Annotated in this window: 85 protein-coding genes and 2 tRNA genes (1 of these 87 running past the window's edge); 7 read left to right on the top strand and 80 right to left on the bottom strand. The window is 46.7% G+C overall.

The genetic code is table 11. The features are described from left to right. The 3 genes from B5G11_RS02405 to mgtE form a co-directional block, all read right to left on the bottom strand. Positions 1 to 808, bottom strand: the 5' portion of a protein-coding gene (locus B5G11_RS02405) for an acetate kinase (protein WP_087168035.1). 380 nt of this gene lie to the left of the window's left edge; 808 of the gene's 1,188 nt are visible here — the first part of the coding sequence; its start codon is at positions 806 to 808; the stop codon falls past the left edge of the window. A 17-nt stretch (positions 809 to 825) separates the two neighbouring features. Then, positions 826 to 1,821 (bottom strand): phosphate acetyltransferase, encoded by a 996-nt coding sequence (gene pta / locus B5G11_RS02410; RefSeq protein WP_087168036.1) that lies wholly within the window; start codon positions 1,819 to 1,821, stop codon positions 826 to 828. A 113-nt stretch (positions 1,822 to 1,934) separates the two neighbouring features. Further along, positions 1,935 to 3,266, bottom strand: coding sequence for a magnesium transporter (gene mgtE / locus B5G11_RS02415; RefSeq protein ID WP_087252047.1), 1,332 nt, complete (start codon positions 3,264 to 3,266; stop codon positions 1,935 to 1,937). Positions 3,267 to 3,355: 89 nt separating this feature from the next. Here mgtE and B5G11_RS02420 point away from each other — a divergent pair, with 89 nt between their 5' ends. Further along, positions 3,356 to 4,645 (top strand): nucleotidyltransferase, encoded by a 1,290-nt coding sequence (locus B5G11_RS02420; RefSeq protein WP_087252048.1) that lies wholly within the window; start codon positions 3,356 to 3,358, stop codon positions 4,643 to 4,645. A gap of 80 nt (positions 4,646 to 4,725) precedes the next feature. On the opposite strand, the gene B5G11_RS02425 is transcribed toward B5G11_RS02420, so the two are convergent. From B5G11_RS02425 to B5G11_RS02495, 15 genes are all read right to left on the bottom strand, one after another. Continuing rightward, on the bottom strand, positions 4,726 to 5,583 hold the full coding sequence (locus B5G11_RS02425) for a DegV family protein (protein WP_087168039.1): 858 nt from the start codon (positions 5,581 to 5,583) through the stop codon (positions 4,726 to 4,728). 29 nt (positions 5,584 to 5,612) lie between these two features. Continuing rightward, entirely contained in the window at positions 5,613 to 6,410 is a 798-nt protein-coding gene (locus tag B5G11_RS02430) for an MBL fold metallo-hydrolase (protein ID WP_087252049.1), read from the bottom strand. Positions 6,411 to 6,434: 24 nt separating this feature from the next. Further along, positions 6,435 to 7,025: a dephospho-CoA kinase gene (gene coaE, locus B5G11_RS02435; RefSeq protein ID WP_087252050.1), complete on the bottom strand. Its 591-nt coding sequence runs from the start codon at positions 7,023 to 7,025 to the stop codon at positions 6,435 to 6,437. Between the two features lie 19 nt (positions 7,026 to 7,044). Then, positions 7,045 to 9,705 carry a DNA polymerase I gene (gene polA, locus B5G11_RS02440; RefSeq protein ID WP_242958877.1) on the bottom strand — a complete coding sequence of 887 codons (2,661 nt, stop codon included), beginning with the start codon at positions 9,703 to 9,705 and terminating at the stop codon, positions 7,045 to 7,047. Positions 9,706 to 9,753: 48 nt separating this feature from the next. Next, a complete protein-coding gene (locus B5G11_RS02445) occupies positions 9,754 to 10,311 on the bottom strand; it encodes a manganese efflux pump MntP family protein (protein ID WP_087168042.1) in 558 nt (185 codons plus the stop codon). A gap of 468 nt (positions 10,312 to 10,779) precedes the next feature. Then, a complete protein-coding gene (locus tag B5G11_RS02450; protein WP_087252051.1) occupies positions 10,780 to 11,418 on the bottom strand; it encodes an orotate phosphoribosyltransferase in 639 nt (212 codons plus the stop codon). Between the two features lie 87 nt (positions 11,419 to 11,505). Beyond that, positions 11,506 to 12,672: an amidohydrolase family protein gene (locus tag B5G11_RS02455; protein WP_087252052.1), complete on the bottom strand. Its 1,167-nt coding sequence runs from the start codon at positions 12,670 to 12,672 to the stop codon at positions 11,506 to 11,508. Further along, entirely contained in the window at positions 12,672 to 13,778 is a 1,107-nt protein-coding gene (locus B5G11_RS02460) for an amidohydrolase family protein (RefSeq protein WP_087168045.1), read from the bottom strand. Before B5G11_RS02460 ends, B5G11_RS02455 begins: the two co-directional genes overlap by 1 nt. Positions 13,779 to 13,850: 72 nt before the next feature. Next, positions 13,851 to 14,978: an ABC transporter substrate-binding protein gene (locus B5G11_RS02465; protein ID WP_158099189.1), complete on the bottom strand. Its 1,128-nt coding sequence runs from the start codon at positions 14,976 to 14,978 to the stop codon at positions 13,851 to 13,853. Positions 14,979 to 14,982: 4 nt separating this feature from the next. Next, entirely contained in the window at positions 14,983 to 15,285 is a 303-nt protein-coding gene (locus B5G11_RS02470; RefSeq protein WP_144289662.1) for a hypothetical protein, read from the bottom strand. Positions 15,286 to 15,353: 68 nt separating this feature from the next. Continuing rightward, positions 15,354 to 15,436 (bottom strand) — tRNA-Leu (locus B5G11_RS02475). A 60-nt stretch (positions 15,437 to 15,496) separates the two neighbouring features. Beyond that, a complete protein-coding gene (locus tag B5G11_RS02480) occupies positions 15,497 to 16,789 on the bottom strand; it encodes a diaminopimelate decarboxylase (protein WP_087252054.1) in 1,293 nt (430 codons plus the stop codon). Beyond that, complete coding sequence (locus tag B5G11_RS02485) at positions 16,789 to 17,502, bottom strand: TrmB family transcriptional regulator (RefSeq protein WP_087252055.1); 714 nt, start codon at positions 17,500 to 17,502, stop codon at positions 16,789 to 16,791. Before B5G11_RS02485 ends, B5G11_RS02480 begins: the two co-directional genes overlap by 1 nt. 101 nt (positions 17,503 to 17,603) lie before the next feature. Continuing rightward, positions 17,604 to 19,046, bottom strand: a complete 1,443-nt coding sequence (pyk, locus tag B5G11_RS02490; RefSeq protein ID WP_087168055.1) for a pyruvate kinase — start codon at positions 19,044 to 19,046, stop codon at positions 17,604 to 17,606. A gap of 43 nt (positions 19,047 to 19,089) precedes the next feature. Next, complete coding sequence (locus B5G11_RS02495) at positions 19,090 to 19,962, bottom strand: rhomboid family intramembrane serine protease (RefSeq protein ID WP_087252099.1); 873 nt, start codon at positions 19,960 to 19,962, stop codon at positions 19,090 to 19,092. 235 nt (positions 19,963 to 20,197) lie between these two features. Here B5G11_RS02495 and B5G11_RS02500 point away from each other — a divergent pair, with 235 nt between their 5' ends. Continuing rightward, positions 20,198 to 24,463, top strand: coding sequence for a 2-hydroxyacyl-CoA dehydratase (locus tag B5G11_RS02500; protein ID WP_087252056.1), 4,266 nt, complete (start codon positions 20,198 to 20,200; stop codon positions 24,461 to 24,463). Between the two features lie 117 nt (positions 24,464 to 24,580). Here the strand turns inward: B5G11_RS02500 and B5G11_RS16265 are convergent, their stop codons facing one another. The 12 genes from B5G11_RS16265 to B5G11_RS02555 form a co-directional block, all read right to left on the bottom strand. Then, positions 24,581 to 24,769, bottom strand: a complete 189-nt coding sequence (locus tag B5G11_RS16265; RefSeq protein ID WP_158099190.1) for a hypothetical protein — start codon at positions 24,767 to 24,769, stop codon at positions 24,581 to 24,583. Between the two features lie 180 nt (positions 24,770 to 24,949). After that, complete coding sequence (locus B5G11_RS02505; protein WP_087169194.1) at positions 24,950 to 26,239, bottom strand: aminotransferase; 1,290 nt, start codon at positions 26,237 to 26,239, stop codon at positions 24,950 to 24,952. A gap of 240 nt (positions 26,240 to 26,479) precedes the next feature. Further along, positions 26,480 to 28,021: a 2,3-bisphosphoglycerate-independent phosphoglycerate mutase gene (gene gpmI, locus B5G11_RS02510; protein WP_087169195.1), complete on the bottom strand. Its 1,542-nt coding sequence runs from the start codon at positions 28,019 to 28,021 to the stop codon at positions 26,480 to 26,482. 99 nt (positions 28,022 to 28,120) lie between these two features. Continuing rightward, positions 28,121 to 29,158 carry a LacI family DNA-binding transcriptional regulator gene (locus tag B5G11_RS02515; RefSeq protein WP_087169196.1) on the bottom strand — a complete coding sequence of 346 codons (1,038 nt, stop codon included), beginning with the start codon at positions 29,156 to 29,158 and terminating at the stop codon, positions 28,121 to 28,123. Positions 29,159 to 29,315: 157 nt separating this feature from the next. After that, the gene (gene tpiA / locus B5G11_RS16620) at positions 29,316 to 30,065 is read right to left on the bottom strand and encodes a triose-phosphate isomerase (RefSeq protein ID WP_087169197.1); all 750 of its coding nucleotides are present in this window, start codon (positions 30,063 to 30,065) and stop codon (positions 29,316 to 29,318) included. Between the two features lie 24 nt (positions 30,066 to 30,089). Next, a complete protein-coding gene (locus B5G11_RS16625) occupies positions 30,090 to 31,283 on the bottom strand; it encodes a phosphoglycerate kinase (RefSeq protein ID WP_087252057.1) in 1,194 nt (397 codons plus the stop codon). Between the two features lie 120 nt (positions 31,284 to 31,403). Further along, a complete protein-coding gene (gene gap, locus B5G11_RS02530) occupies positions 31,404 to 32,417 on the bottom strand; it encodes a type I glyceraldehyde-3-phosphate dehydrogenase (protein WP_087169199.1) in 1,014 nt (337 codons plus the stop codon). Positions 32,418 to 32,625: 208 nt separating this feature from the next. Then, positions 32,626 to 33,432 (bottom strand): histidinol-phosphatase HisJ family protein, encoded by an 807-nt coding sequence (locus tag B5G11_RS02535; RefSeq protein ID WP_087169200.1) that lies wholly within the window; start codon positions 33,430 to 33,432, stop codon positions 32,626 to 32,628. A 17-nt stretch (positions 33,433 to 33,449) separates the two neighbouring features. Next, the gene (mnmA, locus tag B5G11_RS02540; RefSeq protein ID WP_087252058.1) at positions 33,450 to 34,502 is read right to left on the bottom strand and encodes a tRNA 2-thiouridine(34) synthase MnmA; all 1,053 of its coding nucleotides are present in this window, start codon (positions 34,500 to 34,502) and stop codon (positions 33,450 to 33,452) included. Positions 34,503 to 34,523: 21 nt separating this feature from the next. Next, the gene (gene nifU / locus B5G11_RS02545) at positions 34,524 to 34,967 is read right to left on the bottom strand and encodes a Fe-S cluster assembly scaffold protein NifU (protein ID WP_087169202.1); all 444 of its coding nucleotides are present in this window, start codon (positions 34,965 to 34,967) and stop codon (positions 34,524 to 34,526) included. Positions 34,968 to 34,998: 31 nt separating this feature from the next. After that, complete coding sequence (gene nifS, locus B5G11_RS02550; protein ID WP_087252059.1) at positions 34,999 to 36,183, bottom strand: cysteine desulfurase NifS; 1,185 nt, start codon at positions 36,181 to 36,183, stop codon at positions 34,999 to 35,001. Beyond that, the gene (locus tag B5G11_RS02555) at positions 36,176 to 36,679 is read right to left on the bottom strand and encodes an Rrf2 family transcriptional regulator (protein WP_087252060.1); all 504 of its coding nucleotides are present in this window, start codon (positions 36,677 to 36,679) and stop codon (positions 36,176 to 36,178) included. Before B5G11_RS02555 ends, nifS begins: the two co-directional genes overlap by 8 nt. A 123-nt stretch (positions 36,680 to 36,802) precedes the next feature. Between B5G11_RS02555 and B5G11_RS02560 the strand changes: the two genes are divergently transcribed. Then, positions 36,803 to 38,137, top strand: coding sequence for a polysaccharide biosynthesis protein (locus B5G11_RS02560; RefSeq protein ID WP_087252061.1), 1,335 nt, complete (start codon positions 36,803 to 36,805; stop codon positions 38,135 to 38,137). Between the two features lie 94 nt (positions 38,138 to 38,231). Here the strand turns inward: B5G11_RS02560 and B5G11_RS02565 are convergent, their stop codons facing one another. The 12 genes from B5G11_RS02565 to B5G11_RS02620 form a co-directional block, all read right to left on the bottom strand. Beyond that, positions 38,232 to 38,771 (bottom strand): hypothetical protein, encoded by a 540-nt coding sequence (locus B5G11_RS02565; RefSeq protein ID WP_087252062.1) that lies wholly within the window; start codon positions 38,769 to 38,771, stop codon positions 38,232 to 38,234. A gap of 114 nt (positions 38,772 to 38,885) precedes the next feature. Beyond that, complete coding sequence (locus tag B5G11_RS02570) at positions 38,886 to 39,425, bottom strand: NUDIX hydrolase (RefSeq protein WP_087169207.1); 540 nt, start codon at positions 39,423 to 39,425, stop codon at positions 38,886 to 38,888. A gap of 87 nt (positions 39,426 to 39,512) precedes the next feature. Continuing rightward, positions 39,513 to 41,066 (bottom strand): ribonuclease Y, encoded by a 1,554-nt coding sequence (gene rny, locus B5G11_RS02575; protein ID WP_087169208.1) that lies wholly within the window; start codon positions 41,064 to 41,066, stop codon positions 39,513 to 39,515. 151 nt (positions 41,067 to 41,217) lie between these two features. Then, positions 41,218 to 41,832 carry a regulatory protein RecX gene (locus B5G11_RS02580; RefSeq protein ID WP_087252063.1) on the bottom strand — a complete coding sequence of 205 codons (615 nt, stop codon included), beginning with the start codon at positions 41,830 to 41,832 and terminating at the stop codon, positions 41,218 to 41,220. Positions 41,833 to 41,835: 3 nt separating this feature from the next. Further along, positions 41,836 to 42,897: a recombinase RecA gene (gene recA / locus B5G11_RS02585; protein ID WP_087169210.1), complete on the bottom strand. Its 1,062-nt coding sequence runs from the start codon at positions 42,895 to 42,897 to the stop codon at positions 41,836 to 41,838. A 180-nt stretch (positions 42,898 to 43,077) separates the two neighbouring features. Next, positions 43,078 to 43,551 (bottom strand): methylglyoxal synthase, encoded by a 474-nt coding sequence (locus tag B5G11_RS02590; RefSeq protein ID WP_087169211.1) that lies wholly within the window; start codon positions 43,549 to 43,551, stop codon positions 43,078 to 43,080. Positions 43,552 to 43,661: 110 nt separating this feature from the next. Further along, a complete protein-coding gene (locus B5G11_RS02595) occupies positions 43,662 to 44,327 on the bottom strand; it encodes a UDP-N-acetylglucosamine pyrophosphorylase (protein ID WP_087169212.1) in 666 nt (221 codons plus the stop codon). Positions 44,328 to 44,340: 13 nt separating this feature from the next. Beyond that, on the bottom strand, positions 44,341 to 46,341 hold the full coding sequence (locus B5G11_RS02600; protein WP_087252064.1) for a DNA topoisomerase: 2,001 nt from the start codon (positions 46,339 to 46,341) through the stop codon (positions 44,341 to 44,343). Positions 46,342 to 46,359: 18 nt separating this feature from the next. Next, positions 46,360 to 48,468, bottom strand: a complete 2,109-nt coding sequence (gene ppk1, locus B5G11_RS02605) for a polyphosphate kinase 1 (protein ID WP_087252065.1) — start codon at positions 48,466 to 48,468, stop codon at positions 46,360 to 46,362. Between the two features lie 142 nt (positions 48,469 to 48,610). Beyond that, positions 48,611 to 49,696: an aspartate-semialdehyde dehydrogenase gene (gene asd, locus B5G11_RS02610; protein ID WP_087169215.1), complete on the bottom strand. Its 1,086-nt coding sequence runs from the start codon at positions 49,694 to 49,696 to the stop codon at positions 48,611 to 48,613. Between the two features lie 12 nt (positions 49,697 to 49,708). After that, the gene (gene argH / locus B5G11_RS02615) at positions 49,709 to 51,088 is read right to left on the bottom strand and encodes an argininosuccinate lyase (protein WP_087169216.1); all 1,380 of its coding nucleotides are present in this window, start codon (positions 51,086 to 51,088) and stop codon (positions 49,709 to 49,711) included. Between the two features lie 63 nt (positions 51,089 to 51,151). After that, a complete protein-coding gene (locus B5G11_RS02620) occupies positions 51,152 to 51,799 on the bottom strand; it encodes an epoxyqueuosine reductase QueH (protein ID WP_087252066.1) in 648 nt (215 codons plus the stop codon). A gap of 98 nt (positions 51,800 to 51,897) precedes the next feature. On the opposite strand from B5G11_RS02620, the gene B5G11_RS02625 reads away from it, so the two are divergent. Next, entirely contained in the window at positions 51,898 to 52,686 is a 789-nt protein-coding gene (locus B5G11_RS02625) for an ABC transporter ATP-binding protein (RefSeq protein ID WP_087169218.1), read from the top strand. After that, positions 52,667 to 53,476 (top strand): ABC transporter permease, encoded by an 810-nt coding sequence (locus tag B5G11_RS02630; RefSeq protein WP_087169219.1) that lies wholly within the window; start codon positions 52,667 to 52,669, stop codon positions 53,474 to 53,476. Before B5G11_RS02625 ends, B5G11_RS02630 begins: the two co-directional genes overlap by 20 nt. 65 nt (positions 53,477 to 53,541) lie before the next feature. Here the strand turns inward: B5G11_RS02630 and B5G11_RS02635 are convergent, their stop codons facing one another. The 4 genes from B5G11_RS02635 to B5G11_RS02650 all read right to left on the bottom strand — a co-directional run bounded on the left by B5G11_RS02635 (position 53,542) and on the right by B5G11_RS02650 (position 57,041). Continuing rightward, positions 53,542 to 56,028 (bottom strand): GH25 family lysozyme, encoded by a 2,487-nt coding sequence (locus tag B5G11_RS02635; protein ID WP_158099191.1) that lies wholly within the window; start codon positions 56,026 to 56,028, stop codon positions 53,542 to 53,544. 181 nt (positions 56,029 to 56,209) lie between these two features. Beyond that, entirely contained in the window at positions 56,210 to 56,431 is a 222-nt protein-coding gene (locus B5G11_RS02640) for a hypothetical protein (RefSeq protein ID WP_343215460.1), read from the bottom strand. A 114-nt stretch (positions 56,432 to 56,545) separates the two neighbouring features. Then, positions 56,546 to 56,618, bottom strand: a tRNA-Thr gene (locus tag B5G11_RS02645). Positions 56,619 to 56,834: 216 nt separating this feature from the next. After that, positions 56,835 to 57,041 carry an alpha/beta-type small acid-soluble spore protein gene (locus tag B5G11_RS02650; RefSeq protein ID WP_087169222.1) on the bottom strand — a complete coding sequence of 69 codons (207 nt, stop codon included), beginning with the start codon at positions 57,039 to 57,041 and terminating at the stop codon, positions 56,835 to 56,837. Positions 57,042 to 57,222: 181 nt separating this feature from the next. Between B5G11_RS02650 and B5G11_RS02655 the strand changes: the two genes are divergently transcribed. Next, positions 57,223 to 57,501 (top strand): type II toxin-antitoxin system HicB family antitoxin, encoded by a 279-nt coding sequence (locus tag B5G11_RS02655; protein WP_087252068.1) that lies wholly within the window; start codon positions 57,223 to 57,225, stop codon positions 57,499 to 57,501. Between the two features lie 39 nt (positions 57,502 to 57,540). On the opposite strand, the gene recG is transcribed toward B5G11_RS02655, so the two are convergent. From recG to B5G11_RS02670, 3 genes are all read right to left on the bottom strand, one after another. Beyond that, positions 57,541 to 59,562 carry an ATP-dependent DNA helicase RecG gene (recG, locus tag B5G11_RS02660; RefSeq protein WP_087252069.1) on the bottom strand — a complete coding sequence of 674 codons (2,022 nt, stop codon included), beginning with the start codon at positions 59,560 to 59,562 and terminating at the stop codon, positions 57,541 to 57,543. 75 nt (positions 59,563 to 59,637) lie between these two features. After that, complete coding sequence (locus tag B5G11_RS02665; RefSeq protein WP_087169225.1) at positions 59,638 to 61,308, bottom strand: DAK2 domain-containing protein; 1,671 nt, start codon at positions 61,306 to 61,308, stop codon at positions 59,638 to 59,640. Positions 61,309 to 61,326: 18 nt separating this feature from the next. After that, complete coding sequence (locus tag B5G11_RS02670; RefSeq protein ID WP_087169226.1) at positions 61,327 to 61,686, bottom strand: Asp23/Gls24 family envelope stress response protein; 360 nt, start codon at positions 61,684 to 61,686, stop codon at positions 61,327 to 61,329. A gap of 240 nt (positions 61,687 to 61,926) precedes the next feature. Between B5G11_RS02670 and rpmB the strand changes: the two genes are divergently transcribed. Then, positions 61,927 to 62,112, top strand: a complete 186-nt coding sequence (gene rpmB / locus B5G11_RS02675; protein WP_024732358.1) for a 50S ribosomal protein L28 — start codon at positions 61,927 to 61,929, stop codon at positions 62,110 to 62,112. Positions 62,113 to 62,173: 61 nt separating this feature from the next. Here rpmB and B5G11_RS16270 read toward each other — a convergent pair whose 3' ends face one another. The 31 genes from B5G11_RS16270 to B5G11_RS02815 all read right to left on the bottom strand — a co-directional run. After that, a complete protein-coding gene (locus tag B5G11_RS16270) occupies positions 62,174 to 62,311 on the bottom strand; it encodes a hypothetical protein (RefSeq protein WP_158099192.1) in 138 nt (45 codons plus the stop codon). A gap of 54 nt (positions 62,312 to 62,365) precedes the next feature. Continuing rightward, the gene (locus tag B5G11_RS02680) at positions 62,366 to 62,764 is read right to left on the bottom strand and encodes a GerW family sporulation protein (RefSeq protein WP_087169227.1); all 399 of its coding nucleotides are present in this window, start codon (positions 62,762 to 62,764) and stop codon (positions 62,366 to 62,368) included. Further along, positions 62,765 to 63,745 carry a DUF2953 domain-containing protein gene (locus B5G11_RS02685; protein WP_087252070.1) on the bottom strand — a complete coding sequence of 327 codons (981 nt, stop codon included), beginning with the start codon at positions 63,743 to 63,745 and terminating at the stop codon, positions 62,765 to 62,767. A 1-nt stretch (position 63,746) separates the two neighbouring features. Beyond that, entirely contained in the window at positions 63,747 to 64,067 is a 321-nt protein-coding gene (locus B5G11_RS02690; protein WP_087169229.1) for a hypothetical protein, read from the bottom strand. A gap of 12 nt (positions 64,068 to 64,079) precedes the next feature. Beyond that, a complete protein-coding gene (locus B5G11_RS02695) occupies positions 64,080 to 65,645 on the bottom strand; it encodes a penicillin-binding transpeptidase domain-containing protein (protein ID WP_343215461.1) in 1,566 nt (521 codons plus the stop codon). Further along, positions 65,557 to 67,014 (bottom strand): FtsW/RodA/SpoVE family cell cycle protein, encoded by a 1,458-nt coding sequence (locus tag B5G11_RS02700; RefSeq protein ID WP_343215462.1) that lies wholly within the window; start codon positions 67,012 to 67,014, stop codon positions 65,557 to 65,559. The genes B5G11_RS02695 and B5G11_RS02700 overlap by 89 nt, the downstream gene beginning before the upstream one ends. A 23-nt stretch (positions 67,015 to 67,037) precedes the next feature. Then, positions 67,038 to 69,437: a U32 family peptidase gene (locus tag B5G11_RS02705; RefSeq protein WP_087252072.1), complete on the bottom strand. Its 2,400-nt coding sequence runs from the start codon at positions 69,435 to 69,437 to the stop codon at positions 67,038 to 67,040. Between the two features lie 49 nt (positions 69,438 to 69,486). Continuing rightward, complete coding sequence (locus tag B5G11_RS02710; protein ID WP_087169232.1) at positions 69,487 to 69,900, bottom strand: cell division protein ZapA; 414 nt, start codon at positions 69,898 to 69,900, stop codon at positions 69,487 to 69,489. 103 nt (positions 69,901 to 70,003) lie between these two features. Further along, positions 70,004 to 71,008, bottom strand: a complete 1,005-nt coding sequence (gene ruvB, locus B5G11_RS02715; protein WP_087252073.1) for a Holliday junction branch migration DNA helicase RuvB — start codon at positions 71,006 to 71,008, stop codon at positions 70,004 to 70,006. A 62-nt stretch (positions 71,009 to 71,070) separates the two neighbouring features. Next, a complete protein-coding gene (ruvA, locus tag B5G11_RS02720; RefSeq protein ID WP_087252074.1) occupies positions 71,071 to 71,685 on the bottom strand; it encodes a Holliday junction branch migration protein RuvA in 615 nt (204 codons plus the stop codon). 17 nt (positions 71,686 to 71,702) lie between these two features. Further along, a complete protein-coding gene (locus B5G11_RS02725; RefSeq protein ID WP_242958881.1) occupies positions 71,703 to 72,203 on the bottom strand; it encodes a Gx transporter family protein in 501 nt (166 codons plus the stop codon). Positions 72,204 to 72,215: 12 nt separating this feature from the next. Then, positions 72,216 to 72,575: a NusG domain II-containing protein gene (locus B5G11_RS02730; protein ID WP_087169235.1), complete on the bottom strand. Its 360-nt coding sequence runs from the start codon at positions 72,573 to 72,575 to the stop codon at positions 72,216 to 72,218. A gap of 120 nt (positions 72,576 to 72,695) precedes the next feature. After that, positions 72,696 to 73,259, bottom strand: a complete 564-nt coding sequence (locus B5G11_RS02735; protein ID WP_158099193.1) for a hypothetical protein — start codon at positions 73,257 to 73,259, stop codon at positions 72,696 to 72,698. Positions 73,260 to 73,421: 162 nt separating this feature from the next. After that, positions 73,422 to 73,880, bottom strand: a complete 459-nt coding sequence (locus tag B5G11_RS02740; protein ID WP_087252076.1) for a DUF2752 domain-containing protein — start codon at positions 73,878 to 73,880, stop codon at positions 73,422 to 73,424. A gap of 73 nt (positions 73,881 to 73,953) precedes the next feature. Then, entirely contained in the window at positions 73,954 to 74,742 is a 789-nt protein-coding gene (locus tag B5G11_RS02745; RefSeq protein WP_343215463.1) for an RnfABCDGE type electron transport complex subunit B, read from the bottom strand. A 13-nt stretch (positions 74,743 to 74,755) separates the two neighbouring features. Beyond that, positions 74,756 to 75,331: an electron transport complex subunit RsxA gene (rsxA, locus tag B5G11_RS02750; RefSeq protein ID WP_087169239.1), complete on the bottom strand. Its 576-nt coding sequence runs from the start codon at positions 75,329 to 75,331 to the stop codon at positions 74,756 to 74,758. 12 nt (positions 75,332 to 75,343) lie between these two features. Next, on the bottom strand, positions 75,344 to 76,045 hold the full coding sequence (locus tag B5G11_RS02755; RefSeq protein WP_087252077.1) for an electron transport complex subunit E: 702 nt from the start codon (positions 76,043 to 76,045) through the stop codon (positions 75,344 to 75,346). Further along, positions 76,038 to 76,646 (bottom strand): RnfABCDGE type electron transport complex subunit G, encoded by a 609-nt coding sequence (locus B5G11_RS02760; protein WP_087252078.1) that lies wholly within the window; start codon positions 76,644 to 76,646, stop codon positions 76,038 to 76,040. The genes B5G11_RS02755 and B5G11_RS02760 overlap by 8 nt, the downstream gene beginning before the upstream one ends. Next, entirely contained in the window at positions 76,646 to 77,587 is a 942-nt protein-coding gene (locus B5G11_RS02765; RefSeq protein WP_087252102.1) for an RnfABCDGE type electron transport complex subunit D, read from the bottom strand. Before B5G11_RS02765 ends, B5G11_RS02760 begins: the two co-directional genes overlap by 1 nt. A 19-nt stretch (positions 77,588 to 77,606) precedes the next feature. Continuing rightward, a complete protein-coding gene (rsxC, locus tag B5G11_RS02770; protein WP_087252079.1) occupies positions 77,607 to 78,926 on the bottom strand; it encodes an electron transport complex subunit RsxC in 1,320 nt (439 codons plus the stop codon). A gap of 118 nt (positions 78,927 to 79,044) precedes the next feature. Beyond that, complete coding sequence (rpsA, locus tag B5G11_RS02775; protein WP_087169244.1) at positions 79,045 to 80,136, bottom strand: 30S ribosomal protein S1; 1,092 nt, start codon at positions 80,134 to 80,136, stop codon at positions 79,045 to 79,047. Beyond that, positions 80,117 to 81,025, bottom strand: a complete 909-nt coding sequence (gene ispH / locus B5G11_RS02780) for a 4-hydroxy-3-methylbut-2-enyl diphosphate reductase (RefSeq protein WP_087169245.1) — start codon at positions 81,023 to 81,025, stop codon at positions 80,117 to 80,119. The genes rpsA and ispH overlap by 20 nt, the downstream gene beginning before the upstream one ends. Then, positions 81,015 to 81,506 (bottom strand): VanZ family protein, encoded by a 492-nt coding sequence (locus B5G11_RS02785; protein WP_242958882.1) that lies wholly within the window; start codon positions 81,504 to 81,506, stop codon positions 81,015 to 81,017. Before B5G11_RS02785 ends, ispH begins: the two co-directional genes overlap by 11 nt. A 123-nt stretch (positions 81,507 to 81,629) precedes the next feature. Continuing rightward, positions 81,630 to 82,466 carry an Rpn family recombination-promoting nuclease/putative transposase gene (locus tag B5G11_RS02790; RefSeq protein ID WP_087252080.1) on the bottom strand — a complete coding sequence of 279 codons (837 nt, stop codon included), beginning with the start codon at positions 82,464 to 82,466 and terminating at the stop codon, positions 81,630 to 81,632. A gap of 183 nt (positions 82,467 to 82,649) precedes the next feature. Beyond that, positions 82,650 to 83,048 carry a hypothetical protein gene (locus B5G11_RS02795; RefSeq protein WP_087252081.1) on the bottom strand — a complete coding sequence of 133 codons (399 nt, stop codon included), beginning with the start codon at positions 83,046 to 83,048 and terminating at the stop codon, positions 82,650 to 82,652. Positions 83,049 to 83,310: 262 nt separating this feature from the next. After that, the gene (locus tag B5G11_RS16630) at positions 83,311 to 83,601 is read right to left on the bottom strand and encodes a hypothetical protein (RefSeq protein WP_242958884.1); all 291 of its coding nucleotides are present in this window, start codon (positions 83,599 to 83,601) and stop codon (positions 83,311 to 83,313) included. Positions 83,602 to 83,614: 13 nt separating this feature from the next. After that, entirely contained in the window at positions 83,615 to 83,854 is a 240-nt protein-coding gene (locus B5G11_RS16635; RefSeq protein ID WP_242958885.1) for a hypothetical protein, read from the bottom strand. After that, positions 83,803 to 84,135, bottom strand: coding sequence for a hypothetical protein (locus tag B5G11_RS16640; protein WP_242958887.1), 333 nt, complete (start codon positions 84,133 to 84,135; stop codon positions 83,803 to 83,805). Before B5G11_RS16640 ends, B5G11_RS16635 begins: the two co-directional genes overlap by 52 nt. Positions 84,136 to 84,651: 516 nt before the next feature. Continuing rightward, on the bottom strand, positions 84,652 to 85,770 hold the full coding sequence (locus tag B5G11_RS02805; protein ID WP_087252082.1) for a hypothetical protein: 1,119 nt from the start codon (positions 85,768 to 85,770) through the stop codon (positions 84,652 to 84,654). Positions 85,771 to 85,870: 100 nt separating this feature from the next. Further along, positions 85,871 to 86,071 (bottom strand): hypothetical protein, encoded by a 201-nt coding sequence (locus B5G11_RS02810; RefSeq protein ID WP_087252083.1) that lies wholly within the window; start codon positions 86,069 to 86,071, stop codon positions 85,871 to 85,873. 22 nt (positions 86,072 to 86,093) lie between these two features. After that, positions 86,094 to 89,871, bottom strand: a 3,778-nt coding sequence (locus B5G11_RS02815) for an MBG domain-containing protein (RefSeq protein WP_144289663.1), incomplete at its 5' end; no start/stop codon positions are given.

Here is an 89,871-nt window from a genome sequence, read left to right on the forward strand (position 1 = left end):
ATTTCTTGTTCAGGATGTTGAGCATTTCGTTGATATCGATATTCTCATGGTTGCAGATAAACTGCAGGACAGCCGGATCAAGGTCACCGCTTCTTGTTCCCATGATCAGTCCTTCAAGGGGTGTCAGACCCATACTTGTATCAACGCATTTTCCGCCGATGGAAGCTGAGATGCTGGCTCCGTTTCCAAGGTGGCATACGATTACTTTTGCATCGTCTTTTCCGAGGCATTTCAGTGTCTCGCCGGATACGAACATATGGCTTGTACCATGGAAACCGTATCTTCTGATGCTGTATTTCTCATAATATTCATATGGAATTGCGTACATTGCCGCTTTTTCCGGGATCTTCATACCGAAAGCGGTATCGAATACTGCAACGTTCGGTTTGCCCGGCATTGCTGCTTCACATGCTTCGATTCCGATCAGGTTTGCCGGATTGTGGAGCGGTCCAAGGTCGAAGCAGTCACGGATAACTTTCTTAACATCATCGTTGATCAAAGTTGCGTCGCTGTAGATCGTTCCGGCATGCAGTACGCGGTGTCCGATTGCTGTGATATCATCTGTGCTTTCGATAACACCGTGTTCTTTATCCATCAGAGCGTCCAGCACAAGCTGTACAGCCACTTTGTGGTCTTCCATCGGAGTCTCTACACTGTAGTTTTCTTTTCCTGTCGGTTTGTGTGTCAGTTTGGATCCGTCGATCCCGATTCTCTCGCAAAGTCCTTTTGCAAGAACACTCTCATTTTCCATATCGATGAGCTGGTATTTTAATGAAGAGCTTCCGCAGTTAATAACTAAAATTTTCATTTTTCTTTTCTTCCTTTCTATTTTGACTGGCACTGCACTGCTGTAATTGCAACAACACCTTCGATATCTTTGGCGCTGCATCCTCTGGAAAGGTCATTTACAGGAGCCGCGATTCCCTGAGTCATTGGTCCGTATGCTTCTGCCTTTGCCAGTCTCTGCACTAACTTATAACCGATATTTCCTGCATCCAGGTCAGGGAAGATCAGGACATTTGCCTTTCCTGCAACCGGGCTGTCCGGAGCTTTTGAAGCTCCTACGGAAGGAACGATCGCCGCGTCTAACTGAAGTTCTCCATCCAGCATCAGATCCGGAGCCTGTTCTTTCGCGATCTTAACCGCCTCTACTACTTTTGTGACATCATCATGCTTTGCACTTCCCTTTGAGGAATGAGAAAGCATTGCCACTCTCGGCTCTGCTCCTACAAGCTGTTTGAAGCTCTCTGCGGAGGAAATTGCGATTGCTGCAAGCTCTTCCGGTGTCGGATTCTGATTCAGACCGCAGTCACCGAATACAAATGTTCCGTTTTCTCCCATATCACAGTCCGGTACTACCATGATAAAGAATGCGGATACAAGCTTTGTTCCAGGTTTCGTCTTGAGAATCTGCAGACACGGACGAAGTGTGTCAGCTGTAGAATGGCATGCTCCGGAAACCATTCCGTCTGCGTCGCCCATCTTTACCATCATTACTCCGTAATATGGATAGTTGGTCAGAAGAAGCTCTCTTGCCTGTTCCTCAGTCATACCTTTTTTCTGTCTTAATTCCACCAGCTTTGCAATATAGCTCTCTGTCTTTTCACTCTTTGCCGGATCTACAATCTGTGCACCGCTGATATCGAAGCTTCCCTTATTCTTCGCGATTTCTTCTTCACTTCCGATCAGAACCAGTCTGGCTGTCCCCTCTTTTAAAATTGCCTCGGCAGCCTCATAGGTCCGGGCATCTTCTGTCTCCGGAAGTACAATTGTCTTGAGATCTGCTTTGGCCTTTGCCTTGATTTCATCAATAAATCCCATGATTTAATGACTCCTTTCCATATATTCTCAGATATCACTATTATAACGTAAAGGGAAATTGTATACAAGAGATAATCTGTCTCTTTTTTAGTACAATTTCCCTTTTTAAGCGTTTATAATTTAAACATCATTGTGACAATCGCAAAATAAACAAGGATTGTCCCTGTGTCAAGAAGCGTGGAGATCAAAGGTGTCGCCATGAGAGCCGGATCCAGTCCGATTCTCTTTGCGATCAGCGGCAGGGTACATCCCACCACTTTTGCCATACAGACAATGGCTATGATCGTCACACCGATCACGATACCAAGCTTGATATCATTATACATAATATAAATCCTGATTCCATTCGCGACAGAAAGGACCGCGCCGACAATCAATGCAATCCGGAGTTCTTTGAAAATCACCCGGAAAATATCTTTAAAACGGATTTCCCCGACCGCAAGTCCGCGGATCATCAATGTGGAGCTCTGAGAGCCGCAGTTTCCGCCCGTTCCCATCAGCATCGGAATCAGCGTAATCAGAATCGGCATGGCTGACATGGCATTTTCATAGTAGGCAAGCAAAAGTCCGCTTGCCGTCGCAGAAAGCATTAAAAACAGCAGCCACGGGATACGGGAAAGGGCGTGGCGCCAGACGCTCGTTCCGAAGTACGAGTCATCGTTCGGACTGACACCGGCCATCATACTGATATCTTCCGTTGCTTCTTCCTGCAGGACAATCATCGCGTCGTCAACGGTAACGATACCGACCATGCACATCTCGTTATCCACAATCGGGATTGCCACAAGACCGTACTTCCGGATCATACTGGCTACGTCTTCCTGATCATCATGGGTATGCGCGTAAAGGACGTTCGTATCCATAATCTCTTCAATCGTCTTACTTTCACTGGATGTCAGAAGATCTTTGATATCCACCCATCCGATCAGCTTCTTCTTTTCTGTCACGTAACAGGTATAAATCGTCTCCCGGTTAATACCGACCTGGCGGATCTTCAAAATCGCCTCTTCTACCGTCATTTCTTTCCGGAAACTGACGTAGTCGATATTCATGACACTTCCGGCACTGTCCTCCGGATACTGCAAAAGCGCGTTGATCTGCTTTCTCGTCTCTTCATCAGTCGCCATCAGAAGCCTGTCTACCACATTGGCAGGCATTTCTTCCAGGACGTCGACTGTATCATCAAGGTACATCTCATCCATGACTTCTTCCAGCTCGGAATCCGTCAGCGCATTTATCAGGAATTCTCTTGTCTCGCTGCTCATATAGGTAAAGGTCTCTGCCGCTTCTTCCTTGCCGAGGAGACGGAAAATCAGAACAATCTGCCTTTCATCTACCTCCTCCAGCAGTGCGGCAATATCGACAGGATACATATTTCCAAGTTCTTCTTTCAGTTCTTTAAATTTTCGTTCATCCAAAAGCTCCAGCAGATTTGTTTCGTTCATGTGTATCCTCCTTTCCTGCCGCCATATTATTTTGCAAGCGGATTCCTTTTATAGTATAATCACAACAAGGAGGATATTACAAGAAAATTATGAAAATAGTTGGTTTAATTACAGAATACAATCCATTTCACAATGGGCACGAATATCATATACAGAAGTCAAAAGAAGTGACCGGAGCAGACGCTGTGATCGTCGTCATGAGCGGAAATTTTGTACAAAGAGGCGCTCCTGCCATCATGCCCAAACATCTCAGGGCTAAAGTGGCTCTGAAATCCGGGGCATCCCTTGTTCTGGAGCTTCCGGTCTGCTTTTCCACCGGGAGCGCCGAGTATTTTGCACAGGGTGCCGTTGCGCTTCTGGACAGTCTGGGCTGTGTTGATTCCCTTTGTTTTGGAAGCGAATGCGGAGAGATTGATTCTTTAACCCGGATTGCGCAAGTGCTTGCGGATGAACCCGAAGATTACCGTATGATTCTGCGTTCCTACTTAAAAGAAGGGATTGCCTTTCCCAGGGCCAGAGAAAGGGCTCTGTCGGATTATCTGAAGGACAGATCCCTTTCCCGGATTCTTTCCAGTCCGAATAATACGCTTGGGGTGGAGTACATCAAGGCTTTGATCCGTCTAAAAAGTTCCATACGGCCCTATACGATTCTTCGGAAAGATTCCCGGTATCATGCGGACACACTGGAGACAGACGGCGGTTTCAGCTCCGCTACCGCTATTCGGAAACTTCTTTTGTTCTCCGGCAGTTCCCTTCGGACAGACATGGATACTCCTTACGATGAGCCAAAGCTTTCCTCTGTTCTGACAAGACTGGAAGACCATGTGCCGCCGGAATGTGTCTCCCTGCTTGAGCGGACCCACCTGATCCGCTATCCGGTATACAGCAATGATTTTTCATTGCTCGTCAAATACCAGCTGATGCAGGAAAGCCGCGGAACCCTGACCCGCTATGCCGATATTTCCGAAGAGCTTGCCAACCGGATCATGAAACATCTGAATGACTTTCAGAATTTTGACCAGTTCTGCGACCTGTTAAAGACAAAAGAAGTGACGTATTCCAGGATCAGCCGGGCGCTTCTGCACGTCATCCTCGGAATCCGTTCCTCCCTCTTTGAACAGTTAAGAGAAGACCGGATGGTTCATTATGCCAGAATGCTTGGATTCGTACGGAAAGACAGGGAAGTCCTTTCCCTGATCAAAAATCGTTCGTCAGTTCCGCTGATTCCCAAACTCAGCGATATGGACGCACTGTCTGAACGCGGCGAACAGATGCTTCATCTGGATATTTTTGCATCCAACCTGTATGAATCTGTCATCAGCAACAAATTTAAAACTCCGTTCTGCAATGAATACAGTCATCCGCTTGTGATTGTATAGTCGTATAAAAAGAGACTCTCTTTGGGAGCGTAGATGATTTCTTTTCATCTTCCGTCTCAAAAGAGAGTCTTTTTCTGATTTTAAAGTGTAATCACTTTGGAACATGCAATGGCCATCGCCCCCGGTCCAATGTGGCAGGCAACACTTAAGGAAAGGCGGTCCATCTCCACTTTATACTGAGGGAATCTGTCCTCAATCTCTTCTTTCCACTTCTGCGCTTCCTCATCAGAGCAGGTGTATGCCGCTTCGAGGTGTACCGGCTGATTTCCAAAACGGTGAAGCAGGTCTTTTTCCATGGCGTCGAGCATTGTCTTCTTCGCCTGTTTCCATCCTCTGACCTTGGCATAGGCATCCAGCTTTTCTCCCTGGATCTGCAGAACCGGTTTCAGATTCAGGACTGTTCCGATTGCTGCAGCGGCCGGTGTGATTCTTCCGCCCTTTTTCAGATATTTCAGCGTGTCCACAGTAATGTAAATACTGGATTCAAATTTGTTTTTTTCCAGAATTTCCCGGATCCCGGCTGCGGATTTTCCTTCGGATGCAAGCCAGATGGCGTCCTTGACAGACTGCCGCTGCGTCACGGAAATCCTCTGGTTGTTGACTACCTGCACACGTCCGTCATAATCATCCGCCAGCATCATGGCAGTCTCGCAGGAACTGCTCAGCCCGCTGGACATCGGAATATAGACAATTTCATCGTACTCTTCCAGATATTTGTCCCACAATCCCATGACATCCCCCGGCGCAGGCTGGGAAGTTTTAATATCATGATTTGCTTTCAGGCGCTCGTAAAATTCTTCCTGGGATAAGGTAATTTCCTCAAAATATTCTTCCCCATCGATAAAAAACGGCATCGGAAGGATTCCGATTCCAAGTTCCTTCCCTTCTGCCTGTGTAATTCCACTGTTGCTGTCCGTCAAAACGGCAACACGACTCATACCATCCTCTCCTTTTCTTTGTTTTCTTCCTATACGGTAATGATATCCGATCTGGTGTCTCTTTTGGCAACCATAATCGGAATGTCCTCTCCTTTGTATGGATTATCCCCGAGAGTGACTTCCAGTTTCACTGTTTCATAGGCCAGCTCGGCATAATTATTCTCCTTGCTCAGATGTCCAAGCATCACGCATTTCAGATCATCGTGCAGGATGTCGCACAGCAGTCTGCCGGAAGATTCATTGGAAAGATGTCCCCGGTTTCCCATCACCCGCTGTTTCAGGTAATACGGGTAGACACCGACTTCCAGCATATGTATGTCATGATTGGCCTCCAGAAGAACCGCGTCCAGATTTTTCAGATTCTCCACAGTATAATCATCATAGATCCCCAGATCTGTCGCAACAGCGGCCGCTTTCTTTCCATTTTCGAAGCGGTATCCTGTCGGTTCATTTGCATCGTGTGAAATCCGAAATGGCCGGACTGTCAGCTCTTTTAAAGTAAACGGCTCATCCGCGCGAATCTCATGGAGCAGTCCCTCCGGCATTTTCCCAAGACTTTTATAATTCCGGATTCCTTCGATCGTTCCTTTTGTGGCGTAGATCGGAATGCCGTACTTTCTGCTGAAAACTCCAAGCCCCTGAATATGGTCGGCGTGCTCATGGGTAATAAAAATCCCGTCCAGCTCGTCCCCTTTCACATCCAGATCCTTCAGTCCTTCCTCGATCCGCTTCTTGCTGATCCCGGTATCGACCAGCACGTGTGTATGTTCATCTCCTACATAAATACAGTTTCCGCTGCTTCCGCTGGCTATACTGCAAATTCTCATGTTTTCCTTTCTCCTTCAAAGTTTCTAGTACGATTCTAACGCTTCTTTGATCTGGATGCAAGTCTCTTTAAAATCCTCTCCGTTTTCAATCACTACGCTGCATGCGTTCCGGAACTGTTTTTCCGATTTCTGGTTCTTCATGATTCCGTCTATCCTTTCGTCCGTATATCCCCGGCTTTCTTTCAGCCGCTTTCTGCGGACTTCATCCGGCGTATGGATATACCAGAGTTCATCACAGATCTCCTCATAGTGATCCTCGATCAGAAGCGCTGCCTCGACGACAAAAATCCGCGTACCAGCCTCTTTTTCTTCCTCTTTTTTCTTTCGGATGTATTCCTTGACCCGGGGGTGTACAATCCGGTTCAGCCTTTGAAGCTTTTTTTCATCAGCAAACACAATGTTTCCCAGCTTTTTCCGGTCAATCTTTCCATCCCCGTCAAGAATTCCGCATCCAAACTTCTCTATAATTTCCTCATAGCAGACCTCTCCAGGCTCCTGAAGCTTATGCGCCACCTTGTCCGCTTCGCAGACAACTGCCTGAAAGTCTGTCTCCAGGAAGCCGAGGACCGTGCTTTTTCCGGCCCCGACTCCTCCTGTTATTCCTATTGTTTTCATCTGAATTCCTGACTTTTCTCTATTTGGCCTCATACCAGTTTGATCCGACGCTCATATCTGCAATCAGCGGAACCTTCAGATCTGCGGCATGTTCCATCTCTTCTTTCAGTATCTCTTTAACTTTCTCTACTTCATCGATTCTGGCCTCTACCAGAAGCTCATCGTGTACCTGAATGACAATGCGGGACTCCATCTGTTCCTCACGAAGCCGCTGATTGACACGGATCATCGCAATCTTCATGATGTCTGCCGCTGCCCCCTGAATCGGGGAATTCATTGCCACACGTTCTCCAAAACTTCTCTGCATGAAGTTGCTGGAAGAAAGCTCCGGAACCGGTCTTCTTCTTCCAAAAATCGTTGTCACATATCCGTGCTCTTTTGCAAAAGCAACTTCTCCGTCCAGATATGCCTTGACCCCCGGATAGGTTTCAAAATAGCGGTCAATATATTCTGCCGCTTCTTTTCTTGTAATGCTCAAGTCCTGACTAAGTCCAAAGGAACTGATCCCGTAGACAATCCCGAAATTGACCGCCTTCGCATTTCTTCTCTGCAGGTCCGTCACCTCGTCAAACGGTGTATGGAATACCTGGGATGCCGTCGTCCTGTGGATGTCCTTTGCTTCCTTATATGCCTGAATCAACGCCTCATCATCCGAACAGTGTGCCAGAATCCGAAGCTCAATCTGGGAATAATCCGCATCCACAAACACGAATCCTTCCTCCGGCACAAAGACTTTCCGGATCTGTCTTCCCAGTTCCATCCGGATCGGGATATTCTGAAGATTCGGCTCCGTACTGCTGATCCGGCCGGTCGCCGTAACAGTCTGGTTAAAAGTACCGTGAATCCGGTGATCCTCCGAAATAAAATTCACCAGTCCGTCCGCGTAGGTGGATTTCAGCTTTGCCAGCTGCCGGTATTCCAGAATCTTTGATACGACCGGATAGTCCGGCGCCAGCTTTTCCAGAATATCTGCCGCTGTGGAATATCCTGTCTTCGTCTTCTTTCCATGAGGGAGCTCCAGGTGTTCAAAAAGAACAACTCCCAGCTGTTTCGGAGAATTGATATTAAAGGTTTCCCCTGCCAGTTCAAAAATCTCCGCCTCCAGTCTTTCGATCTGGACGCCAAGATCCTGTCCGTATTCTTTCAGGGCTTCCGCTTCCACTTTCACGCCTGCCTGCTCCATATCAAAAAGTGCAAACACAAGCGGCATCTCGATTTCATCAAAAAGTGCTTCCATGCCGTATTCTTTCAGCTTTTCCCGGAGTACGTCTGCTGCCCGGTACATCGTATACGCCTCATAACAGCTCTTTTTCTCTTCAGAAAGCTTCGCATCAATCGTAAGATCCAGATATTCTCTTGCCACATCGTCAGGCTCATAGGAGCTCTTGAGCGGATTTAACAGGTAGGCGGCCACATGAACATCAAAGAAATTCTCCCGTCTGCATGTCCGGACATGCGGCAGTTCTTTTTTTACGTCAAACATGGAAATCTGCGCCCGGCTTTCTGTCAGAGCGGACAGACGTTCCATAAGAGCATCCGCGGAAATCCCGTTTCCGGTCTGAATGGAAACGATCTCGTCCTTCCCGTCTGCTGAAAAGGCAAGCACCGCTCCGGAAATACCGCTCATTGCGGCAAATAACGGAAGAACATTCTCCGTATTCCGCTCCAGAACAACACCTACAGTCCCGGCCCCTGCCGCCTTTTCAAATACAGCATCCATGCCGGCAGGGTCTGTTACGGTCACAAAACTGTCCTCAATTTCGGAAGCCGGAGCCTGAATCTCAAACTTTCCAAGCAGATTTTTAAATTCCAGCTTCTGGAACCACTCATATGCTTCAGCAGTAAAGAGTTCTCCAATCTTTCCTTCTTCCACTTCATACGGAAAATCCGCATGGACATTGATCGTCGCAAGTTCCTTGCTCATCTGTGCCAGATCGTAATGCTCTTTCAATGCTTTTGCCGCCCTCGGAGGCTTAAGTTCGTCCACATGGGCATATGCATTCTCGATCGTCTGATACTCCACGATAATCTTCGTCGCTGTCTTCTCTCCGATGCTCGGAACGCCCGGAATATTGTCAGAAGTATCTCCCATCAGCGCCTTGACATCGATAAACTCTTTCGGCGTCACCTGGTACTTTTCTTTTACATCCTCTTCCAGATAATCTTCCACTTCAGTCCGTCCCTGCTTCGTCTTCGGGATACGGATTTTTACTTTCTTTGTGGCAAGCTGAAGAAGATCCCGGTCTCCGGAAAGGACAACGACCTGCATGCCCGCCTCCTCGCAGCGTCTGGAAAGTGTCCCGATCAGGTCGTCCGCCTCGAGTCCTGCCTGTTCAATCAGTCGGATCCCCATCGCTTTCAGAACCTCTTTGATCACCGGAACCTGCTGCCGGAGCTCTTCCGCCATCGGCTTTCTCGTGCCTTTATACTCCTTGTACATCTCATGCCGGAATGTCGGCGCATGAACATCAAAGGCAACCGTCAGATATTCCGGCTTTTCCTCCTCGAGTATTTTAAAAAGAATATTTAAAAATCCATAAACTGCATTCGTATGAAGTCCTTCGGCATTGGTCAGATCCGGAAGTCCGTAAAATGCCCTGTTCAGAATACTGTGTCCGTCAATCAGGACAATTTTCTGGTCTTGAAATTGTTTTTCATTCATTGTCAAACCCCGTTCCATGTCAAAATACTTCTTTTATTTTACTTCGTTTTGCCCTCTTTTACAATGCTAAAATATGCCAAGATGCTCCAGAAGAATTTTGAGTCCGATCAGAATCAGGACAATTCCGCCGAAACATTCCGCTTTATTTCTGTATTTTGTTCCGAATACCGTACCGATTTTCAGGCCGGCTGCTGAAATCACAAATGTCAGGCAGCCGATAAACGCTGCTGCCGGGGCAATATTGACATCCAGAAACGCAAATGTCACGCCGACTGCCAGAGCATCGATACTGGTCGCCACTGCCAGCGCAGTCATTTCCTTCACGTCAAACCGTGCACCCACGCATTCCTCTTCTCCTCTGGACTCCCGGATCATATTTCCTCCGATGATGGCCAGCAGAATAAATGCGATCCAGTGATCCACACTCTGAATAGCTCCCTTAAAATTCACACCTACAAAATATCCGATGGTCGGCATCAATGCCTGAAAGCCTCCGAAATAAAGTCCTACACACAATATGTATTTCGGTTTTGCCACTCCCACAGACAGTCCTTTACAGATGGATACTGCAAATGCGTCCATGGCAAGGCCCACTGCTATGAAAAACAGTTCCAAAAATCCCATTTCTTTTTCCTCCTGGTTGTTTTTTCTTCCCTTAAAATCTGCGCAGAACTTCCGTAAAAAGAGCAAAAAAAAATCGAGTCCTACCCATATCATCTTCTGATACAGATAAGTCTCGTTGTTTCATACAAAGCCAGGATCGCTCCAATATGTTGACTTTGTCACACCGAAAGTGCCAACTACTCCCTTATGCTCATTCTTTCTTTGTCATTTCCGCGCCAGCGTTCATCGCTGTTTTGTATTATAACCGACATTCTGCCTTCTTTCAACATTTTTTTCATGATCTGAGCACTTTCTTTCTCACTGCGTCAAAAACGGCAGTCCTCCTCACCCGGGTAACTGCCGTTTTTTCTTATTTGACAGAAAACTGTTAAATAAAAATGCTCCGCAGAATGCGCACTCGCGCAAAGCAGAAGTTTGCCGCTAAAGCGACCGCGCCCGGCGCGAGAGTTCCGCAAGCGGAACTCTTTGTTATAATTTGGAATATCCGTAACTGTTTACCAGCGCCTCAACACGCTTTCCTTCCCTGCACATCGGGCAGCTCTGCGGAGTGTATGCTTTGTAGTCCGGCAGATCCGCGCTAGTAAAAATAGATTTCACTTCCATATCCGCGATCCTGGACACAGCACTGAAAATTCCTGCAACGCCGCACACCTTCCCGCCGTAATACAGTACAGACTCCGCTGCCTTTAAGATCGTCTTTCCTGTTGTAATCGAAGCCGCCAGAATCAGTACCTGCTTGTTTTCAATCATCCGGATCTTATTATCACGGAACAAAATCTGTCCCATCGTATCAAACTCCGGCGTCACAACAGAAATATTGTTGTCGTGGCTCATGGACATATTTGTCTCGTCCGCCAGAATCTCTGCCATAAATGTACCGATCACTTCCGTTTCATCCAGGCATACGATCGTGTCAATGTACGTATGCGTGTATTCCCCCGCCAGAACCCTGGCTGTCTCCCGCGCATTGTGGTGTCTTGTTTTGACTGTGGACATATCGATATAGGTATTGATATGAGAATTACTTGTGGCAAAATGACCTTTCAGAATCTTGATCCGCGCCTTCGGATTCTTCCCGGAACGCAGATTGGTTAAACGTTCATCCATAGGACTGTCCCTCCTTTTTCATTTCTTTCTGATACGGTAACGGTTTTGATAAAGTCATTATACCACATTTTCCCTGACAGGAGTATCTTATGAAACAGACTGCCAGATGACCTTTCCATCAATCATTGTTTTACACACGCTGGCATCCGTATCGAGTCCCGGCCTTCCTTTCACCAGGATCAGGTCCGCGTCCTTCCCCTCCCGGAGTGTTCCGACCCGGTCTTCCACTCCAAGGACGTGCGCCGGATTGATGGTCACCATGCGAAGGGCCCGCAGATACGGTACGCCCTCCCTGACAGCTTCCCCGATATGATGATACAAAGACTCTTCGCTGAGAATCGGCGAATCGGTGATCAGCGCCACATTCACGCCACGCTCATCCAGCGTTTTGACCGCTTCGATGTCTACTTTCCGCCGCTCTCCTGCCGCCCGGTATGTTCCGATCGGCCCGTAGCAGACATCGCATCCGCTTTCCACAATCTCATCGATATAATCGGATGCGCCCCAGGCGTGTTCCAGCGAGAACCGGACTCCATATGCGTTTGCCACTTCGATAGCGGTCAGCATATCATGCTGGGTACAGTGAATCTTGCATGGAATCTCCCTTTTCAGCGCCGGGATCATCGCCTCCATGTCCGCATCATATGCCGGATGATCTCCGGATTCTTTTGCTTCCATGTAATCTTTTGCTTTTCGGAAGGTGTCCCACAGCACCTGAGCCACACCCATCCGGGTCATCGGAAGCTGGTTTCTCTCTCCATAGGTTCCTTTCGGATTTCCTCCAAGAGCTATTTTTACGGCACACGGAGCCTTAATTGACATGTCAAACACATTATTTCCATATGTCTTCAGCACAAACGGAAGTCCGCAGAACACATTTCCACTTCCAGGAGTCAAAAGCATCGTCGTAATTCCGTGGGAATACGCTGCCTTGAATTCTCTTGCCTGCGGATTGACACTGTACCTTGCATCCATCGACAGGGTAACCGGATTTGTCATCTCATTTGCGTCATCTACAGAAGATTCTCCGTTAAAATCAAATAGTCCGATGTGCGAGTGCGCCTCGATCAGCCCCGGCATGACATTGAGTCCTGCCGCATCGATCACTTCCACATCCCCGGAAAGTTCCTCTTCCGGAATACGGGTGCCGATCTTCTTGATCTTTCCGTCCTCCACCAGAATCTCACCTGTGAAAACAGTATCTCCATCTTCCATTGTGTAAATCGTTCCATTTTGAATCAGAGTCTGTGCCATCAGAATACCACCTCCCCATTGATCATGCTGGTTCTGACTCTTGCCGCATAAGTTTTCACCGGATGTCCGGTATAGATGGAAAGATCCGCATCCTTTCCGGTCTCCAGTGTCCCGATTCTGTCAGATACGCCCAGCATTTTTGCCGGATTCAGCGTCATCATCTTCACCACTTCTTCCGCGTCCGCTCCTGCCCGGTACACTTCAATGGCGGTCCACAGGAACACTTCTCTTCCCTCTGAAAAACCTCCGTTGGAAGCGGTAAACGCAACCAGATTTCCATTCTCATTCAGATCGCAGATTTTCCCAAGATCCATTCCGTGCTTGGTTACCTGTGAGCAGTCGCTGACATTTCCCAAAATCAATCCGGCATTCTGCCGCTTGATCTCCTCCAGCGCCCGGTCAAACTCGTACCCGTCCACCAGGACAAGGGATGTATGTTCCGTTTTCATCATTTCCAATACACCCTGAATCTCTCCCGCTGTCTGGGCCGCCACAAAGGCCGGCATGCTGCCCTTTTCAAAGATTTCGCAAATCAGTTTTCCCTTTTCTTGTTCCTCCGGAGCTTTTGCCTTTCTGAGGGCCTCCTGAAAAATCCAGAATGCTCCCATTCTTGTTTTTGGCATCTGGTTTCGTCCGCCATAGACCGATTTCACCTCGGATGTGACGCTGCACTTGAGTGCCGCCTTTTCTTTGACAAGCCTGTCTGCCATCTTCATATGGGCAGTTTTGCATACGGCAATCTGTCCACCCATCACATTGGCATTTCCAGGAGTCAGGCCCACTGCCGTGATCCCGCTCTTATAAAACTCCTGGGCATCGATCTCATCCGGATCAATGGCATATTTCACATTCAGCTGCGGAGTCAGCGGATCGGTTTTCTCCTGATTGTCCAGATATCTGGACGGCATCCCCATGGCTCCCACAGAGGAATGAGGATCAATGAATCCAGGGAAAATCTCGCAGCCGGACGCATCGATCACCTCCGCCTCCTGACAGCAGATGCCAGGCGCGATGTCCCGGATCACCCGCCCTTCCGTCAAAATGTCGCATCCATCCAGGACGGTCCCGTCCCCTACATGGATTCTTCCGTTTTTTATCAGGTACATGCTGTTGTTGTCCCTCCTTTTCTGAAAAAAGCCGATCACAAAAGCGGCCGGCCCTTTTTGCTGACTGGTATTCTAATTTTCCACGGAAACCTGTGAAAAGTCTACCAGACCGTTTGTTGTTACATAATAATTTTTTACATGGTTTTTCACGTAAGTCGGTGATGCTTCCAGGTACATTGGAGCAATCAGGGCATTTCCTACCACAAGCTGTTCCGCCTGAAGATAGATCTCCACCTTTTCCTTGTCATCTATGACATCTTTTGCCTGATTCAGAAGTTCTGTAAACTTCTGGGAATCTTCATTGTTCCATCCTGTCTTGTCCGCGTTGAAATAACCATTGACCGGTTCAAACAGCTGCAGAAGTGCACTTGGTTCATTATAGTACGGTCCCCAGCCTCCGCAGGCAATGTCATAATCTCCGGCATCGATTTTATCCCACATGATGTTCCATTCCATCATATCGATCTGCACATTGATACCAAGCTTTTCTTCCCATACCTGTTTCATCCACTCACCGATCTTCTTGGAAAGCTCTGATGTTCCGCGGCTTGCGTAGCGGATCGTCATCTGAGACGGATCTGTACTCTTTCCAAGCTCTGCAAGACCTTCCTGCAGAAGTGCCTTTGGATCTGTGTATTCTTCCTGCATCTGAGTTACAAAGTAATTCTTTCCGTCTACAAGCTCTGTATAGGTTTTATCTCCCACCTTCATCGTATCCGGCATCATAGAGTAAATCGGTACAGACATACCATCCCGGAGCGTATCTACCATTTCCTGCCTGTCAAAAGCAATGGAAAGTGCCTGGCGGATTTTCGTATTGCTCAAATATTCATTTTTCAGATTGAACATAAAAAAATCCGGTGCACTGGACGGAACCGTCATCTCCTGGGAGTCGCCGGCCGCCGTGATGGTTTTACCCCAGTTGGTGTCCGATGTGCCGACAACATCCAGCTCGCCGTTGATAAACGCCTGCACTGCTGTGGAAGATTCCTGGATAACCTTGTAATTGACTTTATCCAGCTGCATGATATCCTTTATGATATACTGCTCTCCCATTGTATGGAGAGACTCAAAATACTTCATAATATACTCATCCACTTTGCAGCTTTCGAACAGATCTGCAACTTCAGAACCAGAGAGCCCTTTAAAATGACGATATCTCTCCATGCAGTAAATCAAAAAACCGGCTTCTTTGCTCATCTTCTTATGCCTCCTCCGGATAATCATAGGATCCTGTTAAAAGTTCATCCTGGTACATCGTATAAAGTGTCAGGGGGCTGTAATGCCATAGTTTCGATTGTTCATCAGAAAGTTCCTTGTATAATTTCGATCGATAAAAACATGAAATTGCCGATTTTTCATCTATATTACTATTTTTTACAATTTGATCGATAATAGGCGGTATAATAATAGCCAACATTGCACGGTATACATCATCATTTGCCACTGCCCCCCCCCCAAAAAAGAATCTACCTCTTGCTGCCCTTTCAAATTTCCAATTATTCAAAAACAGCGGGAACCCCTTTTCCCTGTGGTTTTCCCGCTCTTTTCGTATCTCTTTATTTGATAAAGTACTGCCGGCGGCGGGACTTGAACCCGCACATGGTTGCCCATAACAGATTTTGAGTCTGCCTCGTCTGCCATTCCGACACGCCGGCTTTTCCCGGCTGATTAAGCCGAGAATTATTATATCACAGCAACTCTTTGTTTGCAAGGAATTATTTCCAGATTTTTTCTGATTCCGCGATCAGTTCTTTTCCGATCTCAAAGCAGTCGAAGGTTGCAAAGTAGTCTGCCGGAGTCTCGGCGCGGCGGATCAGCTGTGCTGTTCCATCTTCTTTCAAAAGGACTTCTGCGGATTTGAGTTTTCCGTTGTAATTGTAGCCCATGGAAAATCCGTGTGCTCCGGTATCGTGGATCACGAGCACATCTCCCATATCGATCTTCGGAAGCATCCTGTCGATCGCGAATTTATCGTTATTCTCGCAGAGAGATCCGGTGACATCGTATTTATGATCACACGGCTCGTTTTCTTTTCCCATTACTGTAATATGATGGTATGCACCATACATGGCCGGGCGCATCAGATTGACCGCGCAGGCATCCACGCCGATATATTCTTTATGCGTATGTTTTTCATGGATCGCTTTTGTCACAAGACATCCGTACGGTCCCATCATAAATCTTCCAAGTTCCGTGTAGATTGCCACATCGCCCATTCCTGCCGGAACAAGTACCTTTTCGTATACTTTTCGCACACCTTCTCCGATGACACGTATATCATTCGGCTCCTGGTCCGGACGGTATGGAATTCCGATTCCGCCGGAAAGATTGATAAATTTGATATGAACACCGGTCTCTTCTTTCAGCTTGACCGCTGTTTTGAAAAGCACTTCGGCAAGCATCGGGTAGTACTCATTCGTCACCGTGTTGCTTGCGAGAAATGCGTGGATTCCGAATTCTTTTGCTCCTTTTGACTTCAGGATTTTAAATGCTTCTGTGATCTGTTCTGTTGTCATGCCGTATTTGGCATCTCCCGGGTTGTCCATGATGTCATTGGTAATCTGAAAAACTCCACCCGGATTGTAACGGCAGCTGATCGTCTCCGGAATGTGTCCGATCGCTTCTTCAAGGAAATCAATATGCGTGATATCATCCAGATTGATGATGGCCCCGAGACGGTTGGCAAGCTGAAAGTCCTCTGCCGGAGTATCATTGGATGAAAACATGATGTCCTCTCCTTTCATTCCCATTGCCCCGGATAACATCAACTCCGTAAAAGAGGAACAGTCACAGCCGCAGCCATACTCCTTTAAAATCTGAATCAGGAACGGATTCGGTGTCGCCTTTACTGCAAAATATTCTTTATATCCCGGATTCCATGCAAAGGCCTCCTTTAAAGCTCTTGCGTTCTCCCGAATTCCCTTTTCATCGTACAGGTGAAACGGGGTCGGAAATTCCTGAATAATTTCATCCAGTTTTTCTTTGGAAACAAATGGTTTCTTTTCCATCAGTTCTTTTCTCCTTTCGTAAGTTCAATCACTTTTATCTCATTTGCCATCGCCTCTTTGAAAATCTCAACGAAATTGCGCTGGCCTGTATACAGACAGGTGTTTCCGGACCGCTCTCCATATTCTCCGCTCAGGACAAAGGAGGAATCCACAATCATTCCCACCTGCCCTTTTTTGTCCCCGGCACGGTAAATGGTCCCTGGTTCTTGTAACTCTTCCCAGTCTGTGATGATGACGACTTTCTTTCCTGCATCGGAAAGAGTCTGCAGATCCGGAAGCACTACTTTCAGGAAAGACTGTCCGGCTGAAATATAAACTCTTTCTTCTGCTTTTTTCAGAAGACCTCTTGCCTTTGACTCCACTGCCTCCTGTCCGGAAATGGTGATGTAGCCTTCCTCTTCTTTTTTCTGAACAGGCGCATGGAGAAGCAGCCAGTCCTCCTCATTTTTCAGCTGGTCAATCTTTTCTTCACAGAACTCCTGAACCGGCACTGCAAGATATTTTCTGCCTGTCTCATTTTCTTCCAGATAAGCTGCTCCTTTCTCGCACAGAGAAGCCAGCGAGGCATAGACATTCGAACGGGAAATTCCCGTCAGTTTTGCCGCCTCATATCCGGTCAGCTTTCCATTCTCAAGAAGGCTCTCATAAAGGGAAGCCTCCTGTCTCGTTAAATCAAATTTCATTAAATGCTCTTTAAACTGTTCTGTACCCATATTTTCTCCTTAGTAGCTCTTTATGGTACTACTATAGCACATTTTCCCGGAAAGTCAAGAAAAATCAGGACAGACAATTCTGTCCGCCCTGACTGCATTTTTTATTCAATTACCGCAATTCTCATCATATTGCTTCCGCTGTTCCCCGCATAAGAATAAGATCCCATCGGCGCAGGAAGCCCTGCCGTCAATACAACGATATCCCCCGGTTCCACGTACTGTTTCGCTTTTACCATCTCAAGCGCGTTTTCACAGACATCTTCCATAGACTTCAGCGGAATAGATTTCAGCGGACGTACGCCCCAGTAAATCTGCATTCTGCGGAGTGTCGCCTCATCCGGACTGACACCGATGACATCTGCTCTCGGTTTGAATTTGGATACCACCTTCGCGGTTGCTCCGGACATGGTCGGCGCGACAATACATTTTGCATCCAGGTTGTCTGCTGTTGCTACAGTGGAAAATCCGATAGCACTGGAGATGCTCTGTCTTCTGTGCTGCTGTGCTTTTTTCAGAAGCACATCATAGTCCAGATGGCTCTCCGTATTTTCTACGATCTGCACCATCATCTTGAGTGCCTCTACCGGGTATTTACCCTGTGCTGTCTCCCCGGAAAGCATGACAGCATCGGTTCCGTCATATACCGCATTTGCCACGTCGGTTACCTCTGCACGTGTCGGGCGAGGATTCCGGATCATGGAGTCAAGCATCTGTGTCGCTGTAATAACCGGTTTGAAGTTGTCATTACATTTCTTAATAATTTCCTTCTGGATATACGGAACTTCCTGTGCCGGAATTTCCACACCCATATCACCTCTTGCAACCATGACACCGTCCGCGCAGCGGATAATTTCATCGATATTGCGGATTCCTTCCGCATTTTCAATTTTTGCTATGATCGGAATATAAGGGGCGTTACATTCTCTTAACCAGCTTCGGATTTCGATAATGCACTCTGCGTTTCTTACAAAGGAAGCTGCGATAAAATCGATGCCCTGGCTGACGCCGAATTTAATGTCCTCTCTGTCTTTCTCTGTAATAGCCGGAAGACGTACCGGTACATTCGGTACATTGATCCCCTTCTTCTCCCCGAGTTCTCCTCCGTTGATTACCTTACAGATAATATCGTTTTCTGTAATTCTGACAACTTCCAGCTCTATAAGTCCATCATCAATCAGGATTTTCCGTCCAGGCATTACATCTTCGGTCAGCCCGCTGTAAGTGATGGAAACTTTGTGTTCATCTCCGACAATGTCCTCGGAAGTCAATGTGAATTCAGCCCCCTCCTGTAATATCACTTTCTTTCCGTCTTTCAGGACACCTGTACGAATCTCCGGTCCTTTTGTATCCAGAAGAATTGCAACCGGCAGTTTCTCCTCTTCCCGGATCTTCTTGAGCATATCCATACGGAACTTATGCTCTTCATAGTCACCATGTGAAAAATTGAATCTCGCAATATTCATCCCGTTTTTCACAAGATTTCTCATCAGATTCTCATCATTTGCATTTGGTCCCATTGTACATACAATCTTCGTCTTCTTCATTTTCTTCCATTCCTTTCTGGTCGTAACCTCTTGATGTGCCTTTCTATTTTACATGTTCATGTGTAAACAGATGATCCTGACAGTATTCATAATTTCCATTGCATTTTGAGCAGTAGCGGAATTCCAGTTCCGGATGGTCCAGCTCCGTCCGCCCGCAGACTGCACACCGGTGCTTCGGCACTCTGCCGTCAGGCTGCGCGGAATAATGATTCTGCGGCCTTGCTTTCATCTGTTTTTTGAATTCTCTTCTGCGCTTCTGCTGCTTTGGAGAAAATTGTGCGTAGTTTCTCGTTGAAACATAAAAAATCACAAAATTCAGAATCGAAATTGCCGCCGCAAAAGCACTTGCCCGGTAGCTGGTGTATGTTCCGCCGTATGACGGAAGAAAACCCTGAATGATCGTCCAGATGAAAAATGCCCCGTCGATCCATGCCAGCCATTTTGCCTTGACAGGCAGAATATAAAACAGAAGGAACTCCATGTCCGGATATACCGCTGCAAAAGCAAAGAACAGGGAAAGGTTCAGATAGGACGTACCCAGCATGTAGACCTGACCTGTAACCAGATAGATCAAAAGGGCGGCAATCACGTGGAACAGCACACCGGTAAAAAAATAAAGGTTGAACCGGAATGATCCCCACGTCTGCTCCAGCGTTCTTCCAATCATATAATAAAAATAAAGAGCAATGATCAGAAAGATCAGGTTGTTTGACGGCGACTGAATCAAAAATGTAACGATTCTCCAAATTTGTCCGTGCAGAATTTCAGCTGCGTTCAATGACAGATACTGGATATAAAAATACGGATTGATGTAGTCCAGCACAAATCCGATTCCATACAGAATAATAATAAAATACATCAGATTCGGAATCGCATATCTGCCGAATTTACGCTCTAAACGTGAAATCCAATTCATCTTTTTTCTCCTTTCATACTCGTTTTTCATTGTATCCTCTCCCTGTTTTTTTGTCAATCGGCTTCACAGACTTTACAGGAATTCTTCCCGGACTTTACAGGAAATTCATTTTTCCTTAGGAAGATTTTATTGTATCTTGCTCCTTTTTGTCGTATAATAAACGATGTTGCAAAAATATATTAATTATAAGAAGAAATACATCTGCACATATAAGATAGAAAAGGAGTAACACAATATGAGCCAAAGGGATATTTTCACTCTGGGAATTGACATCGGTTCTACCACTGTCAAGATTGCGGTTCTTGATGAAAAGAACGAGATGATATTCTCAGATTATGAACGACATTTTGCCAACATTCAGGAAACCCTTTCTGACTTGCTTGGAAGAGCTGTCCACCAGCTCGGGGCCATTCATGTATCTCCGGTCATTACCGGAAGCGGCGGCCTTACCCTGGCAAAGCACCTCGGTGTTCCTTTTGTCCAGGAAGTAATTGCTGTGTCCACTGCCTTACAGGATTATGCTCCTCAGACCGATGTCGCCATCGAACTCGGCGGCGAAGACGCAAAGATTATCTATTTTGAAAACGGAAATGTGGAACAGAGAATGAACGGAATCTGTGCCGGAGGTACCGGTTCCTTTATCGACCAGATGGCCTCTCTTCTTCAAACGGATGCCACAGGTTTGAATGAATATGCAAAAAATTATAATGCCTTATATGATATTGCCGCACGCTGCGGTGTATTTGCCAAGACAGATATCCAGCCTCTGATCAATGACGGTGCCGCAAAGGAGGACCTGGCAGCCTCTATTTTCCAGGCGGTAGTCAATCAGACAATCAGCGGTCTGGCATGCGGAAAGCCGATCCGCGGACATGTTGCATTCCTCGGCGGTCCGCTGCATTTCCTCTCCGAGCTGAGAGCGGCATTTATCCGGACACTGGAGCTGGATGACGAACATACGATTGCTCCGAAGAATTCCCACCTGTTTGCTGCTGTTGGATCCGCACTGAATTCCAAAAAAGATCTGGATGTTCCGATTATTGAGCTGCAGAAACGTCTGGCAAATCATATCCAGATGGATTTCGAAGTGGAGCGTCTTGATCCTCTCTTCGCTTCCGAGGAGGAGTTCCGTGAATTCAAGGAACGTCATGACAGACATCAGGTCCCTGTCAAGGATCTTTCCACCTACAAAGGGAATGTTTATCTTGGAATCGATGCCGGTTCCACTACGACAAAAGCTGCGCTTGTAGGCGAAGATGGTACACTTCTTTATTCCTTTTACCATGGAAATGACGGAGATCCGCTTGCCACAACGATCACCGCGCTGAAAGATATTTATTCCAGGCTTCCGGAAGACGCACGGATTGCCTACTCCTGCTCCACCGGATACGGAGAGGCGCTGATGAAAGCTGCGTTCCTTCTGGATGAGGGAGAAGTCGAGACGATCTCGCATTATTATGCGGCCTCTTTCTTCGAACCGGATGTGGACTGTATTCTCGACATCGGCGGCCAGGATATGAAATGTATCAAAATCAAAAATCATACCGTAGATTCCGTACAGCTCAATGAAGCCTGCTCCTCCGGATGCGGTTCTTTCATTGAAACATTCGCCAAATCACTGAATTACTCTGTGGAGGATTTTGCTGACGAAGCGCTTTACGCAAAACATCCGATTGACCTTGGAACACGATGTACGGTATTTATGAACTCAAAAGTAAAGCAGGCCCAGAAAGAAGGCGCTTCTGTTGCCGATATTTCCGCCGGTCTTGCCTACTCCGTCATCAAGAACGCGCTGTTCAAGGTTATCAAGGTTTCCGACGCATCGGAACTTGGTAAGAACATTGTTGTCCAGGGCGGTACTTTCTATAACAATGCTGTACTGCGCAGTTTTGAAAAAATCGCAGGCTGCGAGGCTGTCCGCCCGGATATCGCCGGAATCATGGGAGCATTTGGAGCAGCACTGATTGCCCGTGAACGGTACCATACATATGACTGCAAAGAGACAACCATGCTCTCTATCGAAGATATTGAAAATCTGACATACGAAACATCCATGGCAAAATGTCAAAGATGTGCCAACCACTGCCGTCTGACAATCAACAAGTTTACCGGCGGAAGACGTTTCATCACCGGAAACCGTTGTGAGCGGGGTCTTGGAAAGGAAAAGACCAACACCGATATTCCAAACCTCTTCTCCTATAAAAACGAGCGGTATTTTGGCTACAAGCCGCTTCCAAAGGAAGAGGCTCCTCACGGAACGATCGGACTTCCAAGAGTACTGAACATGTACGAAGATTACCCTCTGTGGTTTACCTTCTTTACAGAACTGGGATTTTCTGTTGTTCTTTCTCCTTCTTCTTCGAGAAAGATCTATGAGATGGGAATCGAATCCATCCCAAGCGAGTCCGAGTGCTATCCGGCAAAGCTTGCCCACGGCCATGTGGAGTGGCTGATCCGTCAGAATGTGGACCGGATCTTCTACCCTTGCATTCCATACGAACGGAATGAATTTCCGGATGCGAACAACCACTACAACTGCCCGATCGTTACCTCCTATGCGGAAAATATCAAAAACAATATGGACGAGATCGTACAGGGAAAGGTTGATTTCATGAATCCGTTCCTTGCACTGACAAGCGAAGAGATCATGGCGGACCGCCTGGTCGAAATCTTCTCTGAAAAATTCCGGATTCCGGAGGAAAAAATCCGGGATGCTGCCCACAAAGGATGGGTGGAACTGGAAAACTGCCGGGACGATATCCGTAAAAAAGGCGAGGAGACCCTTGCTTATCTGGATAAAACCGGCCGCCATGGAATTGTGCTGGCAGGTCGTCCGTACCATTATGACCCGGAAGTCAACCACGGTATTCCGGAACTGATTACTTCTTATGGAATTGCCGTGCTGACAGAGGATTCCATCTCTCACTTAAATCCGGTGGAACGGCCGCTTAATGTCATGGACCAGTGGATGTATCATTCCCGTCTTTACGCGGCTGCAAACTATGTCAAGACAACTGAGAACCTGGATCTGATCCAGCTTAACTCTTTCGGGTGTGGACTTGATGCGGTAACCACCGATGAGGTGGCAGATATTCTGACCGGTTCCGGAAAGATTTATACCTCGCTGAAAATTGATGAGGTCAACAATCTGGGCGCAGCCAGAATCCGTATCCGTTCTCTTCTTGCGGCTATCCGCGCAAGAGATGTAAAAAAAGAAAAACGTGAAGTTCGAAGTGCTGCAATTGAAAAAATTCCGTTTACAAAAGAGATGAAGGAAACGTATACCATCCTTTGTCCGCAGATGTCACCGATCCACTTCGATCTGATTGAGCCTGCATTCCGGGCTTCCGGCTACAAGATTGAAGTGCTTCCAAATGATAACCGGGATGCGGTCAATGTCGGCCTGAAATATGTCAACAATGACGCCTGCTATCCGTCTCTGATGGTTGTAGGCCAGATCATGGATGCGATCCTTTCCGGAAAATATGATACCGATCATCTTGCGGTGATTATTTCCCAGACGGGAGGCGGCTGCCGTGCTTCAAACTACATCGGATTTATCCGCCGGGCGCTGAAAAAAGCGGGGTATGCCCATATCCCGGTTATTTCCATCAACCTGAGCGGACTGGAAAAGAATCCTGGATTCAAGATTACGCCGATGCTGGCGCTGCGCGGTGTATATGCCGCAGTCCTTGGAGATGTCTTTATGCGGTGTCTCTACCGGATTCGTCCGTATGAGGCTGAAAAAGGATCTGCCAATGCGCTCTATGAAAAATGGGCTGCTGTCTGCCGGAAATTTGTCTCTGAAGGATATCCTTCCAGACGCCGGTTCAAAAAACTTTGCCGGCAGATCATTCATGACTTTGATACTCTGCCGATCACGGATGAGAAAAAGCCCCGTGTCGGCGTAGTCGGAGAGATCCTCGTCAAGTTCCTCCCGGCTGCAAATAATTACCTGGTGGATCTCCTTGAGCATGAGGGCGCAGAGGCTGTTGTGCCGGATCTTGTAGACTTCCTGCTGTACTGCTTCTACAACTCCAACTTCAAGCATACCCATCTGGGAATGAAGAAGTCTTCCGCCCGACTTGCAAATCTTGGTATCAAGGTGATCGAATGGTTCCGGAAGCCGGCTGTGGACGCATATAAAAAGAGCAAGCGTTTTACTCCGCCGTCCAGAATTGAACATCTTGCCTCCATGGCAAGTGAAGTTGTTCAGCTTGGCAACCAGACCGGTGAGGGATGGTTCCTGACCGGCGAAATGCTGGAGCTGATCGAGACAGGCGCAAAGAATATCGTCTGCACACAGCCGTTTGCCTGCCTTCCAAACCATGTGGTCGGAAAAGGTGTTATCAAAGAACTTAGACGGCTTCACCCGGAATCCAATATTGTTGCGATCGACTACGATCCGGGTGCCAGCGAGGTAAATCAGCTGAACCGTATCAAGCTGATGCTCTCTACCGCAAATAAAAATCTGGAAAAAGAACAGCAGGCATCCATTTGATGCCTGCCGGATCATCATTTAACAATACGAATACATTCTGCTTCAATGAGCAAACAGCTTTGGCTCTCGTTTTCTGATAAACGAGAGCCATTTTTTAACCTTCTGTTTTATCCGAACTTATTCGAAACTCTGCATAGGCATATTCTTTACTTCGATTTGTGAGCTTGAAGAAGGAATTCCTTTTTCGTCCGAACAAAGTTCTAATAATACTGCCGGGGTCGTTTCGCTATTGCCGATATGCTCTTTTTTCGACGCACACCCATTGCATCCTAACAGAATCACAGCTATTAAAATTAATATCTTCATATATTCTGATCCCCGCCTTTCTTTTTTTATATGTTATATTCATCATACCTGTCATCATTTGCTTTGTCAATTTTATATAATCGCGCACAACGCAAAATACTGTATGCCAGATACGTCCGGTATCCTGCATACAGTATTTCACATAGGGCATATATAATAATATTTAAGAAGGGGCTTAATTTATTCAGCCTGGGCAAGGAGCTTATCCACACTTACCAGTTTGACGCTCAGTGTGAATACTTCCATTGCCAGTTTGATCTCATCCAGTGTCGGATAAGACGGTGCAATTCGGATATTGCTGTCGTGCGGATCTTTTCCATACGGATAGGTCGCTCCGGCATTTGTCATCACAAGACCTGCTTCCTTTGCCTTTGCGACGATCGCCTTCGCGCATCCGTCCATGGAGTCAAAGGAGATGAAATATCCTCCTCTTGGAGCAAGCCAGCTTCCGATCTCCAGTCCGCCCAGCTCCTTTTCCAGAGAGGCAAGAACTGTATCGAATTTCGGTCTCATAATGTCCGCGTGTTTCTTCATGTGCTTCACCATGCCGTGAATATCCTTAAAGAATCTTGCGTGGCGGAGCTGATTCAGCTTGTCGTGTCCGATTGTCTGAATCTTCATCTGCTCACGGATCTCTTTTAAGTTGGCATCAGAAGCGGCAATCGCTGCGATACCGGATCCCGGAAAACTGATCTTGGATGTGGAAGAAAACTTGTAGACCATATCCGGATGGCCTTCTTTCTTACACTCCATCAGAATCTCAATCAGGTAGTCCTGCTTATCTTCATAGAGGTGGTGGATTCCGTAAGCATTATCCCAGTAGATTCGGAAATCTTCTGCTGCCGGATTCAGCTTCGCAAAACGGTGTACCGTCTCGTCAGAATAGGTAATTCCCTGCGGATTGGAGTATTTCGGCACGCACCAGATCCCTTTCACTGCCGGATCTGTGCTTACAAGCTCTTCTACCATATCCATATCCGGTCCGGTCGGAGTCATTGGGATATTGATCATCTCGATTCCAAAATGCTCTGTAATCGCAAAATGTCGGTCATATCCCGGAACCGGACATAAGAATTTCACCTTGTCAAGTTTACACCATGGCGTACTTCCCATAACACCGTGAATCATGGAACGCGCTACCGTATCGTACATTACATTCAGACTGGAGTTTCCAAAAATAACGATATTGTCCTTCGGAACTTCCATCATATCTGCCAGAAGCTGCTTTGCCTCTTTAATCCCGTCTAATACTCCGTAGTTTCTGCAGTCAACGCCCTCTTCGCATACGAGGTCGGAACTGCTGGTCAGAACATCCATCATTCCCATAGAAAGATTCAGCTGCTCTGTAGAAGGCTTTCCACGGGACATATCAAGTTTCAGTCCCTTCGCCTTTACATCCTCAAACTTTTTAGTAAGCTCTTTTTTCAGAGCTTTCAGCTCATTTTTGCTCAGATCTTTATATGCTGTCATGGTTCTACCGCCCTTCTTCATTTTCACTGGTTTCTATTGTATCGGGCTTTTGACTTTTCGTCAACTGTTTCTTGCAATTTTCTCTTTATTTTTCTAATTTTCACGGGAAATCAGGTTGAAAATGAATTTTTTATGTTGATTTTATTCATTTTTCAGCCCATCCTGCAAGATCCGGTTGTGAACAGATTGAAAAAAAAGCGGAACAGCCGAAGCCGCCCCGCTCATTTTGACATTCAATTTCTATTTACGTACAAGAAGGGATGTTCCTGTCATCTCTTCCGGCTGTTTCATTCCCATCATCTCGATCAGAGTCGGTGCGATGTCTGCCAGACATCCTCCTTCTCTCAGTCCGTATGCCGGATCTGCGTTGACGATAATGAACGGCACCTGGTTGGTTGTGTGGGCCGTAAACGGCTCGCCTGTCGTCTCATCGATGAGCTGCTCTGCATTTCCGTGGTCTGCGCAGATAAACATCTGTCCGTCCACTTCTTTAATGGCATCTACCGCTTTTCCTACGCACTCATCGACCGCTTCGATCGCTTTAATGGCAGCTGCTTCTACTCCCGTGTGGCCTACCATATCCGGGTTTGCGAAGTTGATAATGATGACATCGTATTTCTGTGAACGGATTGCTTCAACCAGCTTGTCACACACTTCGTACGCACTCATTTCCGGTTTCAGGTCATAGGTCGCAACTTTCGGTGATTTTACAAGAATACGGTCTTCTCCCGGATTCGGCTCTTCCACACCGCCATTGAAGAAGAATGTAACGTGCGCGTATTTCTCTGTCTCGGCGATCCTTGCCTGTGTCATATTGTTTGCGGCAAGGAATTCTCCGAACGTATTTGTGATCTCTGTCTTATGGAACGCGATCAGCTTATTCGGGATTGTCACGTCATATTCTGTAAAGCATACATAGGTTGTGCAGATGCGGTCTCCTCTGTCAAATCCGTCAAATTCATCCGCACAGAACACTCTTGTGATCTCTCTTGCACGGTCCGGGCGGAAGTTGAAGAAGATGATGGAATCGTTGTTCTTGATTGTTGCGACCGGTTTTCCGTCTTTTGTAATGACAGCCGGAACAACAAATTCATCCGTCTTTCCGTCATCGTAGGATTTCTGTACTGCTTCTACAGCATCTTCGCATGTATTTCCTTCGCCTTTTACAAGGGCATTGTATGCGAGTTCTACACGATCCCAGCGGTTATCTCTGTCCATTGCGTAGTAGCGTCCCATCACGGAAGCAATCTCACCGACGCCGATCTCCTTCATCTTGTCAGAAAGTTCCTGCACATAATCTTTTCCGGATTCCGGCGGTGTGTCACGTCCGTCCAGGAAGCAGTGAACATAGACTTTGGAGATTCCCTGACGTTTCGCAAGTTCCAGAAGTCCGTAGATATGTGTATTGTGGCTGTGTACACCTCCGTCAGAGACAAGTCCGTACATGTGCAGTGCACTGTCATTCTTCTTTACATTTTCACATGCTGCAAGCAGTGCTTCATTTTCAAAGAAATCTCCATCCTGAATGGATTTTGTGATCTTTGTCAGATCCTGATATACGATCCGGCCTGCACCCATGTTCAGGTGTCCGACCTCTGAATTTCCCATCTGTCCGTCCGGCAGTCCTACCGCCATGCCGCTTGCATTTCCGCGGACAAACGGACACTCTGCCATTAATTTATCCATAACAGGAGTTTTGGCCTCTGCAACCGCATTCCCGTTGGTCTTCTCGCTCAGCCCATAACCATCCAAGATCATCAATACTGTTGGTTTCTTACTCATTGTTTTCTCTCCTTTTTACTTTTTTCCACTCTGCTATTTTACATGATTTTCCCGCCGCTTTCAAGCAGTGCCAGAAAACCTGCCGCGTTTCCGGGCAGTTTATACATAAATTTCTTTGACCGTTTCCCGCTCCATGAGCCGGACCGGAATCCGGATATCTACCTTTTTATCTTCCTTTTCTTCCAGTGCCTGAAACAGCAGTTCTGCGGCTTTGCGCCCTTTTTCCGCCGCGCCCTGTCTGACTGTCGTCAGTCTTGGATATGCAAATTTTGACATGCCAAGATCGTCAAATCCAATGATCGAAATATCTTTCGGAATCCAGATCCCGTGATGCCGGAAATAATCCATGGCTTCCAGAGCATAATAATCTCTGCTGAAAATGACTGCTGTATAATCAAAAATATGCCCCGCCAGAGACTGCAGCATGGCAAGCTGCCTGTCCTCATGGATACTTCCCATATAAATGTGCTCCTGCGCAAACGGAAGGTGTGCCTCCTTGAGAGCCCGCTTATACCCGGCCAGACGTCTTTCAGACACATCGCCCGGTGTTCCGTCCGGATCGTATGGCCCGTCTGCAACATAGGCAATTCTCCGGTGCCCCTTCCCGATCAGATAAGAGGCTGCCTGATAAGCTCCCTCTTCATCCTCGGTTCCAACATTTCTGAAGATTTCATCCTCCCGGAAATAGCAGTCGGTAAAAACTGCCGGCATTTTCATGTCCTTTCCAAGTTCTCTGCAGATTTCTGTCGGAATACCGATCGTCAGCAGACCGTCTACATTCCACGTATGTATCAGATCCCGGATTTCTCTCTCGGTAGATGCGGCGTACAGCATCATATAGTATCCACGCGACCGCACTTCCTTTTCAATCTCTACAATCATTTCAGCGGCAAGAGGATGATACAGTGTCTCACGTTCGGAACCTGCCGGAACGTTGGAAATCACTCCGATAATTCTGGATTGATTCTGGACAAGCATGCGCGCTCCCATATTCGGGACGTACTGCATCTCTTCCATAATCCGTTCGATCCGCTCTTTCGTCTCTTTGGAGACCTTTTTGGTTCTTCCGTGTATAACATTGGACACTGTCATGGCGCTGACATTCGCTGCCTGTGCGATATCTTTAATCGTAACCATTCTACTTCCCTTCCCGCATTTATGTTTCACGCTTCTCAGATCTTCTTCTGACTTTTTCTATTGTACTATTTTCAGCTGCATTTTGCAATATTTTCAGGGAAAGTGCCGGGTAACAGCAAAACCCTGCGGACATTTGAATCCGCAGGGTTTCTCTTCCTTATTTCCAGTTTACGATTTTACCAAAATCAGCTTTGAGAGAAGCTCCTCCAACAAGTCCTCCGTCGATATCCGGCTGTGCGAATAATTCCGGAGCTGTTGCCGGATTTACAGAGCCGCCGTACTGGATCCGGATTGCTTCCGCAGTTGCTTCATCATAGATTTCTGCAATGCATGCACGGATGCCTGCGCATACTTCCTGTGCCTGCTCTGTTGTTGCTGTTTTTCCTGTTCCGATTGCCCAGATCGGTTCATAAGCGATCACTGCTGTCTTTGCCTGATCTGCTGTCACGTTCTGGAAAGCAATCTTGATCTGCATACGAACGAAATCCATTGTCACGCCCTGTTCTCTCTGTGCAAGAGTTTCTCCGCAGCAGATGATCGGTGTGATGCCGTGTTCAAATGCTTTCAGTACTTTCTTATTAACATCTTCGTCTGACTCTCCAAAATACTCTCTTCTTTCGGAATGTCCGATGATGACATATTTCACTCCTGCATCTGTCAGCATTTCCGGAGCAATTTCTCCTGTATATGCACCCTTTTCTTCAAAGTACATGTTCTCGGCACCAATTACGATATTGCTGCCTTTTGCTGCTTCCATAGCCGGAATAATATCAATTGCCGGTACACAGAATACAACATCTGCTTCCTCTGTTGCTACGAGAGGCTTTAACTCGTTTACCAGAGCAACTGCCTGGGACGGAGTCATGTTCATTTTCCAGTTTCCGGCGATAATTTTCTTTCTTGCCATTTTGTTTACCCTCTTTTCTGTGTTCTACTTATCGTTCGCTGCTGCTACGCCCGGTAATTCTTTTCCTTCAAGGAATTCCAGAGATGCACCGCCGCCTGTAGAGATATGTGTCATCTTATCTCCGTATCCAAGCTGGTTGACAGCTGCTGCGGAGTCTCCTCCTCCGATGATTGTTACAGCTTCTGTATTTGCAAGTGCTTCTGCCACTGCCTTTGTTCCATGAGCAAATTTCGGCATTTCAAAACATCCCATCGGTCCGTTCCATACAACTGTCTTCGCATCTTTTACAGCCTCGGCAAAGATTTTCTCAGTCTCAGGTCCGATGTCCATTCCTTCCCATCCGTCCGGAATTTCTCCAGTTTTTACAATCTGGGTGTTTGCATCATTTGAGAACTGATCACCAATAATATTATCAATCGGAAGAAGAAGCTTGACACCTTTTTCTTCTGCTTTTTTAATCATGTTTAATGCATACTCCAGATAATCATCCTCGCAAAGGGAGATACCGATCTTTCCGCCCTGTGCTTTTGCAAATGTATAGGCCATTCCGCCTCCGATGATCAGAGTATCCACTTTGTCAAGCAGTCTTTCGATTACAGAAATCTTGCTGGAAACTTTTGCTCCGCCAAGGATTGCAACGAACGGTCTTTCCGGATGTTCTACTGCGTTTCCGAGGAAATCGATCTCTTTCTGCATCAGATATCCTACAACAGCTGTATCTACATATTTTGTCACACCTACATTGGAGCAGTGCGCTCTGTGAGCAGTACCGAACGCATCGTTTACGAATACATCGCAGAGAGAAGCAAGCTCCTGGCTGAATTTATCTTCATTCTTTGTCTCTTCTGCGCGGTAACGTGTATTTTCAAGAAGAATTACATCTCCGTCATTCATTGCTTCTACTGCAGCCTTTGCGTTTGGTCCTACTACTTCCGGATCTGCTGCAAATTTCACTTCCTGTCCAAGTAATTCAGAAAGTCTTACAGCAACCGGTGCCAGAGATAATTCCGGTTTCGGTTCTCCTTTCGGTTTTCCAAGGTGGGAGCAGAGAATCACTTTTCCGCCGTCGGCGATGAGCTTTTTAATGGTCGGAAGTGCTGCAACAAGACGGTTTTCATCTGTGATTTTGCCGTCGATCAACGGTACGTTGAAATCGCATCTTACAAGGACTCTTTTCCCTTTTACATTGATATCATCTACGGATTTTTTGTTAAGCATTGTTTTTTGCCTCCTTATTATTCTGACAAAAAGGGTCCGGTCCCATAAAAGACCGGACCCTGCGTTGAGTCTTATTCCGGCAGGATAGCCTGCCCCGCTTATGATTCGGAATATCAGAAATTATAATAATGTTCCGAAATGTTTGATTGTTCTTACCATCTGGCTTGTGTAAGAATTTTCGTTGTCATACCAGGAAACAACCTGAACTTCTGTTGTTCCGTTATCTAATGGTAATACCATTGTCTGAGTAGCATCGAATAAGGAACCATATGTCATTCCTACGATATCGCTGGATACGATTTCGTCTTCGTTGTATCCGTAAGATTCGTTGGATGCTGCTTTCATAGCTTCGTTGATCTGTTCTTTTGTAACATTTCCTTCAACAACAGCTGTTAAGATTGTTGTAGATCCTGTAGGTGTTGGTACACGCTGAGCGGATCCGATTAATTTACCGTTCAATTCAGGAATAACTAATCCAATGGCTTTTGCTGCTCCTGTAGAGTTTGGTACGATGTTGCATGCTGCTGCACGGGATCTTCTTAAGTCACCTTTTCTCTGCGGTCCGTCAAGTGTCATCTGGTCGCCTGTGTAAGCGTGGATTGTGCACATGATACCGGATTTGATCGGTGCAAGATCGTTCAGTGCTTTAGCCATAGGAGCCAAGCAGTTTGTTGTACAGGATGCTGCGGAGATGATGTTGTCATCCTTTGTAAGTTTGTCGTGGTTTACATTGTAAACGATGGTAGGAAGATCATTTCCTGCCGGTGCGGAAATAACAACTTTCTTAGCACCCGCCTTGATGTGAGCGGAAGCTTTTTCTTTGGATGTATAGAAACCTGTACATTCAAGAACTACATCTACTCCGATCTCTCCCCATGGAAGTTCTTCAGCGTTAGCTTTTGCATAGATTTTGATTTCCTGTCCGTCAACTGTGATGGAATCTTCGCCTGCTGTAACCTTATCTGCTAATGCGTATTTTCCCTGTGTTGAGTCATATTTTAATAAGTGAGCAAGCATTTTCGGAGATGTGAGGTCGTTGATTGCAACAATCTCATATCCTTCTGCTCCGAACATTTGTCTGAATGCAAGACGTCCGATACGTCCAAAACCATTAATCGCTACTTTTACTGCCATGATTAATTCCTCCTAAAGTTTAATTTAGTTTCTGTTCTGCATGATGCAGATGGTGATTCTTCCTTGTTAAAGATTCATCAACCATACTGATTGTACTAAAAAAAAGACAGGAATTCAAGTATCTTTACATATTTTTATCCAAGTTTTTGCCATTTCTCTTATATCGATTCCTGCCCTGCAAGAATTTTGTTTATATTCGATAGACATTTTAAATGATTTTCAAAAATTTCGGCTTTCTGTCTATAAATATTGTATAATACCGGAATCCGCATTCCTCCAGAATCCTTCCGGCATCCTCGTACTGGTATGCGATGTGATCCGGCTGATGGGCATCAGATCCCACTGTGATGATCTCTCCGCCAAGCTCTCTGTAACGCCTGATAATCTCCGGGTACGGATGACAGAATCCAAGTTTGTACTTAAAGCCTGCCATGTTCATCTCGATTCCCTTTCCGTGTTCAATCAGCCATCGCAGGATTTCATCAATCAGGTCTGAATAGTTTTTCCAGTTGTAATCTCTTGCCTGGTTTCTGCCGTACCGCACGATATAGTCCATATGGCCGAGCACATCGAAATCCTGTATGATCCGGATGTTTTCCCATGTCTCTACAAATGATTTTTCATATACTTCCGCGTCTGAACGGGTTGCGAACAGTACCCGGTTATACGGATCTCTCCCCTCCACAACATGTGTGCTTCCGATCACAAAGTCAAAGGGATAGGAGGCTGTAAAATTCCGATAGTATTCTCCCAGATGCTGCTGAAATCCGATTTCCACCCCAAGTCCGACGGAAATCTGATCTTTGAATTTCTCTTTTAACTCCTGGATTGCCGGTATATAGCGGTCCATGTCAATCCGGAACTGCTGGTCGTCTTCCGGATAATCCCAGTCCTGATGGTCTGTAATACAGATCTGTTTTAATCCTTTTCTGACTGCGCCAAGCGCCATCGATTCCGGAGATGCGTCCGAATCCGATGAAAAATTCGTGTGCATGTGATAATCTGCTGTGATCATACTTTCTCCTTCCCGTATCAGATGATACGTCCTCCGCCAAGAATATAGCCGTCACTGTAGAGAACCAGTGCCTGTCCCGGTGTCACCGCCCGCTGAGGTTCTTCAAATGTACAGGTGATTTCGTCATCCCCTGTCTTCTGGAGCGTACACCAGCCACCCCGGTGGTTGTAACGGATTTTGGCGAAGATCCTCTTTCCTTCCAGTTCCTTAAAGTCTGCCGCTCCCATTGGATTGAGCAGTTGTGCCTTCACTTCCCGTTTCAGTGACTCTTCATCATTTCCAAGTACCACTTCGTTTGTCTCCGGACGGATCGCAAGGACAAAAACCGGATAACCAAGGGCCACTCCAAGTCCTTTTCTCTGTCCTACCGTGTAATGGATAATTCCTTTGTGCTTCCCGAGAATGTTGCCGTTTACATCGACAAAATTTCCCTCTTTTGGTTCCTGCCCGGTATGGCTTTTGATAAAGGATGCATAGTCTCCATCCGGAATGAAACAGATATCCTGGCTGTCCGCTTTCTGTGCCACGGAAATTCCTGCTTTTGCCGCAATTTCACGGATCGTATCCTTTTCATACTTTCCGACCGGCATCCGGGTGTGTGCCAGCTGCTCCTGTGTCAGGTTGTAAAGCGCATACGTCTGGTCTTTTCTGGAAACGTCCGCATTTGCCACTGCGTAACGTCCGTTTGGAAGCTTCACAATATTCGCATAATGCCCGGTGGCAATCAGGTCTGCCCCGATTTCTTTCGCCCATCCGAGAAGGGCCTCCCACTTCACAAACCGGTTGCAGACAACACACGGATTCGGCGTCCGGCCTTCCAGATATTCTCTACAGAAATAGTCCATGACATTGGACTTGAACTGATTCCTGAAGTCCACCGTGTAATGCGGAATCCCGATCTCGTCTGCTACCTTTTTGGCATCTTTGGACGGATCCTGTCCGCACTGCGCTTCATCGCACGTGATCATTGTCACGCCGGTTACATCGTATCCTTCCTCTTTCAGCAGATATGCCGCTGCGGAAGAATCGACTCCCCCGGACATGCCGATGACGATTTTTTCTTTTTTCATGCTTTCTTCCTCAAATCTGTTTTAATATTCCTCTTCTTCCTCTTCTTCACCTTCATGAATATCGGACTTTGGCTTTTCGAGACCTTCGATCTCAATACCGTTTTTCTGTGCGTAATCCCACAGTGCTGCGTGGATCGCTTCCTCCGCCAGAAGAGAGCAGTGCACTTTAACCGGCGGCAGTCCGTCCAGAGCCTCCATCACGGCTTTGTTTGTCACCTGCATTGCTTCCTGAATGTTTTTCCCTTTTACAAGTTCCGTTGCCATGCTGCTTGTCGCGACAGCCGCGCCGCATCCAAAAGTCTTAAATTTCACGTCCCGGATGATCTGGTTTTCATCGATGTCCAGATAGATTCTCATGATATCCCCGCATTTTGCGTTTCCGACTGTTCCGACGCCGCTTGCCCCTTCAATTTCTCCCATGTTTCTTGGATGCTGAAAATGATCCATTACTTTTTCTGAATACATATGTTTCCTCCTAAGTTCAATCCGTTCTTTTTTATTTCGCCTGTTTCTTTATAAAATCTTCGTAAAGCGGAGACATGTTTCTGAGATTTTCAATGATCTGTTTCAGATTCTCCACCACGTAGTCTATGTCTTCTTTTGTAATTTCCTCGTTTAATGTCAGTCTCAGTGAACCGTGTGCAATCTCGTGCGGAAGTCCAATGGCGAGCAGCACATGGGACGGGTCCAGAGAGCCGGATGTGCACGCAGAACCGCTGGAGCCGCAGATACCTGCCATATCAAGGCTTAACAGCATGGACTCGCCTTCGATAAAGCGGAAGCTGAAGTTTGCATTGTTTGGAAGCCGGTCTGCCGGATGTCCGTTTAACTTCGTATACGGAATTTCTTTGAGTACACGGTCAATCAGATAATCCCGGACTTCTTTCTCTTTGGATGTTCTCTCTTCCATCGTACGGACAGCCCGCTCCACTGCAGTTCCAAGTCCGACAATCCCGGGAACATTTTCGGTTCCGGCACGGCGTTTTCTCTCCTGTGCTCCGCCATGGATGAAGTTTTTCAGACGGAGTCCTTTACGGATATATAAAAATCCGATCCCTTTCGGTCCATTGAGCTTGTGTCCGCTTGCGCTTAACATGTCGATATTCAGGTCGTCTACCTGTATCGGAATCTGTCCAAACGCCTGCACTGCATCGGTATGGAATAAAATTCCGTGTTCCTTTGCAATCGCTCCGATCTCTCTGACCGGTTCGATCGTTCCGATCTCATTGTTCGCAAACATGATGGAGATCAGAATCGTATCCGGACGGATGGCTTTTTTCAGCTCTTCCAGATCTACCACTCCGTTTTCATCCACGTTCAGGTATGTCACTTCAAATCCATGCTTTTCCAGATATTCACATGTATGAAGCACTGCATGATGCTCAATTTTGGATGTGATAATATGCTTTCCTTTTGACTCATATGCCTCTGCCGCAGCCTTGATTGCCCAGTTGTCGCTCTCCGTTCCGCCGGCTGTAAAGTAGATCTCATTTGCCTTGGCTCCGATGGCATCCGCAATGATCTCTCTCTGCTTTGTCACTGCCTCTTTACTCTTTGCCGCAAAACTGTATACGCTGGACGGGTTTCCGTAATATTCTGAAAAATACGGGAGCATTGCTTCCACAACTTCCGGCGCCGTCTTTGTCGTCGCCGCATTATCTAAATAGATCAATTTACTCATTGTCTTCTTCCTTTCTCTTCTCTTTTCTGGAACTTCCGCACAGTGCCTCCGGCTGAATCTCCTTCCGGCAACGGGCTTTATTTTTTCTGCTTTCTTCTGCAAGCTGATCCAGATAAATGCCGTCTACTGTCGTGCGGATGCTTTCGTTGATCTTCTGCCAGACATATTTTGTGGCACAGATATCCTGAGCCTGGCAGGACTCGTCCGCATGAAAAGCGGCGCAGGTCACTGCCTCAAGGCTTCCCTCCAGCGCCCGCAGAATGTCTCCAACCGAGATCTTTCCGGCATCTCCATGGATGATATATCCTCCTCCGGCGCCCCGGATGCTCTCCACAAGCCCCGCTTTTTTCAGCTTTGCCATCAACTGTTCCAGATATCGTTCTGAAATTCCCTGACGCTGTGAAATACTGGCGATCGAGACAGGCTCCGCCTCTGAAAATTCTGCAAGATCGATCATCGCCCGCAGCCCATATCTTCCCTTAGTTGATAATTTCACACTGTCACCTCTTTTAATCCTACTTTTTTACTAGGGTTTCCTTTTGTAGGATAGCATCCGGATCTGGTTCTGTCAACCCATATTCCGGAATATCATACTAGTAAAAACAAAGTCAGGTATCTTATGCATCTTTCCACCCGAAAAAAAATCTTTTTAAAAGGAGCCTTTATGCTGACTTTTGTCGGTCTGGTCACGCGTGTGATCGGATTTTTCTTCCGTATTTTTTTAAGCCGTGCGTTTGGCACAGAAGGAATCGGTATCTATCATCTGATTTTTCCTGTCTTTGCACTTTGTATCTCTTTGTCGGCCGCCGGAATCGAAACCTCCCTCTCCCGTCTGACCGCCCGGTACACTTCTCTTGGCAGACCGGAACTTGCAAAGGTATCCTTCCAGATGGCTCTTCTTCTGTCTGCCGGCATGTCTTTGATCTGTACTGCGCTCATCCAGATTTTCGCGCATGATATTGCAGTTTCGGCTTTAGGCGATGTACGCTGTGAACCGCTTTTAAAAGTCATGTCCTACGCGCTCCCTTTTGCCAGTGTCCATTCCTGCATCTGCGGATACTCCCTCGGGCTCAAGCAGACACGGATTCCCGGCATTTCACAGCTCGCTGAACAATGCACCCGTGTCCTCGGCGTCTACCTCCTCTATACCGCCGCCATACAGGAATCCGGGCAGGCCGGAATCATCCTTGCCGTCTGCGGACTGGTCATTGGAGAAATTACAGGTGCCTTCTACAGCATTTTTGCCGTCCGGCGGATTCTTTATACAAAAAAGGCTGCACAGAAATGCAGTGTTTCCTGTTATGCCGGGTGTCTTGGAGATATTTTAAAACATGCCGTACCTATCACGGCCAACCGGATTTCTTTGAATATCCTTCAGAGCATCGAGGTCGTTTCCATTCCAAAGTGCCTTATGCTTTACGGGTTCTCCCGCTCCGCCGCCCTGAGCCATTACGGAATCCTGAACGGGATTGCCATGCCCTGTATTTTATTTCCGTCTGCCATCACCAATTCCATCTCCATGATGATGCTCCCCACTGTGGCCGAGATTCAGGCGGCAAGCCAGAACCGGACTCTGAGGCAGCTGATCCGGAAGGTAAGTATCTCCTGCCTTCTGCTTGGCTTTTTCTGTACCTGCGGCTTTCTTCTGACCGCGGACTTTCTCGGCTCCTTTGTCTTTCAAAGTCCGAAGGCCGCCTCCTACATACGGGTGCTGGCTTTTATCTGCCCGTTTCTCTATACAAATTCGACCTACATCAGTATGCTGAACGGGCTAGGACATACCGGTCTGGCCTTTCTGATTAATTTTACCGGCCTGTGCATCCGGATTGCCGGTGTCTTCTTTCTGATCCCACAGACCGGAATCAGCGGATATCTGACCGGTCTCCTCTCAAGCCAGATTTTCGTATTCCTGGCATCTGTCCGGGTACTCTTCCGTACCGTACAGCGCACATGAACCGGCAGGTAAAATAATTTTGTACATCAAAAAGACAGCTTAAATTCCTTTTCCCGGGAACTTAAGCTGTCTTCTTTATTTTTCTTCTGTCTTTTTACAATGTATCCAGAAACATCTGCATCAAAATCGGATTGACATACGCTTCCGTAATCAGTCCTGCCGTCATAAAAACAAGTACCGCGAAGGTCTTTCCCATATTCCATCTGGCCTGCGGAAAAATGAAAAAATGCCACAGAACAATCAGATAGGCCAGTGCGTAAAAAAGGAACTGCGGCACCATCGCAATCATCCAGAACACAATACCCTGAATTCCCATATTCAGAATCCCCGCACACACAATTGTTCCGGTCGAAAAACCGGCCCAGACAAATACTGCAATGGTGGCAATCCTTCTGACCCTGGTCTGTCCCAAAAACACGATCAGAAGCAGCGGGATAAGGCGGATACCACACAAGTACAGGATATATTCTCCTGCTTCAATTTCCGATTGCGCATACTGTTTTAGAAAATACGGGTTGAAGATACCTGATGTGGTCACGTAATCTTTCACTGTCAGATTGGCAAATAAGATTCCTCCGATAAACCCTGCCATAAATGCTGCTGCAAAATACTGCTTTGCTCTTTCTATTCTCACAAGACAAGCCTCCTCATCAAACAGATACTAATACATATTCGGCTGTCCCTTTCTGTATTCACAAATTCGTTCGCATCCGGTTCCTGTCAGAAGTCAGATTTTGCACGAAGAATTTTAACGGCAGTATTTGGCATCGTAGGCCAGAATCGACGCAATTGTCTTGGAGTCCTCGATCTCGCCTCTAAAAATCTTTTCTTTCAGTTCTTCCACTGTATATGTTTCCAGTTCAATATATTCGTCTTCATCAAGGTGCTGGTGGGACGGAATCAGATGCCGGGCGACAAATACCTCGATCTTCTCGTTGCAGAATGCGACCGTTGTGCGGATATTGATCAGCCACTCCAGGCTGTCGCACCGATATCCGGTCTCTTCCTCCAGTTCTCTTCCCGCGCAGACAATTCCCGGCTCTTCCGCATAGTCCAGTGCCCCCGCCGGAATTTCCAGCGTATAGCGGTCCAGTGCATTCCGGTACTGCCGCACCATGACCAGTTTCCCGTCCTCTGTAACCGGAACAACTGCGGCAGCCCCTTTGTGCTTGATGAAATCCCACTCTGCTGTATTTCCATTTGCAAATTCCATATGATCGGTATATACATCCAGAATTGCTCCTTTATATTTCAGTTCTCTTCCCACACGTCTGATATTCTCACTCATCATTACCGCCTCCTCATGATAAAAGAATCCCTGACCTACTTTTCAGTAAATCAGGGATTCTTACGTTTACATTATCGACTCTAATATCTATTTTGCATAATCCGTGACTCTTGACTCCCGGATTACATTTACCTTAATCTGGCCCGGATATTCCAGTTCGAACTCAATCTGTTTTGAAATCTCTCTCGCCAGTAATACCATATCATCGTCTGATATTTGTTCTGGAACTACCATAACGCGAATCTCTCTTCCCGCCTGAATAGCAAAAGATTTATCGACACCTTTAAACTGGTTTGCGATATCTTCCAACTGTTTTAACCTGTTTGTATATGTTTCCAATGTTTCACGTCTTGCACCCGGACGGGCTGCTGAAATCGTGTCAGCCGCCTGTACAACACATGCAACCAGTGACTGCGGTTCCACATCTCCGTGATGTGCCTCTACCGCATTGATAACAACTGCTGATTCTTTATATTTTCTGCACAGATCCACACCGATCTGAATATGTGATCCTTCCACATCGTGATCGATAGACTTTCCAATGTCATGCAGAAGTCCGGCTCTCTTTGCCACACGGACATCCAGTCCGATTTCTCCTGCAAGAAGTCCTGCAAGCTGTGCCACTTCGATAGAGTGTTTCAGCGCATTCTGTCCATAGCTTGTACGGAATTTCATACGTCCAAGCAGACGGATCAGTTCCGGATGGATACCGTGTACGCCGACTTCCAGCGCAGCAGCTTCTCCTTCTTCCCGGATCATGGACTCCACTTCTTTCTGTGCCTTTTCAACCATCTCTTCAATTCTGGCCGGATGAATCCGTCCGTCTACAATCAGCTTTTCCAGTGCAATCCTTGCGACTTCACGCCGGATCGGATCGAAGCCGGAAAGTACGACTGCTTCCGGTGTATCATCAATAATCAGTTCGACACCAGTCAGTGTCTCAAGTGTACGAATATTTCTTCCCTCTCGTCCAATGATACGTCCCTTCATTTCATCACTCGGAAGCTGGACTACCGAAATCGTCGTCTCTGCCACGTGATCCGCAGCGCACCGCTGAATCGCATTGACTACGTACTCTTTCGCTTTCTTTCCTGCTTCTTCCTTGGCCTGATTTTCCAGCTCTTTGATCATTCTGGCTGAATCATGCTTCACATCGTCTTCAACAGTTTTTAACAGATATTCTTTTGCCTGTTCGGAGGTTAGTCCTGAGATTCTTTCCAGTTCCTGTACTCTTTGTCTGTTTAACTCGTCCGCTTTCGCTTCACGCTCTTTGATCTGCTCTTCCTTCGCTGCAAGATTCATTTCCCGATGTTCGACCGCGTCAGAACGCTTGTCTACCGCTTCTTCCTTTGCAAGGACGCGTTTTTCATAACGCTGAAGCTCTGCCCTGCGTTCCTTTGTCTCTTTTTCCAGTTCGTTTTTGGTCTTGATCGATTCCTCTTTCACTTCCAGAAGGGCTTCCTTTTTCGTCGTCTCAGCTTTTTTCAGTGCATCGTCTATGATTTCTCTGGCTTTACTCTCTGCATTTCCAATTTTGGATTCCGCATTTTTTTTCAAGTTCGAAACCGTCACATTGTAAGTAACTGCTGCTGTTACGACAAGCGTAATCACTACTGCAACGATAATATAGAAAATTTGCACAGGAGCACCTCCTTATTTAATTTTCATTGTACAATTACAACACTTAAATTTTATACTGTTTTAACAAATATGTCAAGCACAGACTCTTTCCTTTCGTTGAAATCGCGGAATTCCGCACCGGAAAATCTTTCGGCTTTTCCGGCATTCCCGGCTAATCTTCCGGAAATTCCAGATTCAGCGCTTTTTTAATCTCTCCGTAGGAAAATCCTTTTCTTGCAAGATAGGCATACAGTTTCTGTTTTTCCTCCACAGAGGCGCGGGAAGGGTCATAATGTTTTTTTCTCAGAAGGTGGCGGAGCGCCTCGCCGGAATCGCTCTCCTCATAGCACCTCTCCATCATTTCGTCTACAATCTCTCCATCTATTTTCTTTCCGGAAAGCTCTGCATAGATTTCCCGTCTGCTTTTGCGTCCTTTTCTGGAAAGAATAAAACTCTCCGCATATCTTCTGTCATCCACATAGCCGAATGACTTTACATAGCGGACAGCCTGATCCACTGTTTCCTCCGGAAAATCCTGGCGCAGAAGACGGTCCCGCAGTTCGCTCTCGGTCCTGTCCATACTTTGAAGAAGAGACATTGCCTTGCGCTTTGCCCTCTTCAGTACAATCTCCGATAATATCGTTTCTATCTGATCCTCTGTCACAGTTTCCCCGTCTTTCAGATGGCAGGAGGACAGTTCGCTTTTGTATAATACAAAAGCGAACTGTCCGTCCAGATAAATCCGAAATTTTGTCTTTGTAACCGGCTCAATCCCAACCTGTCTCATCGCTTATTCTTCGCTTTCGGCCTCTTTGCTGCCGTTATCCGCAGCTTCCTGCCCCTGTCCTGCACTGCCGTCCAGTCCATAATGAGCGCGTACTTTCGCTTCAATCTCATCCATCACTTCCGGATGCTCTCTTAAATAGCCCTTCGCATTCTCACGGCCCTGACCGATCTTGTTTCCCTCATATGCATACCATGCTCCGCTCTTATTGACGATATCCAGGCCTGCTGCCAGATCCAGCACATCTCCCTCTCTGGAAATGCCTTTTCCGAACATGATATCGAACTCCGCCTCTTTAAACGGAGGCGCAATCTTATTCTTTACAACTTTGACTCTGACATGGTTTCCGACCATCTCTCCGCCCTGCTTGAGGGTCTCTGTCCGTCTGATGTCGAGACGGATCGAGGAATAGAATTTCAGCGCACGTCCTCCTGTAGTCGTCTCCGGGTTGCCGAACATGACACCGACCTTCTCACGGAGCTGATTGATGAAAATCACAACGCAGTTTGACTTGCTGATGACAGGAGTAAGCTTTCTGAGCGCCTGGGACATCAGTCGTGCCTGAAGTCCGACATGGCTGTCTCCCATATCTCCCTCAATCTCCTGCTTTGGAACAAGAGCCGCTACCGAGTCAATGACAACAATATCCATTGCCCCGGATCTGACCATCGTCTCCGTAATCTCAAGCGCCTGGTCTCCGCTGTCCGGCTGGGAAATGTAAAGCTCATTGATATCCACGCCGATATTCCCCGCATAAACCGGATCCAGCGCATGCTCCGCATCGATAAATCCTGCAATTCCCCCTCTTTTCTGCACCTCTGCAATCATGTGAAGGGCAACTGTCGTCTTACCGCTTGACTCCGGTCCGTAAATCTCTACAATACGCCCCTTTGGAACGCCGCCGAGTCCAAGGGCGATATCCAGACTCAGCGCTCCTGTCGGAACGGTCTCAACTGCCACCTGTGCCTTCGGATCTCCGAGACGCATCACCGTTCCTTTTCCAAAATCCTTTTCCAGTTTGGCTATCGCGGCCTCAAGGGCCTTCTTTTTATCTTCATTATTTGTCATACTCTGATCTCCTTTTTTGAATCCGAACAAATGTTCGCCTGTGATTTTAATAGTAACCGATTCTTATTTTGTTGTCAAGCTGATTTTTGAGTTTTGGCAGAAATGCCCGGACCGGAAACAAGACAGAATGCCCGCCACAGTCCGGCTGCGGCAGGCCTTTCATAAAAACAGATCATATTCCTATTTCATCTGTCTGACTCTCTCCTCTACTTCCGCGGAGAAATTCAGAACTTTTCTGGAGTATGTTTGATTCATATACCGGGATGTAAGCATGAAATCCGCAGTAGCAAGATTATTGGCTACCGGAATATCATATACGACCGCAATTCGAAGAAGCGCCTTGACATCCGGATCATGCGGCTGTGCTTCCAGCGGATCCCACAAAAAGATCATAAAGTCAATGCCACCTTCTACGATCTTTGCTCCAATCTGCTGATCCCCTCCGAGGGGACCGCTGTTGTACGCGCGCACCGGAAGCCCCGTTTTTTCCGCGATCAGTCTGGCTGTCGTCCCGGTACCGCAAAGAAAGTGATTTTTCAGAATATCTTTATTCTTATCGCACCAGTCCACCATTTCTTTTTTCTTTCCATCATGCGCCACCAGTGCGATATGTTTCTGCTTTCCAATTTCAAAATCTACATACTGCTTTCCCATTGTGTTTCGTCTCCTTTCCCGATCCGTCATTCCTTCTTTGTCCCGTCAACGAATTTCTCTTTTATTATACAATATTTCTCCGGATTCTCACAGTAAAATTTCACAGGTTACTACTGTTTTTCTACAACTTCGCCCTGTTTTTTGTAAATACTTCCGGCCGGCACATAACCCCTCACCATGGAAAGCGGGTAAATATTTGTATTTCTTCCTACAACCGTCCCCGGATTCAGGACACTGCCGCATCCTACCTCCACATTGTCTCCGAGCATGGCGCCGAACTTTTTCAGTCCGGTCTCGATTTTACCCTCCGGTGTACTGACTGTTGCAAGTGTCTTGTCAGATTTCACATTGGATGTGATGGAGCCGGCACCCATATGGGACTTGAATCCAAGGACAGAGTCGCCGACATAATTGTAATGAGGCACCTGAACCTTGTTGAATAACACAACATTTTTCAGTTCTGTAGAATTCCCGACTACTGCACCTTCTCCTACCAGCGCGTTTCCACGGATAAATGCACAGTGCCGGATCTCAGCGTCTTTGCCGATGATTGCCGGACCGTTAATGTATGCACTTGGAGCCACCTTTGCAGACTTTGCAATCCAGATGTTCTCGCCTTTCTTTTCATACTCGTCCTCCGGCAATGTGTTTCCAAGTTTTACAATAAATTCCCCGATTTTCGGAAGGACTTCCCACGGATAGGTCACTCCCTCAAAAAGTTCTCCTGCGATCGTCTCGTTGAGATCATAAAGCTCCTGTACTGTTAATTCTTTCATATTGTTCCTCCTTCTATGACTTTTTCATTGATTTATAATAAGGGGACACCTTATCGTAGCAGGCTTTCAGCTGGTACTGATTGTTCAGTCCGACTACGCCGTTCGTCCTGACCGCGATAAAATGTTCCAGTTTCTGCATATATTCTTCTGAGGTGATCTGCCCTTCAGCCACCAGGGTCAGTCCCTTTTCCCAGCTGGCCGTCAGCTCCGGATTCAAAAGGGAGCGGATCGAATGATCCACCGCATCGTAAATCAGCTCTCCCATCAGCGTCGGAGTGATCACCTGGGTCTTTTTATTAAGAGATAAGTATTTGATATGAATCAGCTTCTTGAGTATTTCCGCCCGCGTCGCACTCGTTCCAATACCGCTTCCTTTGATCTGGGCCCTGAGCTCTTCATCCTCAATGAGCTGTCCGGCATTTTCCATGGCAAGAATCATGGAACCGGAGTTGTACCGCTTTGGCGGCGATGTCTCGCCTTCTTTGATTTCAAATCCCTTCACCGGAATCCGGTCTCCCTTCTTCAGCTTCTGAATCCGGGCAAACAGCTCCGCATCCGGAACCGTCTCCTCGTCCTCCTCTGACTTTCCTTTCTTATTACCCGGAATGCCCGTCACTTTATAAAATCCTTCCTCTGTCAGAATCTTAAAGCCGGAGAAGAAATGCTCGCCTTCCAGCACCATCTCCAGTGATAATTTCTGGTACACTGCCGGCGGGTAGAAAATCGAAAGGAAACGCCTCACAATCAGATCATATACCTTCGCACCGGTTGCAGATACGGACTTCAGCGCCGGAAGTCCCTGCCCGGTCGGAATGATGGCATAGTGATCCGTAATCTGACTGTCATTAACATATCTCGTCTTTTCCAGTCCTTTGTGCGTCCGTTCCCTTGCGATAAACCCAAGCAGGTCTGCCGTAGGTTCATATTTCGCAAGCCCGTTCAGATTTTTGTGAATCTCTTTTGCCACCGCTGTGGAAAGGACTCTCGCGTCGGTACGAGGATAGGTGACCAGCTTCTTTTCATACAGCTCCTGCACAATCCGAAGGGTTTCATCCGGACTGATCTTGAACCGTTTCGAGCATTCATTCTGCAGTTCCGCCAGGTTGAATAACAACGGCGGATTTTTCTTTTCTTTCTTTTTCTCAACAGAAACCAGCGCGCCCATCCGGTCGCTGTCCATCAGCTCATCGATCAGCTCCTGTGCTGTTTCCCGGTCTTTGAACCCGTTTTCCCGGTACAGCTTCGGAGACATCTCATAACGGGACCCTTTGACTGCTTTCCATTCTCCCTGGAATGCGGCCCCGTCCGCGTCCATATTCGCAAGCACACGGTAAAACGGCGTCTTGACGAACTCCCGGATCTCCCGCTCTCTTCTTACCACCATTCCCAGCACACAGGTCATGACCCGCCCTGCCGAGAGCACCACAAAGTTTTTATGTAAAAATCCGGCAATGCTGTTCCCGTATTTCAATGTCAGAATTCTGGAAAAATTAATTCCCATCAGATAATCTTCCTTGGCCCGCAGGTAAGCGGAAGCGGAAAGATTATCGTACGCTGACAGATCTTTTGCCTCCCGGATTCCCCGCAGGATCTCTTCCTCTGTCTGGGAATCAATCCAGACACGCTTTCTCGTTTTCCCTTTTACTTTTGCCATCTGCTCCACCAGGCGGTAAATATACTCCCCTTCCCGCCCGGAGTCTGTACAGACATAGATCGTATCTACATCCTTTCGGTTGAGAAGTCCGCTTACGATGTCAAACTGCTTCTTCACATTCGGAATCACCTCATACTTGAATTCCTTTGGAAGAAACGGGAGGGTGCTTAGACTCCATTTTTTATATTTCGGATCATAGGCCTCCGGATAACTCATTGTCACCAGATGCCCCACGCACCATGTAACAATGCTCTCATCGGATTCCAGCCATCCGTCCCTCCGCTTCATATTCTGTTTCAGCGCCTTTGCAAACTCCTGCGCCACACTCGGCTTCTCTGCTATGTAGAGAGATTTCCCCATATTTACAATCTCCTTCTTTTACCTGCGGAAGATACGAAGCAGAAAATCAAGAAACGGCCTTTTTGTCTGTTTTTTCACCCTTGCCGCCTCCTGCACTGCTTCCTGCATGAACACCTCCTGGGCATCAACCGGCTGTCCCGTCTGTTCTTTCTTCCGGTAGTTGCCGGATGAATCCAGCGCCCTCGCCTTTACATTGTCCTCAAGCATAACCTGAATCATATGATTCAGCCTCTCCCTCACTTCAGGATCGTAAACAGGACATGCAACTTCCACACGCTTTTCTGTATTTCTTGTCATCATATCGGCCGAACCGATATACATTTTTTCTGAACTTCCCCTTCCAAAAATGAAAATTCTTGGATGCTCCAGAAAGCGGCCGACAATACTTGTCACACGCACATGGTCCGTGTACCCCTTTATCCCCGGAAGGATACAGCAGATTCCACGCACAAGCAGGTCGACCTCCACCCCGGCACGGCTGGCCATGGAAATCTTTTCAATAAATTCCACATCCGTCACTGAATTCATCTTCATGATAATCCGGCCGTTTGTACCTTTCTTTGTCTCTTCCTCAATCAATTCCAGAACCTTTTTCTTCAACGTATTCGGCGAGACAATCAGATGCCGGTAGGTGCCTCTTAAATTTCCCATGGACATATTCTGGAAAAAGACCGCCGCATCCTGCCCGATCTCCTGGTCCGCTGTCATCAGGCACACATCCGTATACATGGCCGCTGTCTTTTCGTTGTAATTTCCGGTTCCGACCTGAGTAATATACTGATACCCGTTTCGTGTCTTACAGGTAATCAGGCAGATTTTGGAATGAACCTTGTAGTTTTCAAACCCGTAAATCACCCGGCATCCTGCCTCTTCCAGCCGTTCGGACCACTCAATGTTATTCTGCTCGTCAAACCGGGCTCTCAGCTCAATCAGAACCGTAACCTCTTTTCCGTTTTCCGCCGCAGCGCACAGATACTCCACAAGTCTTGCTTTCTTTGCAAGCCGGTAGATAGTAATTTTGATCGTCACGACAGACGGATCCGCCCCCGCCTCCTTCAGAAGCTTTAAAAACGGCTCCATGGATTCGTACGGATAAGAAAGGAGAATGTCCTTTCTTCTGATCTGCTTCATGATGGAAGTCTCATCCTCCACCATAGCTGCCTTCTGCGGGGAAAACGGCTCATATACCAGTGTTCTCCTCAGGTGTTCCGGCACCTTTTCCGCTACGGAAAAAATATAGGACAGCTTCAGCGGCATCTTCGTCCGGAAAATCTGTTTCGGTGTAATGTGGAACTTCTCACAAAAATAGGTTTCCATGCTCTCCGGAAGCGGATTTGCCGTCTCAAGCCGGACAACCGCCATCCTTCTCCGCTTGCTCAGCGTCTTTTTCATCAGGACGCGGAAATCATCGTTGATATCCAGTGATTCGTCATCCGGTGAAATATCCGCATTCCTCGTCACGCAAATATAATTCTTGTCGGATACTTCATATTTATCAAAAATAACCTCCAGATATTCCATCAGGATCTTTTCCATCCGGATATACCGGATATCGTGTCCGGGCAGAAAAAGGATCTCTGAAATATACTGCGGCACCGGAACAATTCCCATCATTTTTTTATTATCCTGTTTCAGACTTGCAACGACATAGATCTCCTTATTGAGAAGATGCGGAAACGGATGGTTCGCATCTACAATCTGAGGGGAAAGAACCGGAAGAATCTGATCCTTAAAATACTTCTTTACATATTTCTTTTCCGGGTCCTGAAGCTCCTTAAAAGAAAGCCCGCAGATTCCATAGGGATTCAGTTTCTTTTTGATCTCCGCATAAGTTTTATCCCGCTCTTTGTAAAGCGGAGCCACCGCCTCATAAATCCGGTCCAGCTGCTGCTGCGCTATCATGCCTGACCTTTTGTCCGTCGTCTGTACTTTCATGGAAGCCATATCGTAAAGACTTCCCACCCGGATCATGAAAAACTCATCCAGATTACTTGTAAAAATCGCTACAAATTTCATCCGCTCCATCAGAGGCACATCCGGATCTTTCGCTTCCTCCAATACTCTTTTATTAAATTTCAACCATGAAAGTTCCCGATTCTGCGTATATTTCAGAAGTTCCCCGTCCATTTTTCGCTCCTTTATTCTATATTTTGAAATCAGTTTGTCAGTCTGTCGTCCTTTCTATTTTACATGGTTCTCTACAAACGTGCAATCAGGGACGGGTAAAATTTCCCGTCCCTGATGAAAAATTCCATTCCAAGGCTTTCTGCTATTTTGCCTGAATATATTTCTGTGCAGCCAGCGTCTCCGCACAGAGAATGGCGCCTCCTGCAGCCCCTCTTACCGTATTATGAGAAAGTCCGATAAATTTAAAGTCGTACAAGCTGTCCTCTCTCAGACGTCCTACCGAAATGCCCATGCCGTTTTCATAGTCCACATCCAGAGCAACCTGCGGGCGGTTATCCTCCTCAAGATACTGGATAAACTGCTTCGGTGCGCTTGGAAGCTCCAGTTCCTGCGGAAGTCCGCGGTAATTTACCAGTTTCTCGATAAGCTGCTCTTTCGTCGGCTTTTTCTTAAAGTTGACAAATACTGCCGCCGTATGTCCGTCCAGCACCGGCACACGGATACACTGAGTCGTGATTACCGGAGCGGATGCCTTTTCGATTTTTCCATCACACACTTTTCCCCAGATCCGAAGCGGTTCCTGCTCGCTCTTTTCCTCTTCGCCTCCGATGTACGGAATGATGTTTTCCACCATCTCCGGCCAGTCCTTAAATGTCTTTCCGGCACCGGAAATAGCCTGATATGTCGTTGCCACCACTTCTGTCGGTTCAAACTCCATCCATGCAGTCAGAACAGGGGCGTAGCTCTGAATGGAGCAGTTCGGTTTTACAGCTACAAATCCGCGTGTCGTTCCGAGACGTTTCTTCTGCGCCTCAATCACTTCAAAATGCTCCGGATTTACCTCCGGAATGACCATCGGTACGTCCGGCGTCCAGCGGTGTGCACTGTTATTGGAAACAACCGGTGTCTCCGTCTTTGCGTAAGCATCCTCGATCGCGCGGATCTCCTCTTTGCTCATATCAACCGCGCTGAATACAAAGTCTACCGTGGAAGCAACTTCTTCCACTTCATTTACATTATGTACAATCAGCTTTTTGACTCCTTCCGGCATCGGTTTTTTCATTTTCCAGCGGTCTCCTACCGCTTCCTCATATGTTTTACCGGCTGATCTTGGAGATGCAGCCACCGTCACAACTTCAAACCACGGATGGCCTTCCAGAAGAGAGATAAATCTCTGTCCTACCATCCCTGTTGCTCCTAATATTCCAACACGTAATTTCTTTTCCATTGTATGGTCCTCCTACTCTGTTTCCAGTTCCTGCTTATAAACCTGAATTGCCTCCAGCATGGCACCTTTTCCCGGCGCTCCCTTTGTCAGACGTTTCTCAACGCATGTCTTCATGCTGATTGCGTCGTAAATATCTTCTTCAAATACCGGACTGACCGCCTTGTATTCGGAAAGCGGCAGATCATCCAGTGCACACTCCTTCTCAATGCACGTCAGCACAAGCTGGCCGATAATTCCGTGGGCATCCCGGAACGGCACGCCATGGTTCACCAGATAGTCTGCAGCATCCGTAGCATTGGTAAATCCTCTCCGGGCGCTTCTCTCCATTACATTCTTTCTGAACTTCATTGTTGCCAGCATGCCGGTAAAAAGCGGAAGGCAGCTGTTGACCGTATCCATCGCGTCAAACGCCATCTCCTTATCTTCCTGCATGTCTTTGTTGTATGCCAGCGGAATCCCTTTCATCGTTGTCAGCATCGACATCAGTGCCCCGTAAACCCGTCCGGTCTTTCCTCTTACAAGCTCCGCAATGTCCGGATTTTTCTTCTGCGGCATGATGCTGCTTCCGGTGCTGTACGCATCGTCGATCTCCACAAACTGATATTCATTGGAATTCCAGATAATGATTTCCTCCGAAAACCGGCTCAGGTGCATCATAATCGTTGAAAGTGCCGACAGATATTCAATCACATAGTCCCGGTCGGATACAGAATCCATGCTGTTCAGTGTAGCTCCGGAAAATCCAAGAATACTTGCCGTATATTCCCGGTCAAGCGGGTAGGTCGTTCCCGCAAGTGCGCCGCTTCCAAGCGGGCAGACATTCATTCTTTTATAAATATCCGAAAGACGGCTTCTGTCTCTCCGGAACATCTCGTAATATGCCCCCATATGATGCGTAAGGGTAATCGGCTGTGCTTTCTGAAGATGGGTAAATCCCGGCATAATGGTATCAAGATTATCCTCCATGATATGCAGAATCACCGTCAGAAGATCTTTCAGCAGCGCGTCTGTCTTCTGAACTTCTTCCCTTACATAAAGCTTCATGTCAAGAGCTACCTGGTCATTCCGGCTGCGGCCGGTATGCAGCTTCTTCCCTGCATCCCCGATCCGGTCAATCAGATTTGCCTCTACAAAGCTGTGAATATCCTCATATTCTTTCGTAATCAGAAGCGTGCCGTCTTCCACATCTTTTAAAATTCCGGCCAGGCCTTCCAGAATCTGATCCCGCTCCTGTTCTGTCAGGATCTGCTGCTTTGCCAGCATTTTGACGTGTGCCATGCTTCCCTCTATATCCTGTCTGTACAGACGCTTGTCAAATCCGATGGAGGCATTAAAATCATATACCATCTGATCGGTCTCTTTCGTAAAGCGTCCTCCCCATAACTGTGCCATCTGCGTTCCCCGTTTCTTTCTTATTTTAGTGAGTTAAACTATTAAAACATAATTTACCAAATTTTATTCTGTTTGTAAAGAATTATTTCTGTCTCTTTTTGAAAAGACACACCCGCAGTAATCCTGGCGGTAGAGTCCGTATTCCCCGGAAAGTTCCACGGAGCGCTTATATCCGTTCTTCTTTTTGAAATCAGAAAACAGGTAGGAAACCCCGTATTCTTCCTGCAGCTTCTGTCCGATTTCGTTGAGTTTCTGCGCATTCTTCATCGGACTGATGGAAAGAGTCGTCGTAAAGAAATCCATCTTCCTTTTCTTTGCCTCTTCGGCCGTCCGGCGAAGCCGCATCTCATAACAGCGAAAACAGCGTTCTCCTCCTTCCGGAAGCTGTTCCATTCCCTTTGCCATGTCAAAAAAAACATGCGCATCATAGTCTCCTTCAAGAAAAGAAACCGGATACTTTAGTTTCTCATTCATCCGCTCAATCAGATGTCTCTGCTCTTCTGCCCGCTTCCGGTACTCCGCTTCCTCTGTGATATTCGGGTTAAAGTAAAAAACCGCGATCCGGAAAAAATCTGAAAGATACTCCATCACATAACTGCTGCACGGCCCGCAGCAGCTGTGAAGCAAAAGGGTCGGAACCTGCTCTTCCTTCCCGATTTTTTCCAGTATTTTTTCCAGTTCTTTTTGATAGTTTTTCTTCTGCTCCTGCATGGTTTCTCCTTTTCGGCTTTTATTCTACTGATAGTTATAATTCACATCTTTTTCTCTGTCAACATACATTATGATATAAATAGAAGGAGGTCAGCAATATGGATACCATCCTGAGCATCAATCATATCAGCCATTCCTATCATACATTAAAAGGGGAGACTCCTGCTCTTTACGATATCTCTTTTTCCGTAAACCAGGGTGAATTTCTTGCTGTTGTCGGGCCCTCCGGATGCGGCAAGTCCACCCTTCTCTCTCTTATTTCCGGTCTGTTACAGCCTGAAAAGGGGGAAATTCTCCTGCACGGAAAGCCGATTGAGGAACAAAAGGATAAAATCGGATATATGCTTCAGAGAGATGAGCTGCTTGAATGGCGCAGCATTTACCGGAATGTGCTCCTCGGTCCCGAAATTCAGCATTCCCTGAATCCGGAAGTAAAAAAAAGGGCCCATGAACTTCTGGATGCTTATGGTCTGGGACAGTTTCAGTCTTCCCGCCCTTCCGAGCTTTCCGGCGGGATGCGGCAGAGAGCCGCACTTGTCCGCACGCTGATATTGAATCCGGAAGTTCTCCTGCTTGATGAGCCGTTTTCCGCTCTCGACTACCAGACGCGGCTCAATGTCAGTGACGACATCGGCCAGATCATCCGCCGCGAAGGAAAGACCGCCCTTTTGGTAACCCATGATCTTTCCGAAGCCATCAGTCTGGCAGACCGCATCCTTGTACTTTCCAGCCGCCCTGCTTCTCTGAAAACCACAGTCAGCTTACATTTCGGTTTTCCAAAACCTGCAGACGATACCCCGCTGAACCGTCGGAACGCACCGGAGTTTAAAACCTATTTTAATCTGATCTGGAAGGAGCTGAATCAACATGAAAACCAAACAGACTGATCTTTCTGCTTCCCAGTCATCTTATCTTGCCGCCCGAAAAAAAGAACGGCGCCTTGTCCTGTTTTTCCGCATCGCCGTTCTGGTCCTCTTTCTTGTTCTCTGGGAATGGACTGCAGGCGAGGGAATCATCGATTCTTTTATTTTCAGCAGCCCATCCAAAATTCTAACCTGTTTCTTATCTATGGCAGCGGATAAGAGTATTTTCCCGCATCTTTCGGTCACGCTGTATGAAACGATCGTCAGTTTTCTTCTTGTCACCGGCATCAGCATCCTTGCTGCTGTCCTGCTCTGGTTTTCCAGAAAACTTTCCGCGGTTCTGGAGCCTTATCTGGTCGTTTTAAACAGTCTTCCAAAGTCTGCTCTTGCACCGCTTCTCATTGTATGGCTTGGCGCAGACCGGACAACAATTATTGTGGCCGGAATGTCTGTGGCTGTCTTTGGAAGCATTATGACACTTTACACCTGCTTTACAGGGACGGATAAAAATAAACTCAAGCTGATCTACACCCTCCATGGTACATCCTTGCATGCCCTTACCAAAGTCGTGCTGCCGTCTGCCGTACCTGCCATTATCAGCAACATGAAGGTAAACATTGGTCTCTGCCTTGTCGGTGTCATCATCGGTGAATTTCTGGCAGCCAGAGAAGGGCTTGGATATCTGATCATCTACTCCAGCCAGGTATTTAAAATGGATTGGCTGTTAATGTCTATCATCCTTCTTTGTATCATGGCGATGGTCCTGTATGCGGTCATCGGGCTTCTGGAACGTCTCTGCCGGAAAGTCCTGTGAAGAACTCCTGCAGAAAGGGCAGGATCCTTCTCTTGTGATCCTGCCCTTTCCTTTTCTTTATCCATTTATTTTGTACGGAATGCAGTTCCGCCGTCTGTCGGACCTGTTTTTCCTTTTTCTACAAGCTGAATCTGAATTCCTTCCATCCGCCTGCTCAGTCCTTCCGTGCCGGCCTTTGCCCCGTTTTTCGTCCAGCCAAGCCAGCCATAATCCTGTACATGCACCCGGTAATAGATGTCATATTTCTTTGCCATTTCACCGGTCAACTGAATCTGAACCGCTTCCATCCGAAGTTTCTTCCCTTCTGTTCCGGAAACAGCTCCATTGCTTTTCCAGCTCTGCCAGCCAATATTCTGGACATGTGCCCGGTACTGGATTTCACCGGTGCATGCTGTATTTTCAAGGCTGATTTTCAAAGCTTCCATCCGCTTTGCGGCGCCGGTCACACCGCCGGTTGAACCGTTAAACGCGGTTGTATACCAGCCATAATCCTGCATATGAGCCTGGTATACTACGTTCTGAATCGTAGTTCTGTCTTTGAATGCCCCGGAGGTGCTTCCAGGAGCTGCTGCTCCTTTTGCCACAAGCTTGATCTGAATTCCTTCAATCCGTCTGCTGTATCCGGACGATCCTGCACCTGCTCCGTTTTTCGCCCAGCCAAGCCAGCCGAAGTCCTGTGTATGTACGCGATAGTAAATATCATATTTCTTTGCCATCTCGCCGGTTAAACGGATCTGAACCGCCTCCATGCGGAGTCCCTGTCCAGAAGTTCCGCTCATTGTACCGTTTTTCACCCAGCCAAGCCAGCCTTTGTTCTGCACATAGGATCTGTATTCGACATCTCCGCTGTACTGCGGGTACAGAAGATCTACCTTGAAGGCTTCCATTCGTTTGGACTCGCCAACGACACCGCCTGTTGCACCGTTAAGCGTCATCGCTCTCCAGCCGTATGTCTGCATGTGAGTCTCATAACCGACTCCTCCGGTTACCGCCTTCTCTTTGTAGACATTGGAAGTAGATCCCGGCGCAGCGGATCCTTTTGGAACTACTGCAATCTGAAGAGCCTCCATCCGTTTCTCATAGCCGGTTGTTCCCGCTGCGGCACCGTTTTTTGCCCAGCCAAGCCAGCCATAGTCCTGTACATGGGCACGATAATAAATATCATAATTTTTTGCCTGCGTTCCGGTCAGCTCAATCTTCACTGCCTGAACGGCTCTGTTCTGTCCTGTCATACCGGATACCTGTCCGCCTGTAGCGTAAGTCTGCCATCCTTTATCTTCCACAAAGGACGTATAGCGTACACCCAGATCTCCATAACCGCTTCCGATGCTGAGCTTAAATGCCTCAAGCCGCCTGGACTCGCCCGTCACGCCGATCTGCACTCCGTTCTTTACTGAATTCAGCCAGCCATAGTCCTGCATATGGGCGCTGCCGGAGATGATATTTCTGTCGGATACACTCACTGCATTCTCATCCGGTTCTGAATCGCTCATCCAGAAATTCAAGTCTACAAACCCGTTGATGCCGCTGACACTTCCCTCGGAAGTACACTGCCACATATCATAGGTCCCCTCATAGGTACAGGAAGTATTATACTGTGCAACCCATTTGGACCATTTTTCATTTTTGAAAACAGAAGAGGTCAGTTTATACTGCCACCAGTATTTGCTGGCATAAATTCCCACCTTATATCCAGATGCGGAAACCTGATCACAGAATGTCTTGGCAATGGTTCCGATCGTGGTATTGCTTACCGTTCCGGTCGTATTCTCATCTTCCAGATCATAGTACACTCCATATGCCGGATTGTGACCTTCTAAAAGCCGCAGCACATGAGCCGCTTCGCTTTTTGCATCTTCTGTATTTTCCGAATAGGAATACAGGTAAACCCCGTATGGAATTCCCAGACGTTCGCATTCGGATACGTTCCGCAGCCACTGCCTGTCATCGTAGGATGTGTAATTTCCACCGTATCCGCAGCGGATAATGGCGAAATCAATCCCGTCATTCTTCACTTTCTGCCAGTCAATCGTTCCCTGATGATGGCTGACATCAATTCCTTTCTTTGTCGCACCTTCAATCACCTGTCCGATGCTGTTCATATATTTTCCGTTGACTTTCTCCCATGCATACGGATAGGATGCAGCTCTGGAGTAAACCTGCGGCTGATGAACCGGTTCTCCGTTTTGATACCGGAAACTGTTTTCCTTTAACTCTTCCGGTTCTGTCTCCCGTGTCTCAGGCACTTCTGTATCAGCTGTTTCAGCCGTATCTGCCTTTTCCGGCTCTGTGCTTTCACTTTCTGTTGTTCCTTCTGCCGGCTGAGTCGTTTCCTGCTCTCCGGAAGCATCCTGCTGTGTCTGCTGCTCCTGCCCGGAAGCATCACTCTCCTGCACATCCGGCTCCGCATCTTCATTCTGCGTCTCAGGCTGTACAGTATCTTCCTGTATATCCTGTGACTGCTCTGATGCTTCTACCGTTGCAATCTCTTCTCCGGAGGTATCTGCCGCGTATCCTGTCGATGCCGGGCCAAGGGAACCTCCTAAAATCAAGCATAGACTGAGGCCGAGCCCCAGTAGCTTATGCACATTCCTCCTCATCTGTACTTTCATTCCTTTCATTGATTCATTTTACGCATACTACGTTCTCTATCTTATCACACCTCATAATCACTGTCAAAATCAACAATGGATCCGGTCCTTCCAATCATTGCCAGTGTGATTCACTGCACCTTTATTCCTGAAATTCCATTGTTACATAGTAACCCCTGTCTGTTTCTTTAATTTCTTTTACCGTTCCTTTTCTTGACTTCAGGCGGTCCCAGCTTTTATACAGGCCGCTCATGGCAACCGATGGTTCAATCAGATAACTGTATCCTCCAAGTGCCTGCAGTTCCGTGATTTCCGCTTCCTGACCTTCTTCGATCAGTCCCGGACGTTCCATTTTAAATTCCATTGTTCTCATTTTTGTTTCCTCTTTTCTATATTGCCTTTTCCTCTTAATAGCAAAAAAGAACCGTAACTCCCTGGATTCTGTGAATCTCCTGAAATTACGACTCTTTTTTCTGTAAGCCGGAAATCGGACTTGAACCGACGACCCCTTCATTACGAGTGAAGTGCTCTACCGACTGAGCTATTCCGGCCTGTCCTGCACGATGCCTTACCATGATGTCTCTCCAACAGGCACAAATATTATTATATACATTTTTTCAAAATATGCAACCACTTTTTTTGGTTTTGATACATTTTTTCTGGTAGTCGATTCTTTTTTAACATACAGGAAGAAAGGCATCCTTCCTTTCCGGTTCGGGAAGCAGGGATGCCTTTTTCACATGTCACATTCTTTTGTTCAGAAAGAGTTATTTACCAGCCATCTGTCTTTCCTGTTCTTCGATCATCTTCTTGACCATATAACCGCCGACAGATCCGTTCTGTCTGGAAGTAAGGTCTCCGTTGTATCCGTCTGTTAACGGAACACCGAGTTCGTTTGCCACCTCATATTTGAATTTGTCTAAAGCACCTTTTGCTTCTGGTACGGCTGCTTTATTAGATGAACGATTTGTCATGATAATGTCCTCCTTTATCGTCATGTGTTTTTTTGTAACTTTTTGTTACATTCATAGTATATGAACATTTTTGTGAAATACTCTGGTAAAAACAGGAAAAACAATTTGTTCCCGAAATGTATTGCATTTTCCTCCCGATCTACTATTATATAAATATGTTGAAAAAAGGAGGACAACTATCATGATATTTATATACCCTGCGGTTTTCCGCAAAAAAGAAGACGGACGCTATCATGCGTTTTTTCCGGATCTGGAGTGCTGCGAAGCTTCCGGAGATACTCTGGATGAAGCCGTTGACAATGCCAACGAAGCTGCCAGAACCTGGATCAGTGTAGAACTGGAGGAGAACGATCCGGTTTTGCCGCCGATTACCGACCCGGAGGATATCAAGACACAGGATGGAGACATTGTCCGGAATATCGCTGTCAATATACGTTTTTACGAAGGCTGGGATGAATAACCGTATGTAAATCAGAAAAAGACGGCCTTTTTGGCCGTCTTACAGTACATGAATATTATCCCGGTCTGCCCTTCCATATACAGGAAATTCCCTGATTTCTTCCGATGACGCGGCTTCTGCCGCCATCTGAAGAATCCCTGCATCCTGAAAGATATCTCCCAGTTTAAATTCCATCAGTCCGCTCTGTCGGATTCCGAACAGGTCTCCCGGGCCTCTCAGCTTTAAATCTTCCCCCGCGATATAAAATCCGTCATTGGAATGATTGAGGATATCCAGCCGTTTTTTCGTCTCTTTCGCCCTGGATGCCGTCATAAAAATGCAGTAGGACTGAAACGCCCCACGGCCAACGCGTCCGCGCAGCTGGTGAAGCTGTGCCAGGCCGAAACGCTCCGCATTTTCCACCATCATCACCGTGGCATTCGGTACGTTGATCCCCACTTCCACAACTGTCGTAGAGACAAGAATCTGAATCTGGTTTTGGGCAAACTTCTCCATGATTTCATCTTTCTGCGTCTGTTTCATCTTCCCGTGAAGATAACCTACCGTCACCTCCGGCCCCATCCGTTCGGACAGCATCGTGGAGTAATCAATGACATTTTCCGCCTCCATGGCTTCGCTTTCTTCCACCATCGGACAGATGACGTAGCACTGCCTTCCTTCTTCCACCTGCTTTTTCATAAAGCGGTAGGCTGTCTCCCGGTATCCGGTATCCACCACACAGTTTTTGATTGGCAGACGGTCTTTCGGAAGCTCATCGATGACAGAAAGATCCAGATCTCCATAGATGATAATCGCAAGTGTTCTCGGAATCGGAGTGGCACTCATAACCAGAATGTGCGGCATGTTTCCCTTCTTTGCCAGAGCCTCACGTTGTCTGACTCCAAACCGGTGCTGCTCATCCGTAATGACAAGTCCCAGATTGCGGTAATTTACTTTCTCCTGAATCAGGGCATGGGTACCGATAATAATCTGTGATTCTCCTGTTTCAATCCGCTCGTACGCCTCCCGGCGCTCTTTTGTCTTCATGGAACCGGTCAGAAGCTCCGTGCGAAACGGAATTCCATATTGCTCAAACATTTCGCAGACGGACTGGTAATGCTGCCTTGCAAGCACTTCCGTCGGAGCCATCATCGCTCCCTGATACCCGTTGCAGGCCGCTTCCAGAAGCGCAAGCACGGCCACAATCGTCTTACCGGATCCTACGTCGCCCTGTACAAGACGGGACATGGTGTAATCCCCCTGCATATCCTTCCGTATTTCCTTCCAGACTTTTTTCTGCGCATTTGTCAGTTCAAACGGAAGCTGTGACAGAAAATCGTCCACTTCCTGCTTTTTTTCCATCCGACAGCCATTCACACTCGTCTCTTTTTCTTCTTTCATCTGGCGGATGGCCAGAAGGAATTCCAGAAATTCTTCAAAGACAAGCCGTTTTCTCGCATACATGTACATCGTTTTATCTGCCGGAAAATGGATGCCCCTGAGAGCGTAATTGTACTCGCACAGATGGTATCTCTGCCTGATGCTTTCGGGAATCGTTTCCCGCTGCAGATGAATATGTTCCAGCGCTTCCCGGACCGCCTTCATGACCGTCAGATTGGAAAGCCCTGCAGTCAGCGGATACACCGGCTGCATCGTATTGAGCTTTTCCTGATATTTCTCCACAGGCTGAAAGATTTCCGGATGCTCCATCACGAGTCCGCCCCGTTTATTCACCACCCTGCCTCTGACAATAATCCGGCTTCCGGACCGGAGCGTATTGCGCAGAAACGGCATCCGGAACCAGAGGACTTTCAAAGTTCCCGTCAGATCCCGGATCAGGGCGCTTACAGTCTGGAGCTTCCTGTTCGGTGAAACCTGGACACTCCCAAAAACACAGCCTTCCACGGCAGCAACTGTCCCTTCCTCCAGTTCACTCACCGGAACCGGGGCCTCATAAATGTCATAGGTTCTCGGATAATAGCGCAGAAGATCTCCTGCTGTATAAACTCCCATCTTCTGAAACAGCTTTTCTGTTTTTTCTCCGATCCCTTTGATTTCTCTGACTGGAGAATGCTCATTCATGTATTTCTCTCCTTTATACAGGAAAAGGATACTTTTTTGAAGTATCCTTTTCTGTTTCTTCTATTTTATCTTTACTTATTCGACCGACATCACATAGTAATAAATCGGCTGTCCGCCACGGTGTGCATCGACATCGAGATCCGGATACGCTTCCTCAACTTCAGAAACAAAACGCTCCGCTTCTTCCTCGGAAATGTCTTCACCGTAATAAATACTGATGAGTTCCGAATCTTCTGTCACCAGTTTCTCCAGAAGTTCTTTGGATGTTTCGGAGATAGAAGAACCTACGGAGAGAATTCCCTCATCGCCAATTCCCATAATATCTCCTTCATGGATCTCCTTTTCTCCGATTCTGGTGTCACGCACTGCATAGGTCACCTGACCTGTCTTTACAGTCTGGATAGCCTCAAGCATCATCTGCTCATTCGTATCCACGTCTTCTTCCGGCGAAAAGCTGATCACTGCTGTAATTCCCTGAGGTACTGTCCTGGTCGGAATCACAATGATATCTTTATCTCTTGTGAGATCTCTTGCCTGATTTGCGGCAAGTACAATATTTTTATTATTCGGCAGGATAAAGATCGTGTCGGCATTCACTTCATCAATCGCCTGAAGCATATCATCGGTACTCGGATTCATGGTCTGTCCGCCCTCAATGATATAATCCACTCCGATTTCTCTGAAAATCTCATTCATGCCCTCGCCAATGGAGACCGCGATAAAACCGGTTTTCTTTCTCTCTTTTTTCTCCTGCTTTTTCACTTTTTCCTGCGCTGCAAGCTTTTCCGCTTCCTGAATGACTCTCTCATGATGCTCCTCGCGCATATTGTCGATCTTCATCCGTGTCAGCTGACCGTAAGTCAGCGCTTTCTGAATGGCAAGTCCCGGATCGTTTGTGTGTACATGCACTTTCACAACTTCGTCATCTGCCACACAGACAATCGAATCACCGATGGACTCCAGATATGCCTTGAAGTCCTGCTCCTCCTGTTCAGAAAACTCCCGTCCTGTCAAGATAATAAACTCTGTGCAGTAGCCGAATTTGATATCCGTCTCCTCCATCGGCGCTTTACGCACAGCAGACGCTGACGGCGCCGCAGACGGCTCAATCGATGAATAGTCAATTTCTTTCCCAAGAAATGCGTCATACGCTCCTCTTAAGACTTCCAGAAGTCCCTGTCCGCCGGAATCCACAACTCCCGCCTCTTTTAATACCGGGAGCATTTCCGGAGTCTGATTCAGTACTTCCTGTGCATGATCCAGAATCTTCGGGAAGATTTCCGCAAGATCATCGGTCTCAAAAGCAAGTTCCTCCGCTTTTTCCGCAATTCCTCTTGCCACGGTAAGGATCGTACCCTCTTTTGGTTTCATAACCGCCTTGTATGCGGTCTCTTTTGCACGGATGCATGCAGCTGCAATCCCCGCAGCATCAATCTCCGTCTCATCCTGGATGGACTTGGTAAATCCACGAAGAAGCTGAGAGAGAATAACCCCTGAGTTTCCTCTGGCACCGCGCAGCGAACCGCCTGAAATCGCCTTTGACAGCTCCTTCATTCCCGGATTGTCCAGCGCCCGTACTTCCTTTGCCGCCGACATGATGGTCATGGACATGTTCGTACCGGTATCCCCGTCCGGAACAGGGAATACATTCAGCTCATTGATGTACTCTTTTTTTGCCTCAATATTCTGTGCGCCTGCCAAGAACATCTTCGCAAGCATGTCTGCATTTATCGTTTTAATTTCCACCTCAAAGTTCCTCCCACATTAATCGATTACCCGTACGCCTTCAATATAGACATTGATCTTGTCAACCGGCATATTGGAAAATTCTTCGACTTTATATTTTACATTGCTGATCAGGTTATCCGTAACAGCCGAAATACTGACCCCGTATGCAACAATAACATGGAAATCAAGGCGGATTCTGTTATCTTCCGTAAGCTCTACCTGGATACCGTGTGTAAGGCTGTCTTTTTTCAGCAGTCTTACAAGTCCGTCTTTCATGTTGACTGCCGCCATCCCCACGATTCCAAAGCACTCTACTGCGACAGAGCCTGCATATTTGGCGATCACTTCCGGTGAAATGGTGATGATTCCCAGTTCCGTACTCATGCTGCCTTTCATACTAAGATACCTCCAATTCTTATCTATACTTTTTTCAGTTCTTTCCATGAAGTATTCTGCTTTATTATACCTTGTTTACACACATTTTACAACATCATCTCTTCATGTTATCTGTAAAACAGTGAAAAAATTATGATTTCCGGGAAATAAACTCTTGCATTTCCGGTATATATCTGATATCATAGTTAGTGTTGTGAGTCCTCGATTTGAGGACTAGTAAGAGCGTTAGGAGGTGTAATCATGGCGAAATGTGCTATTTGCGAAAAAGGGGCTCATTTTGGAAACAATGTCAGCCACTCTCATAGAAAAACACCAAAAATGTGGAAATCTAATGTAAAATCTGTTCGTGTTAAAACAGAAGGCGGAGCAAAGAGAATGTACGTATGTACATCCTGCTTAAAATCCGGAAAAGTAGAAAGAGCATAAGTTCTGCATACACAAAAACCAGGAATCTTGTCATCCTGGTTTTTTTGTTTCTTAATTTTTATCAGCAGCAGAAAAAAACATAGCCCAGTACGAGAAATACTGCCGTTATGCAGATATCCCAAACCAGACCCGGCAGGAACATCGAAAGAATCAGTCCTGCCGCGATCATAAAGCATGCAAATCCAATCACTCTTTTCATTCGATATCCCTGCCGTTTTGTTTCTTGATTTTATATATGCAGTTTTTCAGCCTTTTATTCGTTTTCTTTTTTCCCTTCGTCCAGAATCTCGTTGACTTCTTCTTCTGTTACCTTATTCTCGTCTCTTGTCCGGAAACGCTCCACGAGATCCGGTACCATGTCCAGAATCTTTGTGATCGTATCCTGATTTTTAATATTAACCAGTCTTGTCGTCCCGTTCTGAATCACAAGCACTGCGCAAGGAGTCATCTTGCCTCCCAGTCCACCGGCTCCCTTTTCATTCTTATCTGCGGTAAAAGAACCTGCCCCTACAGAAAAGGACACGTCCACAAGCGGGAGGATGATCGTATCTTTTACATGGATCGCCTCACCGACCACCGTCTTGGATGAAATCACATTATCCATTCCGTGGAACAATGCTTCCATCGTTGATTTGAAATTACTCTCTGCCATTTATGATTCCTCCTTCTTCTGGCGTTTTAACAGATGCAGTACTTCTTTTGCGGTACTGCGGATATTCTTATCTGCCACAAGCCTGACAGCCGCTGCTGCCAGATGGTTCATCCGAAGATGTCCCTTGATAAATATACTGCCGTTTAATGCAGGTTTTTCAAAATCAGGTGCAATCTGAAGCCATTTCCCGAAAAACGGGTAGAAAAGCGCAAGCCAGGAAAGCAGTTTCCCGGTATAATACGGATCATCAAACCCATACTCCACATACCCTCGCGCTTCTTTTGGCATCCATGTCTTTATGAAATGAATCAGAACTATCTTCCCCTTTTTGAAGGCAGACTGATGTACTTCATCTTTGATAAACTTTTCTATCCTGTCTTTTGTTTTGGACAGCGTCTTTATCTTATCACAGATTCTTTGAAATGTATACTTGATTTTCCCGGAAATCCGCTGCCATCCGGATTCCTTTTTCTCGCCTTTCCGGCTTTGCGGCTTTTCTTTTGCGCTCTTTTCTTCCTGCTTCTTCTCCGGATCCGGCTTTTCTTTTTTTACAGCTTCCCGCTTCCGGGAATCATTCTCTTTTCCTCTGCCTTCCTGCTCTTCCGGTTCTCTTGTACCGCCCTCAGGTCTTCCAGGGACTTTTTTATCCTCTTTGTACTTTTCAGGAGTCTCTTTTTCCTGAATTTCTTCCTCCGGCTCCTCGTTCTTATCCTGCCCGATCTTTTTCCATGCAATTCCCGCCATCCAGTGAAATTTCTGATTTTCGTAGGCTGCCTGAAAACGGATCAGTCGGAAAAAATACCGGATGGAAATCTTTCCTGTAATCTTTTCCGGCTCCTCAATGTCCCCGGACGCACTCAGTTCATACCGGACCGGTACAAACAGAACCGTCAGAATTCCAAGCAGAAGAAGTCCCAGAACAAGAAGAAGTAAAATCCCTGCTATCTTTAGAATCCACAGTAAAATATGTACGATTATCATTCTAATTTCCCTGCCGCTTCAAAATATACTGCCGGATATCCGCATCCCCTGTCTTGTCCACTGTCTCTTCGGCAATCTTCCGGACAAGCTCCAGCGCCTGCAGATATCCCTTTGCCAGGCCTACCACAAACACATCCTTATCCCGGTACCATTCCTGATTCAACATCCCGCTGTGATAGATTTCCAGCTGATTTTTCTCATTTTCCGGCAGGGCAATCAGGTAGACCCGGAACTGGAATTCTTTCTTTTCCAGATGTTCCATTATCTCCTCTTCCCTGCCTTTTAATTCTTCACTTACATACAGATCTTTCAAATACCGCATTGTAAAGCACCTCTATTCCGCATAGAATGCCTCGAAGACGTCTCCCGCAACATCCGTCGCAACATCACCGGTACTGTCGGAGTTTTCGATCACAACAGCCAGTGCAAGATCCGGATTGTCCACGTTGGAAAATCCGATAAACCAGGAGTGTGTTTTCTCTTTATCATCACTGTACTCACTTGTTCCTGTCTTCCCTGCGATGGAAACCCCAAGAGAATTCAGGGAACGGGCTGTTCCGTATTCCACAACTCCCTGCATATATTCTGTCAGCTGAGCTGCCTCCTCGGAGGTCATCAGCTCTTTGTAAGACTCCGGAACGTATTTCTCTACCGTCTCGCCCTCTGCACTTGTAATCTGATCTACCAGATACGGCTGCATCAGAATTCCATTATTGGCGATGGCAGATGTAATCAACGCCATATGGTACGGACTCACCTGAAGTTTTCCCTGTCCAAAAGCCGTCATGGCGATGGCAGCGTCTCCATCATCGTCCTGCAGATTGAATTTGCTTTCATTATAGACAAGCGGACACGGAAGCTCTGAATCAAACAGAAGATCCTCTGCCGTATTGCGGAACTCATCGATATCCAGGCTGAGTCCGATGTTGGAGAACGATGTGTTGCAGGAATATGCCAGGGAATCTGCCAGATCGACCGTTCCATGCACATCATTTCCAAAACAGTGAATTTCATTTTTCCCTGCTGTGATTTCTCCTGTACAGCGGTAGGTATAATCCTGATAATTTGCATTCTGGCGCATATACGCAAGAGTCGTCACTACCTTGAATGTAGATCCCGGAGCATACTGTCCCTGCGTCGCACGGTTGACAAGAATTCCTTCCGTGTTTGCGTTTAAGCTTTCCCAGTCCTCCACAATGGTATTCGGATTGTAGGACGGTTTAGAAACCATCGCAAGGATCTTTCCCGTACTAGGCTCAATCGCCACGACTGCTCCCCGGTTGTTTCCGAGCGCATCGTAAGCCGCCTGCTGGAGATCCGTATCGAGTGTCGTGGTAATATTGTTTCCTGCGCTTTTCCGCCCTCTGAATTCATTCAGAAGCTTTGTCCGGAACGAAACATTTGAAGTCTGAAGCTGGAAATTCTGCGAGGACTCCAGACCGGACTTTCCTTTGTCCGAATATCCGACGACATGGGCAAAAAGCTCTTCGTACGGATAGGTTCTCGTCTGGGTGCCGTCTTCATTTTCCACAGACTCGGCAAGGACATTTCCATCCTTGTCCAGAATCGAGCCCCGGAGCACCTGGTTTTCATACAGATCCATCCTTGGATTTCTGGAATCATTGATAATTTCTCTTCCCTGTACCACGTTGAAATAGGAAAAATAGCCGATCATTCCCACAAAAAGAAGAACAAAAAAGTAAGTTACAAAAACATACTGGCGGTTCGCCTTTTTCTTCTTTTTGGCACGTCGCCTTTCTTCCTGCTGTTCTTTCTTCTTTTCTGCCTTTCCGGGCTTCCTTGGAGCCGGCTTACGGTCTCCGTACACGCTGTGAGTTCCGGTTCTTAGAGTTTCTTCTTCGATCTCCCGACGGAGCTCCCGCTGAAGGCCTCGTTCCATTTGATCGAGGTCTTCCGGTCTGCTGTGCCTGCCGTCTTCTCTTCGCCCGTAATTGTCTCTCTCTTTGTCGTTCAATATCCTCTTCCTCATCTTCTCTTAAAATATACAGCCCCTGGATGATCGCAAACATGATCATCGTGCTTAAAAGGGAACTTCCTCCATAGCTCACAAGCGGCAGGGTCACACCCGTAGACGGGATAAATTTGATTACTCCGCCGATCGCAAGAAATACCTGGAAGATATAACAGGTTCCAAGTCCCAGCGCTACCAGTTTATAAAAGCTGTCTCTTAACTGCATCGCAATATTCAGAAACATAATGTAGCAGCTGACACAGATCAGAATGATGCAGATCGCAAAGACAGCTCCCAGTTCCTCCGCAATCGCGGAGAAAATAAAGTCTGTCGTAACAACCGGAATCTTGTCCGGAAGTCCCTGGCAGAGTCCAAGGCCGAACCATCCTCCTGTGCCGATCGCAAACAGCGACTGCGCCACCTGATATCCCCCTTCATTATAGACCGCGAACGGGTCTCTCCAAACCGTTACCCTCGTCCTCACATGAGAAAACAGAAAATATGCGGCTACCGAAGCAACACTTCCGGCTCCCACGCCTGCCGCAATATAGAGCGGCTGCCGTGTGGCCACATACAGCATCACAAGGTACACTACAAAAACAATCAGTGCCGCTCCCAGGTCTGTAGAAGCGACCAGAATCAGAACATGCAGCGCCGCCACGATCGTTGTGATAACTACATTTCTGAAATCCTTTGCCCTGTAGAGACTGGATGCCACAAAAAATACAAATACAATCTTCACGAGTTCTGACGGCTGCACACTGATTCCCGCCACTTCAAATCCAAGCATGGCTCCGTTTGATACCCGTCCTACAACAATAACCGCGGCAAGTGCCGCAACACCGACCACTGCATAGACCAGTTTCAGTCTGCTTAAAAATCTGGCTTTCCGGATAATGACCGGAACAAACAGCGAAATGACACCGGATGCCGCTACAATAATTACCTGCTTAACCGCATTGTTATATGTAAGCCTTGTCAGCATGATAAATCCTACCGCAAGAAGCATACACATATTGTTGACAACCAGTCTGGACACTTTCGGGTACAGAAAACCATAAAGCAGAATAATTGATCCCAAAAGCGCTACCTGTATGACATAAAATACGAGAATTCTGGCCTCCTGCATACGCAGAAACAGGGTCAGAAATGCCAGGAAGTGGATCATGAAGATCCAGATGCTCTGCCTCCTTAAAATCCACATCTTCGTATAAGCATCGTGATATCCGAACACGCTGAAACACTCAAAAGTATAGATTACCATCATCAGCAGAATCAGATATTTTGAAATTTCCATTATAATATTAAACAAATTGCCACCTACTTTATTCCCCTTTTAAAATGTCCACGCGTAAAATCATCAAACTGCTCTGCTGCCTGCGGATACCCTCCGTCTCTCAGGAAGCCGTCCCCGTAAAGCCTGATTACTCTCCTCGTCTCATCGGCGTCCTCCAGCGAAAATTCCAGCCGGACATTGTCAATCCCGATCCGTTCGATCTCCGGAAGCAGATCCAGCAGCACAAGCGGCGCCGTATTATAGATAATATTATAACATGTATCACAATAATTTTTTACATAAAATGTCTTCTGATACCGGTCCTTCAGTTTTGTGACAGCTGCTTTTCCATCGCAGTGTCCCGTAGATTTTTTTACGCATCCCGCGCTGATCATCATCGGAGCATATCCGTATACGACCATCTCTTCTTCTCCGGAAACGGTTTCACGAATCTCCTGGCTGTTCAGCTCTAATGATACTGTTGTACCATTTATCCCTGCATTTTTCAAGAATTCTACAGCTTTTTTGTTCAATGTATACAAATGATGGTCCGCCTGAACCTTGTTTTTCCATACTTTTTTTTGCAGATATGACAAAGATTCCAGATTTCTCACGAGCGCACCATCCCACGGGAACGCTTCCAGATCTCCCCAGATTCTGTCGTAGAGCCGTTCGGCCTGTTCTCTGAAAATGTGAGGAAATACAAGATACCATTCGGCTTTCCTTGTTTCAAAAAGTGCCCGGATCTCCGCTCTTCCCGATCCGGACGCAAACAGGTCGGCCGCCAGATGGCTTTCCACGTAGATACGGCCTGCGTCTTCCTCCTGTACCGCTGCAGCTAACTGTTCTCTTGTCTGCACAAGAACAGAAAGCATCCTCGCATGCGGATCCCGGACAGTTGTACCGGTCTCCTTTTTCTCCGGTATCTCCGGACAGGATCTTTCATACTGTCCCAGAATGGCATCTTCCAGCTTCTGTGCCGCCTGTCTGCGAAGCTCATTGACAACCTGCATCGGGAAGAAAATCCCTTCGTCCATCTCAACAGCCATCTTCTCTGTCCGGAACGGAGTATTCCCCATCTTGCCAAGCTGCTTTTCCACTCTCGCCCGGTCCAGCGGCTGCTTTTTCGCCTCTTCCGGAACCATGCCCTCGGCGCTGACCTCGATGCTTCCCATCCTGAGAGTCAGCCTGGACGGCTCTCCGGCACGGAACACTGCCTCCGCCTGCACCGGACGCCGGATATCAGCGGTTTTCAGATGATCCCGGATCTCCCCGATCAGGCTTTCATTCCGGACTCTTGACAGAATCGTTCTCGGCTTCACTGCCGTTCCCTTTGCCACGAGAATCTGGAACTGGCCGCCCTTTTTTACGTCCTGTCCAAGTGTAACATTTTCTTTGGCGGAGATTTCCAGAACATCGCCTTTCTGTACCGCTGCGAGTGCTTTTAACAGAAGGCTCCTTCCCTTCTGCCGCTCCACACAGGCTGCCGGAATCCCGGCGTGATTCGGCCTGTCAGGCGAAATCATCTCCGGGCCGTTCTGCATATGGTAGTAGCCCCTGCAGCTGCCGCCGCGGTTATACAGATCCATCAGTCTCATTTTGTCCTCTTCTGACACCCGGTATCCCTCTCTTCCCTTCTCAAGGAAAAGGTCTGCGTATTTCCGGTACATCCGCGCGGTCTCAGATACATACTCCGGCTTTTTCATCCGTCCTTCAATTTTAAAAGAGTCCACTCCGGCCTCAATCAGATCCGGGATGTCATCCAGAGCCATGATATCCTTCAGGCTCAGAATGCAGGATGGCTTCTTCATTCCTTCCACCTGATATTTCAGACGGCACGGCTGCGCGCACTGTCCCCGGTTGCCGCTCCGCCCACCGAGCATGCTGCTGAACAGGCACTGTCCGGAATAAGAATAGCAGAGCGCGCCGTGGACAAAGCACTCGATCTCCAGCCCGGTCTCCTCTTTCATCTTCCGGATCTCCGAAAGGGAAAGCTCCCTTGCCGGAACAATCCGCTCCACACCGTATTTCTTTAAAAATCCTGCTCCGGAAGCCCCTGCCACAGACATCTGGGTGCTCGCATGAAGCGCAAGATCCGGGAAATGCTCCCGGATAAAGGAAAGCGCTCCCAGATCCTGTACCAGAACCGCATCCAGACCGTTTTCATAAAACGGCTTCAAAAACGAAAAGAGACGTTCTTCCATCTCCCGCTCTTTGATCAGTGTGTTGACGGTCAGATACAGCTTCTTTCCGTAAAGGTGTGCCTCTCGGATAGCCCGGATCAATGTCTCCCGGTCAAAATTCCCGGCATACGCTCTGGCTCCAAACAGGTCCCCTCCTGCATAGACTGCATCCGCTCCGGAACGGATCGCCGCCTGAAAGGCTTCATAAGTGCCCGCGGGTGCGAGAATTTCCACTTCTTTATTCTGTTTCTTATTATTCATCTCTTTCTATTCCTGCCTTACTTCGAAAAAAGGCTGTCCTTCGACAGCCCTAATTCTTTCGGTGATTTTTCATTTCTGTTTCCAACTGCACAATCTTCATCTGCAGCTCCTGATTTTCTTCCTTCAGCTTATCCATTGCCCTGTCCGCATTTTCCAGCTTGATCTGCGCAGAGATCAATTCGTGCTTTAAGTCATACATCTCTTTATCTTTCGATTCCATATCAATTTCAAGAGACGAGCCCTGCTCCTTTGCTTTAAAATAATCGTCCGCAATGTTCAGTGCAAGAAGGATGCTTTTTGTGTCGCTGCTCTGCTTTTTGTAGCTTTCATTCTCACTGCATTCTGCAATCTTGTGATTCAGATAATTTGATACTTTCTGAAGATACTCCTCGCTCTCAAAGCCGCTCAGCGTAAATACCCTGCCATCAATGATAACTTCGGTATAATTTCTTGATGCTGCCATAGCCGGTGCTTCCTCCTCCTATATGAAGTCTCTGATATTCATTATAAACGATCTGGTTGGAAAAACCAACCTTTTTCTTTGATATTCTCCGTGGAAGGGAATTTTACTCTTCCTTTCCCATGGAAAATCCAAGATGCTGATATGCAAGAGCCGTAGCCGTCCTCCCTTTCGGAGTCCTCTGAATAAAGCCGTTTTTCAGGAGAAAAGGCTCATATACATCCTCCAGCGTACCGGAATCCTCGCCGATGGCAGCTGCAAGTGTATCCAGTCCTACCGGCCCGCCTCCGAATTTTTCGATCATGGTCGTCAGAATCGTCCGGTCCGCATAATCCAGACCGAACCGGTCCACTTCCAGAAGATCCAGCGCAAAAACTGCTACTTCCTCGGTAATCACACCATTATATTTAACCTGCGCAAAATCCCGCACCCGTTTTAAAAGGCGGTTGGCCAGACGCGGCGTCCCTCTGGAACGTCTCGCAATCTCAAGCGCTCCTTTCGAGTCAATCTCAACTCCGAGCACCTGGGCAGAACGCAGGACAATCGTCTGCAAATCCTCAGCCGTATAAAACTCCAGCCGGTTCACCACACCAAACCGGTCCCGAAGCGGCGCCGTCAGCATTCCTGCTCTCGTCGTCGCCCCCACAAGCGTAAACTTCGGGAGATCCAGACGGATGGATCTTGCCCCTGCTCCTTTTCCGATCACAATATCGATGGCAAAATCCTCCATGGCCGGATACAGCACCTCTTCCACCTGCCGGTTAAGTCTGTGGATCTCATCCACAAACAGCACATCCCGCTCCTGCAGGTTATTCAAAATCGCAGCCATCTCCCCAGGCTTTTCGATCGCCGGACCGGAGGTCACTTTCATATTGACTCCCATCTCATTGGCAATGATCCCGGCAAGAGTCGTCTTTCCCAGCCCCGGAGGTCCGTAAAAGAGCACATGGTCCAGTGCTTCCCCTCTTGCCTTTGCCGCTTCTATATAAATCTTTAACGTTTCTTTCGCCTTTGTCTGTCCGATATAATCTTCCAGATACTGAGGCCGGAGGCTGCCTTCAATCTTCTGGTCTTCCTCCAGTGTTTCTGTCGTAATAATTCGTTTCTTCATGCTTCTCTGCCTTCCGGATAGTTATTTGAATGAACCGCGCCCTTTTGCCCGGCCCTCCTCCATTAAAACAGTGCCATCTGCCGCAGGGCCTGTTTCAGCACATCTTCTACGGTACTGTCCTCATGGATCTCCACGTTTCTGACTGCCTGGAATGCTTCGGTACTTCCATATCCCAACGCTGTCAGCGCTTCCACTGCCTCGTTCTGAATCCGCCCTGCTCCTTCTTCATTTCCCGGAACAGACGGCGCATCCGTCTCCTGTCCGATGGTATCAGAAAGCTTCAGCTTGTCTTTCAGCTCTAAAATCAACTTTTCCGCTGTCTTCTTTCCGATTCCCTGAGCCTTTGAAATGGCCTTTGCGTCCCCCGCCATCACTGCGAACCGCAGATCATTCGGTGTCATCTGCGTCAGGATGCTGAGACCTCCCTTCGGGCCGATCCCGCTGACCCCGATGATCAGCTTAAAGACCTCCAGTCCGTCCTTTGTCAGGAATCCAAAAAGCTGCATCAGATCTTCTTTCACATGCAGATACGTATGGATCTTCACTTCCTGTCCAGTCTTCGGAAGGCTGGACATGTCACTTCCGGACATGAAAATCCCGTATCCGACGCCTCCTACATCAATAACCACATGGTTCTCGCCAATCTCCGCAAGCTCCCCTCGTATATATGAAATCATCTTTCTTCCTCCGTCAATTAAAACTGGATCCCCCTGATCCTTTTCAGCATTTCCCCGGATGCAAGCCCGATCACAAGTCCTGTAACCAGACCGGAAACCAGAAGCACCGGAACATACGAAAACACGCCATAGGTCTCCACCACAAGGGCCGCTGCCAGAAGCTGCCCGATATTGTGGAACACACCACCGGCAATGCTCACTCCCAGAACACTGACTGATTTCACATGCTTCAATCCCCACATCACAGTCAGACTCAACAGTCCTCCTGCCAGACTGTAAAGAATACTCATCAGATTACCGAACAGAAATCCTGACAGAACCACCCGCACAACGGAAAGGAGATATGCCTCTTTGACAGGCATCCTGTAAAGTGCTATCACAATCACAATATTGGCAAGTCCAAGCTTGACCCCCGGAATCCCGATCTGAAACGGTATCAACGTCTCAATATAACTGAAAATCAATGCCAGCGCCACAAACACTCCAAATGACGCCAGGCCCGCTCCTCTTCTTTCCACACTGCACCTCTTTTACTGCACGACCGCATCCGCTCCGGATGATTCTCCATCTTCAATCGATACAACAACCTCGTGAGGCAGACAAATAATACTTTCTCCATTTCTCGAAATTGCGCTGTGACGGACACAGACCTGATCCGGACAGTCCGCCTTCTCCATACTGGCGCTTCCATTTTCGATAACAAGTGTATTTGTCCCTCCATTGATCTCGATCGTCTGATCTTCATTCAGACTGTATCTGCCCTCCTCTTCGCCGTCTACATAGACGACCGCTTCGCCGCCTCCGCTTCCGGTAAAGGCTCTGTATATTCCAAATGCCGATCCTGCTACAAGCAAAATCAAAAGAATCAAAATGATATCTCCCTTTTTCATGGGGACCTCCTTCTTCCGGTTTATTTTAGCACATCCGCCCCGGCACTGCAACCGTATGTTCGATAGTGAAACCCGCATTGAAAAACGGAGCTTCCGAAATGGCCGCCCCGTTCTCATCTTCTAATATCCGTAATAATAATAGTCACTCATTGTCTCACCGTAGGATACACTTCCGATGATCACCACCAGGATCAGGAAAATAATCAGTAATACAATGAGTACCGCCTCTACTATCAGTGCCGCACGGCAGAAGTTTCTCCTGTGAATATTTCCCTTTCTGGCAAACGCCCAGTAACAGTACAGAATAATCCCTCCGCAGCATGGAATAAATGCCGCCAGCAAAGTCAACAGCCAGTCACCCATTGTCAGCGGCGTCGTATCCCACTCTTCCTGATACTGATTCCCCTGTGTCTGGTACGGCATACCGTCTCTCGTCTGTTCCCCATAAGAATAGGAAATATCTTCCTTCGGAGCCTGAGTTTGTTCCCGCTGTTCCTGATCAGGCGCAGTATATGGCTGTTTCGGCATTGTCTCTTCCTTCATAGGAACCACCTGCTGCTCCTCCGGCTGCTGAGTCACCGGAGCATCACCTGCACCGGTCTGCTCTGTCATTACTTCTTCTGTATTTTCAAAATTATTTTTATTCTCTTCCATGTGTCTGACTACCCCTTTCGCTTGTTTCATTTTATCATGCTTTTTTCGTCAGCACAACAGAAATCCCCGATTTCACAGAATCTGCATAACTTGACGCCCGTATAAGCAGTCTTAGAACGTAGTGCGGAACTGAAGCGAGACAGCGCGACGAGTGTGCATGCAGGCGGCAGTTCGGTGTGAGCAGCGTAAACTTTACATGATCCGTCCCAGGGCCTGATAAATCCGGTTCAGCAGATTTCCCGGATAGTAGCTCATAGGAGGTTCTCCCGGGAAGTATCGGCTCATCCGGTAAATGTAAAATACAAGCATGCCTGCCAGAAGCAGAATCAGCCATTTTTGAAGAGACCGGACCTCTTTTTGAAGCACGTATCTCCGGATTACAAATGCCGCCGCAAGAAACGCAATGCCGTATATAAACGGGTTCAGATACCATGCGTCCGCGAATTCACCCCGAAGGAGACAGAACCCTGCTCTGGAAAGCCCGCATCCCGGGCATGGCAGGCCGGTGACCATGACAAAAGGGCAGGAAGAGTAAAAGAAGTTCCACGCAAGAAAAAAGTAAACCGCCAGCACAAGGATGACATACCGGATACTCCAAAGATCCGCTTTTATCATCCTGATGCTTTCCATTAGCCGTTTCTTTCTGCTCATTGATTCTTTCCTCTTCCTGCCCTCATGGGATCAGTGACTCTTTTCCGTCCCGGCTATCGCCAGACCGTAGTCATCAGCTGATAATCTTCTTCGGACATTTTTCCGCGCATTTTCCGCAGTTTGTACACTTTTCCGGATCAATGTGTGCCACATTATTTGTAACAGTCACCGCGTCAAATTCGCAGACTTTTTCACACATCTTACATCCGATACATCCTACAGAACATACACTCATTACATCTTTTCCCTTGTCAAGGGAACTGCACTGTACAAGATGTTTCTGCTCATACGGTACAAGCTCAATCAGATGCCGCGGACATGCTGCCACACATTTTCCGCAGGCCTTACATGCTTCCTTATCTACAACCGCGATTCCATCCTGAATATGAATCGCGTCAAACGGACATGCTGCCACGCAGCTTCCTTCTCCAAGACATCCGAATGTACATGCTTTCGGTCCTCCGTTCTGCATCATGTTGACCATGACACAGTCCTTTGTTCCGGTGTACTTATAATTTTCTTTTGCCTTTTCGCATGTACCGGCACATTTCACAAAAGCAACCATCTTTGTCATCTCTCCTGCGTCCTGACCCATGATCGCTCCTACTTTCGCGGCAACCGGCGCGCCCCCTACCGGGCAGGCATTGACCGGAGCCTCTCCTTTGACAATCGCCGCCGCAAGCCCGGAACATCCTGCGTAACCGCAGCCACCACAGTTGTTTCCCGGAAGCACCCCGGTAATTGCCTCTTCACGCTCATCAACTTCCACTGCGAACTGCTTTTCTGCGACTCCCAGGAAGACACCGATGAACAAACCTACACCGCCGACAATCGCGGCAGCAATGAGTATACCTGTCATAATCCATTTTCCTCCCTTAAATCAAACCTGAAAATCCAAAAAACGCAATGGACATCAGCGCTGCCGTAAGCAGAACAATCGGCGTTCCTTTAAATGATTCCGGCACGTCATTATGTTCTGTCTTCTCACGGATTCCTGCCATGATTACGATTGCGATTGTGAATCCGACCGCTGTCGCAAATCCATTTACCACACTGCTTAAAATGTTGTATTCATACTGTACGTTGTTCAAAGCCACACCAAGTACTGCACAGTTTGTAGTGATCAGCGGCAGGTACACACCCAGCGCCTGATAAAGCGACGGCATGGACTTTTTCAGGAACATTTCCACGAACTGTACCAGCGCGGCGATCACAAGAATAAATACAATCGTCTGCAGATATTCGATATTCAACGGCTGCAGGATAAATTCATATACAACACTTGTACAGAAGGATGCGATCGTAATAACGAAAATAACCGCTCCGCCCATACCGGCCGCTGTTTCAATCTTCTTTGATACTCCAAGGAACGGGCAGATTCCAAGGAACTGGCTCAGCACGACGTTATTAACAAGTGCAGAACCTACTGCAATGATAAATAATTCTTTCATCTGTTCCCCCTCCTATTCCTTGTCCTGACCGGAAGAAAGTGAAGAAGCACATCCGCCGCAGGAAGCGCATCCGCCTTCCGCGCAGCCGCCCTGAGGCTTCACAACTTTCTTGCCTTTCTTTTCCATATTGTTCATGATCTTGTTTCTTGTGGCTACCAGCATGGATAACACGATAAACGCGCCCGGCGCCAGGATAAAGATCGTAATCGGTTCATAGGATGACGGCATAATCTGGAAACCGAATACCTGGCCTGCTCCCAGAATTTCTCTTACGATACCGATGCAGGTAAGTCCAAATGTAAATCCAAGTCCCATTCCAAGGCCGTCGAACAGAGACGGAATAATCGGGTTTTTGGACGCGTAGCTTTCCGCACGTCCAAGAATGATACAGTTTACAACGATCAGAGGAATGTAAAGCCCAAGCGAATCATAAAGGCTTGGCACAAATCCCTGAAGAAGGAACTGTACAATCGTTACGAAAGATGCAACGACTACGATAAACGCCGGGATACGGACTGAATCCGGAATGATTTTCCGAAGTGCGGAAATCATCATATTGGACAGTACCAGTACCACCGTTGTGGAGAGTCCCATTCCGATTCCGTTGATGGCGGAAGTCGTTACCGCAAGTGTCGGACACATTCCGAGCATCATGACGAAAGTCGGGTTCTCTTTGATAATACCATTATATAAACGTTCGACACATCTATTCATCTGCACTGCCTCCTAACACATTCTGATAATATCCAAGAGACGCATTGACCGCTCCTGTCACCGCTCTGGTAGTGATTGTAGCACCGCTGATGGCATCGATCTGTTCTCCCTCGCCTCCGTCTTTTGAGACATAGAAATGATCGGTCTGCTTGCCGGAATACTGCTCGTAGAATTCCGGTTCGGAAGCTTTCATACCAAGTCCTGCAGTCTCATTGATGGAAAGAATCGCGATTCCGTTTACTGTTCCATCATTCTGGATTCCAACGGACACCTGAATATCCCCGCCGTATCCGTTCGGGTCGGTAGCTGTGATCACGTATCCGATCGTTTCGCCGCCCTGTTTTGCTTCGACTGCTTCATTGATCTCTGCACCGTCATCCACGCCTGCCGCCTTGACAGCCTCCGCCGCCTCTTTGGCATCTACCTCCAGGTCATCAAAGGAATCCGCATCCTCGAATACCTGTTTGTATGCTTCCTGCTTTGCCTCTTCCTGTGCGTTGGCAATAGGAGCCTTTGTAATCTCATATACCGCGCCGAGGGCCACTCCGGAAACAAGTGTGATAATTGTCAGGATAATTGTATTTTTAATAATCTTGTTCATTATTTCTCTCCTCCTTTACCGAATGGTTTTGGAAGAGTAACCTTCTCGATCAGCGGAACAAGGATATTGCCGATGATGATCGCATAGGAAACTCCCTCTGCAGATCCTCCGAAAAGACGGAACAGTCCTGTCAGGATACCAAGAAGGATACCGTAAATAATCTGACCTTTCTTCGTGATCGGGCTTGTCACGTAGTCTGTTGCCATGAACCATGCGCCAAGCATGATACCGCCGCCGCAAAGGTGCGCGGTGATGAAGCTCCAGTCAAATCCGTGGCCACCGAAAATTGTGATGAAGATCACAAATGTCACAAGATAGGATCCCGGAATTCTCAGATCAATGATTCCTTTCAGAAGAAGGATAATCGCACCGATCATGATCGCGATAACGGATGTCTCACCGATTGTTCCCGGGATCTGACCGATGAACATTTTCATTGTGTCTACGTTGGCAATGGAGCCGTCCGCACGCATGGTTGCAAGCGGAGTTGCCCCGGTTACACCGTCATATGTAAAGGATGTCATTCTTCCTGTAAAAGAAATCAGGAGGAAACATCTTGCAGCAAGAGCCGGGTTCATAAAGTTCTGTCCCAGGCCTCCGAAGAGCTGCTTGACAATCAGAATCGCAAATACGGCTCCCAGAACGCCCATCCACCATGGAGCAGACGCCGGAAGGTTCAGTGCCAGCAGAAGTCCTGTGACTGCCGCACTCATGTCTTTGATTGTCACTTTTTTATGCATCAGCTTCTCATAAAGATACTCCGTAAGCACAGCCGCTGCCACTGTCACCGCGACAAGAATCCACGCATTCTGATCACGGAAATTCCAGATTCCAAAAAGGGTTGTCGGCAGAAGCGCGATGATCACCCACAGCATGATATTTTCTGTAGTGTCTTTGGCCCGTATGTGCGGAGATGCCGAAATATTAAACTGTTCGTTCACTTTGTCCACCTCTCACTTTCTACTTTTTCTTCCTGTTCGCCAGAACGGTCTTTCTCATGGAGCTGATCGCCTGCTTCAGCTGCCGTTTTGCCGGGCAGACATAGCTGCAGGAACCACATTCCATACATTCCACACCGAATTCTTTTTCAAATGCCGCCTCGTCATGACGCTCTGCATAATCTGCAAGTCTGGACGGGATCAGACGGCTCGGACATGCGTCAATACATCTGCCGCAGTTGATACATGCTGACGGCTCATACATTGCCACCTCATCCTTTGTCAGGCATAAAATCGATGAAGAAGTTTTCGTGACAGGAACATCCAGAGTAAACATGGCAAATCCCATCATCGGTCCTCCGGAAATCACTTTCTCAGGAGCCCCTTTCAATCCGCCTGCCGCCTTGATCAGCTCCTGCTGATTGATGCCAAGCGGAACCTTAAAGTTGCCCGGTTCGGCAATTCCATCTCCACTGACTGTCACAACACGGTCAATGCATGGTCTTCCGTTGACTACCGCATCGTAAATGTGAATGATTGTCTCCACATTGTCTACGACACATCCAACATCCGCCGGAAGCATGGAAGAATTGATGGCTCTTTTTGTCACTGCATAGATCAGCTGGCGCTCACCGCCCTGCGGATATTTGGTCATCAGTCTGACCACTTCCATCCTCGGCTCACCGCTTGTCAGCTGTTCCAGCTTCGCGATACAGTCCGGCTTGTTATCCTCCACCGCAAAGATACCCTTTGCATTATCGAAAAGCTTCAGAATCACGCGCATCCCCTCTACAAGCTCTTCCGGATTTTCCAGCATTCTGCGGTAGTCGGCTGTAATGTACGGCTCACACTCCGCACAGTTTGCAATGACGTATTCGATTTTCTCCGGCTCCTTCGGTGAAAGCTTCACCCTTGTAGGGAATCCGGCACCGCCCATTCCGACAATTCCGGCCTCTGAAATCAGATTCAGAATCTCTTCTTTGGTAATCAGATCCAGCGATCTGGTATTCAGCCTTTCAGCTTCCGTATAGGTCCCGTCATTCTCAATAATAATGGACGAAACCTTTCCCCCGGTCGGTGTAAAGTACGGAGCAATCGCCTTCACCTTTCCAGAAACAGATGAATAGACCGGGGCAGAGACAAACCCTCCGGCCTCTGCAATCTTTTGTCCTTTCAGAACCTGATCTCCGACCTTGACAATCGGGGCTGCCGGAGCACCAATGTGCTGCGAAAGCGGAAAGACCAGATCTCCTTCAGGCAGGACTTCGACAATCGCCTTGTCCTTGGCCAGACTTTTTCCATCATTCGGATGTATTCCACCCTTGAAAGTTAAAAGTCCCATCTTTTTTTCCTCCTCGTTCTTTTTTTAACATATGAAAAAACATGAAAAAATAGAGACTAAAGCAAGTAGCCTCTATTTTTACTCTGCAGCATTTATATATGCATCACAACCGGTAGTACTACTCTGCCTCTGCAACTTCCTCTTTTGCTTCCTCAGCAGCCGGCTCTAACGCTTTCATGCTTAAACTGATCTTCTTTTCTTCTTCGTTTAAATCAACGACTTTCGCTGTGATTTCCTGTCCGACTTTCAGAACGTCCGCAGGTTTCTCAACATGCGCTCTTGAAATCTGAGATACATGAAGGAGTGCGTCAACACCCGGTACCAGCTCTACGAAAGCACCAAAATCTGTCATTCTGGCTACTTTTCCTGTTACGACATTTCCCACTGCATAATCCTCAGCTGCGTGAAGCCATGGATTTGTCTCCGGGAATTTCAAAGATAATGCGATCTTTGTATCGTGAACATCTTTTACAAGTACTTTTACTGTCTCTCCTACATGGAACAGTTTCTTCGGATTATCGACACGTCCCCAGGACATCTCGGAAATATGAAGCAGTCCGTCTACTCCGCCGAGATCGATAAATGCACCGAAATCTGTAATATTCTTTACAACACCTTCTACTGTATCACCTGCATGCAGGTTTGCAAAAATCTCTTTCTGTTTTTCTGCTTTCTCAGCAACAAGAAGCTGTCTTCTGTCACCGATGATACGGTTTCTTCTCGGATTGAATTCGCTGATTACAAATTCAATCTCCTGTCCCTGATATTTGCTCAGGTCTTTCTCATATGTATCTGATACAAGACTTGCCGGGATAAATACTCGTGCTTCTTCAACAACAACACTCAGGCCGCCGCCAAGAATCTGTGTAACCGGCGCTTTGAGTACTTCTTTATTTTCGAATGCTTCCCTGAGTCTTTCATTTCCTTTTTCAGCTGCGAGTCTCTTGTAGGTCAGTAATACCTGGCCTTCCCCGTCGTTTACTTTTAAAACTTTCGCTGTCATGGAATCTCCAACAGATACAATGGTTGTCAGGTCTACGTTCGGTTCGTTTGTATATTCGCTTCTGGAAATAATTCCGTCTGCTTTGTATCCGATGTTCAAGATGATCTCATCCGGTTTCACATCGATTACTGTACCTTCTACAACCTCTCCATTGTGTATTGTCTTAAAAGATTCCTCTAACATTTGTTCAAAAGTTAAGTCTGACATTATTTTGAACCTCCTCAATTATATTATTGGGCGTGGATGCCCCTGCTGTAATACCTACTGCTTCCACGGACTTTAACTTTAATTGATTCATATTCAAATCGTCAAGAGTCTGTATGTAGTACGTATTTTCACATGCCTTCTTACATATTTCAAACAATTTCTGGGTATTGGAACTGTGTTTGTCACCGATCACAATCATCGCGTCCACTTCGTTTGCAATATGTTCAGCCTCTGTCTGACGCTCTTTTGTGGCATTGCAGATTGTATTTAAAACACTTATATCATACCTCGTTTTCATAAGAATTTCAACTAAATATTTGAATTTATTGTAATTAAATGTCGTCTGCGAGACAATACAGATTTTATTGTCTGACTCATCTTTTAATTCTGTATTCCCAAGGCAAAATTCCCTTGCTTCCGCCTCACTTTCGATCACGCTCACCCGGTTTCCGGCCCATCCGCGGATCCCTTTCACCTCCGGATGTTCCGGATTTCCGATGATAATAATGTACTTTCCTGCTTCGCTTTCCCGCTTCACAATATCGTGGATTTTTTTCACGAACGGACAGGTCATGTCCGTGTACCCGATGTTATTTTTTTCCAGAATATCATAAACGGTTTTTCCGACTCCGTGAGAACGGATAATGACATGTCCTTCCCTGAGCTCCATCAGCTCTTCTTCTGACCGGAGCACTTTGACCCCTTTCTTTTCCAGATCTTTTACGACCTCTTCATTGTGAATGACCGGACCAAAGGTATAAATATCCGGCACATTTTCTTCGCCGGCGTCCAGCCGTTCCTTTCGCTGCCGGGCCTGCTCGTAAACCGTGTCTACAGCACGTTTTACCCCAAAACAGAACCCCGCCGTTTTTGCGAGTTTAACTTCCATACTCTGTTCTCCTGTTTCTACCTATTATAATAAATCCAGCCAAAGCCGCCAGCAGAATTCCTGCCAGTGCTCCGGATGAATCAATCATCACATCCGTCACCATTCCTGCCCGTCCCGGGACAAAAATCTGATGAAACTCGTCTGTTGCCGCATAAGCTGTACTGATTCCCCACGCAGTCGCAATCATCCGCTTTCTGCTCCATGTGTCCTGACAACGGCATCTCATAAACACAAGAATGCCAAGAATGGCATACTCCGTCGCATGAGCCGTCTTCCTGACCGGATAATTAATTGCCTCTGCAAATGCCTCCTGCTCCTCTTCCGGCCATTCTTCAAAATCTTTTACGAAGATCTGGCCTACCATCCTGCCCACGAAAAGGCTTTCTTTAGAAGACTCGTCGGACGGCTGCGCCGAGAACAAAAAGATCACGACCATCCAGACAGCCACGAGGATTGTCCACATCCGTTTCTTTTCTTTCACACCCTGCTCCCCTTTATGTTTTTCTTCGTGTATTATATCGAAAAGCACATTCCAAAGTCAAGTAACGGGATGCAGGGAAACACTGGTGCGATTTACAAAAAATGACGATTTGTTGACTCTTTTTCATATTTTGACCTGAGTTGTTTCTGGATATTTGACCAGAATTCTCTGCAATTCCTCTTCGGTCATTTCAAGCTCGTCTGCGATTTGTGCGATAGTTTTCCCTTTCGCCTGCTTTTTCTGAATCAGTTCAAGAGTATATTCTTCGCGCCCCTCTGCGCGTGCTTCTGCGATTTCTTCCCACTTCTGCATATATTTCACTCCAATCTCTTCATTGGATTTGATCTGTCCCACGGCTTTCTGAATCTTTGTTACTTTTTCGCTGCGGAACATTTCTTCCTGCAATTCATTGGTATTCTCCACATAGTTCAGAAACTCTATCAGTTCCGGACGGACTTCCTCTTGATTCTTTCCATGGGTATTCAGAAAGATCCTGGTCGCTCCATCTTGCATCTGGACTTCTTTGTCTTCCTCACAGAAAGCTTTGATTGTATACTGATATCTTCCTTTTCCAAACAGGTCAAAGGGCATAATCATGATGATATACGTATTGTTTAACGCATTATAGCTCTGCTCTCCCGGAACCAGCAGGGAACTGTCCAGCAGTCCTTGATAATACCTGCTTCTCTTCTCCAGATCATTTCTCCAGTTCTGCTGCATTTCTGTGTCGTAGACGGTTCCTTCTTCATCGACAGAATAAACATCCAGGCGGATCGACTTCAGCCATGTGGCTGTCCTTACTTCTTTTTCTGTCTGATCCCTGGACAGCAGGCTGATCTCCTTCCCCAAAATGATTTCCAATACCTCTTTACTGCATTCCTCATCTTCCATCAGCTCAGCGAATAGAAAGCGGTCTAACAGCCTCAAATCCTTTAACGGTTTTATTTTGTTTTTCTTCATTTGTTTCTCCTTTTATTGTACATAAATCCTGAGGGTAATTCAATTGATTAGATATAGAATTCTTGTTTCGATTTGATAATCTCATTTGATTTGATTCTTGAAATGCTTGGGAAAAGGGACTGCCTTACACTCTTTTCCCAAGTCTGGAAATTCTGATTTGATCTTGGTAAATAAATTATATTCTTACTGTCCTTCGTGTTCCTCTTTGATCCGGTCTAAAACGCTCTGTATTTCCTCTTCGGTCATTTCCAGATCTTCCGCGATCTGTGCGAGGCTCTTTCCCTTCTCCTGCTTTTTCCGAATTAGTTCAAGAGTATATTCTTCGCGTCCCTCTGTTCGCCCCTCTGCGCGTGCTTCTGCGATTTCTTCCCACTTCTGCATATATTTCACTCCAATCTCTTCATTGGATTTGATCTGCTGCACTGCTTTCTGGATCTTCGTTACTTTCTCGCTGTGGAACGTTTCTCCCTGCAGCTCATTGGTATTCTCCACATAGTTCAGAAATTCTATCAGTTCCGGACGGACTTCCTCTTTATTCTTTCCATGGGTATTCAGAAAGATCCTGGTCGCTCCATCCTGCATCCGGACTTCTTTGTCTTCCTCACAGAAAGCGGTCTAACAGCCTCAAATCCTTTAATGGTTTTATTTTGTTTTTCTTCATTTGTTTCTCCTTTTATTGTACATAAATCCTGAGGATAATTCAATTGATTAGATATAGAATTCTTGTTTCGATTTGACAATCTCATTTGATTTGATTCTTGAAATACTTGGGAAAAGGGACTGCCTTACACTCTTTTCCCAAGTCTGGAAATTCTGATTTGATCTTAGTAAATAAATTGTATTCTTACTGTCCTTCGTGTTCCTCTCTGATCCGGTCTAAAACGCTCTGTACTTCCTCTTCGGTTATTTCCAACTCATCTGCAATTTGTGTGATAGTTTTCCCTTTCGCCTGCTTTTTCTGAATCTGATTGATTAAAAGCTGCTCCCTTCCTTCGGTGCGGCCTTCCTCACGGCCCTCCTCGCGTGCTTCTGCGATTTCTTCCCACTTCTGCATATATTTCACTCCAATCTCTTCATTGGATTTGATCTGTCCCACGGCTTTCTGAATCTTTGTTACTTTTTCGCTGTGGAACATTGCTTCCTGCAGTTCATTGGTATTCTATCAGTTCCGGACGGACTTCCTCTTTATTCTTTCCATGGGTATTCAGAAAGATCCTGGTCGCTCCATCCTGCATCTGGACTTCTTTGTCTTCTTCACAGAAAGCTTTGATTGTATACTGATATCTTCCTTTTCCAAACAGGTCAAAAGGCATAATCATGATGATATACGTATTGTTTAACGCATTATAGCTCTGCTCTCCCGGAACCAGCAGGGAACCGTCCAGCAACCCTTGATAATACCTGCTTCTCTTCTCCAGTTCTGCTGCATTTCTGTGTCGTAGACGGTTCCTTCTTCATCGACAGAATAGACATCCAGGCGGATCGACTTCAGCCATGTGGCTGTCCTTACTTCTTTTTCTGTCTGATCCCTGGACAGCAGGCTGATCTCTTTTCCCAAAATGATTTCCAATACCTCTTTACTGCATTCCTCATCTTCCATCAGCTCAGCGAATAGAAAGCGGTCCAACAGCCTCAAATCCTTTAATGGTTTTATTTTGTTTTTCTTCATTTATTTCTCCTTTTATTCTACATAAATTTTCAGGGTAATTCAATTGATATGGAGACAAAATTCTCTTTTGACGACCACTTCCTTTTTATACGTACTGCTTTTCTAAGCATAAATCCGTGATGTGAAATGTTGATTTGGAATACTTCCCCGAATCGGGATGAATGAAAAAAGGCATCCTGAATGATGTCAGATATCGTTTATAAGTATACGCTTCCGTTATATTTCCGTCAACTAAAAAAAGAAATCACTGGACTATCGCTAGACTAATTAGCTGATCATTGCTGAATATTAAATTGATTTGAAATAATAAAAGAATGTAATAGAGCAAAATCAAAATATCAATGTATAATATTCTCTTTTAATAAATCTATCGACAATCATCTCAATTTGTTATGTATATAGAGGATTTATATCTAAAATATTGCGATTGAAGCTAAGAAGTTTCTTCAAGGGGGAGACGTGTTGTACGATACATCGAGGAGAGAGAACACATCCCCCGCCCATACTTTCTATATTCTATTCTACATAATTTTGTCTGGATTCTATAACTTTTTCATCAAGAAATGGATATGAAACAAGGTTTTCTCCTACTGTATCACTGATAATATTTTCAAGATCTACCTGATCACTTTGTGTTGCATCCTGCGTTTTATTATATGGGGTATTTAAAATTTCGAATTCCATACTAACTGGTTTAGATTGTATCGTAATTTCTCTTTCATCATATACTGCAGTAAATTCAACATAAAATTTTATATTACATGATTTATCAGGAAAGAAGCAAATAGGAAGTGCTAATGTTTCATTCGGTTGAATATATTCTTCAATCGAATCTCTATAGGCAAAGTTAGATTTAGAGGTGTCAATACGAACCCCATATATTTTATCACTCGGTCCGCCTCGCCCATCACTCAAAAATTTTCCATCAATGATATCAACTAATAAACATGGGTAATCTCCCATAGAGTATATGACAGGGATTTCATTGCCATCAACATCTTCGCAATGGGCATTAATTTCTAAAACTTCTGAGTTCAGTTTAGTAACTAAGTCTTCATTCTCCCAAAGTCTAATCGTTCTATCTTCTCCGACCTTTACCCCTTCAACATTGAAGGTTAATTTATCTTTTTTTATATGATTGCTCAGTTCTTCCTCCTTACCTGTAAATTCAATTTTAAAATCTTTACAATCTCCCCACCCAGTATTATTTATCGAAAGATCAACATATCCTTCTCCTTCCTCAGCGTACAATGAAAGAATCGGAGTCTCGATCACCGAAATGTTTTCAGCGACAAACTTTATAGAATTTAGTGCAATCTCTTGATCGTAATGATTGGTAATAAAAATTTGAGTTGCACAGTAATCATACAATTTATAATCTTTTTCTTCATCAATCTCATCATCAAAAAGTTGATATATTACCTTGTCTCTGCTTTCACTACTTTTTAAATATTCTACAGAAATCTTGTCCGAATAAATTGATGGTTTTTCCCAATTTTTCTGCCAATACTCAATAATCTGTGGAATTCCAACAAATATTCCTACCGTTGCTCCTGATGCTGCTCCTAACGCCCCAATTATTTTAGCAATTTTCCTAATCGTCTTCTTAATCGTTTTCTTTTTTCTTCTTTTCATTCTTTCTCGCCGCCTCAAGTACACTGAATTCTCTATTCCTAACTCACAATAGGCTCCCTAATGTTATCCATCAGGGAGCCTATCTTATCAAGCTTTTACCTTATAAAGTTGTTCTTTTCTCTGCATTTTCAGCTGCCGCTTTCTGAGCCATCTTGTCTGAGAGTTCGTCTTCAAACTCGTTTTCACGTCTTTTTTGTCTGATGACGTGAACGACGAAGATCGCGATAATTGCAATCAATACAATCAGTGCCGGAATATCCCAGAAGCAGAAGCCTAATTTAGTGTGAACAAATTCATACATACTGTTTGCCTCCTTTTTCTGTCTACCTGTCTGCCTGAAGTTCTTCGTCATCGATGTCTTCAAGTTCTCTTCTTAATTCAAAGATTCTTTCCTGGCGTTTTTTGCGGTCGTGGGTATAAATCAGTTCCACGATCAGGGCCAGTAAGAGAAGGATGAAGTGAAGGATACAGCACTTGTGGTCATCGTCTTTGTCAAGATCCATGTTTCCAAGTGGTGTTGCATCTTCATCGATGGTTTCTGTGTCACCGTCACGTTCTACTTCATTTAAGTTGTAGTCGTCTTCTGCCGGTTCTGCGTCATCTACTACAACGCCGTCCGCGTAAACGATTGGTGCTGTAGTTCCTGCAGCTGCCGGTGTTCCAGGGTTTGCAGGTGTTACAGGAAGTGTCGGTGTCGTCGGAGTACCAGGTGTCGTTGGTGTTGTCGGAAGTGTCGGCACTGTTGGTGTCGTTGGCTCTTCCGGTTCTTCTGGTATTACAGGTGTCTGTGTTGCTGCAAATGTTGCTGTAAATGTTCTGTCTCCTGTGATCGGAACTTCTGTGGTTGGTGTTTCGGAAGACCATGTCAGTGAATTCTGGTCGTAACCAGCATTTGCTGTTGCGGTTGCAATCTGGTCTTCTGTCAGATAACCCGTTCCGTCTTCTGCCGGTTCGCCGTCTCTCATAAGAGTGACAACTGCCGTGCTTCTGTCAACAGTACCGTTTACTGCTTCAAATGTTACAACTGCCTGATATCTGTCTGGTACGTTGTCCGGATTGTCCGGATTTTCAGGATCGGTTCCAACCTCATCTGTATAGTAAACGAAAGTAACTGTTACATCACTCTCTTCTACTGTTACTGTCTGAGATGCCGGAGATACCGTATATCCTTCTACGTTCTCAGCTGTGATTTCTCTTTCTGTTCCCACTGGCAGATTTTCGATTGTATAGTCATCTGGTAACTCTACATCGCCTTCTTCGCCATCTGCGAACTGATGGATCACATTGATATCATAAACATCTGCTACTTCTGCCGGTACTTCAGGTGTCGTAGGATCTTCTCCGTCACCTTTTCCTTCGTCATCTGCAATTGCAGCATTGGTAATTGTATTTCCACGGTCCGCTTTGAGAACAGTGTATTCACAATGAATGGTTGCTGTCTCGCCTGGTGCAAGGGAATCTAATGTAACAGATGCTCCATCGATTTCTCCTTCTGCACCGCTTACGTCAGTGATGACAATGTTTCCGGCTGCGTTAAGCATATCCGTTACACGGATATCATTCTGTGTTACATTACCATTGTTTGTAACAGTAATTGCGTATTCGATCACATCACCGATCTCATACTCGTCTTTTCCATCGACAAGTGCTTTGTCGACATCCAGACTTGGGCTTTCCGGATTGGTAGGATCTTCTGTTTCACCTGGAATAATTTCAGGATCTTCTTCTTCCTTTCCGTCAGCTGTTGCAGTTGCTTCGTTGACTACGCTTCCATTATGGATATCTTCTTCTGTTACAACATACTCTGCTTCAAATGTTCTGCTCTGTCCCGGTGCAAGTGTTTCAATCTCCCATCTGTCACCAGTCAGATCATCTGTTACAACTACATTGTTTAATGTCAGATTTCCATCGTTTGTAGCAACGATCTCATACGTAATCGTATCGCCAAGGTCATATGTGCCATCTTCACCCGGCTCACTTGTCGTTCTCTTTGTAACAGTCAAATGTGAATCTGCCGGATCTGTCGGAACAGTTTCTTCGCCTTCTGTATCAACCGGATCCTCATTCGGATCTGTGCCTTCTACAACTGCGATGTTCGTAATAGATCCATTCAGGATATCATCTTCTGTTACTGTATAGACAGTTTCATACTCCCTGCTCTCTCCCGGTGCAAGACTTTCAATTGTCCAGTTTCCACCGGTAAGTTCATCTGTCACAGTAATATCCGTTACTGTAACATTTCCATTGTTAGTAACCTTAATGGTGTATGTAATTTCGTCGCCAAGATTATATACGCCATCTTCGTCTGGCTGTGCCTCTTTGTCAACAAACAGACTCGGCTTCGGTGTCTCTGTCGGATCTGTCTCTTCACCTGGTTCTACTGGAACTTCCGGTTCCTCAGGATCCGGACTTGTTCCTTCTGCAGTTGCAGTATTCACAACAGTTCCTGCGAGAATATCTGCTTCTGTTACTGTATAAGCAGTATCAAATGATTCGCTTGCTCCCGGTGCAAGAGTTTCAATCGTCCATTCACCATTTGTCAGTTCGTCAACAACTTTCACATCTTTCAGTGTCAGATTTCCATCATTCGTAGCTGTGATCTTATAAGTGATTGTTTCACCTAATACATAGCTGCTTCCATTTGCCGGAGTGCTTGTTGTCTCTTTGTTGATCGTCAGATGTCCTTCGGACTCTTCAATCTCATCGACAATATCTTCATCCTCAAATGTAGACTCTTCATCGCTGAAGGATGCTGTAACTGTGTTAACAAATTCGCCTGCGATAACATCGGCTTCTGTAATTGTGTAAGTTGCAGTTGTCGATACAGTTTCGCCCGGCTCTACACCTTCAAATACAGCCTGTTCCAGTGTCACACCATCAATCTCATTAAGAGTAATGGTCTTTGTCTGGTCATAGATGTTTGTAACTGTTACAGTAAATGTAACAACTTCACCAGCTTCATAGATACCATCTTCCGGTGCGCCATGAGTCTTCTTCACAACATCTTCCGGATTAATCGGATCTGTCTCAGAATCATCTGTTACAGTCAGAGTACCAAGAGTTTCTGTCACGGTATAGTTATCTTTCTTAGCAGTATAACCATTACCTTCCTCTGCCCATGTAAGTGTATACGTATTCTGAGATTCTCCAACTAATGTTTGAGAACCTGTTACTGTAAATCCGTAGGATTCACCTTCTACGATTCCATCAAGCTTACCAGGTGCTGTCAAAGCTGTACCATTATATGTTCTTGTAGCACTCTCCGTTGTGATAGAAACTGGTCTTTCTGTTACTGTTGCCTGCACGGTCGTTGTGATCGGTTCGTAGTTCGCTACCGTTACCTGGATCTGTACCGGTGTTGTATCCGCTACATCCGTTACCTTCGGCATCTCGCTGCTCCATTCATCCTCATCACTGAGTCTGTACTTCACAGTCATGTCTTCTGCCGCAATCTCGGCCTCGCCTACTCCTGTCACTTTGACGCTTGTTACTCCGTCATGGGCTTTGCCGTCATACACGCCATTGTATCCCTTCGTGTCTGCTTCCACAAACTTCAGGTCTTCTGTGTTCGTCTTGATCTCAAAGTCCCCTGCAACATATGTTACTTTATAGTTGCCCTGAATCTCATCACCGGCTGCTACCAGTGCGTCCTTATACAGCTTGACTGCTTCGTCTGTTCCTGCTCCCGGACGGGTTACCGTATATTTGATTTCATCGTTATTCAGCGTTCCTGTTACTGTAGCGCTGAACTTCGGATCTTCCTTGCCGAACAGCTTCTCTGCTCTGTTTGCTGTTACCGTGACATCCTTATGGGTTACCGTGATCTTCAGGTCGTTGATCTGCTGGGTCTCGTATCCTTCCAATGTTACACGGACACTGATCTTTTCCTTGCTGTCGGATACATTTGTTGCACTCGGTGCTGTTGTTGTCCATTCACCGTCGCCTACTTTGTACTCGATCTTCGCATCTTTCAATGCTTCCCCATTCAGTGTGGCTCCTACATTGTTCAGATAATACGGTGCAGCGTTATAAACACCGCCTCCGTTCTCAGCTGTCAGCTTCAGGTCTTCCGTGTTCGTCTTGATCTCAAAGTCCCCTGCA

The organism is Drancourtella sp. An57, from assembly GCF_002161525.1.
Lineage (GTDB): Bacteria > Bacillota > Clostridia > Lachnospirales > Lachnospiraceae > Sellimonas > Sellimonas catena.

Coding starts and splice junctions, on each gene's coding strand:
- gpmI (WP_087169195.1), bottom strand. CDS start 28,021: ATGAGTAAGAAACCAACAGTATTGATGATCTTGGATGGTTATGGGCTG.
- rsxA (WP_087169239.1), bottom strand. CDS start 75,331: ATGAAAGAATTATTTATCATTGCAGTAGGTTCTGCACTTGTTAATAAC.
- B5G11_RS02740 (WP_087252076.1), bottom strand. CDS start 73,880: ATGAGCAGAAAGAAACGGCTAATGGAAAGCATCAGGATGATAAAAGCG.
- B5G11_RS02680 (WP_087169227.1), bottom strand. CDS start 62,764: ATGGCAGAGAGTAATTTCAAATCAACGATGGAAGCATTGTTCCACGGA.
- rpmB (WP_024732358.1), top strand. CDS start 61,927: ATGGCGAAATGTGCTATTTGCGAAAAAGGGGCTCATTTTGGAAACAAT.
- B5G11_RS16270 (WP_158099192.1), bottom strand. CDS start 62,311: ATGAAAAGAGTGATTGGATTTGCATGCTTTATGATCGCGGCAGGACTG.
- nifU (WP_087169202.1), bottom strand. CDS start 34,967: ATGTATTCAGAAAAAGTAATGGATCATTTTCAGCATCCAAGAAACATG.
- B5G11_RS02570 (WP_087169207.1), bottom strand. CDS start 39,425: ATGAGTGAGAATATCAGACGTGTGGGAAGAGAACTGAAATATAAAGGA.
- B5G11_RS02595 (WP_087169212.1), bottom strand. CDS start 44,327: ATGAAAGAATTAACAGTACAGGAGCTTTATGATCTCAACGAGACGATC.
- B5G11_RS02810 (WP_087252083.1), bottom strand. CDS start 86,071: ATGTATGAATTTGTTCACACTAAATTAGGCTTCTGCTTCTGGGATATT.
- B5G11_RS02500 (WP_087252056.1), top strand. CDS start 20,198: ATGAGCCAAAGGGATATTTTCACTCTGGGAATTGACATCGGTTCTACC.
- B5G11_RS02710 (WP_087169232.1), bottom strand. CDS start 69,900: ATGGCAGCATCAAGAAATTATACCGAAGTTATCATTGATGGCAGGGTA.
- ppk1 (WP_087252065.1), bottom strand. CDS start 48,468: ATGGACGGGGAACTTCTGAAATATACGCAGAATCGGGAACTTTCATGG.
- B5G11_RS02600 (WP_087252064.1), bottom strand. CDS start 46,341: ATGGGGAAATCTCTCTACATAGCAGAGAAGCCGAGTGTGGCGCAGGAG.
- B5G11_RS02630 (WP_087169219.1), top strand. CDS start 52,667: ATGAAAACCAAACAGACTGATCTTTCTGCTTCCCAGTCATCTTATCTT.
- B5G11_RS02640 (WP_343215460.1), bottom strand. CDS start 56,431: ATGGAATTTAAAATGGAACGTCCGGGACTGATCGAAGAAGGTCAGGAA.
- rsxC (WP_087252079.1), bottom strand. CDS start 78,926: ATGGGACTTTTAACTTTCAAGGGTGGAATACATCCGAATGATGGAAAA.
- B5G11_RS02420 (WP_087252048.1), top strand. CDS start 3,356: ATGAAAATAGTTGGTTTAATTACAGAATACAATCCATTTCACAATGGG.
- B5G11_RS02445 (WP_087168042.1), bottom strand. CDS start 10,311: ATGGGATTTTTGGAACTGTTTTTCATAGCAGTGGGCCTTGCCATGGAC.
- B5G11_RS02805 (WP_087252082.1), bottom strand. CDS start 85,770: ATGAAAAGAAGAAAAAAGAAAACGATTAAGAAGACGATTAGGAAAATT.
- B5G11_RS02460 (WP_087168045.1), bottom strand. CDS start 13,778: ATGTACCTGATAAAAAACGGAAGAATCCATGTAGGGGACGGGACCGTC.
- ispH (WP_087169245.1), bottom strand. CDS start 81,025: ATGGAAGTTAAACTCGCAAAAACGGCGGGGTTCTGTTTTGGGGTAAAA.
- B5G11_RS02790 (WP_087252080.1), bottom strand. CDS start 82,466: ATGAAGAAAAACAAAATAAAACCGTTAAAGGATTTGAGGCTGTTAGAC.
- recA (WP_087169210.1), bottom strand. CDS start 42,897: ATGACAAATAATGAAGATAAAAAGAAGGCCCTTGAGGCCGCGATAGCC.
- B5G11_RS02485 (WP_087252055.1), bottom strand. CDS start 17,502: ATGGGTACAGAACAGTTTAAAGAGCATTTAATGAAATTTGATTTAACG.
- B5G11_RS02695 (WP_343215461.1), bottom strand. CDS start 65,645: ATGGAACGAGGCCTTCAGCGGGAGCTCCGTCGGGAGATCGAAGAAGAA.
- pta (WP_087168036.1), bottom strand. CDS start 1,821: ATGGGATTTATTGATGAAATCAAGGCAAAGGCCAAAGCAGATCTCAAG.
- pyk (WP_087168055.1), bottom strand. CDS start 19,046: ATGAAGAAGACGAAGATTGTATGTACAATGGGACCAAATGCAAATGAT.
- B5G11_RS02590 (WP_087169211.1), bottom strand. CDS start 43,551: ATGGGAAAGCAGTATGTAGATTTTGAAATTGGAAAGCAGAAACATATC.
- B5G11_RS02535 (WP_087169200.1), bottom strand. CDS start 33,432: ATGATCACAGCAGATTATCACATGCACACGAATTTTTCATCGGATTCG.
- B5G11_RS02495 (WP_087252099.1), bottom strand. CDS start 19,962: ATGAATTGGATTTCACGTTTAGAGCGTAAATTCGGCAGATATGCGATT.
- nifS (WP_087252059.1), bottom strand. CDS start 36,183: ATGAGTAAATTGATCTATTTAGATAATGCGGCGACGACAAAGACGGCG.
- B5G11_RS16640 (WP_242958887.1), bottom strand. CDS start 84,135: ATGAAGAAAAACAAAATAAAACCATTAAAGGATTTGAGGCTGTTGGAC.
- rpsA (WP_087169244.1), bottom strand. CDS start 80,136: ATGTCAGACTTAACTTTTGAACAAATGTTAGAGGAATCTTTTAAGACA.
- B5G11_RS02705 (WP_087252072.1), bottom strand. CDS start 69,437: ATGAATAATAAGAAACAGAATAAAGAAGTGGAAATTCTCGCACCCGCG.
- B5G11_RS02760 (WP_087252078.1), bottom strand. CDS start 76,646: ATGAACAAGATTATTAAAAATACAATTATCCTGACAATTATCACACTT.
- B5G11_RS02480 (WP_087252054.1), bottom strand. CDS start 16,789: ATGGAAAAGAAACCATTTGTTTCCAAAGAAAAACTGGATGAAATTATT.
- B5G11_RS02685 (WP_087252070.1), bottom strand. CDS start 63,745: ATGATAATCGTACATATTTTACTGTGGATTCTAAAGATAGCAGGGATT.
- B5G11_RS02755 (WP_087252077.1), bottom strand. CDS start 76,045: ATGAATAGATGTGTCGAACGTTTATATAATGGTATTATCAAAGAGAAC.
- ruvB (WP_087252073.1), bottom strand. CDS start 71,008: ATGAAGAAACGAATTATTACGACAGAAACACTGGAGGAAGACCAGAAG.
- B5G11_RS02620 (WP_087252066.1), bottom strand. CDS start 51,799: ATGCAGGAGCAGAAGAAAAACTATCAAAAAGAACTGGAAAAAATACTG.
- tpiA (WP_087169197.1), bottom strand. CDS start 30,065: ATGGCAAGAAAGAAAATTATCGCCGGAAACTGGAAAATGAACATGACT.
- B5G11_RS02560 (WP_087252061.1), top strand. CDS start 36,803: ATGCATCTTTCCACCCGAAAAAAAATCTTTTTAAAAGGAGCCTTTATG.
- B5G11_RS02625 (WP_087169218.1), top strand. CDS start 51,898: ATGGATACCATCCTGAGCATCAATCATATCAGCCATTCCTATCATACA.
- B5G11_RS02795 (WP_087252081.1), bottom strand. CDS start 83,048: ATGCAGGATGGAGCGACCAGGATCTTTCTGAATACCCATGGAAAGAAT.
- B5G11_RS02670 (WP_087169226.1), bottom strand. CDS start 61,686: ATGAAAGGCAGCATGAGTACGGAACTGGGAATCATCACCATTTCACCG.
- B5G11_RS02730 (WP_087169235.1), bottom strand. CDS start 72,575: ATGAAAAAGGGAGATATCATTTTGATTCTTTTGATTTTGCTTGTAGCA.
- B5G11_RS02505 (WP_087169194.1), bottom strand. CDS start 26,239: ATGACAGCATATAAAGATCTGAGCAAAAATGAGCTGAAAGCTCTGAAA.
- B5G11_RS16630 (WP_242958884.1), bottom strand. CDS start 83,601: ATGTTCCACAGCGAAAAAGTAACAAAGATTCAGAAAGCCGTGGGACAG.
- polA (WP_242958877.1), bottom strand. CDS start 9,705: ATGGAACGGGGTTTGACAATGAATGAAAAACAATTTCAAGACCAGAAA.
- B5G11_RS16265 (WP_158099190.1), bottom strand. CDS start 24,769: ATGAAGATATTAATTTTAATAGCTGTGATTCTGTTAGGATGCAATGGG.
- B5G11_RS02735 (WP_158099193.1), bottom strand. CDS start 73,259: ATGAAACAAGCGAAAGGGGTAGTCAGACACATGGAAGAGAATAAAAAT.
- B5G11_RS02690 (WP_087169229.1), bottom strand. CDS start 64,067: ATGCGGTATTTGAAAGATCTGTATGTAAGTGAAGAATTAAAAGGCAGG.
- B5G11_RS02425 (WP_087168039.1), bottom strand. CDS start 5,583: ATGAGTCGTGTTGCCGTTTTGACGGACAGCAACAGTGGAATTACACAG.
- recG (WP_087252069.1), bottom strand. CDS start 59,562: ATGAATGAGCATTCTCCAGTCAGAGAAATCAAAGGGATCGGAGAAAAA.
- B5G11_RS02655 (WP_087252068.1), top strand. CDS start 57,223: ATGATATTTATATACCCTGCGGTTTTCCGCAAAAAAGAAGACGGACGC.
- asd (WP_087169215.1), bottom strand. CDS start 49,696: ATGGAAAAGAAATTACGTGTTGGAATATTAGGAGCAACAGGGATGGTA.
- B5G11_RS02465 (WP_158099189.1), bottom strand. CDS start 14,978: ATGAGCAAAGAAGCCGGTTTTTTGATTTACTGCATGGAGAGATATCGT.
- B5G11_RS02430 (WP_087252049.1), bottom strand. CDS start 6,410: ATGAGAATTTGCAGTATAGCCAGCGGAAGCAGCGGAAACTGTATTTAT.
- B5G11_RS02450 (WP_087252051.1), bottom strand. CDS start 11,418: ATGGATGAACGTTTAACCAATCTGCGTTCCGGGAAGAATCCGAAGGCG.
- B5G11_RS02515 (WP_087169196.1), bottom strand. CDS start 29,158: ATGGTTACGATTAAAGATATCGCACAGGCAGCGAATGTCAGCGCCATG.
- B5G11_RS02700 (WP_343215462.1), bottom strand. CDS start 67,014: ATGGAAATTTCAAAATATCTGATTCTGCTGATGATGGTAATCTATACT.
- B5G11_RS16625 (WP_087252057.1), bottom strand. CDS start 31,283: ATGCTTAACAAAAAATCCGTAGATGATATCAATGTAAAAGGGAAAAGA.
- gap (WP_087169199.1), bottom strand. CDS start 32,417: ATGGCAGTAAAAGTAGCGATTAATGGTTTTGGACGTATCGGACGTCTT.
- mgtE (WP_087252047.1), bottom strand. CDS start 3,266: ATGAACGAAACAAATCTGCTGGAGCTTTTGGATGAACGAAAATTTAAA.
- argH (WP_087169216.1), bottom strand. CDS start 51,088: ATGGCACAGTTATGGGGAGGACGCTTTACGAAAGAGACCGATCAGATG.
- ruvA (WP_087252074.1), bottom strand. CDS start 71,685: ATGATTTCATATATACGAGGGGAGCTTGCGGAGATTGGCGAGAACCAT.
- B5G11_RS02580 (WP_087252063.1), bottom strand. CDS start 41,832: ATGAGACAGGTTGGGATTGAGCCGGTTACAAAGACAAAATTTCGGATT.
- B5G11_RS02650 (WP_087169222.1), bottom strand. CDS start 57,041: ATGACAAATCGTTCATCTAATAAAGCAGCCGTACCAGAAGCAAAAGGT.
- coaE (WP_087252050.1), bottom strand. CDS start 7,025: ATGAAAACAATAGGAATAACAGGAGGAGTCGGGGCCGGAAAAAGCACG.
- B5G11_RS02455 (WP_087252052.1), bottom strand. CDS start 12,672: ATGGCACAGACTCTGATTCAAAATGGAACGATTTACACAATGGAAGAT.
- mnmA (WP_087252058.1), bottom strand. CDS start 34,502: ATGAAAAAAGAAAAAATCGTCATCGGCATGTCCGGGGGAGTCGATTCT.